The 115,343-nt window shown below is 60.1% G+C and carries 105 protein-coding genes and 1 tRNA gene (2 of these 106 cut by a window edge); 87 read left to right on the top strand and 19 right to left on the bottom strand.

The genetic code is table 11. From position 1 onward, the window contains the following. The 7 genes in view from flgG to fliP are tightly spaced (at most 16 nt apart) and all read left to right on the top strand, a layout consistent with a single transcriptional unit that may run on beyond the window. A protein-coding gene (gene flgG, locus OIU37_RS15710) for a flagellar basal-body rod protein FlgG (protein WP_264258016.1) crosses the window boundary here: on the top strand, positions 1-379 show its 3' portion. 410 nt of this gene lie to the left of the window's left edge; 379 of the gene's 789 nt are visible here — the last part of the coding sequence; the start codon falls outside the window, past its left edge; it ends in the stop codon at positions 377-379. 16 nt (positions 380-395) lie between these two features. Further along, positions 396-878: a flagellar basal body P-ring formation chaperone FlgA gene (gene flgA, locus OIU37_RS15705; protein WP_003545535.1), complete on the top strand. Its 483-nt coding sequence runs from the start codon at positions 396-398 to the stop codon at positions 876-878. Continuing rightward, positions 875-1,996 carry a flagellar basal body P-ring protein FlgI gene (locus OIU37_RS15700; protein WP_025393157.1) on the top strand — a complete coding sequence of 374 codons (1,122 nt, stop codon included), beginning with the start codon at positions 875-877 and terminating at the stop codon, positions 1,994-1,996. The genes flgA and OIU37_RS15700 overlap by 4 nt, the downstream gene beginning before the upstream one ends. After that, a complete protein-coding gene (locus tag OIU37_RS15695) occupies positions 1,993-2,535 on the top strand; it encodes a MotE family protein (RefSeq protein WP_180693789.1) in 543 nt (180 codons plus the stop codon). Before OIU37_RS15700 ends, OIU37_RS15695 begins: the two co-directional genes overlap by 4 nt. Beyond that, positions 2,532-3,248: a flagellar basal body L-ring protein FlgH gene (gene flgH, locus OIU37_RS15690; protein WP_011650477.1), complete on the top strand. Its 717-nt coding sequence runs from the start codon at positions 2,532-2,534 to the stop codon at positions 3,246-3,248. Before OIU37_RS15695 ends, flgH begins: the two co-directional genes overlap by 4 nt. A gap of 12 nt (positions 3,249-3,260) precedes the next feature. Continuing rightward, complete coding sequence (locus OIU37_RS15685) at positions 3,261-3,767, top strand: flagellar basal body-associated FliL family protein (RefSeq protein WP_180693787.1); 507 nt, start codon at positions 3,261-3,263, stop codon at positions 3,765-3,767. Beyond that, entirely contained in the window at positions 3,764-4,501 is a 738-nt protein-coding gene (gene fliP / locus OIU37_RS15680; protein WP_171601599.1) for a flagellar type III secretion system pore protein FliP, read from the top strand. Before OIU37_RS15685 ends, fliP begins: the two co-directional genes overlap by 4 nt. Positions 4,502-4,639: 138 nt before the next feature. Here the strand turns inward: fliP and OIU37_RS15675 are convergent, their stop codons facing one another. Next, the gene (locus tag OIU37_RS15675; protein ID WP_180693786.1) at positions 4,640-6,613 is read right to left on the bottom strand and encodes a glycosyl transferase; all 1,974 of its coding nucleotides are present in this window, start codon (positions 6,611-6,613) and stop codon (positions 4,640-4,642) included. A 430-nt stretch (positions 6,614-7,043) separates the two neighbouring features. Between OIU37_RS15675 and OIU37_RS15670 the strand changes: the two genes are divergently transcribed. The 26 genes from OIU37_RS15670 (at position 7,044) to folD (ending at position 32,576) form a co-directional block, all read left to right on the top strand. Continuing rightward, positions 7,044-7,949, top strand: coding sequence for a flagellin (locus OIU37_RS15670; RefSeq protein ID WP_180693785.1), 906 nt, complete (start codon positions 7,044-7,046; stop codon positions 7,947-7,949). A gap of 282 nt (positions 7,950-8,231) precedes the next feature. Then, positions 8,232-9,140, top strand: coding sequence for a flagellin (locus OIU37_RS15665; protein WP_011650481.1), 909 nt, complete (start codon positions 8,232-8,234; stop codon positions 9,138-9,140). Between the two features lie 244 nt (positions 9,141-9,384). After that, positions 9,385-10,296, top strand: a complete 912-nt coding sequence (locus OIU37_RS15660) for a flagellin (RefSeq protein WP_180693784.1) — start codon at positions 9,385-9,387, stop codon at positions 10,294-10,296. 300 nt (positions 10,297-10,596) lie between these two features. Continuing rightward, on the top strand, positions 10,597-11,559 hold the full coding sequence (locus tag OIU37_RS15655) for a flagellin (RefSeq protein ID WP_027685978.1): 963 nt from the start codon (positions 10,597-10,599) through the stop codon (positions 11,557-11,559). A 203-nt stretch (positions 11,560-11,762) separates the two neighbouring features. Then, positions 11,763-12,392 carry a hypothetical protein gene (locus OIU37_RS15650; protein ID WP_180693783.1) on the top strand — a complete coding sequence of 210 codons (630 nt, stop codon included), beginning with the start codon at positions 11,763-11,765 and terminating at the stop codon, positions 12,390-12,392. Next, positions 12,389-13,720: a MotB family protein gene (locus OIU37_RS15645; protein WP_180693782.1), complete on the top strand. Its 1,332-nt coding sequence runs from the start codon at positions 12,389-12,391 to the stop codon at positions 13,718-13,720. The genes OIU37_RS15650 and OIU37_RS15645 overlap by 4 nt, the downstream gene beginning before the upstream one ends. 4 nt (positions 13,721-13,724) lie before the next feature. Continuing rightward, positions 13,725-15,020, top strand: coding sequence for a chemotaxis protein MotC (motC, locus tag OIU37_RS15640; RefSeq protein ID WP_180693781.1), 1,296 nt, complete (start codon positions 13,725-13,727; stop codon positions 15,018-15,020). Continuing rightward, positions 15,017-16,453: a flagellar hook-length control protein FliK gene (locus OIU37_RS15635; protein WP_264258015.1), complete on the top strand. Its 1,437-nt coding sequence runs from the start codon at positions 15,017-15,019 to the stop codon at positions 16,451-16,453. Before motC ends, OIU37_RS15635 begins: the two co-directional genes overlap by 4 nt. Beyond that, a complete protein-coding gene (locus tag OIU37_RS15630) occupies positions 16,401-16,958 on the top strand; it encodes a transglycosylase SLT domain-containing protein (protein ID WP_180693779.1) in 558 nt (185 codons plus the stop codon). Before OIU37_RS15635 ends, OIU37_RS15630 begins: the two co-directional genes overlap by 53 nt. 280 nt (positions 16,959-17,238) lie before the next feature. Continuing rightward, positions 17,239-17,910 (top strand): transcriptional activator Rem, encoded by a 672-nt coding sequence (gene rem, locus OIU37_RS15625; RefSeq protein ID WP_171601591.1) that lies wholly within the window; start codon positions 17,239-17,241, stop codon positions 17,908-17,910. Between the two features lie 122 nt (positions 17,911-18,032). Further along, entirely contained in the window at positions 18,033-19,337 is a 1,305-nt protein-coding gene (locus OIU37_RS15620; protein ID WP_180693778.1) for a flagellar hook protein FlgE, read from the top strand. Between the two features lie 19 nt (positions 19,338-19,356). Beyond that, entirely contained in the window at positions 19,357-20,844 is a 1,488-nt protein-coding gene (gene flgK, locus OIU37_RS15615) for a flagellar hook-associated protein FlgK (RefSeq protein WP_180693777.1), read from the top strand. 3 nt (positions 20,845-20,847) lie between these two features. Next, complete coding sequence (locus OIU37_RS15610) at positions 20,848-21,900, top strand: flagellar hook-associated family protein (RefSeq protein ID WP_168314443.1); 1,053 nt, start codon at positions 20,848-20,850, stop codon at positions 21,898-21,900. 34 nt (positions 21,901-21,934) lie between these two features. Beyond that, positions 21,935-22,282, top strand: coding sequence for a flagellar biosynthesis regulator FlaF (gene flaF, locus OIU37_RS15605; RefSeq protein ID WP_027666404.1), 348 nt, complete (start codon positions 21,935-21,937; stop codon positions 22,280-22,282). Continuing rightward, on the top strand, positions 22,279-22,728 hold the full coding sequence (gene flbT / locus OIU37_RS15600) for a flagellar biosynthesis repressor FlbT (RefSeq protein WP_003556571.1): 450 nt from the start codon (positions 22,279-22,281) through the stop codon (positions 22,726-22,728). The genes flaF and flbT overlap by 4 nt, the downstream gene beginning before the upstream one ends. Then, on the top strand, positions 22,719-23,162 hold the full coding sequence (gene flgD / locus OIU37_RS15595) for a flagellar hook assembly protein FlgD (RefSeq protein WP_168310490.1): 444 nt from the start codon (positions 22,719-22,721) through the stop codon (positions 23,160-23,162). The genes flbT and flgD overlap by 10 nt, the downstream gene beginning before the upstream one ends. Before the next feature lie 99 nt (positions 23,163-23,261). Next, positions 23,262-23,528, top strand: coding sequence for a flagellar biosynthesis protein FliQ (fliQ, locus tag OIU37_RS15590; RefSeq protein ID WP_009992823.1), 267 nt, complete (start codon positions 23,262-23,264; stop codon positions 23,526-23,528). 90 nt (positions 23,529-23,618) lie between these two features. Next, a complete protein-coding gene (gene flhA, locus OIU37_RS15585) occupies positions 23,619-25,706 on the top strand; it encodes a flagellar biosynthesis protein FlhA (RefSeq protein WP_028743716.1) in 2,088 nt (695 codons plus the stop codon). Continuing rightward, positions 25,703-26,455: a flagellar biosynthetic protein FliR gene (locus OIU37_RS15580; protein ID WP_180693776.1), complete on the top strand. Its 753-nt coding sequence runs from the start codon at positions 25,703-25,705 to the stop codon at positions 26,453-26,455. Before flhA ends, OIU37_RS15580 begins: the two co-directional genes overlap by 4 nt. Positions 26,456-26,462: 7 nt before the next feature. After that, positions 26,463-26,876, top strand: coding sequence for a hypothetical protein (locus OIU37_RS15575; protein WP_180693775.1), 414 nt, complete (start codon positions 26,463-26,465; stop codon positions 26,874-26,876). A gap of 32 nt (positions 26,877-26,908) precedes the next feature. Further along, a complete protein-coding gene (locus tag OIU37_RS15570; protein WP_264258014.1) occupies positions 26,909-27,472 on the top strand; it encodes a rod-binding protein in 564 nt (187 codons plus the stop codon). Between the two features lie 120 nt (positions 27,473-27,592). Beyond that, positions 27,593-27,958, top strand: a complete 366-nt coding sequence (locus OIU37_RS15565; protein WP_003545575.1) for a hypothetical protein — start codon at positions 27,593-27,595, stop codon at positions 27,956-27,958. Further along, complete coding sequence (locus OIU37_RS15560; protein WP_168314439.1) at positions 27,958-28,497, top strand: hypothetical protein; 540 nt, start codon at positions 27,958-27,960, stop codon at positions 28,495-28,497. Before OIU37_RS15565 ends, OIU37_RS15560 begins: the two co-directional genes overlap by 1 nt. Positions 28,498-28,788: 291 nt before the next feature. Then, positions 28,789-29,628 (top strand): WecB/TagA/CpsF family glycosyltransferase, encoded by an 840-nt coding sequence (locus OIU37_RS15555; RefSeq protein WP_264258013.1) that lies wholly within the window; start codon positions 28,789-28,791, stop codon positions 29,626-29,628. A gap of 155 nt (positions 29,629-29,783) precedes the next feature. After that, positions 29,784-31,556, top strand: coding sequence for a succinoglycan biosynthesis protein exop (locus tag OIU37_RS15550; protein ID WP_264258012.1), 1,773 nt, complete (start codon positions 29,784-29,786; stop codon positions 31,554-31,556). 120 nt (positions 31,557-31,676) lie between these two features. Next, complete coding sequence (gene folD / locus OIU37_RS15545) at positions 31,677-32,576, top strand: bifunctional methylenetetrahydrofolate dehydrogenase/methenyltetrahydrofolate cyclohydrolase FolD (RefSeq protein ID WP_180693772.1); 900 nt, start codon at positions 31,677-31,679, stop codon at positions 32,574-32,576. Here folD and OIU37_RS15540 read toward each other — a convergent pair whose 3' ends face one another. Next, positions 32,577-33,602: a LacI family DNA-binding transcriptional regulator gene (locus OIU37_RS15540; protein WP_171601584.1), complete on the bottom strand. Its 1,026-nt coding sequence runs from the start codon at positions 33,600-33,602 to the stop codon at positions 32,577-32,579. 308 nt (positions 33,603-33,910) lie between these two features. Here OIU37_RS15540 and OIU37_RS15535 point away from each other — a divergent pair, with 308 nt between their 5' ends. The 6 genes from OIU37_RS15535 (at position 33,911) to OIU37_RS15510 (ending at position 40,994) form a co-directional block, all read left to right on the top strand. Then, on the top strand, positions 33,911-35,272 hold the full coding sequence (locus OIU37_RS15535) for an ABC transporter substrate-binding protein (RefSeq protein ID WP_168310482.1): 1,362 nt from the start codon (positions 33,911-33,913) through the stop codon (positions 35,270-35,272). 187 nt (positions 35,273-35,459) lie between these two features. After that, the gene (locus OIU37_RS15530; RefSeq protein WP_138334351.1) at positions 35,460-36,473 is read left to right on the top strand and encodes a carbohydrate ABC transporter permease; all 1,014 of its coding nucleotides are present in this window, start codon (positions 35,460-35,462) and stop codon (positions 36,471-36,473) included. 1 nt (position 36,474) lies between these two features. Then, positions 36,475-37,638: a carbohydrate ABC transporter permease gene (locus OIU37_RS15525; RefSeq protein ID WP_168314436.1), complete on the top strand. Its 1,164-nt coding sequence runs from the start codon at positions 36,475-36,477 to the stop codon at positions 37,636-37,638. Positions 37,639-37,672: 34 nt separating this feature from the next. After that, on the top strand, positions 37,673-39,325 hold the full coding sequence (locus tag OIU37_RS15520) for an alpha-glucosidase (RefSeq protein ID WP_264258011.1): 1,653 nt from the start codon (positions 37,673-37,675) through the stop codon (positions 39,323-39,325). 50 nt (positions 39,326-39,375) lie between these two features. Continuing rightward, positions 39,376-40,464 carry an ABC transporter ATP-binding protein gene (locus tag OIU37_RS15515; protein ID WP_264258010.1) on the top strand — a complete coding sequence of 363 codons (1,089 nt, stop codon included), beginning with the start codon at positions 39,376-39,378 and terminating at the stop codon, positions 40,462-40,464. A 176-nt stretch (positions 40,465-40,640) separates the two neighbouring features. Beyond that, positions 40,641-40,994: a hypothetical protein gene (locus OIU37_RS15510; RefSeq protein ID WP_018445791.1), complete on the top strand. Its 354-nt coding sequence runs from the start codon at positions 40,641-40,643 to the stop codon at positions 40,992-40,994. Between the two features lie 83 nt (positions 40,995-41,077). On the opposite strand, the gene edd is transcribed toward OIU37_RS15510, so the two are convergent. The 5 genes from edd to OIU37_RS15485 form a co-directional block, all read right to left on the bottom strand. Then, positions 41,078-42,901 carry a phosphogluconate dehydratase gene (edd, locus tag OIU37_RS15505; protein WP_168314433.1) on the bottom strand — a complete coding sequence of 608 codons (1,824 nt, stop codon included), beginning with the start codon at positions 42,899-42,901 and terminating at the stop codon, positions 41,078-41,080. A 79-nt stretch (positions 42,902-42,980) separates the two neighbouring features. Then, on the bottom strand, positions 42,981-43,679 hold the full coding sequence (gene pgl, locus OIU37_RS15500; RefSeq protein ID WP_168310477.1) for a 6-phosphogluconolactonase: 699 nt from the start codon (positions 43,677-43,679) through the stop codon (positions 42,981-42,983). A 10-nt stretch (positions 43,680-43,689) separates the two neighbouring features. Then, entirely contained in the window at positions 43,690-45,165 is a 1,476-nt protein-coding gene (gene zwf, locus OIU37_RS15495) for a glucose-6-phosphate dehydrogenase (protein WP_129417961.1), read from the bottom strand. Between the two features lie 135 nt (positions 45,166-45,300). Beyond that, entirely contained in the window at positions 45,301-46,599 is a 1,299-nt protein-coding gene (locus OIU37_RS15490; RefSeq protein ID WP_264258009.1) for an FAD-binding oxidoreductase, read from the bottom strand. A 10-nt stretch (positions 46,600-46,609) separates the two neighbouring features. After that, a complete protein-coding gene (locus OIU37_RS15485) occupies positions 46,610-48,046 on the bottom strand; it encodes a glutamine synthetase family protein (RefSeq protein WP_168310475.1) in 1,437 nt (478 codons plus the stop codon). Between the two features lie 88 nt (positions 48,047-48,134). Here OIU37_RS15485 and OIU37_RS15480 point away from each other — a divergent pair, with 88 nt between their 5' ends. The 4 genes from OIU37_RS15480 to OIU37_RS15465 all read left to right on the top strand — a co-directional run bounded on the left by OIU37_RS15480 (position 48,135) and on the right by OIU37_RS15465 (position 54,647). After that, positions 48,135-49,355, top strand: a complete 1,221-nt coding sequence (locus tag OIU37_RS15480) for an NAD(P)/FAD-dependent oxidoreductase (protein WP_264258008.1) — start codon at positions 48,135-48,137, stop codon at positions 49,353-49,355. Between the two features lie 214 nt (positions 49,356-49,569). Further along, positions 49,570-49,713 (top strand): hypothetical protein, encoded by a 144-nt coding sequence (locus OIU37_RS15475; protein WP_168310473.1) that lies wholly within the window; start codon positions 49,570-49,572, stop codon positions 49,711-49,713. Between the two features lie 312 nt (positions 49,714-50,025). Beyond that, complete coding sequence (locus tag OIU37_RS15470) at positions 50,026-52,557, top strand: HAMP domain-containing methyl-accepting chemotaxis protein (RefSeq protein ID WP_168314428.1); 2,532 nt, start codon at positions 50,026-50,028, stop codon at positions 52,555-52,557. A gap of 242 nt (positions 52,558-52,799) precedes the next feature. After that, entirely contained in the window at positions 52,800-54,647 is a 1,848-nt protein-coding gene (locus OIU37_RS15465; RefSeq protein ID WP_168314427.1) for a methyl-accepting chemotaxis protein, read from the top strand. On the opposite strand, the gene OIU37_RS15460 is transcribed toward OIU37_RS15465, so the two are convergent. Beyond that, a complete protein-coding gene (locus OIU37_RS15460; protein WP_264258007.1) occupies positions 54,620-54,856 on the bottom strand; it encodes a hypothetical protein in 237 nt (78 codons plus the stop codon). The genes OIU37_RS15465 and OIU37_RS15460 overlap by 28 nt on opposite strands. Before the next feature lie 90 nt (positions 54,857-54,946). Between OIU37_RS15460 and OIU37_RS15455 the strand changes: the two genes are divergently transcribed. After that, positions 54,947-55,816 (top strand): LysR family transcriptional regulator, encoded by an 870-nt coding sequence (locus tag OIU37_RS15455; RefSeq protein ID WP_168314425.1) that lies wholly within the window; start codon positions 54,947-54,949, stop codon positions 55,814-55,816. Positions 55,817-55,958: 142 nt separating this feature from the next. Here OIU37_RS15455 and OIU37_RS15450 read toward each other — a convergent pair whose 3' ends face one another. Together OIU37_RS15450 and aceA are read right to left on the bottom strand one after the other, a co-directional pair. Next, entirely contained in the window at positions 55,959-56,195 is a 237-nt protein-coding gene (locus OIU37_RS15450; protein ID WP_168310468.1) for a hypothetical protein, read from the bottom strand. Between the two features lie 21 nt (positions 56,196-56,216). Beyond that, positions 56,217-57,506, bottom strand: a complete 1,290-nt coding sequence (aceA, locus tag OIU37_RS15445; protein ID WP_264258006.1) for an isocitrate lyase — start codon at positions 57,504-57,506, stop codon at positions 56,217-56,219. A gap of 189 nt (positions 57,507-57,695) precedes the next feature. Here aceA and OIU37_RS15440 point away from each other — a divergent pair, with 189 nt between their 5' ends. The 5 genes from OIU37_RS15440 to OIU37_RS15420 all read left to right on the top strand — a co-directional run bounded on the left by OIU37_RS15440 (position 57,696) and on the right by OIU37_RS15420 (position 63,298). Continuing rightward, entirely contained in the window at positions 57,696-59,105 is a 1,410-nt protein-coding gene (locus tag OIU37_RS15440) for a short-chain fatty acyl-CoA regulator family protein (protein WP_168310466.1), read from the top strand. Positions 59,106-59,230: 125 nt separating this feature from the next. Continuing rightward, positions 59,231-60,328, top strand: a complete 1,098-nt coding sequence (locus OIU37_RS15435; RefSeq protein ID WP_168310465.1) for a polyamine ABC transporter substrate-binding protein — start codon at positions 59,231-59,233, stop codon at positions 60,326-60,328. Between the two features lie 89 nt (positions 60,329-60,417). Continuing rightward, on the top strand, positions 60,418-61,560 hold the full coding sequence (locus tag OIU37_RS15430; RefSeq protein WP_003545607.1) for an ABC transporter ATP-binding protein: 1,143 nt from the start codon (positions 60,418-60,420) through the stop codon (positions 61,558-61,560). Between the two features lie 4 nt (positions 61,561-61,564). Next, complete coding sequence (locus OIU37_RS15425) at positions 61,565-62,476, top strand: ABC transporter permease subunit (RefSeq protein ID WP_129417974.1); 912 nt, start codon at positions 61,565-61,567, stop codon at positions 62,474-62,476. Positions 62,477-62,479: 3 nt separating this feature from the next. Further along, complete coding sequence (locus OIU37_RS15420) at positions 62,480-63,298, top strand: ABC transporter permease (protein ID WP_138334326.1); 819 nt, start codon at positions 62,480-62,482, stop codon at positions 63,296-63,298. Between the two features lie 16 nt (positions 63,299-63,314). Here OIU37_RS15420 and OIU37_RS15415 read toward each other — a convergent pair whose 3' ends face one another. Then, entirely contained in the window at positions 63,315-65,207 is a 1,893-nt protein-coding gene (locus OIU37_RS15415; protein WP_264258005.1) for an AsmA-like C-terminal region-containing protein, read from the bottom strand. Between the two features lie 275 nt (positions 65,208-65,482). Between OIU37_RS15415 and OIU37_RS15410 the strand changes: the two genes are divergently transcribed. After that, a complete protein-coding gene (locus tag OIU37_RS15410) occupies positions 65,483-67,435 on the top strand; it encodes an acetoacetate--CoA ligase (protein ID WP_264258004.1) in 1,953 nt (650 codons plus the stop codon). A 211-nt stretch (positions 67,436-67,646) separates the two neighbouring features. Here OIU37_RS15410 and OIU37_RS15405 read toward each other — a convergent pair whose 3' ends face one another. After that, positions 67,647-71,522: an ATP-binding protein gene (locus tag OIU37_RS15405; protein ID WP_264258003.1), complete on the bottom strand. Its 3,876-nt coding sequence runs from the start codon at positions 71,520-71,522 to the stop codon at positions 67,647-67,649. A 213-nt stretch (positions 71,523-71,735) separates the two neighbouring features. On the opposite strand from OIU37_RS15405, the gene OIU37_RS15400 reads away from it, so the two are divergent. From OIU37_RS15400 to OIU37_RS15385, 4 genes are all read left to right on the top strand, one after another. Further along, positions 71,736-72,185, top strand: a complete 450-nt coding sequence (locus tag OIU37_RS15400) for a phasin (protein WP_003545621.1) — start codon at positions 71,736-71,738, stop codon at positions 72,183-72,185. A gap of 130 nt (positions 72,186-72,315) precedes the next feature. After that, positions 72,316-72,392 (top strand) — tRNA-His (locus tag OIU37_RS15395). An 88-nt stretch (positions 72,393-72,480) separates the two neighbouring features. After that, positions 72,481-72,918, top strand: a complete 438-nt coding sequence (locus tag OIU37_RS15390; RefSeq protein ID WP_264258002.1) for a DUF4174 domain-containing protein — start codon at positions 72,481-72,483, stop codon at positions 72,916-72,918. A 50-nt stretch (positions 72,919-72,968) separates the two neighbouring features. Beyond that, on the top strand, positions 72,969-73,130 hold the full coding sequence (locus OIU37_RS15385; RefSeq protein ID WP_171601560.1) for a hypothetical protein: 162 nt from the start codon (positions 72,969-72,971) through the stop codon (positions 73,128-73,130). Here OIU37_RS15385 and OIU37_RS15380 read toward each other — a convergent pair. After that, positions 73,127-74,008 (bottom strand): LysR family transcriptional regulator, encoded by an 882-nt coding sequence (locus tag OIU37_RS15380; RefSeq protein WP_171601559.1) that lies wholly within the window; start codon positions 74,006-74,008, stop codon positions 73,127-73,129. The genes OIU37_RS15385 and OIU37_RS15380 overlap by 4 nt on opposite strands. Beyond that, positions 74,005-74,319 (bottom strand): putative quinol monooxygenase, encoded by a 315-nt coding sequence (locus tag OIU37_RS15375; RefSeq protein ID WP_264258001.1) that lies wholly within the window; start codon positions 74,317-74,319, stop codon positions 74,005-74,007. The genes OIU37_RS15380 and OIU37_RS15375 overlap by 4 nt, the downstream gene beginning before the upstream one ends. Before the next feature lie 192 nt (positions 74,320-74,511). Here OIU37_RS15375 and OIU37_RS15370 point away from each other — a divergent pair, with 192 nt between their 5' ends. From OIU37_RS15370 to OIU37_RS15335, 8 genes are all read left to right on the top strand, one after another. Continuing rightward, complete coding sequence (locus OIU37_RS15370) at positions 74,512-76,008, top strand: CoA-acylating methylmalonate-semialdehyde dehydrogenase (protein WP_020048532.1); 1,497 nt, start codon at positions 74,512-74,514, stop codon at positions 76,006-76,008. 268 nt (positions 76,009-76,276) lie between these two features. Continuing rightward, positions 76,277-76,759: an iron-responsive transcriptional regulator RirA gene (rirA, locus tag OIU37_RS15365; protein ID WP_018244873.1), complete on the top strand. Its 483-nt coding sequence runs from the start codon at positions 76,277-76,279 to the stop codon at positions 76,757-76,759. A gap of 341 nt (positions 76,760-77,100) precedes the next feature. Then, the gene (locus OIU37_RS15360; protein WP_171601558.1) at positions 77,101-78,696 is read left to right on the top strand and encodes an ABC transporter substrate-binding protein; all 1,596 of its coding nucleotides are present in this window, start codon (positions 77,101-77,103) and stop codon (positions 78,694-78,696) included. 87 nt (positions 78,697-78,783) lie between these two features. Beyond that, positions 78,784-79,788, top strand: coding sequence for an ABC transporter permease subunit (locus OIU37_RS15355; RefSeq protein ID WP_171601557.1), 1,005 nt, complete (start codon positions 78,784-78,786; stop codon positions 79,786-79,788). A 9-nt stretch (positions 79,789-79,797) separates the two neighbouring features. After that, entirely contained in the window at positions 79,798-80,688 is an 891-nt protein-coding gene (locus OIU37_RS15350; protein ID WP_171601556.1) for an ABC transporter permease subunit, read from the top strand. After that, a complete protein-coding gene (locus OIU37_RS15345; RefSeq protein WP_264258000.1) occupies positions 80,688-81,704 on the top strand; it encodes an ABC transporter ATP-binding protein in 1,017 nt (338 codons plus the stop codon). Before OIU37_RS15350 ends, OIU37_RS15345 begins: the two co-directional genes overlap by 1 nt. Beyond that, positions 81,701-82,654 (top strand): peptide ABC transporter ATP-binding protein, encoded by a 954-nt coding sequence (locus OIU37_RS15340; RefSeq protein WP_171601554.1) that lies wholly within the window; start codon positions 81,701-81,703, stop codon positions 82,652-82,654. Before OIU37_RS15345 ends, OIU37_RS15340 begins: the two co-directional genes overlap by 4 nt. Positions 82,655-82,743: 89 nt before the next feature. Then, complete coding sequence (locus OIU37_RS15335) at positions 82,744-83,283, top strand: gluconokinase (RefSeq protein ID WP_171601553.1); 540 nt, start codon at positions 82,744-82,746, stop codon at positions 83,281-83,283. On the opposite strand, the gene OIU37_RS15330 is transcribed toward OIU37_RS15335, so the two are convergent. The 3 genes from OIU37_RS15330 to OIU37_RS15320 form a co-directional block, all read right to left on the bottom strand. Beyond that, positions 83,273-84,520 (bottom strand): FAD-binding oxidoreductase, encoded by a 1,248-nt coding sequence (locus tag OIU37_RS15330; protein ID WP_240601988.1) that lies wholly within the window; start codon positions 84,518-84,520, stop codon positions 83,273-83,275. The two genes, OIU37_RS15335 and OIU37_RS15330, sit on opposite strands and share 11 nt — an antisense overlap. A 76-nt stretch (positions 84,521-84,596) precedes the next feature. Next, positions 84,597-85,100, bottom strand: a complete 504-nt coding sequence (locus OIU37_RS15325; RefSeq protein ID WP_180693742.1) for an isoprenylcysteine carboxyl methyltransferase family protein — start codon at positions 85,098-85,100, stop codon at positions 84,597-84,599. Further along, positions 85,097-86,149, bottom strand: coding sequence for a type III polyketide synthase (locus tag OIU37_RS15320; RefSeq protein WP_264257999.1), 1,053 nt, complete (start codon positions 86,147-86,149; stop codon positions 85,097-85,099). Before OIU37_RS15320 ends, OIU37_RS15325 begins: the two co-directional genes overlap by 4 nt. Positions 86,150-86,316: 167 nt before the next feature. Here OIU37_RS15320 and OIU37_RS15315 point away from each other — a divergent pair, with 167 nt between their 5' ends. The 4 genes from OIU37_RS15315 to OIU37_RS15300 all read left to right on the top strand — a co-directional run bounded on the left by OIU37_RS15315 (position 86,317) and on the right by OIU37_RS15300 (position 95,175). Further along, positions 86,317-86,853 carry a tetratricopeptide repeat protein gene (locus tag OIU37_RS15315; RefSeq protein ID WP_264257998.1) on the top strand — a complete coding sequence of 179 codons (537 nt, stop codon included), beginning with the start codon at positions 86,317-86,319 and terminating at the stop codon, positions 86,851-86,853. A 48-nt stretch (positions 86,854-86,901) separates the two neighbouring features. After that, the gene (locus OIU37_RS15310; protein ID WP_171601548.1) at positions 86,902-87,507 is read left to right on the top strand and encodes an RNA polymerase sigma factor; all 606 of its coding nucleotides are present in this window, start codon (positions 86,902-86,904) and stop codon (positions 87,505-87,507) included. After that, complete coding sequence (locus OIU37_RS15305) at positions 87,504-88,307, top strand: anti-sigma factor (RefSeq protein WP_264257997.1); 804 nt, start codon at positions 87,504-87,506, stop codon at positions 88,305-88,307. The genes OIU37_RS15310 and OIU37_RS15305 overlap by 4 nt, the downstream gene beginning before the upstream one ends. A gap of 1,120 nt (positions 88,308-89,427) precedes the next feature. Continuing rightward, the gene (locus OIU37_RS15300) at positions 89,428-95,175 is read left to right on the top strand and encodes a M10 family metallopeptidase C-terminal domain-containing protein (protein WP_372353416.1); all 5,748 of its coding nucleotides are present in this window, start codon (positions 89,428-89,430) and stop codon (positions 95,173-95,175) included. 125 nt (positions 95,176-95,300) lie between these two features. On the opposite strand, the gene OIU37_RS15295 is transcribed toward OIU37_RS15300, so the two are convergent. Further along, positions 95,301-96,107, bottom strand: coding sequence for a glycosyltransferase family 2 protein (locus OIU37_RS15295; protein ID WP_264257995.1), 807 nt, complete (start codon positions 96,105-96,107; stop codon positions 95,301-95,303). 251 nt (positions 96,108-96,358) lie between these two features. On the opposite strand from OIU37_RS15295, the gene rfbA reads away from it, so the two are divergent. The 21 genes from rfbA (at position 96,359) to OIU37_RS15190 (ending at position 115,196) form a co-directional block, all read left to right on the top strand. Continuing rightward, positions 96,359-97,270: a glucose-1-phosphate thymidylyltransferase RfbA gene (rfbA, locus tag OIU37_RS15290; RefSeq protein WP_180693735.1), complete on the top strand. Its 912-nt coding sequence runs from the start codon at positions 96,359-96,361 to the stop codon at positions 97,268-97,270. Positions 97,271-97,293: 23 nt separating this feature from the next. Next, entirely contained in the window at positions 97,294-97,668 is a 375-nt protein-coding gene (locus OIU37_RS15285) for an FdtA/QdtA family cupin domain-containing protein (RefSeq protein ID WP_180693734.1), read from the top strand. A gap of 1 nt (position 97,669) precedes the next feature. Then, positions 97,670-98,776: a DegT/DnrJ/EryC1/StrS aminotransferase family protein gene (locus OIU37_RS15280; RefSeq protein WP_180693733.1), complete on the top strand. Its 1,107-nt coding sequence runs from the start codon at positions 97,670-97,672 to the stop codon at positions 98,774-98,776. After that, complete coding sequence (locus OIU37_RS15275) at positions 98,773-99,648, top strand: ABC transporter permease (protein WP_180693732.1); 876 nt, start codon at positions 98,773-98,775, stop codon at positions 99,646-99,648. The genes OIU37_RS15280 and OIU37_RS15275 overlap by 4 nt, the downstream gene beginning before the upstream one ends. Next, positions 99,648-100,967, top strand: a complete 1,320-nt coding sequence (locus tag OIU37_RS15270; RefSeq protein WP_180693731.1) for an ABC transporter ATP-binding protein — start codon at positions 99,648-99,650, stop codon at positions 100,965-100,967. Before OIU37_RS15275 ends, OIU37_RS15270 begins: the two co-directional genes overlap by 1 nt. After that, positions 100,964-101,944 carry an NAD-dependent 4,6-dehydratase LegB gene (locus OIU37_RS15265; protein ID WP_180693730.1) on the top strand — a complete coding sequence of 327 codons (981 nt, stop codon included), beginning with the start codon at positions 100,964-100,966 and terminating at the stop codon, positions 101,942-101,944. The genes OIU37_RS15270 and OIU37_RS15265 overlap by 4 nt, the downstream gene beginning before the upstream one ends. Next, complete coding sequence (locus tag OIU37_RS15260) at positions 101,937-102,650, top strand: nucleotidyltransferase family protein (protein WP_180693729.1); 714 nt, start codon at positions 101,937-101,939, stop codon at positions 102,648-102,650. The genes OIU37_RS15265 and OIU37_RS15260 overlap by 8 nt, the downstream gene beginning before the upstream one ends. Then, positions 102,643-103,488 carry an NAD(P)-dependent oxidoreductase gene (locus OIU37_RS15255; protein WP_182210408.1) on the top strand — a complete coding sequence of 282 codons (846 nt, stop codon included), beginning with the start codon at positions 102,643-102,645 and terminating at the stop codon, positions 103,486-103,488. The genes OIU37_RS15260 and OIU37_RS15255 overlap by 8 nt, the downstream gene beginning before the upstream one ends. A 1-nt stretch (position 103,489) precedes the next feature. Continuing rightward, complete coding sequence (locus tag OIU37_RS15250; protein ID WP_003545680.1) at positions 103,490-104,560, top strand: radical SAM/SPASM domain-containing protein; 1,071 nt, start codon at positions 103,490-103,492, stop codon at positions 104,558-104,560. A 98-nt stretch (positions 104,561-104,658) separates the two neighbouring features. Continuing rightward, entirely contained in the window at positions 104,659-105,675 is a 1,017-nt protein-coding gene (locus OIU37_RS15245) for an N-acetylneuraminate synthase family protein (RefSeq protein WP_180693727.1), read from the top strand. Then, positions 105,672-106,349, top strand: a complete 678-nt coding sequence (locus OIU37_RS15240) for a glycosyltransferase family protein (RefSeq protein ID WP_180693726.1) — start codon at positions 105,672-105,674, stop codon at positions 106,347-106,349. Before OIU37_RS15245 ends, OIU37_RS15240 begins: the two co-directional genes overlap by 4 nt. Beyond that, a complete protein-coding gene (locus OIU37_RS15235) occupies positions 106,331-107,296 on the top strand; it encodes a glycosyl transferase (protein WP_180693725.1) in 966 nt (321 codons plus the stop codon). The genes OIU37_RS15240 and OIU37_RS15235 overlap by 19 nt, the downstream gene beginning before the upstream one ends. Continuing rightward, complete coding sequence (locus OIU37_RS15230; protein ID WP_168317431.1) at positions 107,293-107,994, top strand: WbqC family protein; 702 nt, start codon at positions 107,293-107,295, stop codon at positions 107,992-107,994. The genes OIU37_RS15235 and OIU37_RS15230 overlap by 4 nt, the downstream gene beginning before the upstream one ends. Continuing rightward, complete coding sequence (locus OIU37_RS15225; protein ID WP_003545689.1) at positions 107,991-108,623, top strand: PIG-L deacetylase family protein; 633 nt, start codon at positions 107,991-107,993, stop codon at positions 108,621-108,623. Before OIU37_RS15230 ends, OIU37_RS15225 begins: the two co-directional genes overlap by 4 nt. Then, positions 108,608-109,474 (top strand): hypothetical protein, encoded by an 867-nt coding sequence (locus OIU37_RS15220; protein WP_168317432.1) that lies wholly within the window; start codon positions 108,608-108,610, stop codon positions 109,472-109,474. The genes OIU37_RS15225 and OIU37_RS15220 overlap by 16 nt, the downstream gene beginning before the upstream one ends. After that, a complete protein-coding gene (locus tag OIU37_RS15215; RefSeq protein WP_180693724.1) occupies positions 109,471-110,385 on the top strand; it encodes a TIGR04325 family methyltransferase in 915 nt (304 codons plus the stop codon). The genes OIU37_RS15220 and OIU37_RS15215 overlap by 4 nt, the downstream gene beginning before the upstream one ends. Before the next feature lie 3 nt (positions 110,386-110,388). Then, positions 110,389-111,267: a glycosyltransferase family 2 protein gene (locus OIU37_RS15210; RefSeq protein ID WP_180693723.1), complete on the top strand. Its 879-nt coding sequence runs from the start codon at positions 110,389-110,391 to the stop codon at positions 111,265-111,267. Next, on the top strand, positions 111,264-112,271 hold the full coding sequence (locus OIU37_RS15205; RefSeq protein WP_180693722.1) for a bifunctional 2-polyprenyl-6-hydroxyphenol methylase/3-demethylubiquinol 3-O-methyltransferase UbiG: 1,008 nt from the start codon (positions 111,264-111,266) through the stop codon (positions 112,269-112,271). The genes OIU37_RS15210 and OIU37_RS15205 overlap by 4 nt, the downstream gene beginning before the upstream one ends. A gap of 11 nt (positions 112,272-112,282) precedes the next feature. After that, complete coding sequence (locus OIU37_RS15200) at positions 112,283-113,416, top strand: glycosyltransferase (RefSeq protein ID WP_180693721.1); 1,134 nt, start codon at positions 112,283-112,285, stop codon at positions 113,414-113,416. After that, the gene (locus OIU37_RS15195; RefSeq protein ID WP_264257994.1) at positions 113,416-114,228 is read left to right on the top strand and encodes a class I SAM-dependent methyltransferase; all 813 of its coding nucleotides are present in this window, start codon (positions 113,416-113,418) and stop codon (positions 114,226-114,228) included. The genes OIU37_RS15200 and OIU37_RS15195 overlap by 1 nt, the downstream gene beginning before the upstream one ends. After that, on the top strand, positions 114,225-115,196 hold the full coding sequence (locus OIU37_RS15190) for a hypothetical protein (protein WP_180693719.1): 972 nt from the start codon (positions 114,225-114,227) through the stop codon (positions 115,194-115,196). Before OIU37_RS15195 ends, OIU37_RS15190 begins: the two co-directional genes overlap by 4 nt. A 37-nt stretch (positions 115,197-115,233) precedes the next feature. On the opposite strand, the gene rfbB is transcribed toward OIU37_RS15190, so the two are convergent. Then, positions 115,234-115,343: the end of a dTDP-glucose 4,6-dehydratase gene (gene rfbB / locus OIU37_RS15185; RefSeq protein ID WP_180693718.1), read on the bottom strand. The gene runs 946 nt beyond the window's last position; only the last 110 of its 1,056 coding nucleotides appear in the window; the start codon falls outside the window, past its right edge; its stop codon occupies positions 115,234-115,236.

Raw genomic sequence — 115,343 nt, 5'->3', positions numbered from 1 at the left:
TCCCGGCATCACCATTCCGACGGGTTCGACCGAACTGACGATCAGCCGCTCCGGCCAGGTCTCGGCCAAGCTGCCGGGAACGACGGAGGCGACCGAGCTCGGCCAGTTGACTCTTGCCGACTTCGTCAACGAGGCTGGTCTCCAGCCGCTCGGCGACAATCTCTTCCAGGAAACGCCGGCCTCCGGCGAAGCCGTCATCGGCAATCCTGACGAGGAAGGTTTCGCTTACATGAAGCAGGGTTACCTGGAATCTTCGAACGTCGACCCGGTGAAGGAAATCACCGAGCTGATCTCGGCCCAGCGCGCTTACGAAATGAATTCCAAGGTGATCACCACCGCTGATGAAATGGCCTCCATCGTCAGCAAGAACCTGAAGTAAAGGGAAGGGCCGAAACATGATGTTTTGCCGGGCAGGACACATCTCAGGATGGGTGGCGGCAGCCACGATCGCAGTCGCGGGCATTTTCTTGCCCGCGGACGTGGATGCAGGCATGGGTTATGCCGTCGTCCCGACGACGATCATCTACCCCGGCGACACATTGTCGTCGAGCCAGCTTCAGGAGGTCGAGGTCACCAACCCCAACCTCGCCGGCGATTATGCCAAATCCATTTCCCAGGTCGAAGGCATGGTCTCCAAGCGCACGCTGTTGCCGGGCCGCACGATTTCGGTTTCGGGCCTGCGCGAAGCCTATACGGTGACACGCGGCTCTTCGATCCGTCTGGTCTTATCGCTCGGCGCGATGACGATCTCCGCCGCCGGCACGCCGCTCGAAGACGGCACGATCGGGCAGGTCGTCCGTGCGCGCAATATGGACTCCGGCGTCATCGTCAGCGGCACGGTGCTTGCGGACGGCACGGTCCATGTGAGGGCAAAATGAAATTGTTCTTCCGTTTCCTCACTCTTGTCGCGGTTCTCGCCATGAGTTTGGCTGATGTCGCGCCCGCCTGGGCGCTGACCTCCCGCATCAAGGATATCGCCTCCCTTCAGGCCGGGCGTGATAACCAGTTGATCGGTTATGGCCTCATTGTCGGCCTGCAGGGAACCGGCGACGGCTTCCGTGCCTCGCCCTTCACCGAGCAGTCGATGCGGGCGATGCTGCAGAATCTCGGCATCTCGACGCAGGGCGGTCAGTCCAACGCCAAGAATACCGCGGCCGTGATGGTCACCGCCAACCTGCCGCCCTTCGCAAGTCCCGGCAGCCGTATCGACGTCACGGTGAGCTCGCTCGGCGACGCGACGTCGCTTCGCGGCGGCACGCTCGTCATGACCTCGCTTTCCGGCGCCGACGGCCAGATCTACGCCGTTGCGCAGGGCGCTGTCATCGTCTCCGGTTTTCAGGCGCAGGGCCAGGCGGCGACCGTGACCGAAGGCGTCACCACCGCAGGCCGCGTGCCCGGCGGCGCGATCATCGAACGCGAACTGCCGTCCCGTTTCAAGGATTCGGTCAATCTCGTCCTGCAGCTGCGCAACCCAGACTTCTCGACGGCGATCCGTATCGCCGACATCGTCAACGGTTATGCCTCGGCGCGCTTCGGCGGCCCGGTCGCCGAAGCCAAGGATTCGCAGGAAGTTGTGATCCAGAAGCCGCGCGCGGCCGATCTCACCCGGCTGATGGCCGACGTCGAAAATCTCATCGTCGAAACCGATACGCCGGCCAAGGTGGTCATCAATGAGCGCACCGGAACGATCGTGATCGGCTCCGACGTCCGCGTCTCGCCGGTTGCCGTCAGCTACGGCACCTTGACTGTCCAGGTCACCGAGACGCCGCAGATCATCCAGCCCGAACCCTTCTCGCGCGGCCGGACCGCCGTCCAGCCGCAGACCGATATCGCGGCCGAGCAGACCGGCGGGCGCGTCGCCATCATCGATGGTCCAGATCTCAGGACCCTTGTCGCCGGCCTCAACAATATCGGTGTGAAACCGGATGGCATCATCGCCATTCTCCAGGGCATCAAGTCGGCAGGCGCCCTGCAGGCGGAGCTTGTGCTGCAATGATTGATATCATCAACCCTGACATGACGGTTCTGCAATTGCTGCGCCGGCTGGCGTTGCCGGCCGCAGGCCTCGTCCTTTTGTCGATCCCCAGCGCCTTCGCGCAGGAACATGCGCCGGCACGCGACATCACCTCCCAGGATGAGATCAAGCAGTTCTGCACCAACATCGCCGAGCCCGCCCGCGACCAGCGTTACCTCCTGCAGAAGCAGGAACTGGAAAAGCTTCGCGCCGACATCGACGCCCGCATGGCGGAAATGGACAAGCGCAAGGCAGAATATCAGGACTGGCTGAAGCGCCGCGACGATTTCCTGAAGCAGGCGGAAGCCGGCCTCACCGAAATCTACAGGAAGATGAAGCCGGATGCGGCCGCACTTCAGTTGCAGGACATGAAGATCGAGGTGGCCTCCGCCGTGATCATGCGGCTCGGCCCGCGTCAGTCGAGCCTCATCCTCAACGAGATGGACCCTGAGAAGGCCGCGGTCATCGCCAGCGTCATCGCCAGTGCGTCCGATCCCAATACGTCGAAGGATCCTTCATGAATATGCGTTTCCCGGCCGCGATCGCCGCCCTCGCACTCCTTGCAGGTTGCCAGTCTCCGACGGCGGTCAGCGAGATCGGCCGTGCGCCTGCCATGAGCCCGATCGGCAGCGGCCTCGCCTACGGCCAGACGCCGCAGATGGCGCTTTATCCGAAGCAGCCGCGCGCCGTGGCGCAGGGCTATTCGCTGTGGAGCGATTCGCAGGCCGCCCTCTTCAAGGATGCGCGCGCGCTCAACGTCGGCGACATCCTGACCGTCGACATCCAGATCAACGACAAGGCCTCCTTCGACAACGAGACCAACCGCAGCCGCACGAATTCGAGCGGCATGAACTGGGATGTCAACGCTCAGATCTTCGGCTGGACGCCGGAGTCGAAGACCGACCTGACTTATGGCTCCGACACCAGCACCGACGGCAAGGGCAAGATCGAGCGCACCGACAAGCTCACCCTTCTGGTCGCCGCGGTCGTCACCGGCATTCTCGAAAACGGCAACCTCGTCATATCAGGCTCGCAGGAAGTTCGCCTGAACCAGGAGCTGCGAATCCTGAATGTCGCCGGTATCGTTCGTCCGCAGGACGTCAATGCCGACAACCAGATCTCCTACGACAAGATCGCCGAAGCCCGCATCTCCTACGGCGGCCGCGGCCGCCTGATGGAAGTGCAGCAGCCTCCGCGCGGCCAGCAGGCCGTCGATCTTTTCTCGCCGCTTTGAGGCTGAACGACGATGGCAGAGCCAGACGCAAGCGCAGGTCAATCGCAGAAGAAATCCGGCTCGCTGATGACGATCATCGGCATCGCCGTCCTGACGCTCGTCGGCGCCGGCGGCGGCTGGGCGGTCGGCACGACCGTCGCGCCCAACATCAAGGGCGCCAAGGAGGTCGAGCAGGCCAAGGATGCGGAGGCGAAGAAGAAGGCCGAGGAAGGCCTGGCGCGCATCTCGACCGAGGCCAACAACGTCGTCCAGCTCGAGCCGATCACCTCGAACCTCGCCTACCCCTCCGAAAACTGGGTGCGACTCGAAGTCGCGCTGCTGTTCAACGGGCCGCCGGATGTCAAGGTTTCCGAGGATATTCACCAGGATATCCTCGCCTATATCAGGACTGTTTCCCTGCAGCAGATCGAGGGGCCGCGGGGCTTTCAATATCTCAAGGATGACATACAGGAACGTGTTGACCTTCGCTCGCAAGGGCGGGTATCGAAGGTCATGTTCAGGACATTTGTCATCGAATGATTCGTCTCATAGTTTTCCTTGCCGCCATGATGGCGGTACCGGAACTGGCGGTGGCACAGCAGCTGCCGACTGACTTGTTGAATATACCGGTCGATGGCTCCGTCGCCGCCTGGATCATCCGGACATTCGGCCTGCTGACCATTCTTTCGGTCGCGCCGGGCATCCTGATCATGGTGACGAGCTTTCCGCGCTTCATCATCGCTTTTTCGATCCTCCGCTCAGGGATGGGCCTCTCCTCGACGCCCTCCAACATGATCCTCCTGTCGCTGTCGCTGTTCATGACCTTCTACGTCATGTCGCCGACCTTCGATCAGGCCTGGCAGAACGGCGTGCAGCCGCTGCTTGCCAATCAGATCAACGAGACCGAGGCGGTCCAGCGTATCGCCGAACCCTTCCGTACCTTCATGGCGGCCAATACCCGCGACAAGGATTTGGCGCTCTTCGTCGATCTGGCGCGCGAACGCGGACAGAATATCCAGACGACCGATCCGATCGACTACCGCGTGTTGATCCCGGCCTTCATGATTTCCGAGATTCGCCGCGGCTTCGAGATCGGCTTCCTCGTCGTGCTGCCGTTCCTCGTCATCGACCTCATCGTCGCGACCATCACCATGGCAATGGGCATGATGATGCTGCCGCCGACCTCGATCTCGCTGCCTTTCAAGATTCTCTTCTTCGTGCTGATCGACGGCTGGAACCTGCTCGTCGGCAGCCTGGTGCGCTCGTTCAGCTGACCGGCTGCCGCCGCTTGGATATTCGCCAATGAAAGAACCCGCCGGACTGCTCCGGCGGGTTCTTTCATTATGCAGCAATTCAAAGTGCTACGGCGTCCTTCACGCGCCTGAAAGGCGCGCTGTAGCGGTCGAAAAGCCTCAATCGGCCGCGAACGGCGCCGTGCGCGGCGGCAGCGCCGGAATGTCCATGTGATCGGGTGCCAGACCCTGCCTGGCGCGCTCGGCCATGATTTCATAGGCCTGCTCCAGATGGTCGCAGAACCGTTCGGCATCGAAGAGCGGCGCGATATAACGCTTCTCCTTGAGATGCGCCTTGTATTCGGCGATCCGCCCGGGATTCTCAGCCAGTTCGACGGCCATATCCTCATAGGCCTGTAGGTCGGGCGCGACGAGATCGGGTAGGTCGATGGCCCTGAGCAGGCTCTCGCTGACGCGTGACGCGAAGTTGGTACCCTTGACGGTCAGAACCGGCAGGCCGCCCCAGAGCTGCTCCGAGGTGGTCGTGTGGCCGTTGACGGGGAAGGTATCGATGCCGAGGTCGGCCGCCTGCTGGCGGTCGATGTGCTGTTCATAGGGCGCGCGCGGGCAGAAGATGATCCGCTTGGGCGAAATGCCTGCCCCCTGGAATTGCTTCAGAAGGTTTGCCTGGTTGCGCGGCGTATTCGCCATCAACCAGAGTACGCTGTTTGGGGCGCGCTTCAGGATACGGCACCAGCTGCCGATCGTCTCCGGCGTGATCTTGCGATTGCCGTTGAAGGACGCGAAAATGAAGGCGTCTTCCGGCAGGCCGAGTTGCTCGCGAGTGACAGGACGCGGCTTCGGACGATGCATCGGGTCGTTCGGCTGGTAGCTCTCCGGCAGCCGGCAGAACTTCTCATGGTAGAAGGGCTTGGCCACCTCGGGTAGGACGAAATGGTCGCCGATGACGTAGTCGAGGTCGACATTGACCGTACTGCCGGGGAAACCGAGCCAGCCGACATGCACCGGTGCGAGCGGCAGGTTGAAGGCCGTCGCGCGACTGCCCGAAGTGTGGCCCTTCAGGTCGACCATGATGTCGATATTGTGCTCGCGCACCACTTCCAGCACCGCCTGATCGGAGAAGCCGTGAACGGTGACGATCCGGCCCCAGCGGCTGCGGTCGATCGTGTTGTGCTTGAGGTATTCCGGGCCCGTATGGCAGAAGAGCGTCACCTCGAACCGGTCCTTGTCGTGCAGTTCGAGGATGCGCTGCAAGAGCTTCATCGTTGCGTGGCGATCCCAGAAGTCTGATGACATGTAGCCGATCCGGATCTTGTCCGACCAACTGTGCGGCTGGTTGCGGCGGAAGGCCACCCGTTCCTGGTTGAGGGGGTTGGTGCCGATCGTCGCATACCGGTTGAAGTCTTCGTTGCCGCACCAGTGCAGGTGATAGAACGGGTTGTCCTTGCGCAGGATCTCGATATCGCCCTTTGCAAGGGCCGCGTCGATCACCGCCTGATGCTTGCTCGCCTCTTCGAACTCATTGAATTCGCGTGCGAAAACAAGGTGAAGGAAGCGAAATGCGAGGTTGCCGGGAAAACGCTTGAAGATGTTGCGCGCGAGGTTCTGGTTGGTTGCGTCGTTCAGATCGTCGCTCAGCAGCAGGGCCGCCAGGCGCATATGATCGGGATTGGCACTCTGCGACAGCACCGTCTTGAACGGGCGGATGATATCCCGCTGCTGGCGCTTCAGATAGATCGCGGTGATGATGAAGGCGAGCTCCGGGTCTTCCTGCGCCTTGGTGAGGTTTCGCATGGCGATCAGCAGAGCATCGTCCTCGTTGCCGGTCTCGTAATGCAGCTTGGCAGCCTGTTTCTGGTATTCGTAGGAATTCGGTCCTTCGCAGTTGCCGGCCAGGCCATAGGCTTTCGCGGCATCGGCCTTGAAGCCGAGCTGCACGAGGTTCTTGGCCAGCAGCGCATAGGTCTTGGCATCCGGCTGGATGTCCATCAACTGGTTGAGCGTCGCCAAGGACTGTGTGTAGCGGCCCATCTGGTAATCCTTGGATGCCGCAGAGAACGAAACTTTGCTGTTCAAAACCCAACTCCGTGAAGGAAATGCTCTGGCATGACTGTCGATCGCCGAAGCGCGCATGGACCGTCCTCCCGAAAACGAGGTCAGTCCGATGATGCTATCCCGGCATCTGCCATACTGGCATTCGAAGCTTGCTTGAAACCGGTGGCGCGATGAGTGCCTGCTTTGTCCGGAAAGCCTCGACTGTCCCAGGAAAGCGCCCCTTCCGCCGGTAAAATTCGCTTTTACCGCTCGAATTCGGATGCCAAAAATTATCTTCAGCAGGCATTAACTAAGCCTTGTGAGAAGGCATTAACTATGCCCTGCGAGGAGCCGGCCGAGGGGCTGTATTTTTAAGGAGTTGGCAAGCATTGGCTGCGAGATTGCCCTGGACATGACGGGTTTGGGCCAAACAAAACAGGCGCCGAGTAGCATGAAGCTGGTCCGTCATCGCCGGTACTATAGTCCGGTATGTCCTCCTTTTTGTATCTAGTTTCCAGGGGACAGATTTATGACAAGCATTAACACGAATTCTTCCGCAATGGCCGCTCTGCAGACGCTGCGTAGCGTCAACCAGAACCTGAACAACACGCAGAACCACGTTTCCTCTGGTTATCGTGTTGAAAAGGCTTCGGACAACGCTGCTTACTGGTCGATCGCAACTACCATGCGTTCGGACAACAAGGCTCTCTCGGCCGTCTCCGACGCTCTCGGCGTAGGCGCCGCCAAGGTCGACACTGCTTACACCGCCATGGACAGCGCCATCGACGTCGTCGGCGACATCAAGGCGAAGCTCGTTGCCGCAACTGAAAACGGCGTCGACAAGGCCAAGGTCCAGGAAGAAATCGGTCAGCTGCAGCAGCAGCTCCTGAGCATCGCTCAGTCGGCTTCCTTCAACGGTGAAAACTGGGTTGCTGGCGCAACCGGCACCAAGAGCGTCGTTTCCTCCTTCGTCCGTGACGGCTCCAACGCCGTTTCGATCACCACGACCGACTATATTCTCGACAGCGGCTCTGCAGGCAACGTTCTGTTCGGCATGAGCGGCGGCTCGGTCGAAACCTCCACGGGTATCCTCGGTACTTCGACTGGTGCGACCGGTTCGATCTACGCGATGGACATCACCAGCTTTACGTCCGGCCAGATCCAGTCGGCTCTGACCAACGTTGAAGCGGCTCTGAAGGCCATGACCAGCGCCGGCGCTGCTCTCGGCTCGCTCTCCAGCCGCATCGACGCTCAGGACGACTTCGTCTCCGCTCTCAGCGACTCGATCGACTCCGGTGTCGGCCGTCTCGTCGACGCCAACATGGAAGAAGAGTCCTCCAAGCTCAGCGCCCTGCAGACCCAGCAGCAGCTGGCGATCCAGTCGCTGTCGATCGCGAATTCCTCTTCGCAGAACATCCTGTCGCTCTTCCGCTAAGACCGGTTGGCACAAGGTTTCCAAGTCTCGCGGCCGGGTCATCCCCGGCCGCGAAATATTTTAATATAAGGTTAATGAAAATCCCTCTAACCATCAGATATTTTTAAGTAATTTTCAATTCTAATTCAGCTTTCCTTAACCATCTTGGTGTTTTCTAGGCCCATCGAAACGGCGAGTTAACCTTAACAGAAATGGTTAACAGGCATGATGCTGATCGCTGTGGGCCGGCCGAAAATCCGGAATGTCCCTGTTTAAAATCTGCCAACAAGGGGCAAGCAAACTATGACGAGCATCAACACCAATAACGCTGCAATGGCAGCCCTCCAGACTCTCCGTGGCATCAACCAGGGTCTCCAGGAAACCCAGGCCCACGTTTCGTCCGGCTATCGCGTCGGCAAGGCTTCCGACAACGCTGCTTACTGGTCGATCGCAACGACCATGCGTTCGGACAACAAGGCTCTCTCGGCTGTCTCCGACGCTCTCGGCCTCGGCGCTGCAAAGGTCGACACCGCTTACTCCGCCATGGACAGCGCCATCGACGTCGTCGGCGACATCAAGGCGAAGCTGGTTGCCGCCACTGAAAGCGGCGTCGACAAGGCCAAGGTCCAGGAAGAAATCAGCCAGCTGCAGCAGCAGCTCCTGAGCGTCGCTCAGTCGGCTTCTTTCTCCGGTGAAAACTGGGTTGCTGGCGCTGACGGCACCAAGAACGTCGTTGCCTCCTTCGTCCGCGACGGCTCCAACGCCGTTTCGGTCGTGATGACCGACTATGTTCTCGACAGCTCCTCCATGGGCAACGTTCTGTTCGGCATGAGCGTCGGCTCGGTCGAAACCTCCACGGGTATCCTCGGTACTTCGAATGGTGCGACCGGTTCTGTTTACGCAATGGACATCACCAATTTCACCCTCGGCGAAATCCAGTCGGCTCTGACCAACGTTGAATCGGCACTGAAGGCGATGACCAGCGCCGGCGCTCAGCTCGGCTCGATCTCCAAGCGTATCGAACTGCAGGAAAACTTCGTCTCCGCTCTCAGCGACTCGATCGACTCCGGTGTCGGCCGTCTCGTCGACGCCAACATGGAAGAAGAATCCTCCAAGCTTAGCGCCCTGCAGACCCAGCAGCAGCTGGCCGTCCAGTCGCTGTCGATCGCGAACTCCTCTTCGCAGACCATCCTCACGCTGTTCCGCGGCTAATAACCCTCGGAAACATCAGCCCGCCGGTCTCCGGCGGGCATTGGTATCGAGCCGCGCTCCGATGGAGCGCGGCTTTTTGATTTCTATTAACCAATGATTAACCATAATGCTGTCTTCTGCGGTCAACGAGACGGCGGGTTAACCAAGTTTAAGAACCGGTTAACAGGCATGAGGCTGGTCCCCGTTCCCGGTAGCTTTCCGGAATGTCCCTTTTTTCCATCTGCCAACAAGGGGCAATCATTTTATGACCAGCATTTTGACGAACGTCGCGGCAATGGCCGCCCTTCAGACACTCCGCGGAATCAACGACAGCCTTGAGACGACGCAGAACCACGTATCGTCGGGTTATCGCGTCGAAAAAGCAGCCGATAACGCCGCCTATTGGTCGATCGCAACGACCATGCGTTCGGACAACAAGGCTCTCTCGGCTGTTTCCGACGCTCTCGGCCTCGGCGCCGCAAAGGTCGACACCGCTTACTCCGCCATGGACAGCGCCATCGACGTCATCAGCGAAATCAAGGCGAAGATCGTTGCCGCAACCGAAAAGGGCGTCGACAAGACCAAGATTCAGGAAGAAATCAGCCAGCTGCAGCAGCAGCTCCTGAGCATCGCGCAATCGGCTTCCTTCTCCGGTGAAAACTGGGTTGCCGGCGCTGACGGCACCAAGAGCGTCGTTTCCACCTTCGTGCGCGATGGTAACGGCAATGTCTCGGTCAAGACGACGGACTACGTCCTGAGCTCAGGCTCCATGGGCAACGTCCTCTTCGGCATGACCTCGGTCGGCGCGATCGAGACGACCTCCGGCATTATCGGCACATCAAGCGGTACGATCGGCTCGATCTACTCGATGGACATCAGCACTTTCGGCTCGGTTGAGATCTCCATGGCCCTGACCTCAATCGAGGCCGGCCTCGACGCGATGACCAAGGCCGCGTCGCAGCTCGGCTCAATTTCCACGCGCATCGAGTTGCAGGAAAACTTCGTCAGCGCGCTCAGCGACTCGATCGACTCGGGCGTCGGCCGCCTCGTCGATGCCGACATGGAAGAGGAATCGAGCAAGCTGACGGCGCTGCAAACGCAGCAGCAGCTGGCCATCCAGTCGCTGTCGATCGCCAACTCCAGCGCTCAGAACATCCTCACGCTGTTCCGCAGCTAAATCAGGCGCTGAAACTGGACCGAATCTTGCGCCATCGTCTGGCAGCAAACGCAAAGCCTCCCGGACCGCGCCAGAAATGGCGCGGTTCTTTCTTTTATATCAATGCTTTGGTCGGAATTGCGATCGCGGCGCCAGCCTCAGTGCTGCGCTCTTGCCCAACAGGTTGGTATCGAGTTAACTTCGCCTCGAGTTGATTTGCTTTTGCGACACGCCGGTAGAAACGCTGCCGGAGGCATGACGCCACTTCAGTCGCCGCCGGCAATCCGGCCTGCCCTTTCACCCCGATTCCGAGACCTGTCGATGACCGTTAAGATTACCAGCGCGGCCGCGGTGAATGCGCTTGCGGTGCTGCGCAGCATCAACAAAGAAGCCAACCAGACCCAACAGCAAGTGTCCTCGGGATATCGTATCGAGACGGCTGCCGACGATGCGTCCTACTGGTCGGTCGCGACCGTCATGCGTTCGGACAGCACCAATCTCGGAACGATCGGAGATGCGCTCGGTCTCGGCGCTGCCAAGGTGGATGCGACCTACACCGCGATGGACTCGGCGATCGATCTCATCGGCCAGATTCGCGCCAAGCTGGTTTCAGCAAGAGAGCCAGGCGCCGACAAGGACAAGATCAACGCCGAGATCAGCGAATACAAGGAGCAGTTGCAGACGGTCGTCGAATCGACGTCGTTTGCGGGTGAAAACTGGCTGTTGAACGGCGATGCCGCCGCGCCGCCGACATGGCAGGTGATCTCTGGTTTCGTGCGCGCTCCGACCGGCGAATATCAGGCTCAGACCATCGATTTCCCATCCTCGCAGACCATCCTCATCGACAAGAACAATGCGAGCGGCGGCCTGCTGACCAAGTCGGTCGATGCCAATGCGATCAATAACAGCGGCGCGACGTCGCGGAACTATTATCTGCTGAACGCCAACTCCACCACGCCGGCGACAGGTACGGAAATTGCGATTGGCAAGAACACGACCGATGCACAACTCACCGACATGCTTGACGTCACCGACGCGCTGCTCTCCTCGCTGACGACGACGGCCGCGTCCATCGGCGTGATGAAGACGCGCATCGACGATCAGATCGACTATACCGCCGATCTGTCCGATTCGATCGACAAGAGCGTCGGTGCGCTCGTCGATACCGACATGGACGAGGCTTCGATCCGGCAGAAGGCGATCGAAACCCAGAAACAAATGGCCGTCGAAGCGATCTCGATCCTCAACACGGCCGCAAGCAAGATCCTGATCCTGCTGGAATAGGGGCGGGCGCGATCACGGGTGGCGGAGGCGCCATTCATCCTCGCGCAAGTTTGACTTCCTAGTTTCCGGCATGAAGGCATCGTCCGAATCCGTGCCGGCGCAAGTTCAGGCCCTTGCCCGTTTCGAAGGGGATGCCGGCGCACAACGTCACTTTGAGCGGGGGCGGGCATGCCGCATGCCTCCCGAATGCTGGATGGTTTTTTATGAGCATTACGCTTTCCCGGTATTTGAAGGATTTCGGTGAACCGGAATCGTCAGCGCCGATCCTCGACATGAGTGACTTCGGCGGCGACGATTTCCCCGAAATGCCGAGCGAACCGGCGATCGACATCGAGGCGGAGCGCCGCGAAGCCTATGCGGAAGGTCATGCCGCAGCGACTGTGGAATTGACCGAGAGATACGAACGCGAGGCGCGGACGCTGGCGGAGGTCCATGCGCGGGAACTCGAGGAACTGAAGCTTCGCTACGAGGTCGAGGCGGCGGCGGTCATTGCGTCCCGCATCCGCGATATCGCCGAAGAGGTCGCTCAGCTGGTCAGCGCCGGCGCCGCTGAGGCGATCGCGCCTGTGATGACGGGCGCGCTCGCGGCCAAGGCTGCCGAAAGCCTCGCCGCCCTGCTGCGTGATGCGATCCTCGAAGGCGCGGCCGGAGCGATCGTCGTCAGGGGCCCGACCCGGCTTTTCGACATATTGAAGGCCGAGCTCGGCGAACATGTAGCCGCGGTTCGCCACTTTGAGACCGACGATATCGATCTTGCAGTCGAAATCGGTGATTCCGTCATCGTCACCCGTATGTCCGCCTGGGCGGCCAGCTTGAAGAAAGTTCTGGAATGAGCGAAGGCGAAAACCACCACCACGGCAAGAACGAGATCATCATCGTCAAGAGACATGGCGGCGGTGATCACGATGGCGCCCATGGCGGTGCGTGGAAAATTGCCTATGCCGACTTCATGACGGCGATGATGGCGTTCTTCCTGGTGATGTGGCTGGTCAATGCCGCCAACGAGGAGACCAAAGCCTCGGTCGCGACCTATTTCAATCCGATCAAACTCTCCGACGAAAAGCCGACCCAGAAGGGCCTGAAGAAGCCCGTCGACAACGCCGAGGGCGAGGAGAAGCAGGAGAAGTCGAAACAGAAGGAAGAAGATCCGAACGACGGCAAGGCCGCGGCGGATGGTGACGATCAGACATCGACCTCCGGCGACCAAACCAATTATTCCGAGGCCGATTTCTTCGAAAACCCATATTCGGTTCTTGCCGAAATCGCGCAGGAGGTCGGCCAGCAGGCCAATGTCAGCGCCAAGGGCGATGGCGGTGCCGCCGATTCCGGGCCGGCCACCGGCGCCGATGGCGGCGAGGCCTATCGTGATCCCTTCGATCCGGATTTCTGGACGAAGCAGGTCGAGGTCACGACGGCCGGCAAGCCGTTACCGCCTGGCAAGAGCGACGAGCAGGCGGTCGAGAGCGAGACGACCGAGATCGCCAAGCTTGAGGACGCCAAGCCGATACCGCTGACCACCGATCAGAAGGCCGCCCAGGAGACCAAAGAAACCAAGGAGACCAAGGGCGCGGTCGAGGCCAAGGACGGCAAGACGTCAGGTGGCAAGTCGCCGGAAGACAAGAAGGCCGAAGCTCAGAAGGACGCCGATCATCAGAAGGATGCCGACAAAAGTGCCGCCGAGGCCGAGCAGAAGCAGCAGAAGGAAGCCGAGCAGCTGCAGGCGCAGATCGCCCAGCAGATCGGCGGCGTGGCCGGCAAGCTCGCCGAAGGCCTGACCGTGACGGCGTCCGAAGGCGGATTGCTGGTCAGCATCTCCGACCAGACCGACGATTCGATGTTCAATATCGGTTCTGCGGTTCCGCGCCAGGAGATGGTGCTCGCCATGGAAAAGATCGGCGCGATCCTGAAGGAGAGGGGTGGTGCGGTTGCCATCCGCGGCCACACGGACGGTCGCCAGTATAAGGGCACGCAGAACGAGAACTGGCGGCTTTCGATGGACCGCGCTCAGAGCGCCTACTACATGCTTGTGCGCGGCGGGCTTGATGAGAAACGCATCTCCCAGGTCTCCGGCTTTGCCGACCGTCGGCTGAAGCTGCCGTCTGACCCGTTCAACGCGACCAACCGCCGGATCGAGATTCTGGTGCAGGCGGATCAAGGATAGTCGAATGGCGCGTCGGCAGCATCGTTACGTCGGATTTGTGGCCCTCGGCCTGGCGATGCTTTCGCCGGCCGCAGCCAATGCGCAGGATCCGGACGATCTCGCGCCCTACAAGATGCTGCGGTCGCTGCAATTCGTGCAGGATTCCGTCGTCACCGGCGATCATTCGGCCGGTGAGATGCAGCGCTTCATGCTGGGCACGATCGACGAGCGGCTGCGCACCGTCGACCCGTCGATCTTCGACGACGACCGCAATGTCGATGCAGCGCTGATCTACACGATGAGCGGCGGCAATCCCCAGACGCTCGAATATCTGATCGCCCACGACGTCAACGGCTATTTCGACAACCGCGTCACCGATGTGCTGCGCAAATATCTGAGCGGCAAGGGGCTGCTCGTCGCCAAGACGCTGGAGGAGACGGCCAAGGAATATCGCGACAAGAAGATCGGCCCCTACCTTGCGTTGATCGGCGGCAACGTGCTGATCGCGACGAAACCGACAGAGGCGCTGGATCTCTACGACCAGGCGCGTCTTGCCGCCCCGGGTACGATCGTCGAGGAGGCGGCGTTGCGCCGCTCAGTCGCCATTTGCGTCGACAAGGGGATGCTCGACAGGGGGATGGCCTATTCGCAGCGCTATGTCAGACGCTTCCTGCATTCGCCCTATGCTAGCCAGTTCGCCGATCTTTTCGTCACGCTCGTCGTCGGCCACGATCACGACGTGAAACCGCAGGATGTCATCGACATCCTGTCCTTCATGGACGCTCCACGCCAGCGCGAGGTCTATCTGCGCATCGCCCGCGCCGCCGCTATTTCAGGCAAGCCGGAACTGGCGCGCATGGCGGTCGGACGTGTGCAGTCGCTTGGCGGCGGCACCGACAATGCTTTCGGTCCACTCGCGGATTTCTATGGGGGCATGGCCGGCCTGCCCACAGAGGATATCGACCAGGCAGCAAAGAATGTCAGCGGCATCGACGGCAACGCGCTGTCGCTGCGGGATCAGGCGCTGCAGGAGGCGGCGCGATCCGTTGCCGAGCAGATCCTGCGCGCTCCCGACCCGGCAAGCTTGACGCAAGCCTCCAATCCTAACACTGATGATCAAGAAATCACTTCTGAAAAGGCTGCGGCGATAGCCACGCAACCGGGAGCGCCAGGCGCGCTTCCCGAGCCTGTTCCGGGAGGTGTGGCATCGACTGGCCAAAGCCAGGATACCGACCCCTCATTCAACGCATTTGTGACGACCAATCGATCCAAGCTCGACGAGATCGACGGTCTTCTGGCGCAAGAAGGCAACGAACAATGATGGATATAAGCGTCTCGGGAGGAGCCTCCGGTACGGAGACGGCTGCGGTTGCGAAATCCGCGCGACTGGCCGGAAAAGGTGATGCTGACGGCCAAAAAAACGGCTTCTTCGACGCGCTTGCCAAGGCAGGCAGCGATGCCGTCAATGACGAGCCCGACGATGCGCAACCGGATCAGGGCGTGGCTGCCGATGGCGGCGCCGAGAAAGTGGCGCGGACGATCCGCGGCCGCAGCAGCGCAAAGCCGTTGATCGACCTTAGCGATGCCGCGTTGAAGGCACAGGCGGAGGTACAGCCGGAAACGATTGCCAGTGTTGAAAAGGCGGCGGCAAAGCCCGTAAAGGCTGAGGTCAAAATGCCGGCCGATCTCGCCTTCGGCAAGCTCGATCCGAAGGACAGTCCCGCAGACGAGGTCGCTCCGGCAGCCAAGGCCGGCAAACACACCAAGGCCGACGCGCTGGAAACCGATACGGACAAGGCCAGCGACGATGATGACGGCGGCATTTCCGATGTTCTCGGTCTGCTGAAGCAGGATCCTGCCGACGGGACCGTGAGTTTGCCGGCGGCGGCCACCGCGCATCACGTCTCCGCCAAGGTCGACGAGGCTGGAGCGGGCGACAAGAAACTCGATGGTATCGACGCCAAGGCGGGCGGCCATGCGTCCGACGCTCTTGCCGCCGTCAGCGGCAACGTCGAGAGCGGCAAGGCGGATGATATCAAGGTTCCCGGATCGGAGACTGCCGAAGCCGCCGATGGCAAGACATTCAGGATCAGCCGTGCCGATGGCCGCGGCGTGTCGATGGATGTCCATATCGGCACGGATCAGGCCGGGCCGAAAGATGGTTCGAAGAAGGCCGATGTCGAAAACGTTTCGGTGCTCGAATCGCGCCGCTATATCGGCCTGATGCAGAATTCGAATTCCGCCGCTGTCACCGCCGCCCTCTCCGGCGATTCCGAATGGGCGCGCGCTATGGAGCCGAGCTCGGCGCTCTCCAACGCGGCGGAATGGACGAGCACCGGCAAGGTGGTCAATACGTTGAAGATCCAGATGAACCCGCTCGATCTCGGCCTGGTGACGGCGACCATGCGCCTGTCCGGCGACGCCCTGAACGTCGACCTCAAGGTCGAAACCGGGGCGGCCTATCGTCAAATGAAGGAAGATCACGGCAAGATTCTCGAAGCTCTGCGCAGCCAGGGTTACGCGGTCGAAAACGTCACCATCAGCATGGCGCCGGTCGAGCGTCCAGACGCCGGCAACCAGGGCCAGGCCTCCCAGCAGCAGTCGCTCCCCCAGCAGGGGCAGGGCGGCGAGGCGCGCGAGCGCCACAATCAGACGGCACAGCGGACGGATGGAGGCTTCAATGGCGCAGGCGATACCAGTGTTGAAGACGCTCGTTCTGGCGGTAACAGCGGCACTGGCGGCGTTTACCTCTGAGGCGATCGCCTCCACCGGCGCCTGCGAACGCGAGATCCAATCGGCAGCGGCCAAATACGGCATCCCGGAAGGAATCCTCTATTCGGTTGGGCTGACGGAGACCGGCCGCAAGGGCTCGCTCTATCCTTACGCCATGAACGTCGAAGGCAAGGCGATCTTTCCGCCCTCGGAGCAGGACGCGATGCGGCAGTTCGATGTCGCCCGCAGCAGCGGCGCCAAGCTCATCGACATCGGCTGCATGCAGATCAACCATTACTTTCACGGCGAGAATTTCCGCTCCGCCGAGGAGATGTTCGACCCGCATCGCAACGTTGAGTATGCGGCGAAATTCCTCCGCAACCTGCATGACCGTCACGAGACATGGACGATGGCGGTAGCCAGATACCACGCCGGACCCAACAACAACCCTGCGCAGAAGCAATATGTCTGCCGCGTCATCTCCAATCTCGTCGCCACGGGCTATGGCAAGTGGACTCTCAATGCGAGTAACTTTTGCCGAAATTGATTCAACCAAAGATGGAAGAGGCGTATTGTGACGAAACTGTGTCACAATGTGGCGGGAATCCGGCACAAAACCCGTGCGCAAGTCATATTTAACCGACCGTTAACTTTTCCACGAAATTTTGGTGTGCATAATCAGGCATACCCACTAGATATAGATCAAATCGCTACCCAGATCTTAATCAATTATTAGTTTCTGCCATTAACTTTAACGAGTTGTCGCCGATTCGTGCGATTCGTACCCATAGATCATCGAAGTGCCACACTGATTCGGAGGCGGACGAATGATCGTAGTGGTTGATGAGCGTGAGCTCGTGAAAGATGGATATACATCTCTGTTCGGTCGTGAGGGCATTCCCTCCACCGGCTTTGATCCAACAGAATTTGGCGAGTGGGTACAGACCGCCGCCGATTCCGATATAGCTGCAGTCGAGGCCTTTCTGATCGGTCAGGGCCAGCGCAACTTCGAACTGCCCCGGGCGATCCGGGACCGGTCGATGGCGCCGGTGATTGCGGTCAGCGACCAGCACTCGCTCGAAAACACTCTTGCGCTTTTCGATTGCGGCGTCGACGACGTGGTGCGCAAACCGGTGCATCCCCGCGAGATCCTTGCAAGGGCGGCTGCGATCCGGCGCCGGCTGAAGGCGATCACCAATTACACCGAGATCGGGGGTATCCGCGTCTTCTCGGATGGTCGTGACCCCGAGATCAACGGCGAAGTCTTCGCACTTCCCCGGCGCGAGCGCCGCATCCTCGAATATTTGATCGCCAATCGCGGTCGCCGCGTCACCAAGACCCAGATCTTCAACGCCATCTACGGCATCTTCGATGAAGAGGTCGAGGAGAACGTCGTCGAAAGCCACATCTCGAAGCTGCGCAAGAAGCTGCGCAAAAAGCTCGGCGTCGATCCGGTCGATTCCAAGCGCTTCCTTGGTTACTGCATCGATTGGGCCTGATTTCTCGGCTGGGCGGCGCCCGGCTGAACTTCGATATCTGGCCTCGCAGCTCGCATGACAGACAGCTTCACGCAAGGCCCGACAAATACTCTCGTGCATAACAGGTAAAACGAGGTTTTCAGATGAGCATTTTCGGCAGCATGAAGACGGCAGTATCGGGGATGAACGCTCAGGCCAACCGCCTCAGCACCGTCGCCGACAACATCGCCAACGTTAACACCACCGGTTACAAGGCTGTGTCGACGAGCTTCTCGTCGTTGGTTCTGCCTTCCTCGGGCGGCAACTACAATTCCGGCGGCGTTCAGACCTCCGTCCGCCAGGCCGTCTCCGACCAGGGCGATATTTCCTACACCACCTCGACCACCGATCTTGCGATCTCGGGCGACGGCTTCTTCATCGTCCAGGGTCCTGACGGCACCCCGGTCCTGACCCGCGCCGGCGACTTCACCAAGGACGACGAAGGCAACCTCGTCAACGCCGCCGGCTTCATGCTGATGGGCTATTCCTACGACGCCGGCTCTCCCGCCGTCGTCGTCAACGGCTTCGACGGCCTCGTTCCCGTCAACGTCAACCAGGAAGGGCTGACCGCCATCGCCTCAACATCTGGGGTCTTCAAGGGCAATCTGGATTCCGGCGCCAATGTCGTTGCGGCCGCCGCAACGCGGCCGAGCGCCAACCCCGCAACCCCGACAGCCGATACCAAGAAGTTCTCGATGGTCGCCTACGACCGTCTGGGCAACAAGGTGATGTACGACTTCTACTTCACCAAGACATCGGTCGCGGCAGCGCCGCCGCCGGCGCCTCCCGCAGTTAACAGCAGCTGGGAGGTTTCAATCTATCGCAACGCCGATGCTGCGGTCGGCGGCACGACTTCCTTCCCCTACACCACCGCCGGCGGCGATGTTGGCCTCGGAACGCTCAACTTTGACGCCAATGGCAAGATGGTCACGCCCACCCCCATCGTGATCACTGACCCGGTGACAGGCATGAATATTAGTATGGATCTCTCCGGTTTCACCCAGCTCGGCGCTGATTTTGCCGGCACCGGTACGCCGAACGGCCAAGCTGCAAGCCCTGTCAAGGACGTCACGGTCGACGGCGACGGCATCGTCTACGCCAAGTACGAGGATGGCACCAACAAGCCGCTCTACCGTATTCCGCTGGCAAACGTCGCCAGCCCCGACAAGCTGACGCTGATGAGCGGCAACGTCTACAGCGCCAACGGCCAGTCGGGCGTCACCGTCACCGGCTTCCCGCAGACCAACGGCCTCGGCACGATCAAAGCAGGCGCTCTCGAAGGTTCAAACGTCGACCTCGCTGGCGAGCTGACCGAAATGATCGAATCGCAGCGCAGCTATACCGCCAATTCCAAGGTGTTCCAGACGGGTTCCGACATTATGGACGTTCTCGTCAACCTCAAGAGATAAGCAAGGTACCGGGTAAGCCATGTCGCTCACATCCGCACTTAATACAGCGCAGAACATATTCAACAATACTGGCACTCAGAGCAGTGTCGTGTCGAACAATATTTCGAATGCGGGCAACAAAGATTACGTGCGCCGGCAGGCGATGCTTACCACGTCCTTGAATGGCGCGCAGGTCGTCAAGATAGACCGGGCGCAGGAAGAAGCGCTGCTGCGCCAATACCTGAAGACATCCTCTCAAGACAGCGCCCAGCAGACCCTGCTGAGCGGTCTCGAGGACCTGAAGTCGATCGTGGGTGGCAACGACTACGAAACGTCGCCATCCACCTATCTCGGCGTTTTCCAGCAGAAGCTTCAGGCCTTCCGCACAACGCCGGGCAGCACCGTCGCCGCCCAGGGCGCCATCACCGCCGCCCAGGACGTCGCCAACTCGCTGAACAATGCCTCGCAATCCGTTCAGGACGTTCGCGCCACCGCCGACAAGCAGATCGCCACCGCGGTCGATAAGTTGAACACGCTCCTCAGCGACTTCGAGAAGGCCAACAATGCGGTCAAGACCGCCACGGCCTCGGGTGCGGATGCATCCGGCGCTCTCGACGAGCGTGAGAAGGCTCTCAAGCAGATTTCGCAGATTGTCGGCGTCAACACGACGACGCGCGACAATAACGACATGGTGCTGAGCACGTCTGACGGGACGATCCTCTTCGAGACGATCCCGCGCAAGGTGACGTTTAAGTCTCAGGATGTTTATACCGCGACCATCACCGGCAATTCGGTCTATGTTGACGGTGTGGCACTTCCGCGCGGCGGCGGATCGACGACGACGGGGCAGGGAAGCCTTCAGTCTCTCCTCCAGGTCCGCGACGAAATCGCCCCGAACTTCCAGAAGCAGCTCGACGAAGTCGCCCGCGGCCTGGTCTCGCTCTTCAAGGAGCAGAACACGGCAGCCGGTCCGGCCTATGTGCCCGGCCTCTTCACCTGGAGCGGCGGCACGGTCGATACCGGCGCCACCGCGGTTGCCGGCATGGCGGCAACCATCACGGTCAGCAGCCGCGTCATCACCTCGCAAGGCGGCGATCCGATGCGTCTGCGCGATGGTGGCGTCAACGCCACCGGCCTCGTCTTGAACACGTCAGGCGTCAGCGGTTATACGGCTGAACTCGATCGTCTCTATACCGCATTGGGCTCCGACATCGACTTCGATCCCGCGGCGGGGACGCCTGTCGGGTTCGACGCCACGACCGGCATCGATTCAAACGTCAGCATCATGGAATTCGCCACGAATTCGCTCGGCTGGCTCGAGCAGTACCGCAGCAACGCCACGACGGCGGCGGAAAACACCTCGGCGGCGCTGTCACGCTCCGACGAAGCCTATTCCAATGAGACGGGCGTCAACCTCGACGAGGAACTGACGCTGCTCCTCGACATAGAGCAGTCCTACAAGGCGGCGACCAAGATCCTGAACGCCGTTGACGAAATGTTGAAGTCATTGCTGGATATTGCGAGTTAAGCCATGAAGAGCTCATTTATTTCAAGTTCGGCCATTCAGAATGCGATGCGGTTGACGATCCGTCAGGCGCAGAACCAGATGACGAAGGCGACGATGGAAGCGACGACGGGAGTCTATGCGGATATCGGTGTGTCTCTCGGCGGCAACGCCGCCAGAAGCGTGGACTTCAGCCGCGAGGTCGACAGGATAGCCTCGATCAAATCAAGCAACTCGCTTGTCACCGCGCGCATGGAATCCTCGCAGCTCGGCCTTTCCAAGATGAAGGACGTCGGCGACGGCCTCGTTTCGAAGCTGACGGCGCTCCAGGGCAGCCATGATCCCGGCAGCATCACCGTCGCCATCCAGTCGGCGACCAGCGCCCTGTCCACGATGATGGACACGGCCAATACGATGGTAAACGGCGAATATCTGTTCTCGGGCATCAACACCGATGTGCAGCCGCTGACAGACAAGACGGCCGCGACGAGTGCCGCCATCGTCACGCAGTTGAATGCCTACGCCGCCGCTCTTGTCCCGCCGAAGGCGGTCAAGGATCTGACCGGCGCCGAAATGAGCACCTTTATCACCACGACGGTAGAGCCGATGTTCAGCCAGGCCAACTGGACCAATCCGGCGACCGGTTGGTCGCAGGCATCGAACCAGAACATGACGAGCCGCATCAGCAACTCCGAAGTGATCGAATCCTCGACCAATGCCAATTCCGAGGGCATGCGTTACTTCGCGCTCGCCTCAGTGATGACCTCGGCACTGTTGGGTCAGACCCTGAGCACCGATGCGATGAGCACGGTGTCCAAGCAGGCGATCAGCTATACGGCGAAGGCGACCAGCGGCCTGGTTACCCAGGCAAGCCAGCTCGGCCTTTCGCAGGAGCGCGTCAAGAAGTCCAACGACGCTCTCGACGCTCAATCGAACATCATCAAGAACAAGCTCGTCGATCTCCAGGGCGTCGATCCTTACGAAGCCTCGACCCTCGTCAAGACTTTGGAAACGCAGCTTGAAACGGCTTACACGATCGTCTCGAAGATCCAGCAGTTGAGTCTTGTAAACTACCTTTGATGAGCAAAGGCGCGCAATAAAGAAGGATGCATGAATGTATCAGTTCTCATATGCCGAAGTCATGCAGGACTCGGTGGCCGACGCGAAAGAGCGGGAATGGCAGGTTCTTGACCGGTCCATAGACCTGCTGTCGTTGGCGCGCGAAAAGGAAAAATACGGCCGGGAAGCCATTGAAGCCCTGTTTTATACGCGCCGGGTGTGGATCAGCTTCATCGAGGATCTCAAACATCCCGACAACCAGCTGGAGATCGGGCTCAGGGCCAACCTCATCTCGATCGCGATCTGGATATTGAAGGAATGCGACAGGATCAGAAAACGTCAGTCTAATAACTACCAGGGCATCATCGACGTTACCACCATCATCAGGGATGGACTTAAATGAAAAGTACACTTCGCATTTCTCTGAAAGCCGGAGAAAGAATCTTCATCAACGGCGCCGTCCTGCGCGTCGACCGCAAGGTCGCGCTGGAATTCCTGAATGATGTGACGTTCCTTCTCGAAAACCATGTCCTCCAGCCGGAGGGCGCCACGACACCGCTGCGTCAGCTCTATTTCATCGCGCAGATGATCCTCATCAACCCTGAGGGCAAGGACCACTCGACGGCGTTGTTCCGCAAATCGATCACCATGCTGCTCTCCTGCTTCAAGAACGAGGAGATCCTCGCCGAACTGAAGCGCATCGATGCGCTCGTCTCGACGGGCCGCGCCTTCGACGCCCTCAAGGCGATCCGCGGCCTCTATGCGATCGAAGACAATATCCTCAACAACCACGAAATGCCGCCGACGATGGTCGAGCAGATTCGCAGGGAGATTGCACCATGGCGGTAGATGCAACGTCGAACGTGAACAGCACGACCTCGACGAACTCCACGAGTTCGGCCCAGAAGAAGGCGACGCTGAATTACGACAACTTCCTTCAACTGCTCATCGCGCAGATGAAAAACCAGGATCCGACCGATCCGATGGATGCCAGCGAGCAGATGTCGCAGCTGGCGAGCTTCTCGCAGGTCGAGCAGACGATCCAGACCAACACCAAGCTGGACACACTTCTGGCAAGCTCGAGCCTTACTCAGGCCAGCAGCTACGTCGGCAAATACATGGAAAGCGCCGACGGCAAGGTCAAGGGCACCATCGAATCCGTCAAGGTTTATTCCGACGGAATCATTGCGACAACCACGGCTGGCGGGAATATACTCGTGCAGGCGGGAATCACTATTGCCGACAAGGCGCCGACCACGTCGACCGACACCAGCGATACCTGATACCCACGGTGCCGGTGCGCCGCATAACTCAGGTGATACCAATCAATGGCGGTCCGGCCACGGCGGGGCCGCTTCAAGGCGATATGAGGTTGCCTTCGGATGAATGAAGCTGATGCATTGGATCTGTTTCAGGCGGCGATCTGGACCGTCCTGATTGCCGCCGGTCCCGCCGTCATCGCGGCGATGGTGGTGGGTCTCGTCATTGCCTTGATCCAGGCGCTGACCCAGGTGCAGGAAGCGACGCTGACCTTCGTGCCGAAGATCGTCGCGGTGCTGATCACCGTCGGGGTTACAGCACCCTTCGTCGGCTCGCAGATCTCGATTTTCACCAATCTGGTCTTCTCGCGCATCCAGTCCGGTTTCTGAGCCACCTTCGCGCAAGCTTCGCCATTTAACTCTCGATCCGAATTGGGCGGGCTGCATGTCCGCCTCCTCTCATGAAGAGACGGAATCGTCATGGCGCAACCACCTGCACTCCCCATTCCAAAAGTCGCCCCGAGCCTGCGCGATGTCGGTTTTGCCCTCGGCATCATCGGCATCATCTGCATTCTCTTTCTGCCGATCCCGCCATTCCTGATCGATATGGGGCTGGCCTTCTCGATCGCCTTCTCGGTGCTGATCCTGATGGTCGCGCTGTGGATCCAGAAACCGCTCGATTTCTCGTCTTTTCCGACCATTCTGCTGATCGCGACGATGACCCGGCTGGCGCTGAACATCGCCACGACACGCGTGATCCTTTCGCATGGCCATGAGGGCCACGATGCCGCAGGCGGCGTCATCGCCGGTTTTGCAAGCCTGGTGATGTCCGGCGACTTCGTCATCGGTCTGATCGTCTTCCTGATTCTCATCACCATCAACTTCATCGTCATCACCAAGGGCGCCACGCGTATCGCCGAAGTCGGCGCACGTTTCACCCTGGATGCCATCCCCGGCAAGCAGATGTCGATCGACGCCGATCTCTCGGCCGGCATCATCGACGAGAGGGAAGCCCAGCGCCGGCGCAGGGAACTCGAGGAGGAAAGCTCCTTCTTCGGTGCGATGGACGGTGCGTCGAAATTCGTACGCGGCGATGCCGTCGCCGGCTTGATCATCACCTGCATCAACATCTTCGGCGGCATCATTATCGGCTATTTCCGCCACGGCATGCCGATCGGCGAAGCCGCCGACGTCTTCGTCAAGCTCTCGGTCGGCGACGGCCTCGTCGCACAGATGCCGGCTCTTATCGTCTCGCTGGCCGCCGGCCTTCTCGTCTCTCGCGGCGGCACCACCGGCTCCACCGACCAGGCGGTCGTCAACCAGTTGAGTGGTTATCCCCGTGCGCTTTCCGTCTCGGCGGTGCTGATGTTCATCCTGGCCTTGATGCCGGGTCTGCCGTTTGTACCCTTCGTGGTCCTCGGCGGTCTTCTCGCCTTCGGCGCCTGGTTCATCCCGCGTCAGGTCGAGGCAGAGAACATGCTTCGCCGCGAGCAGGAAGAAAAGAAGGTCGTCCAGAACAAGGAACTGGAAAAGGATTCGGTCAAGGCGGTGCTGCGCACCTCTGAAATCGAGCTCGCGCTCGGCAAGATGGTCTCGACGCGCCTGCTCGGCGCCCACCAGGAGCTCGCCTTCCGCGTCGGCAAGATGCGCAAGAAGTTCGCCACGCAATACGGCTTTGTCGTGCCCGAGATCAAGGTGACCGACGATATCGCCATTGCCGAGAAGTCCTACCAGATCCGCATCCACGGCACGACGGTCGCCTCCAACCTGCTGCGCGTCGGCGAAGTCCTCGTCGTGACCGGCGCCGGCCGCAGGCCGAGCATTCCCGGCGACGAAATCCGCGAGCCCGCCTTCGGCATGCCTGCCGTCTCGATCCTCGAAAACTTCGCCGACGATTTGAAACGCGAGGGCTTCCAGCCGATCGACAATGTCTCCGTCGTGCTGACCCATATGAGCGAGGTCATCCGCAACAACTTGCCGCAGCTTCTGTCCTACAAGGACGTCAAGGTGCTGATCGATCGGCTCGATCCCGAATACAAGAAGCTCGCCGACGAAATCTGCTCGTCGCATATGTCCTATTCCGGCCTGCAGGCGGTGCTCAAGCTGCTGCTTGCCGAACGTGTCTCGATCCGCAACCTGCACCTTATCCTCGAGGCGGTGGCCGAACTCGCCCCGCATGTCAGGAAGACCGAGCAGATCGTCGAGCATGTCCGCATCCGCATGGCTCAGCAGCTTTGCGGCGACCTCGCCGATAACGGCGTGCTGCGCGTGCTGCGGCTGGGCAGCAAATGGGATCTCGCTTTCCACCAGGCGCTGAAGCGCGACGCCAAGGGCGAGGTGATCGAATTCGACATCGATCCGCGCAGCCTGGAGGAGTTCAGCGAGCAGGCCACCAAAGTTATCCGTGAGTTCATGGATCGCGGCCTGCCATTCGCACTTGTCACGTCGCCGGAAACACGCTCCTATGTGCGCATGATCATCGAGAGGCTGTTCGCCACGCTCCCGGTCCTGTCGCATGTCGAACTGGCCAAGGGCATCGAGATAAAGATTTTGGGCTCTATTTCATGATAACAGACCCGCAAGGGACCGTTCTCGCGCTGTTTCTGGTTTTCTGCCGGATCGGTGGCTGTGTGCTGGCTCTTCCGGGTTTTTCCTCGGCGCGCGTGCCCCAACAGCTGCGCGTCTTCATCGCCGGCGCGCTCTCGATCGCCGTCATGCCGTTGCTCTGGGATACCGTCTATCCGGCCGTTCACACCGGTGCCGGAACCTATATCGGCCTGATCTTCACCGAATCGCTGATCGGCGTGATGTATGGCATGTTGGCGAGGATCTACACGCTCGGCATGCAGTTCGCCGCCTCGATCACCGCCATGATGGTCGGCTACACCCAGCCGGGCTCCGCCGACGTCATCGAAGATACGCCGGAGACCAGCCTGTCCGCCTTTATCACCTTTGCCGGCATGATGATCCTCTTCATCATGGATTTCCATCACATCGTCTTCCGCGCACTGATCGACTCCTACACGACCATGCCCTTCGGCGGCCTGATGCAGATGCGCGCGACGCTGATCTCCTTTACCGATACGCTGGAGCAGACCACCTACATCATGCTGCGGCTGTCGAGCCCGTTTTTGATCTACGGCCTGATCTTCAACGTCTCAATCGGTTTCATCAACAAGCTGGCGCCGCAGATCCCTGTCTACTTCATTTCCACGCCCTATCTGCTGATGGGCGGGCTCTTCCTGATCTATTTCTCGATTGCGGCGATGGTCAGCCAGTTCGGCCAGTCCTTCGGCTCGATCTATATCGGGCGATGAGGCTGTCATGGTCGAAAAGAGCCGCTCCCAAAAGCTCAAGCGACTGCTCTCGGTGCAGCGGCATATCGAAAGAATGGCCGAGAACGACCTGGCCGAAACCAGCCGCCAGCGTGTCGAGGTTAATGTGGCGATGGACGACGTCATCCTCGCGCTCGGCTCGATGGACCCCGTCCACCATGCCTTCTCGCAGAATTACGCCGACCGATTCGGCAGGCTCAGCATCAAGGACCAGCAGCTGACCGGCATGCAGCAGATCCACGAGATGCGGCTGGCGCGCGAGCGCGCCAAGGGTGACCGCTTTGAAGAGGGCATGAAGGAAGCACTCGAGGCCGAGCGCCGCGAGGCCGATGACAACGCCGTCTACGATGTCATCGACCAGCAATTCGCAACGCCAGCCTCCAGCAAGCTTCAAAAACTATAGTCGTTACGATCTTAAATTCAGAGGATTGTAACGTGGCTATATCGCCTCCCAGTGATCTGGTCCTGGATGTTGTCAAAGCTGCCGACCCCATGGAGGTCCAGGCGGCCCAGGAAAAGTTGAAGGCAAATCGTGCGGCCTTTGCCGCAACAAGTCTCGCCGAAAATGGCAAGGGCTTCTCCAATACGGTCGACGTTCTCGATCATGTCGGCCAGAAGAGCGGCCTCGCCAACGTCCAGAACCGCACCAAGACCGAGGAAGTTCCGGAAAGCTACCGGAAGTTCGAGGCCATGGTCCTGCAGAATTTCGTCAAGTCCATGCTGCCGAGCGAAAGCGAAGAGGTCTACGGCAAGGGCGCGACCGGCGATATCTGGAAAGGCATGATGGCCGAACAGCTTGGCAACACCATGGCCAAGGGAGACGGCATCGGCATCGCCAAGCAGATGTACAGCGAGCAGTTGCGCCGGCAGGAAGGCAAGATCGTCAATGCCTCCACCGACGACGATGACCGCAACACCGCGCTCAGCATGATCGACGACTTCCAGCGCAAGACCTTTGGCACGCCGACCGCCGAAGCCAAGCCCGATAGAACAGGGTGATCTTAGGCCCGTCGGCCAAAAATCGAATCCCGTTCCAATTAACAGTTAGAGCATGCTGTCGTCCGAAACCGCGCACGTTTTTTGGCATCATGCTCTAAGCGAAGCATAACCGAGGGTACCATGGAAATAATTTCGAACGAATACAGGATCAAATCCGTTCTCGGACGCCTCGAAATGATCATCGATAATGAGAACACCCGGATCGGCAACGATCCGCAGTTCGATCTCAAGGTCTCCAATGCCCATAAGAGCCGCTGCCTCTACGAGCTGTCGATGCTTTTCCGCGATACCGATCCGGCCGAGCTTGCCGCTGCCCATCTCGATCAGTTGCACGGCCTGAAGAAAAAACTGGTTCTCAATGCCCGTCGCGTCGAGGCGCATCTCGAAGCGGTTCGCGCTGTCGCCGACCTGCTGAAGAACGCAGTTCAGGACGCCGATGCCGACGGCACCTATTCCCAGGAACAATTCGCCGCGCGTGGAAACTGATGATCAAGCTCGTCCTCACCGGTGTCTGGGTTTGCGCCATCACCTTGGCATCGGTCTATATCTCGGTGTACCTGGCGACCGCGCCGGCGCCCGCAGCAACGGATTCCAAGCAAAGCGCGCTTGAACTGGTGAAGGGCGAAACGATCACGGTGCCGATTATCGGCAACGGTGCGATCACCGGCTATTTCCTCGGCCGCGTTTCTTTCATGATGAACAAGGACATGCTGAAAGGCGTGACGCTGCCGCTGAGCGAGATGACGACGGACGAGCTTTTCAGCCTGCTCGTCGGCAACAAGATGGTTGATATCGCCCACATCAAATCTTTCGATCCGAAGGCTTTCCGTGAGGAGATCAAGAAGGGCATGAACGAGCGCCTCGGCGGCGAATACGTCGCCGACGTGATGCTGGAACAGCTCGACTATCTCTCCAAGGAAGAGGTCAAGGAAAGCTCCGCCGGTCAGCCGAAGAAGGTGGGCGCGCCCGTCAAGATCGTCGAGACCGCACCGGCCGCCGAAGCACCGGCGCCAGCGGCCCATTAAGGACTATCATTTCATCGACGACAAACGGCGCCCGAGGGCGCCGTTTGTCGTTGGCGCGCTTGGTTAACAAACCACTTATGCGAGCATGGAAATTCAAGGAATTTTCCTAAGGGTTGTTTGAAACCGTCCTGTTATATCAGCTGTCACAGCTTGGCATGCGCCGCTTATCCGGGATCGGAGCGACGCCCACCAGCGGGACGCGACCGGGTCCTTTCGAGACCTCCGGTGCGGAAATATGGGCTTGTTTTCCGGGATGTCGGGCGCATGCAGCACCCTCGGCAGGAGGTAGGAATGAATCTGATTGCAAACTTCGCGGTGCTCGCATCGCGGCGGACGATCTTCGATCTGCCGGTCTGCGATCTCGGCTGGGACGACGCCCTCGTTTTCATCAACGAGCTGGCCTCCATTCCCGTCGGCCAGACCGTGGTTTGCTTCGTCAACGCCCACAACATGCTGACGACGCTGCGCGACGACGAATATTACCGGATCATGTCGCACAATCTGGTGCTGCCGGATGGCATCGGCCTCAACATCGCATCACAGATCGCCCATGGCGCGCCATTTCCCGCCAATCTGAACGGCACCGATTTCGTGCCGGCTTTCCTGACCTTCATGGAGGCTCCGCGCCGCATCGGTCTCATCGGCGGTAAGCGCTCGGTCGTCGAGGCGGCGGCGGAAAATTTCCGCAAGCACACGCCCTGGCACGAATTCGTCGTTGTTTCCGACGGTTACTTCGACAAGGTCGATTCCACTGAAGTCATCGAGGAGCTCGAGCACCAGAAGCTCGATATCCTGATCGTCGGCATGGGAACGCCGCTGCAGGAGAAATGGGTTCACAACAATATCCGCGCCGATCATGCGCGCCTGGTGCTGACCGTCGGCGCTCTCTTCGACTTCGTCTCCGGCGCCGTCCCGCGTGCGCCGAAGACGGTGCGGATGATGCGCCTGGAATGGGCCTATCGCCTGCTACAGGAGCCGACGCGCCTCTGGCGCCGTTACATCATCGGCATCCCGGTCTTCCTCTTCCATGTCCTGCGCTACCGCTTCCGCCGGCGCGAAAGGATCCTCAGCCATCCGGAAGAGCACGGCAGCGCGCTTCAGCCGCGGGCGGAGCGTAAGAAGGCGAGCTGACCTATAGCGCCGCGTGTCTAACAGGACGCGCGGCTTAGCAATTCTTGCCCGCTGCGGTTAACCATTTCTTTGCCATGAATATTTAGAGTCGCTTAATCATCTGCATTCGTGCGGGTGAGCGAACTCGGCCATCATGTGCATGAGATGTGGTGCAAATGTACGATATCAGGGCCAGAAACAGCTTCCAGGATCGCGCAGCCGCAAGGCCCCGCGCCCATGACGATTCCTATGGGCCGCCCCGGTCGAGCAGGCCTGATATCGCGCCGCCCGAGGCCGAATTACTGCGCGCCATCGGTCGCGCGCTGGAAGAACAGCGCACAAGAGCGGCGCGCACCGAACCGCTGGTCGACCGCATCGAAACCATCCTCGGCAACCGCCTTCGGGCCGCCAACGATGTCGGCCATCCGATTCTTCAAGAGCCGGCGGACGATGAAGAGCTGAGCGTTCCGGCCGACGAGCCGATGAGCTCACCCGAACCGCTGGCCGCGGTTCGTGAAGAACCCGCCGAGCCCCGGCCGGCAGCGCAGCGGCGTCGAGCGAGCGGGATCGGCCTTGCGATGATGGTGGCCGCCGCGACGATGATCGGCGCGGGCTTGCCGGCGCTGATGCCAGCTTCGCCGGCCCTCTACCGTGCCGAGACGACGCTTGCGGTGAAGAGCGATGCCGCAAGCCGCGCTGCCTTCACCCAGGCAGCAGTGAAAGGGCTGCTGTCGGCGAGGGTGGTTGCTTCGACGGTCGCCGCCCTGAAACTCGATCATGATCCCGAATTTGCCGGCGCCAGTGCCAATGCGCTCGGCGTTGCGCTCGATCTCCTCTCGGCGACCGGCGCTGCTGCCGATCCGGCTTCGCGGGCCGAGGCGACGCTGAAACATGCGGTCGAGATACTGCCCGATGCCGCCGCCGGCACCATCCTCGTCAGGGTGACGACCGGCGACAGCGGCAAATCCATGCGCATCGCCGCAAGGCTTGCCGAAGCGGTGTCCGCCGCAGACGGAGCCGGCGGCAACGTCGAGACCGATACCGCCTTGCGTAAAACCTATAACGAGGTCAAGGCGGAGCTTGCCGCCTTCACCGCGAAGAGCGGCGAGGGCAACGTCAAGGTGGCGATCGATCTTCGCCGCCAGATCGATCGGCTCGATGCCGATCTGAAAGCGGCCGACCAGAACATCCTTGCCGCCAAGGCGCAGGCCGACCGGCTCAAGGCTGCAAAACTTGCCGAAGTGCTCGACGGTTCGCTCCCCTCCGACATGCTTTCGCCGGCGCTGCAGGACTGGCGCGACAAATATGCCGTCGCCAAAACGACGCTTGCGCAGCTTTCGGCCGAACTCGGTCCGCGTCATCCGCGCCTCTTGCAGCAGCAGGCCGAAACTGACGGTCTCAAGGAGAATATGGGCAAGGAGCTTAGCCGTCTTGCCCAGGCTGCCAACCTCTCCGCCAAGGTCGCCGTCGATGCGCGCAAGGGTCTGAACGATCGCCGCAACACGCTGATCGCCCAGAGCCGGGACACCGGCGTCGATTTGTCACGCCTGACCGAACTCAGCGAAAAGGCGAATGCCGCCCGCTCGCGCCTCGAAGAGGCGTCGTCCGCAACGGCGGAAACGGCCGCCGACGGTCGTGTCGTTCTCCTGAAGCCGGCATTGGCAACCGCAGTATTGGGAAGCGATGGCCTGGCCGGCCGCGCGCTGGCCGGTGCCGCGACGGGCCTTGCGACAGGCCTTGCCGCGACCTTCCTGCTCCGGCGGCGTAGGCCTGTCGCCGAGTCCACAAGCGAGAAAATGCCCGTATCCCGGCCGCAGGCCCCACTGCCCTCGATGCCCGCGCAGGCCCTCGCACCAGCCGACGAAATGGAGCTGCTGCGCTCCGAAATCTCCGGCCTGCGCGACCGGCTTCGTGTGCATGCGCTCGAAGCGCGGCAGCCGCTGCGCTGAACGAACATTTCCTTGCAAGCTTGCTATTGCATTGCCGCTTTCCGACAGGATAGGGCGTTAGCGGGCAATTGACGCTCGCCGAGTATCCATAGATTGACGCGAAACAGGGCGGAGAGACGCGTGACGACAGTAATCGACGGAAAGAACGTAGCTGCATCGGTCATTCAGACGGTCAAGAGTGCGACGGCGGCGCTGGAAAAGAGCAGCGGCGTCACCACCGGCCTTGCGGTCGTCATCGTCGGCGATGACCCGGCAAGCCACGCCTATGTCGGCTCCAAGGGCCGCATGGCCAAGGAGTGCGGCTTCAAATCCGTTCAGCACACGCTGCCGGCTGAGACGAAGCAGGAGGATCTGGCAGCTCTCGTCGCCACCCTCAACGCCGATCCGTCGATCCACGGCATTTTGGTGCAACTGCCCTTGCCGAAGCCGCTCGACAGCGAGGCGATCATCCAGTCGATCCTGCCGGTAAAGGATGTCGACGGCCTGAGCGTCGTCAATGCCGGCAAGCTCGCCACCGGCGACCTGAAGACCGGACTGGTCTCCTGCACCCCGGCCGGCGCCATGGTCTTCGTCCGCCGCACCCATGGCGAGGATCTCTCCGGCCTCAACGCCGTCGTCATTGGCCGCTCCAACCTGTTCGGCAAGCCGATGGCGCAATTGCTGCTCAACGCCAATGCGACGGTGACGATTGCCCATTCCAGGACCAAGAATCTTGCCGAGGTCTGCCGCAACGCCGATATCCTGGTGGCCGCCGTCGGCCGACCGGAGATGGTCAGGGCCGATTGGGTCAAGCCCGGTGCGACGGTCATCGACGTCGGCATCAACCGTGTCGCGGCCCCCGAAAGAGGCGAGGGCAAGACCCGGCTCGTCGGCGACGTCGCCTTCGAGGAGGTCTCGGCGGTCGCCGGTACCATTACTCCGGTTCCCGGCGGCGTCGGACCGATGACCATCGCCATGCTGATGGCCAACACCGTCATCGCCGCTCATCGCGCTGCGGGGCAGACGCCGCCCCAGTTTTGACTACGGCCGCGGGGCAGGACCGGTCGAGGCCCTGACGATCAGCTCGGTCTTCCAGAGCTCCTGGTCGGGGAAGGGGCCGGCCTGCTTCACCGTGCCGATCAGCCGTTGCGCAATGCGAACGCCCGCCGCCCGCAATGAAGAGCGTGTCGTCGTCAGCGGCACCGAAAAGCTTTCCGGTTTCAGCAGCGGCAGCACGTCGTCATGGGCGATCAGCGAGATATCCTCACCGAGCCGCAATCCGGCCTGGTTGACCGCGCGGATCGCGCCGAGCGCCAGCACCGTGCTGGAGCAGAGGATCGCCGTCGGCCGCTCCGGCAATTGCAGGAAGTGTTCCATCGCCAGCAGGCCTTGTTCGTCCGTCATCAGCGCGTGGCTCATGCAACCCTCCTCGAGCGTGAGCCCGCGCTCGGCAAGGGCCGATACGACGCCGTTCTTCCTGCGGATGGCGAAATCGAGATGCATCGGTCCGTTCATCAGCGCAAAGCGCGTATGGCCGAGCTGCAGCAAGAGCCGCGTCGCATCGTAGAAGGCGCCTTCATTGTCGATGTCGAGATAGGGATAGTCCGGCTCCGAACCGAAGGACCGGCCGTGCACGACATAGGGCATGGAGAGCGATTTCAGCATGGCGAGCCGCGGGTCGTGGCCGCGCATATAGGCGACGAACAGGGCATCGACATTGCCGCTGATCGCAAGGCGGCGCAGCGCCGCCACCTCGTCATCCGGGTCGGCAGGCATGATCACGAAGTGGAAATCGTGGCGCACGGCCTCTTCGCCGAGCCCGGCCAGGAATTCACCGAAATGCACGTCGGACTGGTGACCGGGCGCCGTCGGCATGACGAGGCCGATCGAGCCTGCCTTGCCGGTCGCAAGCCGCTGCGCCGCCTTGTTCGGCCTGTATCCGGTTTCCTTGACAGCCTGAAGCACGCGCTCCCGGGTCGCCTCATTGACCTCGGGATAGCCGTTCAGCGCCCGGCTCACCGTCGTCTGAGACAGCCCCAGCAATTCCGATAGCTGTTTGAGATTCACCTGCTATGCTTCCTCCCAGCCCGCCCATCAGCCGTCTTGAAAAGGCCTGCCGCCTCCCAGTGGCATCCAAAGCGCTTTCAATTATGTATCATCTGGCGCGCTTGACTCAAGAAAAATCGCTCCATATTTCCCGATAGGCGCTGCTGCGCCGCGATATGCCGCGATATCCGGCATGTTCACAGCGGGTTTTCGCGAATTGACTTGACTCCATTCCACCGAAAGTGGAATGAGTTGGGTGTCAAAGCGCTTTGAAATTTCTTTATTGAGGGAATTCAGCGCGGTTGGGACTGTGATGGGAGGATGATCACATGAAAAAGTCATTTTTGATGGGCGTTGCCGTGGCAGCGCTTTTTGCCGGTGCTGCGTCTGCGGCCGATCTGAAATTTGCGCCGGGACAGGATGCCAAGTTCAACTGGAAGAGCTATGACGAATTCAAGGCTGCGCATGCCGATCTGAAGGGTCAGCCGCTGACGATCTTCGGACCGTGGCGCGGCGAGGACGAGGCGTTCTTCATGAGCGTGCTTGCCTACTTCACCGAAGCCACCGGCATCGATGCCAAATACTCCTCTTCCGAAAACTACGAACAGCAGATCGTCATCGACACGCAGGCGGGCTCGCCGCCAAACATTGCCATTCTGCCGCAACCGGGCCTGCTCGCCGATCTCGCCAGCAAGGGCTTCCTGACGCCGCTCGGCGACGACAATTCCAAGTGGATCAAGGACAATTACGGCGCCGGCGACAGCTGGGTCGGTTACGGCACCTACAAGGGCAAGGACGGCAAGGAAGCCTTCTACGCCTTCCCTTATAAGGCCGACGTCAAGTCGCTCGTCTGGTATGTTCCGGAGAACTTCGAGGAAGCCGGCTACAAGATCCCGACGACCATGGAAGAGCTGCATGCCCTGACCGACCAGATCGTCAAGGATGGCGGCGTCCCCTGGTGCATCGGTCTTGGTTCCGGCGGCGCCACCGGCTGGCCGGCGACCGATTGGGTCGAGGATATCATGCTGCGCATGCAGCCGCCGGAAGCCTACGACAAGTGGACGACCAACGAGCTGAAGTTCACCGATCCGGCCGTCGTCGCCGCGATCGACGAATTCGGCAAGTTCGCCAAGAACGAGAAATACGTCGACGGCGGCGTCGCGGCCGTGGCCTCGACCGATTTCCGCGACAGCCCGAAGGGCCTCTTCGCGGTTCCGCCGAAGTGCTACATGCACCATCAGGCCTCGTTCATCCCGTCCTTCTTCCCTGAGGGCACGAAGCTCGGCCAGGATGCCGACTTCTTCTACATGCCGACCTTTGCTTCGCATCCCGAACTCGGCAAGCCGGTTCTCGGCGCCGGCACGCTCGTCTCGATCGCCAAGGACTCGAAGACGGCCCGCGCCTTCATCGACTTCCTGAAGACCCCGATCGCGCATGAGGTCTGGATGGCGCAGTCGAGCTTCCTGACGCCATATAAGAGCGTCAGCACCGAGGCCTATGCCAACCCACAGATGAAGAAGGAAGGCGATATCCTGACCTCCGCCACCACCTTCCGCTTCGACGGTTCCGACCTGATGCCGGGCAAGATCGGCGCCGGCGCCTTCTGGACGGGCATGGTCGATTTCGTCGGTGGCAAGTCCGCTGAAGAGGCCGCTGGCGAAATCCAGAGCGCCTGGGACGGCATCAAGTAATCCTTCAAGACGATGCTGCCGGCTTGCCGGCGGCACGGCTTGCATGACTGGCCGGGCTCGCAAAGAGCCCGGCCATCGCAGGATATATTGTGATCAGGCAATCAAAGAGATTGACGGTGACTGAGGTCGACCCGTCAGAATTAAAAACCGATCGGAATAAGATCAGGGGAAGCAGGGGAGGGACGAAATGCTGTTGCAGATAGTGTCCGCTTTGGGCGTCGTGTTCGCCGCCGTGATCGCGTGTTCGGCCTATTTCTATTTTTCAAATAAGATTCTGGACATGGCTCTGCCGGTGAAGGATGGCGACATCCGAGCGGCATCGCGCAATCTGAACCGCCGCGCGCTCGTCCGGCCATGGCTGTTCATCGGCCCGGCGCTCTTCCTGCTCGTCGTCTACCTCGTCTATCCCGTGGTTGCGACCTTCATCCTCTCCTTCTACGACCGCGCCGGTCTGCAGTTCGTCGGCCTCGCCAATTACAAATGGGCGCTCGGTGACCGCGAATTCCGCCAGTCGATCTTCAACAACATCCTCTGGCTCGCCGTGGTGCCGGCTGCCTGCACCTTCTTCGGCCTCGTCATCGCCGTGATGACCGATCGCATCTGGTGGGGCAATATCGCCAAGAGCATCGTCTTCATGCCGATGGCGATCTCCTTCGTCGGCGCCTCGGTCATCTGGAAATTCATCTATGAATATCGCGGCGGCAACGATGTCCAGATCGGCCTGCTGAACGCCATCGTTCAGACCTTCGGCGGCACGCCGGAGGTGTGGATCTCCATTCCCTTCTGGAACAACTTCTTCCTGATGATCATCCTGATCTGGATCCAGACCGGTTTCGCGATGGTCATCCTGTCGGCGGCTCTTCGCGGCATTCCGGAAGAGACGATCGAAGCCGCCGTCATTGACGGCGCCAATGGCTGGCAGATCTTCTGGCGCATCATGGTGCCGCAGATCTGGGGCTCCATCGCCGTCGTCTGGACGACGATCACTATCCTCGTCCTCAAGGTCTTCGACATCGTGCTGACCATGACCAACGGCCAGTGGCAGACGATGGTGCTGGCGAACCTGATGTTCGACTGGATGTTCCGCGGTGGCGGTGATTCCGGCCGAAGTGCGGTCATCGCCATCATCATCATGCTCGCCGTCACGCCGATCATGGTTTGGAACGTGCGCCGCGCCAATCGCGAATTGAAGGGCCACTGAGATGACCGCTATCGGAAGTTACTTCAAGATGGGCCCCGCCCGTCTCTTTGTTCACGCAGCCGTTCTGCTGATCGTCATCATCTGGCTCATCCCGACACTCGGCATCTTCGTCAGCGCGCTGCGCGACAAGGACCAGATCGTCGTCTCCGGCTGGTGGACGGCCTTCGTCGGCTCGACGCAAACCGCCGCGGTCCGCCTCGGTACACCCGACCAGCAAAAGCAAGAGGGCGCCAGCTACGTCATCTCGGGCAATGTGCTGGAAGGTCAGGCCGGCCGGGCGGTGAAGGCCTTCGGCAACCGCATACAGCAGCCGGCCGCCTTTAAGGCCGGGGAGACCGCCGATCTCGGCGACGGTGAAACCCTGCAGATCAACAGCGATGGCAGCTACCGCTATGTGAAGAACACCGCCTTTTCGCCCGACCAACGCCCGAAGCGCATCTATGCATCCGTCTCGGCGCCGCCGGAATTCACGCTGCAGAACTACAATACGGTTCTAAGAGGCGAGGGTATCGGCCAGTCCTTCATCAACTCGCTGACCGTGACGATCCCGGCGACGATCATCCCGATCCTGATTGCCGCTTTCGCCGCCTATGCGCTCAGCTGGATGGAATTTCCCGGCCGCGGGCTGCTGATTGCGCTCGTCGTTGGCCTCATCGTCGTGCCGCTGCAGATGTCGCTGATCCCGCTGCTGCGCCTCTACAACGAGATCGGCAACATGCTCGGCCAGCCGTCGAAGACCTATCCCGGCATCTGGCTTGCCCATACCGCTTTCGGCATGCCGCTCGCCATCTATCTCTTGCGGGCCTATATCGCCGGCCTGCCGAAGGAGATCATCGAATCCGCCCGCGTCGACGGCGCGAGTGATTTCGAGATCTTCGTCCGCATCGTTTTGCCACTGTCCTTCCCGGCACTCGCCTCCTTCGCCATCTTCCAGTTCCTGTGGGTGTGGAACGACTTGCTCGTCGCCATGGTCTTCCTCGGCACCGACAAGGACCACATCGTGCTGACCGGCAGCCTGAACGCGCTGCTCGGCTCGCGCGGTGGCAATTGGGAGATTTTGACGGCGTCAGCCTTCGTCACCATCATCGTGCCGCTGCTCGTCTTCTTCGGGCTTCAGCGTTACCTGGTGCGCGGTCTGCTGGCGGGTTCGGTCAAGGGAGGCTGACCATTCCCGAACGTGACTTCAAACAGGATATTCCATGAACGTGGCTTCCCAATCGATCTCGACCCCTGACAAGGACTGGTGGCGCGGCGCGGTGATCTATCAGATCTATCCGCGCTCTTACCAAGATTCGAACGGTGACGGCATCGGCGACCTCAAGGGCATCACCGCCCGCCTGCCGCATGTGGCAAGCCTTGGCGTCGATGCGATCTGGATCTCGCCTTTCTTCACCTCGCCGATGCGCGATTTCGGTTATGACGTTTCCGACTACGAGAACGTCGATTCGATCTTCGGCACGCTGGTGGATTTCGACACGATGATCGCCGAGGCCCATCGCCTCGGCATACGCGTGATGATCGACCTCGTCATCTCCCACAGCTCGGATCAGCATCCCTGGTTCGTGCAAAGCCGGTCCAGCAAGACCAACGCCAAGGCCGACTGGTATGTCTGGGCCGATGCCAAGCCGGATGGCACGCCGCCGAACAACTGGCTGTCGATTTTCGGCGGCTCGGCATGGGCGTGGGATCCGACGCGCATGCAATATTACATGCACAACTTCCTGACCTCGCAGCCGGATATGAACCTGCATAACCCGGAAGTGCAGGACCGTCTGCTCGATGTCGTGCGCTTCTGGCTCAATCGCGGCGTCGACGGCTTCCGCCTCGACACCATCAATTTCTATTTCCATGACACGCAACTGCGCGACAACCCGGCGCTTGCGCCCGAGCGCCGCAACGCCTCGACGGCGCCGGCGGTCAATCCCTATAATTTTCAGGAGCATCTCTACGACAAGAACCGGCCCGAAAACCTTGCCTTCCTGAAGCGCTTCCGCGCCGTTCTCGAGGAATTCCCGGCGATCGCCGCCGTCGGCGAAGTCGGCGACAGCCAGCGCGGCCTCGAAATCGTCGGCGAATACACCTCCGGCAACGACAAGATGCATATGTGCTATGCCTTCGAGTTCCTGGCGCCCGATCCGCTGACGCCGGAGCGCGTCGAAGAAGTGATGCAGGATTTCGAAGCGGCGGCACCGGATGGCTGGGCCTGCTGGGCCTTCTCCAATCACGACGTCATGCGCCATGTCAGCCGTTGGGGCGGGCTGGTCGCCGACCACGACGCCTTTGCCAAGCTTTATGCTTCGTTGCTGATGACCATGCGCGGCTCAGTCTGCCTCTATCAGGGCGAGGAGCTGGCATTGACCGAGGCCGATCTCGCCTATCAGGATCTGCAGGACCCCTATGGCATCCAGTTCTGGCCGGAATTCAAGGGCCGCGACGGCTGCCGCACGCCGATGGTCTGGGACAGCCAGGTCGCCCAGGGCGGCTTCTCGACGGTCAAGCCCTGGTTGCCGGTGCCGGTCGAACATATCCTGCGTGCCGTCAGCGTCCAACTGGGCGACGAGACTTCCGTGCTGGAGCACTATCGCCGCTTCATCGCCTTTCGCAAGCTGCACCCAGCTTTTGCCAAGGGCGAGATCGAATTCGAGGAAACACAGGGCGATACCCTGGTCTTCACCCGTGAATACGGCAATGAGAAGCTTCTCTGCATCTTCAACATGAGCCCGGCCGAGGCCGGCGTCATCTTACCGGCGGGAGAATGGCAGGCATTGACGGGCCATGGCTTTACCAGCAACAACTATGGCGACAAGATCGATATTCCGGCCTGGGGGGCGTATTTCGCCCGTCTTGCCTAAGGAACATAGGCCTAAGGAAACACAGGCCCAGGGAACACAGGGAGAGAGAAATGACTGGACTGACGCTGAAGGATATCCGCAAATCCTACGGTTCCGTGGATGTTCTCCATGGTATCGATCTCGATATCAAGCAGGGCGAATTCATCGTCTTCGTCGGTCCGTCCGGCTGTGGCAAGTCCACGCTTCTGCGCATGATCGCCGGTCTCGAGGCGATCACCGGCGGTGAGATGTATATCGATGGCCATCTCGTCAATGACGTGCCGCCCTCCAAGCGCGGCATCGCCATGGTCTTCCAGTCTTATGCGCTCTACCCGCATATGACTGTCTTCGACAACATGGCGTTCGGCATGAAGATCGCCGGCGAAAGCCGCCAGGAGATCGACCGCCGCGTCCGGGCGGCGGCCGAGAGCCTGCAACTGACCCAATATCTCGATCGCCTCCCGAAGGCGCTTTCCGGCGGCCAGCGCCAGCGCGTGGCGATCGGCCGCGCCATCTGCCGCGATCCCAAGGTCTTCCTGTTCGACGAGCCGCTCTCCAACCTCGATGCCGCGCTGCGCGTCGCGACCCGCATCGAGATCGCCCGTCTGAACGAACAGATGGCCGATACGACGATGATCTACGTCACCCATGACCAGGTCGAGGCGATGACGCTTGCTGATCGCATCGTCGTTCTCTCCGCCGGCAATATCGAGCAGGTCGGCGCGCCGCTGGACCTCTACGAGCGCCCGGCAAACCTCTTCGTCGCGAAATTCATCGGCTCGCCGGCGATGAACATCATTCCGGCGACGGTCGCCGGAACCGGAAGCCAGACGACGGTGACGCTGACCGGCGGCATGTCGGTGACCCTCGATGTGGCGACCGATGCGTCGGAAATGGGCAAGCAGGCAAGCTTCGGCGTGCGTCCGGAGGATCTCGGGGTTGCCGATGGCGCCGACTACCTGTTTGAAGGTGAAGTGTCGATCGTCGAAGCGCTCGGCGAAGTGACGCTGCTTTATATCGAGGGCCTGGTTCCCGGCGAGCCGATCGTCGTCAAGCTGCCCGGCATCTGCGATGTGAAGAAGGGCCAGAGGATGCGGTTTGCCGCTGACAGGCAGAAGTTGCATCTCTTTGATGCAACCGGTCATACCTACCGAAAGTAAGGCGGCCATTTTTGGGGTAATCACCCCAGGAATTGTGCGGGACGGACCGAATTCTCACTTTCTGTTAAAGATCGGCTGCTACCTTTTCCTCGTCAATTTATGAGGGGGATAAGCAGGTGGCCGCTTCCAATCCGTCACAGCCAAAATCTCATTTCCTGAGCAAGGAAGAATCCTTCATGTACGACCGCGAGGCGCGGTTCAAGATGGAGGACACGATGAATGCCGCGCGCATCGAATATACGGAAAAGGGCGTCATGCACGCGGCTTCGCGCCGCTGCGACATTGTCCGGATCTCGATGAGCAGCGCGACACTCGCGATCCTCACCCAGTTCAGCCTGCCGAAGCAGTTCTATCTGGATATTCCTGATGCCCGCATCACCAAGGTCGGTTGCCTGCTGATGAAGGTCAACGCCAACAATACGATCGACGTCCGCTTCCTGCGCCTGCTGACGCAGAAGGAGCTGAACAAGATCTTCGTCTACAGCACCCATCCGGCGCACCGCGACTACGTTCTCGATATCCGCGCCTAGAGCGTATCACTGCACCGATATCGAAAACCCGCGGGGTGCTGCGCGCCCCCCCGCGGGTTTTTGTTTGCCAGAAGCCATCACGCTCAGTGGTGGAAGAGCACGCTCGCACCCTGATCCGAAGGTCCCACGGCGCGGCGGAACGGCGCGAAGAGCTCGCGGCCCATGCCGAATTCATTGTCGGAGAGATCGACGGTCACCGGCTCGCGCTCGGCCAAATCGGCTGCGTCGACGAGCAGCTCGAGGGTGCCCTTGATTGCGTCGAGGCGAATGATGTCGCCCTCGCGGATGCGGGCGATCGGACCGCCGTCGACCGCTTCCGGCGTGACGTGGATTGCGGCCGGCACCTTGCCGGATGCGCCGGACATACGCCCGTCGGTGAGCAGCGCCACGCGGAAGCCGCGGTCCTGCAGCACGCCGAGCGGCGGCGTCAGCTTGTGCAGCTCCGGCATGCCGTTCGCCTTCGGGCCCTGGAAGCGCACGACGGCGATGAAATCGCGGTTGAGCTTGCCTTCCTTGAAAGCATCCTGCAGTTCCTGCTGGCTGTGGAAGATGATTGCCGGAGCCTCGATGATGTGGCGCTCCGGCTTGACGGCGGATATCTTGATGACCGCCTTGCCGAGATTGCCGCGCAGCATCTTCAATCCGCCATTCGCCTGGAACGGCGTCTCGATGCTGGAGAGAACCTTGGGATCGACGCTTTTTTCCGGCGACGGCTCGCGCAGGACGCCGCCGTTTTCGCCGAGACGGGCGTCGACCGTATAGGCTTGGAGGCCCTGGCCGAAGACGGTGCGCACGTCGTCGTGCACCAGACCGTGCTTCAACAGTTCCTTGATGAGGAAACCCATGCCGCCGGCCGCCTGGAAATGGTTCACGTCGGCAAGCCCGTTCGGATAGACGCGGGCAAGCAGCGGGACGACTTCCGAAAGCTCGGCAATGTCCTGCCAAGTGAGCTGGATGCCGGCTGCCCGCGCCATGGCGACGAGGTGCAGCGTATGATTGGTCGAGCCGCCGGTCGCATGCAGGCCGACGACGCCGTTGACGACCGAGCGCTCATCGATCATTTCGCCAGCCGGCGTGAATTCGTTGCCGAGGGCGGTGATCGCCAGCGCCCGCTTGGCGGCTTCGCGCGTCAGCGCTTCGCGTAGCGGCGTGCCGGGATTGATGAAGGACGAGCCGGGCATGTGGAAGCCCATGATCTCCATCAGCATCTGGTTGGAATTGGCGGTGCCGTAGAAGGTGCAGGTGCCGGGGCCGTGATAGGATTTCGATTCCGCCTCCAGCAGTTCGGCGCGTCCGACCTTGCCTTCGGCAAAGAGCTGGCGCACGCGCGACTTCTCGTCGTTCGGCAGGCCTGTGGTCATCGGACCAGCCGGAACGAAGATCGACGGCAGGTGCCCGAAGGAGAGCGCCGCGATCACCAGACCGGGCACGATCTTGTCGCAGACGCCGAGGAAGAGGGCGGCATCGAACATGTTATGCGACAGGCCGACGCCCGCCGACATGGCGATCAGGTCGCGCGAGAAGAGCGAGAGCTCCATGCCGGGCTGTCCCTGGGTGACCCCATCGCACATCGCCGGCACGCCGCCGGCCACCTGCGCCACGCCGCCTGCTTCGGCCGCTGCCTCGCGGATGATCGCCGGATAGGTCTCGAACGGCTGGTGGGCCGAGAGCATGTCGTTATAGGCGGTGATGATGCCGAGATTGGGGATGCGGTCGCCGGCGAGCGCATCCTTGTCGGCGGGGGAACAGACGGCGAAGCCGTGGGCAAGGTTGGCGCAGCCAAGCACCGAGCGCGCGACACCCTGCGAGGCGGCCGCGCGCAGGCGTTCGAGATAGCGTTCGCGGGTGGGCTTCGAGCGTTCGACGATGCGATCGGTGATCGCAGAGATGCGTGCATGAGCGGACATGGAAAATCCCTGCCTTGTTCGTTGTCTCTATCTGTTTCGGCGGCTCCGGCCTAAATCTGAATTTCAGATCTGCGGCGGATCAGGGAGCCCAGTAGATCTCGACCGGGGAAGTAGCCCGGCGCAGAACGGCGCGGATCGGCATTTCTGCCTCGTCACCGCTGCCTTCCGCCTTGGCGAGAACGTCTTTTTTGCCTTCGCCCTCAATATGGAGAACCAGGAGTGCGGCATCCTCAAGACTGGAGAAGGTGAAGGTCAGGCGCGGCTCGCCGGCTCCTTCCGCTTCCATGGTGATGATGCCGCGCGGCGTCGATGCATCGATCGCCTTGGCAAGATTGCTGCCGTCGGGAAAGAACGAGGCCGTGTGGCCATCGCCGCCCATGCCGAGGATGACGATGTCGAAGGGTGAACTGATCGCCTTGGTCTTCTCTGTTGCGAGCCTTGCTGCCTCCTCCACGGAGGCCACATCCTGATAGAGCGGCAGGAAGCGTGCCGCCTTCGCCTTGTTCTGCAGCAGATTGGCGTCGACCAGCAGATGGTTCGAGCGTGGATTGTCGGCCGGCACGAAGCGTTCGTCGACAAGCGTGATCGTCACTTTTTCCCAGGCGATGTCGCGTGTCGAAAGCGCCTGGAAGAAGGTCTTCGGTGTGGAGCCGCCGGAAACGGCGATGGAGGCCGTTCCGCGGGCGGCGATCGCTGCCGAAAGCGTATCCGCGACCTTATCGGCGAGACTGCCGGCGAGGTCTGCGGCGCTGGCGAAGGAATGCAGGGTCGATGCCATCGATTTCGTCCTAGATTTCGTCATGCCAGGTGCGGCCGTCACGCTCGATCAGCGCGATGGCCTGGCTCGGCCCCCAGGTGCCGGCCGTATAGCCCTGCACTTGCTGGCCGGTCGTTTCCCAACCCTTGAGGATCGGATCCACCCATTTCCATGCGGCTTCCACTTCGTCGCGGCGCATGAACAATGTCTGGTTGGAGCGGATCACGTCCATCAGCAGACGCTCGTAGGCGTCGGGATTACGGACATTGAAGGCCTGGGCGAAGCTCATGTCGAGCGAGACATTGCGCAGGCGCATGCCGCCTGGACCCGGATCCTTGATCATCAGCGACTGCTTGACGCCCTCGTCCGGCTGCAGGCGGATGATCAGCTGGTTGGCGACGATGCGCCCGGCCGCCTGGTCGAAGATCGCGTGCGGGATCGGCTTGAAGGTGATGACGATCTCGGACATGCGCCCGGTCAGGCGCTTGCCGGTGCGGATGTAGAAGGGAACGCCGGCCCAGCGCCAGTTGTTGATCTCGGCCTTGATGGCGACGAAGGTCTCGGTGTTCGAGACGCCGCCTTCGAGCTCTTCAAGGTAGCCCTTGACCGGGCCGGTGCCCGATGCGCCGGCGCGATACTGGCCGCGGACCGTCGCCTGCTCGACGTTGGAGGCATTGAGCGGCTTCAGCGCGCGCAGCACCTTCAGCTTCTCGTCGCGAACGGCCTCCGAATCCATCGACGAGGGCACTTCCATCGCCGTCAGGCAGAGCAGTTGCAGGATGTGGTTCTGCACCATGTCGCGCAGTGCACCCGCAGTGTCGTAATAGCCGGCGCGGCCTTCGAGGCCGACCGATTCAGCCACGGTGATCTGCACGTGGTCGATGTAGTTGGCGTTCCACAGCGGCTCGTAGAGCGCGTTGGCAAAGCGCAGCGCCATCAGGTTCTGCACCGTCTCCTTGCCGAGATAGTGGTCGATGCGGAAGATCTGCTCTTCCTTGAAGGCGCGGCCGATCGTGTCGTTGAGCTGCAGCGCCGAGGCGAGATCGCGGCCGATCGGCTTCTCGACGACGATGCGGGTCGACTTGGTGATCAGCTTGTGGTCGTGGATCTTCTGCGAAATGTCGCCGAAGATGCCGGGCGCAACCGCCAGATAGAAGGCGCGCACGCGCTCCTTGCCCTCATCCAGCAATTTCTTCAGCTGATCCCAGCCGCTGTCGGTGCGGGCATCGACCGAGACGTAGTAGAGGCGGGCACAGAACTTCTCCACCTCAGCCTCGTCATATTCGCCCTTCTTCAGGTGTTCCTTCAGCGCATCGCGGGCAAAATTGCGGTATTCCTCGTGGGTCAACGGGCTGCGCGAGGCGCCGATCACGCGGGTCGGTTCGCTGAACTGGCCTTCGATCTGGCGATGATAAAGGGCGGGCAGCAACTTGCGCTCGGCAAGGTCGCCGCTGCCGCCGAAAACGACGTAATCAAAAGGCTCAACGGGAATAATCTGGCTGCTCATGAGCTTGTCTCTCAATCAGGCTTGGTTGACGGCTCTTTTAATCTAATCGATTTAAAAAAGCCAGTGTGCAGTGCAATGAATCTCTCAGGCACAGGTTTTAGAGCGAATTTCCGGAAGAGGAAATCCGCAATCGGACTAAAACTTGTCGCGAAGCGCAAACCACGACAAGGCGAGGAAAAGCAACGGCGCCCGCATGCGCGCACCCCCGGGAAAGGCTGGAATATCAAGCGATGTGAAGAGGTCGAGATCGCGAGATTTTCCAAGCACCGTTTCCGCGTAGAGCTTGCCACAGTAGTTTGACAGCATGACGCCATGGCCGGAATAACCGCCGATCGAGATGACGCCGGGCATGACCTCGCGCACGAATGGCTGGCGCGGCAAGGTGATGCCGACGCTGCCGCCCCAGGCATGGGTGATCTCGATGTCCTTCAGGTCCGGATAGATCTCGGCGATCTGCCGGCGGATGTGCCGCGAAATGTCCCGCGGATTGTCCGTGGTATAGGCCTCGCGCCCGCCGAACAGCAGGCGGCCGTCGCCGAATTTGCGGAAGTAGCGCACGACGAAGCGCGAATCGGCCACGGCCTCGCCCCCGGGCAGCACATCGGGATGCCCGTCGAGCGGCGCCGTGGCGCCGATGAAGGAGCGGATCGGCATGACATGGCTCGCCGTCACCGGCTCGAGGTCGCCGATATGGCCGTTGCAGGCGATCAGAGCCCGCTCAGCGGTGATCGTCCCCCTTTCGGTTTCGATCGTCACCTTGCCGCCGCTTTGGCGGATCGCCGTTGCCTTGGTCATCTCGAAGATTTCAGCACCGGCATTGGCGGCGATCCGCGCCAGCCCCACCAGCAGCTTCAGCGGATGGATGTGGCCGGTGCCGACATCGCGCACGCCGCAATGGAAACGCTTCGAACCGAGCCTCTCCTGCGTTTCCTCCTCGTCCATGAAGCTGAGATGCGGATAGCCGTAGCGCTGTGCGGCGATTTCAGCATTTTCATAGTAGTCGCGTTTGTAGCTCGCCTTGTGTGCGACATTGAGCTGGCCGGGCACATAGTCGATCTCGATCTGGTGCTCGCGGGCGAAATCGATGAGATGGTGCTTGGCCGTCTCGGCAAGATCGAACAGCGCCTTCGAGCGTTCGTAGCCGACCTTCTCCTCGAGTTCTTCCGGCCACCATCGCTGACCGGTGCCGAGTTGGCCGCCATTGCGCCCGGACGCCCCGTCGCCGAAGCGGCAGGCGTCGATCAGGACCACTGAAACGCCTGACTTGGCAAGATTATAGGCGGCTTGCAGGCCGGTATAACCGCCGCCGACAATCGCGACGTCGCATGTTCTCGATCCGTCGAGAGCGGGGTAGGCGGGCCGCTCCCCGATGGTTGCCTGATACCAGGACAGCCCGGGCGCGATCGGGCTCTGCCACGTCTCCTGCGATGCCATGATGCTTCCCTCACACGTTGAGCAGAAGGAATTCCCGCTCCCAGGGGCTGATCACCTGCATGAAGGTCTCGAACTCGCCGCGCTTGACGCCGGCATAAAGGCCGATGAACTGCTTACCGAATATCTCCTCGAAGGCGGGTTCGTCCTCGAGCAGCGCCACGGCTTCCAGCAGCCCGCGCGGCAGGTCGATCGAACCCTCATTGGCCGAATCCTCGGTCGGCGCCGTCGGCTCGATCTCCTTCATGATGCCGAGCAGGCCGGAGGCGAGCGACGCGGCGAGCGCGAGATAGGGATTGGCGTCCGAGCTCGGCAGCCGGTTTTCCACGCGCCGCGCCTGCGGATCGGAGACCGGGACACGGAAGGCGGTCGTTCGGTTGTCGTAACCCCAGGCATTGTTGACCGGGCAGGACATATCAGGCTGCAGGCGGCGGTAGGAATTCACATAGGGCGCCAGCATCGCCATCGCGCTCGGCACGAATTTCTGCATGCCGCCGATGAAGTGGAAGAATTCCTTCGAAGCCGAGCCATCGGGGTTGGAAAAGATGTTCTTGCCGGTCTCGATATTGACCACCGATTGGTGGATATGCATCGCCGAGCCCGGCTGGCCCTGCATCGGCTTGGCCATGAAGGTCGCGTAGATGTCGTGTTTCAGCGCCGCCTCGCGGATCGTCCGCTTGAACAGGAACACCTGGTCGGCAAGCTCGATCGGATTGCCGTGGCGCAGGTTGATCTCGAGCTGCGCCGGTCCCTCTTCATGGATCAGCGTATCGATCTCCAGCCCCTGCTTCTCCGAAAAATGATAGACGTCGTCGATCAGCTCGTCGAACTCGTTGATGCCGGCGATCGAATAGCCCTGGCCGCCGAGGATCGAGCGGCCGGACCGGCCTTTGGGCGGGTGCAGCGGATAGTCGGGATCGTCGTTCTTGGCGACGAGATAGAATTCGATCTCGGGCGCCACGATCGGTTTCCAGCCGCGCTCATGATAGAGGCTCATGATCCGCTTCAGCACGTTGCGCGGCGTATAGGGCACTTCCCCACCGTCCGAATCGACGATATCGCAGATCACCTGCGCCGTCGGGTCGGTTTCCCAGGGCACTACGGAAAGCGTCGAAAGGTCGGGCATCAGCTTGAGGTCGCTGTCGCGCGGCTCATAGCGGAAGCTCTCCGTCTCGTCGGGATATTCGCCCGAAATCGTGTGCCGGTAGATCGCCGACGGCAGCGCCAGCGAAGTGTTCGAGGTGAACTTCGAGCTCGGCATCATCTTGCCGCGCGGAACGCCGGCAAGGTCCGGCGTGATGCATTCGATGTCTTCGATACCCCTGTCCCTCAGCCACCGCGCTGCTTCCTTCCAGTTCGCAACGCCGCGCAGGGATCCGGGCTCCGGGGGAGTTTTTTTCGAGGCGGGTACGTTTCTGGCAGGCTTCAGCGTCGTCTTTTTTGGGGACATGACACACCGGTTTGCGTTGATCGTGGCGCCATCATAACCAGACTTTGCCAATTGGCGAGGGGTGGCAAACGTTGACTTTCGCCCTTTGATGGAAAAAGAAGACGCGGGTTTGATCGGGGAAACGGGTTTGCAGCGCAAAAGCGACGTTATCATCATCGGCGCCGGAGCGGCGGGCATGATGGCGGCCATCCGTGCCGGAAAACGCGGCCGCTCGGTCGTCATCCTCGACCATGCCAGGGCGCCTGGCGAGAAGATCCGCATATCAGGCGGCGGCCGCTGCAATTTCACCAATATCCATGCCGGACCGAAGAATTTCCTCTCCGCCAACCCGCATTTCTGCAAGTCGGTGCTTGCCCGTTTCACGCCCGCCGATTTCATCGCCATGGTCGACGGCCACGGCATCGCCTGGCACGAAAAGACGCTGGGCCAGCTTTTCTGCGACGATAGCGCCAAAGACATCATCCGCATGCTGCTGGCGGAGATGCGCATGGCCGGTGCAGTGCTGCATCTTGGCACTGAAATATCCGGCGTCGAAAAGACCGAAGCCGGCTTCCGGGTATCGACGAGCGAAGGTCACTGTGAAGCATCGTCGCTGATCGTCGCCACCGGCGGCAAGTCGATCCCGAAGATGGGCGCCACCGGCTTTGCCTATCGTCTCGCCGAGCAGTTCGGCTTGGCCGTGCTCGAAACCCGCCCCGGCCTCGTGCCGCTGACGCTCGATCCCGGCCTGCTGGAAAGCATCGCGCCGCTCGCCGGCATTGCCGCCCCGGCCGAAATCCGCCACGGCAGGACCGCCTTCCGTGAAGCGCTGCTCTTCACCCATCGCGGGCTGAGCGGCCCCGCCATCCTGCAGATCTCTTCCTATTGGCGCGAGGGCGACGAGGTCGTGGTCTCGATCGAACCGGATATCGACATCGCGGCCCATCTGAAGACGGCAAAACAGATCAATGGCCGTCAGTCGCCGCAGACGGCACTCGGCGATATCCTGCCGAAACGGCTGGCCCAATTTCTCGTCGAGCGCGAAAAGATCTCCGGCAACATGGCCGACCTGCCCGACAAGGCGCTGCTGCGTCTTGCCGCCGGCGTCCAGAACTGGGTGGTTAAACCGTCCGGCTCGGAAGGTTACCGCACCGCCGAAGTGACGCTCGGCGGCATCGACACGTCAGCGCTCGATTCCCGCAGCATGGAAGCAAAAGCCGTGCCCGGCCTTTATTTCATCGGCGAATGCGTCGACGTCACAGGCTGGCTCGGCGGCTATAATTTCCAGTGGGCCTGGGCTTCCGGTTTTGCCGCCGGCGAATGCGTCTAAAGCTCTTTGTTTTGATGCATGTCGTGGGCCCAAAACCGCTGCACATTTTTTGACATGCCTAGGAAGTATCCGGAGATACCGATTCAAGACTTCTTAATAGAGGTGCGCCATCCTGTCTCAATTGGCGGTTTGTAAGGTCGTCCCTAAATTAAGCTTTACCGGCAAGCCGATTTGTTGGATTGTTGTTGTGTCAGAGAGAAGTGAGGTTTCGACCATGGACAGAAACGCACGACGCGCCCGCGCCATCGCAATTGCCGAGGCAAAGCCGAACGCCCGGATGGTCGCCCTGCGCTATCTGATGCTTGCAGCCGGCGCCACTGCCGCCAGCCTCGCGCTGCTGCTCTCGCACTTCATCTGATCCTGTCCGCAGACCTGGAACCAACGTTGCGACATGCTCATTGTCGCACCGCGGCGTCGCGGCCCATAACTTGCAACTATTTCACGGCCTTGGCTTATCCCACCATAACCGCTTATCCGAAAATTAATATCTAATCTGACACAATTGCTCGCGAATATTTGGGCATATCCAAGTTGTTTGGACGTGAACTGGCAATGACTGCCGCCTGGCCTCCGGGTTCCCCAATGTAAAATAAGAACAGCTCGATGTGCACCCGGCTGGCGCCATGTGGCCGCCTGCGGGAGGAGTGGTGTATGAAAGGCCCGGAACGCCATGTTGATTGACAAGATTCTTTCCCGCTTCAGGATCAAGACCAAGGTTCTGATCTTCGTTCTGCCTTTCGTCGTCACCATTTCGGCGGTGGGCCTGACGGGCCTCTATGCTTCCGGACTTCTGCAGGGCCGCATGGAAATATCCAACAGCGTGCTGCAGTCGTTGAGCGGGTTCAAGGATCTCTACGGTTCGATGGACGATTTCCTGCGCGTCACCAGCCAGCAGGCGCGCGACAAGCTGATCGCGGATCTGAAGACCCAGCAAGGTGTGCTCGACCAGACGCTGAGCCAGGTCGGCGCCGAGGCCGCCGGCCGCGACAGCCTTGCGGAGGCATCGCGACGCACCAAGGAGATTTCGGGCGTCGTCGACAAGCTCTGGGCGCTGCACGAGCAGGAACAGGCATTGCATGAGCAGATCGACGCAGCGCAGAAGAGCGTGATCAGCACCCGCTTCACTGTGTCCTACCAGGCCGAGGAATTGCAAAATACCGTCCAAAGCGATGAGAGTGCCGCCACCGCTACCCTTCGCACCGCTGATCGCCTGCTGAAGGGCGGCGATTTTCTCGGCACCGTGGCCAGCGGCTTCAGCAAGCCGCAGACACCGCAGGACAAGATCGCCTTCATCAACGAACAGATGCCGGAGATCGTCAAATCTCAGCGTCTGATTGCCATCTCGGTTCCGAGCAACCAGAAGAATGTCGTCGACGCGCTGGCTGCGACCATCGACGGCATCAAGACGATCGCCCAGACGCCCAATCCGACCGACGAGACCGCCACCGAACTCGGCCGTCTCGTTTCGCGCTTCCGCCAGACCGCGACCTATACGCAGTTGACCGCGACGCAGAAAATGCGTGACGCGACGCAGGAATTCGCCGCGCTCGACGGCCGGATTGCCCAGGCCAACTCGGTCCTGCAGGATACGAGACGTCTCGAAAATTCCGTCTATTCGCTGCAGATCGTTCTTTCCGATTTCCTCGCCGATTCCAGCAAGGAAAATCTCGTGCGCCTGCAGCAGCAGGCCGGCACGCTCGGCAAGGACATGCAGGTGCTGGTCACCAGCGCCAAGGGCATGGGCTTTGCCGAAGGCATATCCGGCGCGATCCAGCCGGCGCTGGACGTCATCTCCGGCGGCGGCTCGAAGATCGTCGACACGATCGGCGAGCGCGTCGCGGCCTATGCCGCGGCCCGCCAGGAGCTTGACCAGATCTGGAAAAAGCTGACCGATTTTGCCGAACTGCAGAAGCAGACGGCCGGCACCGAGCGCACCCAGGCAAACAGCATCTCCGTCATGACCACCGGCCTCGGCATCCTTCTGTCGATCCTCGGCGGCATTGCCCTTGTGCTGACGCTGCAGCGCCCGATCAGCCAGATCACCGCCGCCATGCGCCGCATTGCCGAAGGGGCGCTGGAAACCAGCATCTCCGGCGAGCAGCGCCACGATGAAATCGGCGACATGGCTCGCGCGCTCGGCATCTTCAAGGAAAACGCCATCTCGAAGATCCGCATCGAGGAGCAGAGCGACGAGGAACGCGCCGCCGCCGAACACGAGCGCCAGCGCAACGACGCCGAAAAGCGCGAGATGGATCGTCAGATCGAATTCGCGGTCAACGCGCTTGCCGCAGGCCTCGAACGCATGTCGCAGGGCGATATCTCGACGACGATCGGAACGCCCTTCATCGGCCGTCTCGAACAGCTTCGCCAGGATTTCAACGGTTCGATGATGCGCCTGCAGGCGACGATGAGCCAGATCCGCGACAATGTCGAGCTGATCCAGGGCAACGGCAACCAGATGGCCCAGTCGGCCGAGGACCTCTCCAAGCGCACCGAACAGCAGGCAGCCTCGCTCGAAGAGACCGCGGCTGCGGTCGACCAGATTACCGTCACGGTTCGCTCGTCGGCTGAACGCGCCAAGGATGCCGACCAGATCGTCCGTCAGGCCAAGCGCAGCGCCGACGATTCCGCCGTCGTGGTCAGCAATGCTATCGACGCGATGAGCCGCATCGAAGGTGCCTCGCGCCAGATCGAGCAGATCATCGGCGTCATCGACGAGATCGCCTTCCAGACCAACCTCCTGGCACTCAACGCCGGCATCGAGGCAGCGCGCGCCGGTGAAGCCGGCAAAGGCTTCGCGGTGGTCGCGATGGAGGTCCGCGAACTGGCCCAGCGCTCTGCCGCCGCGGCGCAGGAGATCAAGGGGCTAATCAACAAGTCGACCAACGAGGTCAATTCCGGCTCGCAATTCGTGCAGGAGACCGGCACGGTGCTCGCCAAGATCAGCGCCCAGATCGTCACGATCAGCCAGCATGTCGAGATGATCGCTCGCGCCAGCCACGACCAATCCAACGCGCTGCAGAGCGTCAACGCGACGGTCAACCAGATGGACCAGATGACCCAGCAGAACGCCGCCATGGTGGAGGAGACGACTGCCGCCAGCCGCGAACTGGCCGACGAGGCCGATTCGCTACGCAGGCTCATCCAGCAGTTCAAGATCGACGGCGAAGCCACCGGCGCGCCGGTCTACCGTGCCGCCTGATTGTTGACCGGCCCCTCTTATTCGAACGGCCCCGGATTTTCCGGGGCCGTTCCTATTTCTGAAAAATTGCGCCGCGACTGAGAAGATTTGAGAGGTCGAATGCCGGGCAGTCTATCAGGCCGGGATAATCGTAAAACGCCCGGGAATGAGGCGATGAATATCTCCGGCGGTCATGATTTACGGAGAATCTTCCTTAACGCTTTTAGTCTAATTTGACCTTGGTCTATCTACCGGGGGTCTCGATGCTGCGCCTTTTCTCTACGTCGATCGTACGCCAGATCGTTGCGATCACGCTGTTTCTGCTGGCGATCAGCACGGCCGCCATTGTCGGCGTGACCTATTACAATCTGAGCCACCATGTCATGGATGGGGCTGTCGCCGATGCGAGGGAAGCCACCCGCGCCATGGCCGTCCTCTACGGCGCGGCCGATCAGGCGGCAAAGATCGAGCTGAAGGACAACCAGCTCTCCGCTGTTACCGAAGACGCCATTCCGGCCCTTGCCGATCATTCGCTGGTCGACCGCACGGCGCAGTCGATCGCCGGTGTTGCGACCATCTTCCAAAAGCAGGGCAGCGACTACGTCCGCATATCCACAAACGTCAAGAAGGAAAACGGCGACCGCGCCGTCGGTACCAAGCTCGTCGCCGAACACCCCGCCCAGCCGGTTCTCGCCAAGGGCGAGGCCTATTACGGCCCGGCGGTGCTTTTCGGCCGCCAGTTCATCACTGGTTACTTCCCCATCAAAAACGCGTCGAGCGCCAATGTCGGCATTCTCTTCATCGGCATTCCGATGGAGGTCTATTACCAGCGCCTGTATGAGCTGCAGATGCTTGTCCTCGGCGTTGGCGCCATCGTCATGCTGATCGTCGGTGTTGTCGCCTTCTATGCGATCCGCCTGTCGGTGAAGCCCTTGCAGGCGCTGACCGCGAGCGTTCACGCGATTTCCGGGGGCGATCTCGAAGGGGCGATCCCGTGTGTCGACAAGAAGAACGAATTCGGCGATATCGGCCGGGCGCTGGCGCTTTTCCGCGACAGTGCCCGCGCAAGGCGCGACCTGGAAACCCAGGCCGCCGAACAGCGCGCCTTGAGCGATGCCGAACGGGCCAGGAACGATGCCGACAAGCGCTCGCTCGACGGCCAGATCGACTTTGCCGTCAACCAGCTTGCCGCCGGCCTCGGGCGCTTGTCGCAGGGCGATGTCTCGCAGACGATCGGCACACCCTTCGTCGGCCGGCTGGAGCAGCTGCGCGTCGATTTCAACGCTTCTCTTTTGCGGCTCCAGGATACGCTATCCGGTATCCGTGATAGCGCCGCGACGATCCAGCGCAACAGCGGCGCCGTCTCCACCTCTGCCGGCGAGCTTTCGAAACGCACCGAGGCGCAGGCGGCCAACCTCGAGGAGACTGCGGCCGCGGTGGAAGAGATTACCGTGACGGTTCGTTCTTCCGCCGAGCGTGCCCGTGAAGCCAACAATGTCGTGGCTGCGACCAAGAAGACGGCCGACAATTCCGGCGCCGTCGTCGGCGATGCCGTCGCCGCCATGGATCGCATCGAGCAGGCTTCGCAGCGTATCGAACAGATCATCGAGGTGATCGACGACATCGCCTTCCAGACCAATCTACTGGCGCTGAATGCCGGCATCGAGGCGGCGCGCGCCGGCGAGGCGGGCAAGGGTTTTGCCGTCGTCGCCCAGGAAGTCCGCGAACTCGCCCAGCGCTCGGCCGATGCGGCGCGCGAGATCAAGTCGCTGATCGAGACATCAAGCCGCGAAGTGACGGCAGGGTCCGAACTGGTCCAAAAGACCGGCAGCGTCCTTGCCTCGATCAGCCAGGAGATCATCGCGATCAGCGGCCATGTCGAGACCATCGCCACCGCCAGCCGAGATCAGTCGGCCGCGCTGCAGGAAGTCAACGGTTCGGTCAACGCCATGGACCAGATGACCCAGAAGAACGCGGCGATGGTTGCCGAGACGACGCAGGCAAGCCGCCTGCTTGCCGGCGAGGCCGATACGCTGATGGCGCTGATCGAGCGGTTCCGCATCGTTGCAGAATCGGCTCCGGCTCATCTCGGAGCAAGAAGAGTCGCCTGAACCGCGCAGCCGCAGCCGCTGCGGGATTGCGCCGCGGCCTTGCGGCGCTTTCTGAGGTTGAGGTCGAGCGACGTCAGCCAGGCGGTAAAGCCAATGAGGCTATTGTTCCCGAACTCGGCATAGAATCTGTCCTCTTCCGCCTTGCAACCGCTTCGCTGGGGATAATGCCGATAGCCGATAGTGCCTGCGATGGTGATCATGTCGATCATGACAATGTCCTTTCCTGTGTAAGACATCACCTGATCTAGGCGTCGAATTTCTCTTTATAAACGGGAAAAATCCCGCTATGTTTTTCATTGATGAAAAACGCAAGTTGGGATTCCTATCAGCTTTTCCTGCAGGTCGCCCGGCTCGGCGGGCTGACGGGGGCGAGCACCGCAAGCGGGCTCAGTCCTGCGACCGTCGGCCGGCGCATGCTCGATCTCGAGCAAGAGATTGGCCGCGCATTGTTTTCGCGCAGCCAGACCGGATACCGTCTGACCCAAGATGGCCAGGCGCTGCTCGATCACCTGCAGGAAATGGAGGCCGCCGCCCGCAAGGTGGCGGCGTGGCGGCAATCCGGCGAGGGCGCCACGACCGTCAGGGTCGCCGCCGGCACCTGGCTTGCCTGGCTGCTGACCGAGAATTTCGCAGCAATCCGCATGCCGGGCGATGCCTTCGCCATTTCGCTCACCATCGGCGAGGCGCGGGCGAGCCTTGCCTATCGCGAGAGTGACATCGGTATTCGCGCCTTCGAGCCTGAGGAGGCCAATCTTGCCGCACGTCTGCTCGGGGAGGTGGCCTATGCCGTCTATATCAGGCGCAACGCCGCCGAGACCGACGAGCGCTGGATTGCCGTCGCTGAGGAAGAGGCGATATCGGCCTATCTGCGCTGGCCGCACGCCCATGCCGGGACGGCGATCGTTGCCACCGTCAATCGGCCGCGTTCGCTGCCGGATCTGGTGCGCGCCGGTGCCGGCAAGACGGTGCTTCCCTGTTTCGTCGGCGATCTCCATCCCGAATTACAGCGGCAGGGCGGCGAGTTGCCGGAATTGCGCCACCGGCAATGGATCGTCATGAATGCCGAGGACCGCCACCGCCCGGAGATCCGCACGGTCGCCGACCGCATGACCAAGCTGATCAAAAGTTATGCCGATCTCTTCGCCGGAAAACGACCGAGCCGCGGCTGAAGCAAGTCGCCTAAACCTGTGCAGCGGTTTTGGGACCACGGCTGCATCAACTGGAGACAGTAAAGCGCCGCGCGTCCGATAGGTCGCGCGGCGATTGACGAAGCGGGCCAGCGTCATAGGCCCCAGCGCCGGTCGGCTTTGGTCAATGCCGGTTGGTGACGACGATCGGGATCAGCAGGTCGCCCCAATTGCCGTCGCCGCCGTGATGACGGGCCGAGCGCACCAGTTCGACCGAGACGCCGGCCTCGACGGCTTTCATGACCGATTGGTTCAACCGATGCAGGTCGTTGGCGAGCATGCGGATCGTCGTCTGCTGATCCTCGCTCATGCTGGTCGTCTGCTCTTCGGCCCGTTCCCGGACGCGTGTAATGGATGCCATGATCTTCTCCTCCTTTTCGGGTTATTCCGCAGCCGGCTTGAACTGCGCATGTTCAGTTGAATCGTGCATCGCCGTGGTCGAAGACCGGCCGCCGGTGATGGCGAGCGACACGGCGTCGAAATAGCCGGTGCCGACCTCGCGCTGATGTTTGGTGGCGGTATAGCCATTGACCTCGGCGGCGAATTCCGCCTGCTGCAGCTCGGAATAGGCCGACATCTGCCGCTGCTTGTAGCCGCGCGCCAGTTCGTACATGCCGTAATTCAGCTGGTGGAAGCCGGCGAGCGTGATGAACTGGAACTTGTAGCCCATCGCGCCGAGCTCGCGCTGGAACTTCGCGATCGTCGCCTCGTCGAGGTTCTTCTTCCAATTGAAGGAAGGCGAGCAATTATAGGCGAGCAGCTTGCCGGGATGGACCTTGTGCACGCCTTCGGCAAAGCGCCGCGCCTGCTCGAGGTCCGGCTTGGAGGTCTCGCACCAGATGAGATCGCAATGCGGCGCATAAGCGATGGCGCGCGCGATGCACGGCTCGATGCCGTTTCGCACCTGATAGAAACCTTCGACCGTGCGGCCGGCATCGTAGTCGACGAAGGGCTGGTCGCGCTCGTCGATGTCGGATGTCAGGAGCTTTGCCGCTTCCGCATCGGTGCGGGCGATGACCAGCGTCGCAACGCCCATGACGTCGGCGGCAAGCCGGGCGGCGTCGAGATTGCGGATATGGGCCGCAGTTGGGATCAGCACCTTGCCGCCGAGATGGCCGCATTTCTTCTCCGAGGCGAGCTGGTCCTCGAAGTGAACGCCAGCGGCACCCGCCTCGATATAGGCCTTCATGATCTCGAAGGCGTTGAGCGGCCCGCCGAAACCGGCTTCCGCATCGGCAACGATCGGCGCGAACCAAGTGTCGACGGAAAGTCCCTGGGCTTCCGAGGTCTCGATCTGATCCGCGCGTTGCAGCGTGCGGTTGATGCGTTTGGCCAGTTCCGGACCGGCATTGGCCGGATAGAGGGACTGGTCGGGATACATCGCCGATGCCGTATTGGCATCGGCCGCCACCTGCCAGCCGGAGAGATAGATCGCCTTCAGCCCGGCGCGCACCATCTGCATCGCCTGGTTGCCGGAAAGTGCGCCGAGCGCATTGACGAAATCCTCCTGATGCAGAAGCCGCCACAACCGGTCCGCCCCCATTTCAGCCAGCGTGTGGCGCAGCGCCACCGAGCCCCGCAGCCGCTGCACGTCATCGGCCGAGTAGGGTCTCTCGATGCCGTCGAAACGACCAGCCGATGTGTTGGGGACAAGTTTGTAAAAATCGGTCATGCTGCTCTCCTCACTAAAAGCCCGACAAAGGTGCTGCGTGACAAGATTGACAATATGACGCGCTTTGACCAGAAAAACCTTTGATTTCCTGCCTGGAAAGAGGTTAAGATGAGGAGTATTGACAGAGCGGCGCTGTGAATTTGTAAAATTTTGTAAATATGAGCGCTCCTTCCTGTCAAATGGTGTGACATGGCGGAACGAAAGATATTCGCAGGCCCGAAAGTCAGGCGCATCCGCAATGCGCTGGCACTGACGCAGACCGCCATGGCCGAAGCGCTTGAAATATCGCCGTCCTACCTGAACCTGATAGAGCGAAACCAGCGGCCGTTGACGGTGCAGCTCCTTCTCAAGCTTGCAAGCGTCTACAGGGTCGATCTGGAAGAGTTGCGGGGACAGAGCGGCGGCAGTCTCGGCCAACTCAAGGAGGTTTTTGCCGATCCGCTGCTTTCGGGCGAGCTGCCGGGTGATCAGGAGTTGGTAGAGGTGGCCGAGGCCGCACCCAACGCCGCGAGCGGCATGATCAAGCTCTACCGCGCCTATCGCGAGCAGGCGGCAAGGCTGTCCGATCTGACGGCGCTGATGGCCGCCGAAGGGCATGCGCCGGTCGCCGCCGGCCGCTTGCCGCTGGACGAAGTGCGCGAGACGCTGGAGCGCAGGTCCGGTTATTTCGGACAGATCGAGACGGCGGCGGAAGCCTTTGCTGCAACGCTCCCCGGCGGCCTCGATCTTGCCGCCGGGCTGAAGGACTGGTTGCGTTCCGAGCGCGGCATCGCGGTACGTGTCCTGCCCGTCCACGTCATGCCGGATCTGCGCCGCCGTTTCGATCGCCATTCGATGCGGCTTTTCATCTCGGAGCGCCTGTCACAGGCCGACCGTGCGCATGAGATATCAATCGAGGCCGCGACTCTGGCTTTGCTGCCGGCAATCGATGCCGAACTCGCCGATCTCTCGCTCTCCTCCGCCGAGGCACGCCGCATCGCTCGCTTCGAGCTTGCCCGTATCGCTGCGCTCGCGCTCGCAATGCCTTACGAGGCCTTTCTTTCGGCGGCGAAGGCGACGCGCTACGATATTGATATTCTGCGTGCGCGCTTCGGCGTCTCCTTCGGCCAAGCGGCCGCGAGGCTTGCCATGCTGCAGCGTCCCGGGGCGGCCGCCATTCCCTTCTTCCTGATGGAGATCGATGCCGCCGGCCACCGGCTGCGCAGGGCAGGCGCCCAAGGTTTTCCGCAGGCCCGTTTCGGCGGTGGCTGTCCGAAGCTCAATATCCATGCCGCCTTCCTGCAGCCGGGCCAGATCCTCGCCGAAACGGTCGTCATGCCTGACGGCGCATCCTTTCTGACGGTTGCCCGCACCCTGGAGGGACCGAGCGTCGAATTCGGCGAAAGGGTCAGGCGCACCGCGATCCTGATCGGCTGCGATGCCGCCCTTGGCGACGGCGTGGTCTATGGGCAGGCGATGGCGCTCGAGCCGGTCGCGGTCGGTCCGGCCTGTCGCCTCTGCGAGCGGCGCGGCTGCCTTTCCCGCGCCGAGCCGCCGGTGACGAGACCGCTCGGGCTCGACGAGATGGTGGCAGGCCTCAGCGCCTTCGATTTCCAGTGATTGTGAAATCATTGAGGGCGCAGGATTTTACGCTTGTGGGCTGTGAAATTCCTTCTTAGTCTGCGTCGAAAACCAGAGGGAAAAGATGCCCCGGGTGCGGAATCTTTGAACAAACAGGAGAAGTCATGAGGTCAACCATCCTATGCGTGACGGCCGCCGCCGTTACCGCAGTCCTTGCTGCCGCGCCGGCCTATGCGCAGGAGCGCGTGGTCAACGTTTACAATTGGTCGGATTATATCGACGACTCCATCCTGACCGACTTCACCAAGGAAACCGGCATCAAGGTTGTCTACGACACCTTCGATTCCAACGAGACCGTGGAAACCAAGCTGCTTGCCGGCGGCACGGGTTATGACGTCGTCGTTCCCACCGCCGACTTCCTGCAGCGCCAGATCCAGGCCGGCGTCTTCCAGAAGCTCGACAAGTCGAAACTGCCGAACCTTTCCAACATGTGGGATGTGATCCAGCAGCGCACCGCCGAATATGACGCGGGTAATGAACACGCGGTCGATTACATGTGGGGTACGGACGGCATCGGCTACAACGTCAAGAAGGTCGCTGAAATCCTCGGTCCAGATGTCAAGCCCGGCCTCGAAGTGATCTTCGATCCGAAGGTCGCCGAAAAGTTCAAGGATTGCGGCATCTACGTTCTCGACACGCCGAAGGACGTCATCTCCACCGCGTTCCGTTATCTAGGCCTCGACCCGAACTCCACAAAGGCTGAGGATTTCAAGAAGGCCGAAGATCTGCTGACGGCCGTCCGCCCCAATATCCGTAAGTTCCACTCGTCCGAATACATCAATGCGCTTGCCAACGGCGACATCTGCATCGCCTTCGGCTATTCGGGCGACATGCTGCAGGCTCGCGATCGTGCGGCCGAAGCCAAGAACGGCGTCGAGGTCAATTATTCGATTCCCTCGCAGGGCGCCCAGATGTGGTTCGACATGATGGCTATCCCCGCCGATGCGCCCCATGTCGCGGAAGCGCACGAGTTCCTGAACTACATGATGAAGCCTGAGGTCATCGCCAAGGCGAGCGACCACACCTTCTATGCCAACGGCAACAAGGCTTCGCAGCAGTTCGTCAGCAAGGAGATTCTGGAAGACCCGGCGATCTATCCGACCGAAGAGGTGATGAAGAACCTCTTCACGGTTAAGCCGTGGGATCCGAAAACGCAGCGTCTGGGGACGCGCCTCTGGACGAAGGTCGTCACCGGCCAGTAATTCAGCCTAAGGCCCGGACGGAAACGTCCGGGCCTTTCAATTACCGGCCGGGGTGGAGGCCGGCAGAACCTTGTATTTCGGGGAATAATATGAAGTCTCTCGGCAATATCCGCCGCGCTTTTGCGCCTTGGACCGATCCGTCTGCAAAACCCTTCATTGCTTTCAAGAATGTCACCAAGCGCTTTGGCGATTTTACCGCCGTCGACGATCTGTCGCTGAACATCTATCACCGCGAGTTCTTCGCGCTGCTCGGCGCTTCGGGTTGCGGCAAGTCGACGCTGCTGCGCATGCTCGCCGGTTTCGAACAGCCGACCTCGGGCGAAATCGTGCTCGACGGCACCGACATGGCCGGCACGCCGCCCTACAGGCGGCCGGTCAACATGATGTTCCAGTCCTATGCGCTTTTCCCGCACATGACGGTCGAGAAGAATATCGCTTTCGGCCTGAGGCAGGACGGCATGTCGAAGGACGAGATGGCCGAGCGCGTCTCGCAGATGCTGAAGCTAGTCAAGCTGGAGCAGTTCGCCTCCCGCAAGCCGAACCAGCTTTCCGGCGGCCAGCGCCAGCGCGTGGCGCTGGCCCGCTCGCTTGCCAAGCGCCCGAAGGTGCTGCTGCTCGACGAACCGCTCGGCGCGCTCGACAAGAAGCTGCGCGAGGAAACCCAGTTCGAGCTGATGGACCTGCAGCAGAACCTCGGCCTCACCTTCGTCGTCGTCACCCATGACCAGGAAGAGGCGATGACCATGGCCGACCGGATCGCCGTCATGAGCCACGGCAAGGTCGTGCAGGTAGCGACGCCGGCGGAGATCTACGAGGCGCCGAATTCCCGCTTCGTCGCGGATTTCATCGGCGACGTGAACATCTTCGACGGCAAGGTCGCCTCATCGGGCAACGGCACCATCGAGATATCAATCGACAGCGGCTTCAGCGTGCGCGTCGCCGCTGCCGAGACGCCCTCGGCCGGCAGCGCCGTCGGCTTCGCCATCCGGCCGGAAAAGATGCGGGTCGGGCGTACGCCTCCCGCCAACGCTTCGGTCAACGCCGCGAGAGGCGAACTCTGGGATATCGCCTATCTCGGCGACATGACCGTCTTCCATGTGAAATTGCAGAGCGGCACTATCGTCAAGGCCTCGTCCCTCAATGCGCAGCGCTCCGTCGACGACCCCTTCACCTACGATCAGGAAGTCTGGGTCTCTTTCGATGAGAACGCCGGCATTCTGCTGAAGGATTGACATCATGGGCAAGCTCACCTCCGGCCTCTACAATCGCCTCGTCATCGCCATCCCCTATACTTGGCTGCTGCTCTTCTTCCTGGCGCCCTTCTTCATCGTCTTCCGCATCTCGCTGTCGACGACGGCGATCGCCATGCCGCCTTACGAGCCGGTCTTCTCGCTTGCCGACGGTTGGGCAGGGCTCTGGAGCAAGATCGGAGAGCTCTCCTTCGACAACTACAGCTACCTCACCGAAGACTCGCTCTATTTCAATGCCTATGTCTCGAGCGTGGTGATTGCCGGAATCTCCACCTTCCTCACACTGCTGATCGCCTATCCGATTGCCTATGGCATGGCACAGGCGCCGCGCACCATCCGCCCGACGCTGGTGATGCTGGTCATCCTGCCGTTCTGGACAAGCTTCCTGATCCGCGTTTATTCCTGGATCGCGATCCTGAAGCCGGAAGGGCTTTTTAACCAGCTTCTTCTGTCGCTGCACATCATCGACAGCCCGCTGATCATCCTCAACACCAATACCGCCGTCTATATCGGCATCGTCTATTCCTATCTGCCCTTCATGGTGTTGCCGCTCTATTCGGCTCTGGAAAAGATGGACGGTACGCTCATCGAAGCGGCGCAGGATCTTGGTTGCACGCCGATCAAGGCCTTCTGGCGCGTCACCTTTCCGCTGTCGATCCCCGGCGTGGTGGCTGGCTGCATGCTGGTCTTCATCCCCGCCGTCGGTGAATTCGTCATTCCCGACCTGCTCGGCGGTTCGCAGACGCTGATGATCGGCAAGACGCTCTGGAACGAATTCAATGCCAACCGCGATTGGCCGGTCTCCTCGGCGGTAGCAACGATCCTGCTGATGATCCTGGTGATCCCGATCGTTTTCTTCCAGAACGCCCAGGCCAAGGCTGAAGAGCGGGGGAAATAAGTCATGCTGAGATGGACCCGTTTCAACATCATCTCCGTCACGCTCGGCTTTGCCTTTCTCTACCTGCCGATCGTGCTGCTGGTGATCTTCTCCTTCAACGAATCGAAGCTCGTCACCGTCTGGGGCGGCTTCTCCACCAAGTGGTATGTCTCGCTGCTCTCGAACCAGGGCCTGCTCGACGCCGCCTGGGTGACGATCCGTGTCGGCCTGCTGTCGGCAACGGCCGCAACCATCCTCGGCACGATGGCGGCGCTGACGCTGGTGCGCTACACGCGCTTTCGTGGTCGCATGCTGTTTTCGGGCATGATCTACGCGCCGCTCGTCATGCCTGACGTCATCACCGGCCTGTCGCTGCTGCTGCTCTTCGTCGCGATCGGTTTCGACCGCGGCTTCTGGACGATCACGCTCGCGCATACGACGCTGACCATGTGCTTCGTCGCCGTCGTCGTGCAGTCGCGCCTGTTGAGCTTCGATCAATCGATCGAGGAAGCGGCGCAGGATCTCGGCGCGCCGCCGGTGCGGACTTTCTTCGAGATCACCCTGCCGATCATCGCGCCGGCTGTGCTTTCCGGCTGGATCCTTGCCTTCACCCTGTCGCTCGACGATCTGGTGATCGCCAGTTTCACGTCAGGGCCAGGCGCCACCACGCTGCCGATGAGGATCTACAGTCAGGTGCGCCTCGGTGTGACGCCGGAAATCAATGCGGTGTGCACGATCCTGATCGCGATCGTGACCGTTGGTGTCATCTGCGCCTCGATCGTCACCAAGCGCCGTGAAATCCAGCGCCAGCGGGACGAGCGTGCGGCAGCCGCCGGCGCCTGATGCCGTGCGACGCGCTTTATTGCGCCTGAGGCGTATTGCCGAAAAGCGGAACTGGCGAGATCACCGGGTTCGGCCATGAGCCGCCGATGAAGAACGGCAGAAGCGGCAGCTCCGCTGCCTTGGCCGGATCGGTCGCCGCCAGCGATCCGGAAAGCGCCAGCCCGTTCGACTGATAGGTGATGACGCCGGAAAGCGTCAGCGTCTGTGTGACGCCGGCAATGCGGGCGTCGTGCATTTCGGCAGAGCCGTTGGCGAAATCGGCCTGAAGGTTGAGCTGGTTGAAGGCGAAGGCGCCGCCTGCTGCCGCGCTCAGCGGAAAGAACGGTTTTTCGGCCGCCTGCGTCCGGACTGCTGCAGCATCGATGCCGGGAATCGTGCCTTCCCTGGTCCAGAAGTGCAGCCTGCCGGTGACGTCGGCAAGGCCGGTCGTCCAGATCGCCTTCGGCGACTGCAGGTCGAGATCGAGCGATCCGGTCGCAAGCGGCAGCGGACCCTTCAGCTGCAGGCGCTCGGCAAGGGCTGCGAAATCGGCATTGCGGATCGACAGCTGCAGCTTGCCGCCGCCGTCGAAGTCGCGCTGCGTCGCTTCCAGATGCGCGGTCATTTCACCGCCTTCGAACTGGCTGTCGCCAATATCGAATTTCGCCTCGCCGCCGGCAACGATCATGCTGGCGCCGACATCGGAAAGCTCGAAGAGACCCATCTGCGCGCGCCGTGCCGAAAGCCTGACGTCGACATCCAGCACCCGCAGCGGTCCGCTGATGCCGGCGGAGATTTCCTCCGCCTCGCCGGCTGCGAGCCTGAGCGCGAAGGCGTCGAGGAAAGGCTTGAGGTTCATCTGGTCGAAGGCGAGCGTGCCGCCGATTTTCGGTCGTTTGCCGGGTTGGGTGAAAAGGTCCATCACCCCGGTGGCGCTTGCTTCGTTCAGCGAGAGGCTGAGATTGTTGAAGCGCAGCCCGTTGCCCGACGACATGATATCGGATTCCAGCGAGGCGCTCTTCAGCGTTGCGATGCCGGGGATCGATTTGCCCGACCATGTCAGAAGTCCGGGCACATCGGGAATGCTGGCGCTGATATTGCCGGAAAAGGCCGAAAGGCTGGCGATGCTGGCAATGCCCTGGAAGTGCGCGGTCAAAAGGTTTGATGTGAGTGACGTCCGTGTCTCGGCATTCCTGCCGGCAAAGGCGAGCAGCGGCTGGCGCGAGGCGAAATCGACCTTCAGGTCCTCGCCGTTGATGCGGGCGATGACCACTGCCGAGATCGCGCCGGATAGTCTCGGCCAGGCGATATCGGCGGTGACGCTGTCGAAATGATAGGTCGTGGCGGACTTGATGTCGGTGACTACAAGCGTGCCGTCCTCGACGGTCACCGCGCCGATCTCGGCATCGAGATCGGGATCGAGCACCTCAGCTCCGTTTTCGTAGCGTACGCCGCTGATCGCGCGCGCGAGCAGGCCGGCATAACTCCAGTCGATCAGCCCTTTTTCGTCGCGCGTCAGCGCCAGCTTGGGGCGCACCAGGTGGAACTCGTGGAAACTCGTCCGGCCTCTCAACGCGTCGATGAGGCTGAAATCGGCCGACAGGCTTTCAATGCTGCCGAGCAGCTTGTCGCCGCTTTCGCGCGGTTGGCGGATGGTGATCTGGTTCAGCGTGATGCGTGGCGTCGGCCAGAATTCGAGAACCGGACTACCCTTGATCTCGGCATGGTAGCCCGTCCATTTCGACAGCGTGTCCTCGATGCCGGAGCGCACGAAACCGGTCGAGATGAGATAGGGGGCGGCAACCCTGAGCGCCACGAAAAGCGCCAGCGCGATCAGCAGGAATACCGTCGACAGGCGGGCGAAGGCCGGAAGCCAGCGCGAAACGGGTCCGATCTTCCTGCGCCACCTGCGATGTCTTGACGTGCTCATGATCTCCGCCGGCAAATTCAGCCGGTCATCCCGTTATGCGCTGATTTCGCCGGATATAGGAAATATCAGGCATATGCAAATCCCTACAGCGCCGCGCGTCTTTTCAGACGCGCAAAGGACGCTGTAGCACTTTCAATTAAATAGTTGGAGCATGATGTCGTCCGAAAATCGCTCGCACTTTTCGACATCATTTACCAGGCGTCGGATCGCGTCGGTTCCACGCTTTATAATGCAATGCAGCATGGTATAAGGACGGCATTGGGGAGGAGGATTGAATGCAGGATAACAGACCACTTTGGGTGCCCTCGGCGGATGCCGTTGCAAAAAGCCCGATCCATGCCTTCATGGAGCGCTGCAATGCCGATTTCGGGCTTTCTCTTTCAGGCTTTGAGGATCTGCATGCATGGTCGGTGGCCGAGCGAGAGAATTTCTGGTCGACCGTCTGGGATTTCTGCGGCGTCAAGGGAGAGCGTGGCGCAGAGGTGTTAGCCAATGGCGACCGCATGCTGGACGCCCGCTTCTTTCCCGATGCGACGCTGAACTTCGCCGAAAACCTGCTGTCGGGCCGCGGTGAGGGTGATGCCATCATCTTCCGCGGCGAGGACAAGGCCGAGGACCGCTGGTCGTGGGACCGGCTGCGTGTGCTGGTCTCGAAGCTGCAGCAGGCCTTCGCAGCACGCGGCATCGGCAAGGGTGACCGCATCGCCGCGATGATGCCGAACATGCCGGAAACCGTCGCCGCCATGCTCGCCGCCGCCTCGATCGGCGCCATCTGGTCGTCTTGTTCTCCTGATTTCGGCGAGCAGGGTGTACTCGACCGCTTCGGCCAGATTGAGCCGAGGCTGTTCATCGCCTGCGATGCCTATTGGTATTCCGGCAAGCTGCAGGATGTCGGCGCCAAGGTCGCCACGGTCGCAAAAAGCCTGGGTGTCCCGACGGTCATCGTCCATTACGCCGGCGATGCGGAGGCCGTGGCGCGCCAGACGCCGGGGGCTTTAACGCTCGAGGCCTTTGTCGCGCCCTATGAGGCAAGGGAGGTCGAGTTCACCCGGCTTGGCTTTTCCCACCCGCTCTACATCCTCTTTTCGTCGGGCACGACAGGCGTGCCGAAATGCATCGTGCATTCGGCCGGCGGCACGCTGCTGCAGCACCTCAAGGAGCAGCGGCTGCATTGCGGCCTGCAGGCGGGCGAGAAGCTGTTCTATTTCACCACCTGCGGCTGGATGATGTGGAACTGGCTGGTCAGCGGGCTGGCCAGCGGCGCGACGCTCTGCCTGTTCGACGGCTCGCCCTTCGCCCCCGATGGCAACGTGCTGTTCGACTATGCCGAGGCCGAAAAATTCGCCATCTTCGGCACCTCGGCGAAATATATCGACGCGGTGCGCAAGGGTGGGCTGACGCCGCGCGTCAGCCACGATCTCTCCAGCCTGCGGCTGATGACCTCCACCGGCTCGCCGCTGTCGCCGGAGGGATTCACCTTCGTCTATGAGGGCATCAAGGAAGACGTACAGCTCGCCTCGATCTCAGGCGGCACCGATATCGTCTCCTGCTTCGTGCTCGGCAATCCGCTGCAGCCGGTCTGGCGCGGCGAGATCCAGGGACCTGGCCTCGGCCTTGTGGTCGACGTCTGGAACGATGACGGCAAGCCGGTGCGCGGGGAGAAGGGTGAACTGGTCTGCACCAAGGCCTTTCCCTCGATGCCGGTGATGTTCTGGAACGACCCCGATGGCGCCAAATATCGCGCCGCCTATTTCGACCGGTTCGACAATGTCTGGTGCCACGGCGATTTCGCCGAATGGACGGAGCATGGCGGTTTGATCATCCACGGCCGCTCGGATGCGACGCTCAATCCTGGCGGCGTGCGCATCGGCACGGCCGAGATCTACAATCAGGTGGAGCAGATGGAGGAGGTGGCCGAGGCGCTATGTATCGGCCAGGACTGGGACGACGACGTGCGCGTCATCCTCTTCGTCCGCCTTGCCCCAGATGTGAGGTTGACCGAGGATCTCGTCAAGGCGATCAAGACGCGCATCCGCACCGGCGCCTCGCCGCGGCACGTGCCGGCGAAGATCATCGCGGTTGCCGATATTCCCCGCACCAAATCCGGCAAGATCGTCGAGCTTGCCGTGCGCGAGGTCGTTCACGGCCGGCCGGTGAAGAACCAGGAAGCGCTTGCCAATCCAGAGGCGCTGCGGCTCTTCGCCGGGCTAAGCGAACTGAAGGATTGATAGTACTCTTAAGCTAGAAGCTTTCACCATCTATCAATTTTCTGTCATGGAAACCTTTCGTTAAGAAAGGTTTGTCAAATGTAAAGCTAACTTGGGGCCGCACATGAACGAGGCGGCTGGAGCCTTCGGGCTTACAACATGACGTTGATCGACTGAGCTCTTGTTGAACAGCACCAAATTCCAAGGCGGCCTCGTGGCTGCCTTTTCTTTATCAACCGGCCAGCACCCGCTGCGACGGGAAGGTGATCTCGACGAGCGTGCCCTCGTTCGGCGCCGAATTGATCGAGAAGGTCGCGCGGTTGGCATCGACCATCGCCTTGGTCAGCGGCAGGCCGAGGCCGGTGCCGTCGCCGCGGTGGCGCGATTGGGTCGAGGAGACCTGCCGGAACGGCTTCATCGCCTGGTCGAGCTCGCTGCGCGTCATGCCGATGCCGGTATCGCGGACCCTGAGGACAACGCTGCCATTCGCCTCATAGGACGTCGAAACGACGATCTGCCCGCCTGACGGGGTGAAGCGGATGGCGTTCGACAGGATGTTGAGCGCGATCTGCTTGATCGAGCGCAGATCCGCCACGACCTCAGGCACTGCATGCGACAGCGCCGTGCGGATGATGACGCGCTGGCTGTTCGCCTGCGGCTGTACCAGAGCCACGGCCTCGGAGACCGCCTCATTGAGGCCGACGGCAGCAAAATCGAGATCCATCTCGCCCGCCTCGATCTTCGAAATGTCGAGCAGGTCGTTGACGATGTCGAGGACATGCCTGCCGGAGCGGCCGATGTCGTTGGCATATTCGATATAACGCGGATGGCCGATCGGCCCGAAACGCTCGCCGGCCATCATGTCGGAAAAGCCGATGATGGCGTTGAGCGGCGTGCGGATCTCGTGGCTGACGCGGGCGAGGAAATCGGTCTTGTGGGCGTTGGCGGTTTCGGCCGCACCCTTGGCGTTGCGCAACTCGTCTTCGGTGCGCTTCCATTGGGTGATGTCGCGGATGACGGCGCAATAGCCGTTGGAGGAGGTGAGCTGGCCCATCGTCATGAACAGCGGCACGAAGCCGCCGGCGGCCTCGCGGCCGATCACTTCACGCCCGTCGTTCAACACGCTTGCCACGCCATGGCCGGAGAGGCCGTTCAGATAGTCGATGACCGCCTTCTGGCTCTCATGGGCAAACAGCATGACGAAGGGTTTGCCGCGCGTCTCCTGTTCGTCATAATTGAAAAGCGCGCTGGCCGACCGGTTCATCGAGCGGATATCGCCCTCCGTGCCGATGACGACGACGCCGTCGGTCGCCGTTTCCAGGATCGAGCGCAATTCTTCCACTTCGACCTGGAGTTTAGCGACCTTCTCGACCATCCGCTCGGGGCGGCCTTCGGAGCGGCCCTCGGACCGGTTTACATCGCTGCGGCCATCTTCCTTACCCTCCACCGGCATCAGCGCCAGCATCAGGGCGTTGGCGTCTTCCCAGCGCACCGATTGCAGCCGCGCAGTCACCGGCGCCAGCGTATCGTCGGCCTTGACGAGCATCATGGTACCGGAGCCTGCGGCCTTCTCCTCGAGTTCGCGGCGCTGCAGCAGGGCTTCGATGCCGCCCACTTCGCGCAATGCGTCGAGTGAACCGTAGCCCGTCAGCCGCATGAATTCCGGATTGGCATGGATCAGCGCATCGCCGATATGGATGAGCACGGCGACAGGCAGTTGATCGACCGTGCCCACCGAAAGCCCGTCCGTCATCTTGATGCGCGGCGGGATGAAGCTGGTGAGAACCTCGATCTGGCTGGCCGTCTCCTCCAGCCCTTCCGTCGCCTCGTCCTCGGCGATGACAATCGGTTCTTCAGCGGCACCGTCGTCTTCGTGCTCTGCCTCGACGGCATTCTCGAAGATCGCCTGCTGCGGCGCGATTTCCTCGGGCGACGGTATATCAGCCTTGTCGGCGGGAGTTTCGGCCTCGAACTCTTCGGGTCCGGAGGCCTCTTCGAAGCCGGCCGTTTCCGTGACGGCGGGTTCAGCCGGCGCCGCGGCGCTGGGTTCCATCGGCGCCGGGGCGACAGGCTCTTCCTTACGCGTGCCGAAGGCTTCGAGCCGCTTGGCGATCTCGCGGAAATTGGCCTGTTCGGCAGCCGTCAGTCCGGCGCCGCTGTTGTGGAGCTGAACGATCTTGTCGGAGAAACGGCGATTGGGCGTTTCCGAAATCCGAAGCGCCGGCGGCTCGTCCGAAACATCCGCTGCCGGCTCGGCGGCAGGTGCTTCGTCGGCGCCGACCGCCTGTTCTTCTACGGCACTCTCCGGCGCTGATGTCTCCACGATCGCCTCTTCGGCAGTGATCTCTTCCGATCCTGTCTCTTCGGTCTCCGGCTCGGCTGCCGTAAACGCTTGGTCGTCGATCTCTTCCGCTGCAATGGTTTCGGCCGAGACCTCTTGGGGGGCGGCTTCCGCTTCATCTGCCACTTCGGCGACGGGCTCTGCCACCGGGCCGAGGCTCGCTGCATCATGGCCGATACCATCAGGGCCGAGTGTCAGGCCGAGCGCCAGCGGATCTTCCTGCGCATCCGAAAGCCTAACGACGCCAAAACCGCGGAAACCATCGAAGTCGCGGTTGCGGGTATAGGTCGGCAACGCCGCCAGATCGACCGGAACGACGAGACTGGTGCCTTCGACCGGCCAGAGGATCGTCTTGCCCGACCATGTGTCGCGGCGGGCGAGCGCCTCGGAAAGCTTGCCGTCGGGATCGAGATTGAAGAGGGCGGCGACATCGCCGAAGGCAGAGCCGATGATGTCGGACGCATGCGGACCGACGGCCTCGGCAAATTCGTGGCTGACCTCGTTGAACCGGCCTTCGGCGTCGATCTTCCAGACGAAGCGCGTGGCGCGGCTGTTCGGCCTGAAGACGAAGCCGGGCTCCGCCGCAAGCTGAGGGGCAGGGGTGGCATCGGAGACAGCAGGCGTTACGATGGCGGTGTCTTCGTGGCCCGCTTCCGGTGCGTCGTCGATGGGCGTTTCGCTGGCTTCAACAGGCGGCTCCGCCGCAGCCGTTTCCACCGTCTCCGCAATGGAGGTCACATCGTCCTCGATGACCGCGGCGGGCTCGGTGGCCTCATCCGCGCTGCTATCGATCATGTCGCCGTCGCTCTCCGGCTCCGCATCCGCGGCAGGATGCGTCTCTTCAATCGCCTCGTCTGCGGATGCCGCGGCTGTTTCGGCGGGCTGTTCGTTTTCGCCGGCGATCTCCTCGAGCGTCTCCTCGACCTCTTCGATCCCCGAGACCGCGTCGATGATCTCGGTGAAGCCTGCGACGGCGACAGGTTCGTCTTGACGCAGTTCGGCCGGCGGCGCGCTTTCTTCCTGTGCGGGCGCATCGATTGAATCGAGCGCGGGCGCATCGATCGCGTCGAGCGCGGGCGCTTCGACCGCGTCGAGATGACCGATCGCAGTCTCCACGGCAAAGAGCAGATTGAGCGCCGGATCGTCGCTGAGTTTGCCGACCGCGGCCGGAAGATTGCCTCTGCCGGTGGCGACAGGTCGTTTCACCAGCCGGTCGGGATGCGCGCCGGCAAGGTTGATCAAGGTCTTTGCCGTCAGCTCGGAGATCCCGAGCGAGGCAAAGCCCGGAGAAGCGGCGATAACCTCGCCATTGGCGCCGATCACCGCCATATGCGTGTCGGGATCATCAAGTCCCTGTAGCATCTGAGCGGCCGATGCGCCGGCCGCGAGTGGCTTTGCCGAGACCGGCACCGAAAACAGGATGGCCTTTTCGCCTTGGGAAAGCCGGATCAGTTCGGCAGCCGCCTGCACCTGCGCACGCTGAAAGCCCTTGGCGACGCGGATCATCAGGCTTCTGTTGTCACCGATATCGGTCAGCTGGCGCGCGGCGGTTTCCAGCTGGCGGAAGGTGATGTCGGTGCGGTCGACCCCCTGATCGAGCAGGTCATAGACTGCCGAATGGCCGAAAAGCTCCGCACCCGCACCGTTCGCCCAGAGCAGGCGCGCAAGATCGGCCGAAAACAGCACCATGGCCTCGCCGCGTGAAAAGCGTTCCCGCACCCGTGCGTGCACGGCGATATCGATGAACGGATATTGGACTGCGGGCATGTTCGAACCTTGTCGCTGTCGGCCTTCTTAAATTAACGGCTTATTAATAACTGCGGGGCGCATGCCGGTCCAGAAGAGGAGGGGGTTTTCGGCCGGAAAGGTTAACGTCTTGTGCACTGCACAATAATTGTTGCAATGCACAATAAAATGTCTTATATAAGCATCATCCCAACTATGCAGGCAGCGGCTGCCTCAACCCAAAGGATGCGACCCATGGCTACCATAAAGACCGACGACGTTTTTTCAATCGCTTCTTTCGACCCGTCCAAGTTCACGGAATCCTTCCGTGAATTCGCCGAAAAGGGCGCTCAGCAGTCGAAGGATGCATATGCCAAGCTGAAGACCGCTGGCGAGGAAGCCGGCAAGACGCTCGAAGCCACCGTCCAGACGGCACAGGCCGGCAGCGTCGAGATCGGCCTGAAGGCGATCGACATCCTGCGCATCAATTCCGAGAACTCGCTGTCGCACTTCGAAGCGCTGCTCGGCGTCAAGTCGCCGGCCGAATTCTTCGAGCTGCAGACCTCGTTCATCCGCAAGCAGGCCGAACTCACCGTCGAGCAGGCGAAGTCGATCCAGGAAACCACCAAGCAGGTGGCCGAAAAGCTCGCAAAGCCCTCCAAGGACGCCGCCGAAAAGGCCATGGCTTCCTTCAAGGTTGCCTGATCGGTCCTTACCGATCGGAGATAAAAGGCTGGACCTCGCGTCCAGCCTTTTTGTATATTGACGAGGAATGGGACTTGAATTCCTCGCCAAGTCCTCGTATGTGACCCCCGTCGCGCCAAGCGCGATTTATGCGGTTGTAGCTCAGTTGGTTAGAGCGCAGGTTTGTGGCACCTGAGGTCGGAGGTTCGAGACCCCCCAACCGTACCATTTTCCCACGGTCAGAATGAAAACCCGGTTCCTATCCTTTCGATGGAACCCATGTCGCACCGGGTCGTTCTCCAAGGGGAGAATATGCATGTCGAAAACCCTGCTCTACGGTGCGACCAAGATCGACGAGACGAACAGCGCTTATGCGCCGATCGAAAGCCTCGCTCAGTTCCAGTGGAAGAACCGCGTCTTCATCCTTTTCGCCGACAGGGATAATTCCCGCGCCGCCCGGCAGGAGAACCAGCTGCTGGCCGACTGCTCGGCCCTCGATGAGCGCGACCTAGTGGTGCTGAAGGTTTCCGGCGCCGGCGTTCGACCGCTCTTCGGTGCGGCTGACGGCCTCAACGGCGAAGCGATCCGCCGCGATCTCGAGGCGACGGAGGTCGGCGAATTCGCCGCTTTCCTTCTCGGCAAGGACGGCACCGTGAAGCTCAAGGTCAGCGAGCCGATTACCGATGGCGAGCTCTTCGCCATCATCGACAGCATGCCGATGCGTGCTGCCGAATCGCTGAAGCCGGACAAGTAGCCCCGGTCGAACGTCGCGTTTATTCCAACATCATGAAAAGGGAGGCGGTCATGTCCGTGCCCAACGAACCCATTCCTGATCAGCCGCCGATGCCCGGGCCCGGCTGGAAGCCGGTGCCGCCGATCAAGGAACCGGAGCCGGACAGGCTTCCTGATGAAGCGCCGGTTCCGAACCCGGATGAGAACGACGAGCCGGCCAAGCACGTCTCCTAAAGAAAAATTTGCCGTTCGGCGCTGACGAGTTCCTGCAGGAAATCGATGACGCTCCGGACGCGTAGCAGGTCGCGCGCCGTTTCGTGATAGGTCGTCCAGTAGGCGCGCCGGATCGAAACCTCCGGCAGAATGCGCTGGAGTTCCGGATACTGCCTGGCGATATAGTCGTGCAGGATGCCGATGCCGGCGCCTGTTCGTACCGCCTCCGTCTGTCCGATCGCCGTCGAAATCTCGAAGCCTGCATCCCAGCTTCGCATGACTGCACCGGAAAAATTCAGCGACGCAGTGAAGATCAGGTCTTCGACATAGCCGATGCGGCGATGCTCCTTGAGCGCGTCGATATCGGCAGGTGCTCCCTGTGACGCCAGATAATCCCGTGAGGCATAAAGGCCGAGTGTGTAATCCGTCAGCTTCGAGGAAACGAGCCGGCCTTGGTCCGGTCGCTCCAGCGTGATGGCGATATCGGCCTCGCGCTGCGAGAGTGAGAAAGAGCGCGGCACCGGCACGAGTTGGATCTTCAGTGCCGGATGGCGCTCGATCAACCTGCCCATGCGCGGCGCAAGAAAGGAAACACCGAAGCCGTCGGGCGCGCCGACACGCACGGTTCCGGCAATTGCCGTATCGGTGTGGCCGAGGCTGGCCTGTACTGCGAGCATTTCCGTTTCCATCCGCTCTGCGGATGCCAGAAACACTTCACCTTCGGCCGTCAGCTCGCAGCCATTCGTGCGGCGGATGAAAAGCCGCGTCTTCAGCGCCTCTTCCAGCGACGTCAGTCGACGCGAGAGTGTCGCGTGATTGAGCCCCAGCCGCTTCGAGGCGGCAAGGATCTGCCCGGTACGGGCAACGGCGAGGAAAATCCGAACATCGTCCCAGTTCATGGCTTGGCACGCATTGCGATCGGATCAACCTCGGTAAGTGTCAGCGATGTGACCATATGCACCGTCTGGTTTTTGTACTTCAGGAAATGCGGTGTCCGCAGATGGGCCTCGTATGCTTTCTGGTCGGCGTAGACTTCAAGGATACGGATCCGGTTTGGGGTGTCCCTGATGGAGACAGCGCTCAGGGAAAGGACGCCGTCTTCCAGCGCGACGGACGCTTCGATTTCTTCCTTGAGCAATGCGCGATATGATTCAAGCGTTTCCGGATCGATCTCCAGCTCCGCCATTCTGACGACGGGTTTCCGGTTCATCGGTGTGACCTCCCTACGGTTTAACTTGTCGTCGTTTGACTTGTGGGCGTGCCGTACCAAATTTGAAAGCAGCGGCAGCGCCTGATGCAACGATAGAGCTATAATTTACGCACAACGGTTGCTTACATCAGCGCATTGATTTGTGCAAATTGAAGTGCGATTGTCGGCCATCCAAAAACAGGAGGAACACCCATGCGTGAGATCGGTCATTTCATCGGCGGCAAACAGGTTGCCGGCACCAGCGGCCGCGTAAGCAACGTCTACAATCCGGCAACCGGCGAAGTGCAGGCGACGGTCGCACTCGCAAGCGTCGAGGAATTGCGCGCCGCTGTCGAAAACGCCAAGGCTGCGCAGCCGAAATGGGCCGCCACCAATCCTCAGCGCCGCGCCCGCGTCTTCTTCAAATTCGTCGAACTCCTGAACAAGCACATGGACGAGCTTGCCGAAATCCTCTCCAAGGAACACGGCAAGACGATCGAGGATGCCAAGGGCGACGTTATCCGCGGCCTCGAAGTCTGCGAATTCGTCTGCGGCATTCCTCATCTCGCCAAGGGCGAATTCACCGAGGGCGCCGGGCCTGCGATCGACATGTATTCGATCCGCCAGCCGGTCGGCATCGGCGCCGGCATTACGCCCTTCAATTTCCCGGGCATGATCCCGATGTGGATGTTTGCGCCGGCGATCGCCTGCGGCAACGCCTTTATCCTGAAGCCCTCCGAGCGCGATCCCTCCCTGCCGATCCGTCTCGCCGAACTGATGATCGAGGCCGGCCTGCCGGCCGGCATCCTCAACGTCGTCAATGGCGACAAGGGTGCCGTCGACGCGATCCTCACCGATCCCGATATCGGCGCCGTCTCCTTCGTCGGCTCGACGCCGATCGCCCGCTACGTCTATGGCACCGCGGCGATGAACGGCAAACGCGCCCAGTGCTTCGGCGGCGCCAAGAACCACATGATCATCATGCCGGATGCTGATCTGGATCAGGCCGTCAACGCGCTGATGGGCGCAGGCTATGGTTCGGCCGGCGAGCGCTGCATGGCGATCTCGGTTGCCGTTCCGGTCGGCGAGGAGACCGCCAACCGCCTCGTCGAGAAGCTGACGCCGAAGATCGAATCCCTGCGCATCGGCCCCTACACCGACGACAAGGCCGACATGGGCCCGCTCGTCACCAAGGAAGCCTATACCCGTGTTCGCGGCTTGATCGACCGCGGCATCGAAGAAGGCGCCAAGCTCGTCGTCGACGGCCGCGATTTCAAGCTCCAGGGCTATGAAGACGGCTATTTCGTCGGCGGCTGCCTGTTCGACCACGTCACGCCCGAGATGGACATCTACAAGACCGAGATCTTCGGACCCGTCCTCTCCGTCGTTCGTGCCCAGAACTATGAGGAAGCGCTGTCGCTGCCGATGAAGCACGAATATGGCAACGGCGTCGCCATCTACACCCGCGACGGCGATGCCGCCCGCGATTTCGCCTCGCGCATCAATATCGGCATGATCGGCATCAACGTTCCGATCCCGGTTCCGCTCGCCTATCACTCCTTCGGCGGCTGGAAGGCCTCGAGCTTCGGCGACCTCAACCAGCACGGCACGGATTCGATCAAGTTCTGGACGAAGACCAAGACCGTCACCGCCCGCTGGCCTTCCGGCATCAAGAGCGGCGCGGAATTCGTCATGCCGACGATGAAGTGATCGTTACGACATTCCAATCTGCAATTCGGGGGCCTTTCGGCCCCCCGTTCTATTTGGAAACCAAGCGCGCGCCGCACCGGCATGCTTTCACTGTCCCGGCCCGCCCGAGCGCCGGCAGGTCATCATGGATTGCAACCAGAAGATCCTGAGGCGGGATTGACGTCGCGGCAAATGGCCTCATAAGCTGAATGCGAATTTCATATTTTGGAATTGTTCAAAACTAGCAAACCGCCTATATAGGTCTGAACAGACGAGTCAGGAGAATGGCATGCGGTTGACGAAGCAGACCAACTATGCGGTTCGCATGTTGATGTATTGTGCTGCCAACGACGGGCACTTGAGCCGGATTCCGGAAATCGCCAAGGCCTATGGCGTTTCCGAGCTCTTTCTTTTCAAGATCCTCCAGCCGCTGAACAAGGCGGGTCTGGTCGAAACCGTGCGCGGTCGCAACGGCGGCGTGCGCTTGGGCAAGCCGGCCGCCGACATTAGTCTTTTCGACGTCGTTCGGGTGACGGAAGACAGTTTCGCCATGGCCGAATGCTTCGAGGATGACGGTGAGGTCGAATGCCCGCTGGTCGACAGCTGCGGCTTGAATTCGGCGCTGCGCAAGGCGCTCAACGCTTTCTTTGCGGTGCTTTCGGAATACTCCATCGACGACCTCGTCAAGGCGCGTCCGCAGATCAATTTCCTTCTCGGAATCACTGGCGAGCCGGCCTATCGCAAACCCGCGATCGTTGCCCCTGCCGCCTGATCGAAAGACCAGGATGAACTTCTGAACCGCGGTTGCCCCCAAGCAACCGCGGTTTTTGTTTTTGCGGGGCATCTCCCGTGGCCTCCAGAACGGGGAAATGCCGGCTGCGTGTCGCGATGGGCGCGTTTTTATACCAAATGCGACAAAATTTCGGTCTTTTTTGTGCGAATATTTCCGAATGAGGCTGATTTTTGACGGAAAATTTCTAAAATTGTCCAGCTGGAAAAATTTTCTGCGTAGCCCGTTGCTTTCAGTAAATAAATATCGTTCCATCGACCGTCGACCGGGATGGCAATCTACGGTCTCCAAACATCAAAAAAGAACAACCGGGAAACAATATTATGAAAAAGATCTCTGTCCTGCTGGCAGCGACGGCCTTGATTTCCGTCATGGCGACGTCGGCCTGGTCCAAGACCCTTGTTTATTGCTCCGAGGGCTCGCCGGAAGGCTTCGACCCCAGCCTCTATACGGCAGGCACGACCTTCGACGCGTCGTCGCGCACGGTCTATAGCCGCCTCGTCGAATTCAAGCATGGCGGAACCGAGATCGAGCCCGGCCTGGCCGACAGCTGGAGCGTTTCGGCCGACGGCAAGGAGTATACCTTCAAGCTGCATCCGGGCGTCAAGTACCAGACCACCGACTTCTTCACGCCGACACGTGACTTCAACGCGGACGACGTCATCTTCTCGTTCGAGCGTCAGCTCAAGGCTGACAATCCGTGGAACAAATATGTCGAGGGCGGTTCCTACGAATACGCGGCCGGCATGGGCTTCCCGGAGTTGATCAAGTCGATCGAGAAGGTCGATGACCTCACCGTCAAGTTCACGCTCAACCATCCCGAAGCGCCGTTCCTTGCCGACCTCGCCATGGACTTCGCCTCGATCGTCTCCAAGGAATATGCCGACAAGCTCGCCGCCGACGGCAAGATGGCGCAGCTCAATCAGCAGCCGCTCGGCACCGGCCCGTTCACCTTCGTCGCCTACCAGCCGGATGCCGTCATCCGCTACAAGGCGAACGAAACCTATTTCAAGGGCAAGGAAAAGATCGACGATCTGGTTTTCGCCATCACCTCTGATGCCGCCGTCCGCGCGCAGAAGCTGAAGGCCGGCGAATGCCACCTCATTCCTTATCCGAATGCGGCTGACGTCGCCGAACTCAAGAAGGACGAGAACCTGACCGTGCTCGAGCAGGCCGGCCTGAACGTTTCGTATCTCGCTTACAACACCTTGATTGCTCCCTTCGACAAGGCCGAAGTCCGCAAGGCGCTGAACATGGCGATCAACAAGCAGGCGATCGTCGACGCCGTCTTCCAGGGTGCTGCGGCCGTTGCCAAGAACCCGATCCCGCCGACCATGTGGTCCTATAACGATGCCGTCGTAGACGACAAGTATGACCCCGATGCGTCGAAGAAGATGCTGGCAGATGCCGGCGTCAAGGATCTGAAGATGAAGATCTGGGCGATGCCGGTTTCGCGTCCGTACATGTTGAACGCACGTCGCGCCGCAGAATTGATGCAGGCCGACTTGGCCAAGGTCGGCGTCGATGTGGAAATCGTCACCCATGAATGGGCCGAATATCTGAAGCTCTCGTCCGACAAGAATCGCGACGGTGCCGTCATCCTCGGCTGGACCGGCGACAATGGCGACCCTGACAACTTCATGGATACGTTGCTTGGCTGCGACGCTGTCGGCGGTAACAACCGCGCTCAGTGGTGCAACAAGGAATTCGACGATCTGATGACGAAGGCCAAGCAGACGGCCGACGTCGCCGAGCGCACGAAGGCCTATGAACAGGCTCAGCTGATCTTCAAGAAGGAAGCTCCCTGGAATACGCTCGACCACTCATTGGTCTTCGTTCCGATGAGCAAGAAGGTCTCGGGATTCTTCATGGACCCGCTCGGAATTCACCGCTTCGACGGCGTGGACATTTCCGAATAATAAAAAATCTGTAAACTGCCCGGTCAACGCCGGGTGCGGCCGGCGGTCAGGTTCCCCTGACCGCCGGAAACTATTGGAAAACCTGCTATGTTGCGTTTTTTCATCGGCCGCCTCGCGGTGCTGATCCCGACATTCCTTGGCGTTTCGCTGATAGCCTTCTCGTTCATCCGCATGATCCCCGGCGACCCCGTCATGCTTTTGTCGGGTGAACGTGTGATGGCGCCGGAACGTCACGCCCAGATCATGCACGATCTCGGTTTCGACCGGCCCCTATATGTGCAGTATTTCGATTATCTCGGAAAAGTGCTGCAAGGCGATCTCGGCACCTCGATCGTCACCAAGCGGCCCGTTCTCGGCGAGTTCTTCACATTGTTCCCGGCAACGCTGGAGCTTTCGCTCTGTGCCATCATCATTGCCGTCTGTCTTGGCGTGCCCGCCGGCGTCTTTGCGGCCGTCAAGCGAGGCACGTGGTTCGATCAGAGCGTGATGGGAGTTGCCCTCATCGGTTATTCCATGCCGATTTTCTGGTGGGGTCTGCTGCTCATCATCTTCTTCTCCGGCTATCTCGGCTGGACGCCGGTTTCCGGCCGCATCTCGCTGATGTATTTCTTCAAGCCGGTCACCGGATTCATGCTTGTCGACAGTCTGCTGTCGGGCCAGAAGGGAGCCTTCGCCTCGGCCGTCAGCTACCTCATTCTGCCGACCATCGTGCTGGCAACCATCCCTCTCGCCGTTATCGCCCGCCAGACGCGTTCGGCGATGCTCGAGGTGCTGGGTGAGGACTATGTCCGCACGGCACGCTCGAAGGGACTGAAGCCGCTGCGTGTCGTCGGCGTGCATGCGCTGCGCAATGCGATGATCCCTGTTATCACCACGATCGGTCTGCAGATCGGCGTTCTTCTTGCCGGCGCCATCCTCACCGAGACGATCTTCTCCTGGCCGGGTATCGGCAAATGGATGGTCGATTCGGTCTTCAAGCGCGACTACGCCGTGGTCCAGGGCGGCCTTCTGCTGATCGCCGGCGTCATCATGCTGGTCAATCTGATTGTTGATGTTCTTTACGGCTTCATCAATCCGCGCATTCGTCATTAGGAGCGGTCCATGAGCACGGTCACCGTCAAAACCGGCCAGCCATCCGCTCTTGCGGAATTCTGGCATTATTTCTCCCGCAACAAGGGCGCCGTCATCGGCCTGGTGGTTTTCGTCATCATCCTGGTCGTCGCAATCCTCGCGCCGCTCTTTGCGCCGCATGCGCCAAACGAGCAGAACCGCCAAGTGCTGCTGGCCGTACCCTTCTGGATGGAGGCGGGCAGCGCCTCCTACCTGCTCGGAACGGATGCCGTTGGCCGCGATATCCTCTCGCGCCTGATCTACGGCGCGCGGTTCTCGCTCTTCATCGGCGTCGTCGTCGTCACGCTTTCGGTCATTTCAGGCGTCCTGATCGGCCTCGTCGCCGGATATTTCCGCGGCAAGGTCGATACGGCAATCATGCGCCTGATGGATATCATCCTGGCCTTTCCGTCGCTGCTGCTCGCTCTCGTTCTGGTGGCCGTGCTAGGCCCCGGTCTGACCAATGCGATGATCGCGATTTCGCTGGTCAACCAGCCGCATTTCGTCCGGCTGACGCGCGCCTCGGTCATTTCAGAGCGTGAGAAGGAATATGTGATCGCTTCGCGTGTCGCCGGTGCCGGCACCTTCCGGTTGATGTTCAAGACGATTTTGCCGAACTGTCTAGGGCCACTGATCGTTCAGGCGACGCTCGCCTTTTCGGCCGCGATCCTCGATGCCGCTGCCCTCGGCTTCCTCGGCATGGGCGCCCAGCCGCCGACACCCGAATGGGGGACGATGCTGGCCGAATCCCGTGAGTTCATCTCGCGCGCCTGGTGGGTCGTAACATTCCCGGGTCTTGCCATCCTCATCACCGTTCTCGCCATCAACCTGATGGGTGACGGCCTGCGCGATGCGCTTGACCCCAAGCTGAAGAGGTCGTGATGCCACTTCTCGAAATCGAAAATCTGACTGTCGAATTCCAGACGTCATCGGGTCTTTTCCGCGCCGTCGATGGCGTATCGCTCACCTGCGACAAGGGCGAGATCCTCTCGATCGTCGGTGAATCCGGCTCGGGCAAATCCGTTGCCATGCTGGCACTGATGGGGCTTTTGCCCTGGACGGCGAAGATCACCGCCGATCGCATGCAGTTCGATGGCCAGGATCTGCGCGGCATCTCCGCCCGCCAGCGCCGCAGGATCATCGGCAAGGACATGGCGATGATCTTCCAGGAGCCGATGTCGAGCCTCAATCCGTGCTTCACGGTCGGCTTCCAGCTTGGCGAGACACTGCGGTTCAATTTGGGCCTCAACCGGAAGGAACGTCGCGAACGTTCGATCGAGCTTCTGAACCTCGTCGGCATTCCGGCGCCGGAAGACCGCCTGTCGAACTTCCCGCATCAGATGTCCGGCGGCATGAGCCAGCGCGTCATGATCGCCATGGCGCTCGCCTGCAATCCGAAGCTTCTGATCGCCGACGAGCCGACGACCGCGCTCGACGTGACCATCCAGGCACAGATCCTCGATCTGCTCGTGCGCCTGCAGAAGGAGCACGGCATGGCGCTGGTGCTGATCACCCACGACATGGGTGTCGTTGCTGAAACCGCCGAGCGTGTGCAGGTGCAATATGCCGGCCAAAAGGTCGAGGAGCAGCCGGTGAGGGCGCTGTTCCGCGATCCGCACCATCCCTATACGGCAGCCCTGCTCGCCGCTTTGCCGGAGCGCGCCAAAGTCGGCCAGCGCCTTCCCTCGATCGCCGGTGTCGTGCCCGGCCAACATGGCCGCCCGACAGGCTGTCTTTTCGCGCCGCGCTGCGGCTACGCCACGGTCGAATGCGATCGCGGCGTCGTCCGCCAGGGGCCGGAGCTCGGGCTGGCGCTCTGCAACTATCCTTTGAAGGACGGCAAGCCGCTCGGGCATCCCGGCATCATGGCCGTTGAAACTGCAGGAGACCTGGTATGACCGGCGCTGTTCTCGAGGGCAGGGATCTCGCCCGCTTCTACACCGTCAACCGCGGTCTCTTCAAAGCCGATGCCACCGTCAAGGCGCTGAACGGCGTCAGCTTCAGTCTCCATTCCGGCAAGACGCTTGCCGTCGTCGGCGAATCCGGCTGTGGCAAGTCGACGCTCGCCCGCCTGGTCACGATGATCGAGGATCCGACGGCCGGCGAATTGCTGATCGACGGCAGGCCCGCCCGCGTCGGCGACCGTAGCCTGCGCAGCCAGGTGCAGATCGTCTTCCAGAATCCTTACGGCTCGCTCAACCCGCGCCAGAAGGTCGGCGCGATCCTCGAAGAGCCGCTGAAGATCAATACCGATCTCGATGCCGCCGCCCGCCGTCGCAAGGTGGAGGAGATGATGGCCCGCGTCGGCCTGCGTCCGGAGCATCACGGCCGCTATCCCCATATGTTCTCCGGCGGCCAGCGCCAGCGCATCGCCATTGCCCGCGCTTTGATGCTGCGGCCGAAGGTGCTGGTGCTCGACGAACCGGTTTCGGCTCTCGATCTGTCGATCCAGGCGCAGGTGCTGAACTTGCTGATGGACCTGCAGAAGGAGATGGGCCTTGCCTATCTCTTCATCTCGCACGGTCTCTCGGTCGTCCATCACATCGCCGACGAGGTGATGGTCATGTATCTCGGCCGCCCGATCGAAACCGGTCCTGCCGCTGAAGTCTTCGCCCGGCCGCGCCATCCCTATACGGCCGCCTTGTTGTCGGCGACCCCGATCGCCGATCCCGAGCGCGAGAAGACCCGCATCCGCCTGCAGGGCGAACTGCCGTCGCCCTTGAGGCCGCCGTCCGGCTGTCACTTCAATCCGCGCTGCTGGAAGGCGCAGGACTATTGTCGCCAGGTTTCTCCCGAATTGAGGGGAGAAGGCGCACAACAATATGCCTGTCATTTCCCGCTCGATTAAGTGGGAGCCGGAGCAATTCCAGGAAAAGTGTGTAGCGGTTTTCCGTCCGGAATTGCGCAGACAAAAGGTTAGATGCTGGGGAAGGAAACATGCCGGATGAGCAGATGAACAGGCCTCATGCGATCATCGTCATGGGGGTCAGCGGCTGCGGTAAATCCTCCGTTGGCGAGAAGCTTGCCGAAGCCCTGCGCCTGGCCTTCGTCGAAGGCGATGCGCTTCATCCCGCCGCCAATGTCGAGAAGATGTCGAAGGGCATCCCGCTGACCGATGAGGATCGGATGCCCTGGCTCGACCGCATCGGCGAAGACATCAAGGCCTCGCTGGAGAAAGGCGAGGGCATCATCGTTTCCTGCTCGGCGCTGAGACGCCTCTATCGCGACAGGCTGAGGGCTGCCGCCGGCGGCAATCTGTTCTTCGTCTATCTCGAAGGTTCCAGGGCGCTGCTGATGAAGCGTATGGGCGAGCGCAAGGGACATTTCATGCCGGTCTCGCTGCTCGACAGCCAGCTGGCGACGCTTGAGGTGCCTACAGGCGAGCCGGGTGTCGTCACCGTCGATATCGACGACACGATCGAAGGCATCGCGGCAACGGCGCTCAAGGGCCTTTCAGCGCTCGGCGTTACGGGTTGAAACGCTGCGGCGAATAGGCCGCGATATCAATGAACGGCGTCTCGCCGGTGATGAGTTCGGCAAGCACGCGGCCGGTCACCGGCCCGAGGGTCAGTCCGTGATGGGCATGGCCGAAGGCAAACCACAGGCCCTGATGGCGCGGCGCCTTGCCGATAACAGGCATCATGTCTGGCGTGCAGGGGCGCGCGCCCATCCAGGGTTCGGGATCGAGCCTGCCTCCGAGCGGGAAGATCGTGCGCGCCACGGCTTCGGCGCGGTCGAGCTGGACCGGCGTCTTCGGGGCGTCGAGCGTTGCAAACTCCGCCCCTGTCGTCAGGCGGATGCCGCGGCGCATCGGCGCCAGGAGATAGCCGCGTTCGGCATCGAGCGTCCAGTTGTTGAGCACGGCATTGCCCTCGGCGGCATAGTGCATGTGATAGCCGCGCTTGACGCCGAGCGGAAAGGAATAGCCGAGCCGGCGCGTTGCAACGGCCGCCCAGGGGCCGAGCGCCATCACCGTATCCTCGGCTTCGAGCGGACCTTCCGCGGTCATGATCTTCCAGCCGGAGCCGAACGGGCCGAGCGAGGCGGCGTCACCCGTGACGAAGCGGCCGCCGATACTTTCGAAATAGCGGCGATAGGCCGATGTCAGCGCATGCGGATCGAGCACCGACCAGGGATCGCGCCAGCGGATGCCGCCGGCGAAATCGCCGGTCATATGAGGTTCGATGTGGGCAATGTCGGCCGGAGTCAGGCTGTCATACTCCACGCCGAATTCATTCTGCCAAAGTGCGGCCTCCGCAAGAGCCCCGTCGCGCTTGGCTTCAGTGCGGAAAATCTTGATCCAGCCGTCCTTGCGGATCAGCCCTTCGGCCTGCGACGCCTCGATCAGGTCTTTGTGTTCGGCAATCGAATTTTCGATCAACGGCGCATAGGCCCGGGTGATGATCGCGTGGCGCCGCGCATTGGAGTTCCACCAGTAGCGGGCGAGAAAGGCGATCTGGCTCGGCAGCGTGCGCAGGTGATAATGCGCGTCGATGCGGTTATTCAGCGCATAGCGCAGCAAAAGGCCGAGCTGCTGGGGAAAGCCGTAAGGCGCCACACCTTCGCGCTGGATCAGGCCGGCATTGCCGAACGAGGTTTCGTTGCCCGGATCCTTGCGGTCGATCAGCGTCACCTGCCGGCCGCGCCGCTGAAGATGGATGGCCGTGGAAACCCCGACGATGCCGGCGCCGAGCACGATTGCGTTCTTCGTCATTTCCGCTTGCATTCCGCTTTGTCTATCGGGGTAAAAATGCCCGTGCCGATACCGCGACGCAAACGGAAAATCGCATTCATTTCAAAATCATTGCGCTTTTCAGTGCGGCATTTTCGGCCTTTACGCGCACATAGAGGACAAGCCCGTTGAGAAGGGAAAAGACGATCGCGTAAAGCGGCAGGCCGAAGGCGAGGGGAAGTGCGGCGATCTCGCCGACGACGATCGCATAGTTCGGATGGCGGAGGAAGCGATAAGGCCCCGATCCGACGAGCGGCGCGCCGGGCAGGATGATGATACGCGTCGTCCAGCGGCCTTTCAGCGTCGCCAGCACCCAGAGCCGCAGCGCCTGCAGCCCCATGAACACCAGAAACCAGAAGAGCGCGATCGGCCTGCCGGGGGCAAGCAGCCAAAGGCCGATGATCCAGCCGGCATGAAGCGCCACCATGACGGGATAGTGCTCGGGTGCCACCTCTTTGGCGCCACTGGCAAGCAGCGCCGCCGTGTTGCGCCGGGCAAGCACCAGCTCCCCCAGTCGCTGCAGCGTTACGAATGCAAGAAGCGCGATTGACGGCCACATCATGCCGCTCTCCTAAGCGTCACGCAGCTGGCCGAAAAGCCCGGCCCCATGGCGATCATCGCGGAGCGCTCCGGCAATCCGGCGCGGATTGCCCGCTCCAGCACGAACAGAATGGTCGGCGACGACATGTTGCCGTATTCGGCAAGCACGGCGCGCTCGTGATCGAGCGTGCCCGGCACCAACGACAGCGCGCTCTCCATTGCGGCCAGCACCTTCATGCCGCCGGGATGGCAGATGAAACGGCCGATATCCTCCACCCTCAGCCCGTTGCGCGCCAGAATGGCCGTCACGGCCGGGCCGAGCTCGCGCTCGGCAAAGGGCGGCAGCGATTGCGCCAGCACGATGCCGAAGCCGCCGTCATCGATCTTCCAGCCCATGATATCGAGCGTGTCGGGAAAGAGATGCTCGCCGGTCGATTCCACTTCCGCCAGCCCGTCTTCGCCTGATCGCAGCACGCAGGCGGCAGCGCCGTCGCCGAAAAGCGCCGTCGCGATGATGTTCGGCCGCGTCAGCTCGTCCAGCCGGAAGGCCAGCGTGCAAAGCTCGATCGAGACGAAAAGCACAACAGTCCCCGGCCGGTTTCTCGCCAGCCGCGAGGCGATCGCAAAGCCCGACACGCCGGCGGCACAGCCAAGCCCGAACACCGGAACACGTTCGATGTCGGGTCTGAAACCCATCCTGCGGCTAAGCTGCGCATCAAGGCTCGGTGTCGTAAAACCGGTGGAGGAGACGGTCACGACACAGTCGACATTGCAGGCCTCAAGCCCTGCCTGGCGAAGGGCCGCGCTGGCGGCCTCGACGAAAAGCCCGCCCGCCACCTCGGCATAGGCCTGCATTCGATCCTGCCAACCATGTGGCTCGTCGAACCAGGCAAGCGGCCGCGCCGCATGGCGCTTGTCGATGCCGGCGCTGTCGAAGACGCGGGCAAGATGGCGAAAATCCTCGAAACGGTCGGCAAACAGCCGGGCCGAGGCTTCGAGCGCCTGTTTTTGGAAAATGACATGTTCGGGTGTGGCAACGGCGAGGCTGACGAGTTTGACGGTGTCGGTCACAGAATTCTCCTTGTCCCTCCGGCGGAACGAAGGAAAACACGCGGACGCCCAAATTATTCGGTTCTGAAACTTCACGAAAGGGTGAAGAAAGAAATGCAAGCGGCAGCCGAATAAAGCTGGATGCAGCGGTGTTCTCTCGTCGCAACGTCACTTTCGAGGAGTTCCCCATGACGATCATGACAGCCCGCATCGCTTCCATCATTCTCGGCGGCTGCCTTGCCGCTTCTGTTGTCTCCGGCCCGGTTTTTGCGGTCGGCGATGATAGTAGCACGACGCCGGTCTGCAAGAAGGGCGAGATCTACGACCAGAAGACCAAGAAATGCGTCAAGCAGCAGAGCGCCAATGTCTCCGACGAGAACCGCGCCGACTATGCCTATTCGCTGGCCAAGGCCGGCCGCTATGAGGAGGCGCTTGCCGTGCTCGACACGGTCAAGGATCAGAACACCGCCGAAGTGCTGAATTATCGCGGTTATGCCACCCGCAAGCTTGGCCGCACCGACGAAGGCATTTCCTATTATCTGCAGTCGGTGAAGATGGACCCGCAATACGCCAAGGTCCGCGAATATCTCGGCGAAGCCTATGTCATCAAGGGCCAGCTCGATCTCGCCAAGGACCAGCTGCAGTCAATCAAGGCGATCTGCGGCACCGGCTGCGAGGAATATCAGGATCTGAACGCTGCAATCCTCGATCCCTCTAAGATCTGATCAGCAGGCCACGGGGCGGGAAAATGGAAGCACGAAAGGGATGTAAGAATGTCGGTCGCGCGCACCCATTTTCCTGCCTATAGTCGCGCGAGAATGGAATCGCCGGTTCATCCGGCGGTTTCGAAGAATGCAGGACCGGCGGAGGCGGCCATCGCGAGCGAAGCGGATATCAGGAGCGGCCTGACGGAAAATCTGGCAAGGCTCTGGCGTTATGGTCTCGTTCTCTCGCATCAGCGCGATGTCGCCGACGACCTGGTCCAGGCGACCTGCCTCCGTGCGCTGGAGCGCGCCGATCAGTTCATCCCCGGCACCCGGCTCGACCGCTGGCTGTTTTCGATCCTGCACTCGATCTGGCTGAACGAGATCCGCTCCCGCCGGGTGCGCCAGGGCCAGGGTTTCGTCGATGCCGGGGAGACGCTGACCTTCGACGGCGCCCACGACACCGAAACCCATGTGATGGCGGGTCAGGTGCTGAAGCAGGTGAATGCGCTGCCCGAGGCGCAGAGGACAGTGGTTTTCCTCGCCTATGTGGAAGGACTTTCCTATCGCGAGGTTGCAGGCATATTGGATATCCCGATCGGAACCGTGATGAGCCGGCTGGCGGCGGCCCGCGCCAAGCTCTCCGACGCCGGACCGGAAGGGGGACGGCAATGACGACGAAACACACCATTCCCTCCGACGAGGACCTCACCGCCCTCATCGACGGCGAACTGACGCCCGAAGAGGCTGCGCGCATTGAAGCCATTGTGAACGAAGACGAGAGCACCGCCGAACGGCTGGAATTTCTGGCGCGCGCCAACCTGCCCTTCGAACAAGCCTTCGCTCCGCTCCTATCGGAGGCGCCGCGCGAGAAGCTGCAGGCGATGCTCGCCGCCCTACCTGTGCAGCAAAGCGCAAAATCTCGCCCCGCGCCCGCATTCGCCAACCGCCGCCGTTTCCTCGGCGCGCTCGCCGTCTCGCTGGTCGCCGGCATCGCCATCGACCGCGCCGTCATCGGCATGGGAGCACGCTTTTCGGCCAAGGACGAAAACAGCGAATGGCGCGCCGTGGTCGCCGACTATATCTCGCTCTATACCGCCGAAACGCTCGCCGGCCCCGTGCCCGGCAGGGAGGATCAGGCCGCCCAGCTCGCCGGTCTTGACGAGAAGCTCGGCCTGTCACTCTCCCCCGAAGCCGTCTCGCTGCCGGGGATTGATTTCAAACGCGCCCTGTTGCTGCAATATGATGGTAAGGCGCTCGCCCAGATCGCCTATCTCGACCCCGAAACCGGCCCGATGGCGCTGTGCATCGTCAAGTCTGACAAGGGGCCGAAGGCGCCGGACCTCGAAAGCCGCAAGGGCATGAACGTAGTCTATTGGTCGAACGCGACGCACGCCTTCATGCTGATCGGCCGCATCCCCGTAGACCGGGTGCAGGAATTGGCGGAGAACGCCCGGAGCAGGCTTTCAAGCTGACCGGCTCAGCGGGCTTCAGCTTCGCCGGTTTTTCTTGGGGAGCGCGTTTGAGTTCCAAATTGACGCTTTGAACAAGGACATCGGCTTTACCACGGTCGGACAGGACGCCGTCGTCAAGCTCCAAGTTTTCCCTTCACTCGCTATGGAACGATCACAGCCGACGTCACCGAATTGCGGCAGATGCGATCCTCGAACCCGACGCGGCACGCCGGAGGCGACCCCGCGGCACGACAGCCGGAGACGACGTTCGGCGGCGCCGAAACAATGCGGACCTCTCGCTTTCCCGATATCACCAAGGCTGAGACTTATTAAATTTCAGCAGATGACCGTAACGTCAATTTAAGTGCCGCCGTGGCAGCAATTGCGAAGGTTCGAACGGGCGAGCACAGGATCCTGGAATATGTCTTCTGGCCTTCGGTAGAGGTTGCGGCGGAAGCGCTTCATGAGCGTTAGTTACTAAGGTCAAAAACTTTCCCGAAGCGAAATAAAGCTTTTAGTTGAATTTTCCTCTGATTTCGGGCAGAGGGAAACTGGCATTAGGCGCGGCCGAATGGCGTGCGCAAACGGGGACTTTATGACGGACCTTAATAATTGGACCACGTACGTCTTCTCGACTGGGGATCAGAAGGTAGACGGGCTCTTGAGCGACTTTGCCTGGAGCGGAACGATAACCTATGCGTTTCCCACGAGCTCGTCATCGTATACCTATGGTGACGAAAAATACCATTCTTTCTCTTCAATTTCGTCCCAGCAGCAGTCTCTCGCCTTGTACTTTATGGAGCAATCCTACGGGAGTGCGGCAAATGACGGCTTCTCCGTCGAGGGGTTCACGAACGCCAACTTTGAGGCGGGAAGCGCGGGTACCGCAACGGTGCGGTTCGCTCAATCGTCTTTGCCTGACACGGCATGGGCTTATTTACCAGCTAGCGGCGGGCCCGGTGGTGATGTCTGGTTCGGGACGGGATATGCTGGCACCGAAGATGATCTTCGCTTTCCGAGGTTCGGCAACTATGCAGGCCACACCTTGGCGCACGAGCTGGGTCACGCTCTCGGACTGAAACATGCTCACGAAGGGGGGATAGTCGTTCCGAGCGCCTACGACTCGCTCGAATATACGATCATGACCTACCACACATATGTCGGAGACAGTTTGAGTGGGTACAAGTATGAGCATGATGGCGCGCCACAAACCTTCATGATGCTCGACATCGCCGCCCTGCAGGAAATGTATGGTGCGGACTACACGACGAACAGTGACAATACCGTCTACAAGTGGAATCCGAACCAGGGCATCACCTATGTCAACGGCGTTGCGGCCATCACGCCCGCTGCCAACAGGATCCTCGCAACAATCTGGGACGGCGGCGGTATCGATACATACGACCTGAGTGCCTATACGACGGGCCTCAAAATCGATTTGCGAGCAGGGGGGCACTCTGTTTTTTCCCAGGGCCAGCTGGCCGATCTGGGAGGAGGTCCGAATAATGGCTATGCCCGCGGCAACATTTTCAACGCCCTTCTTCATCAAGGCAACGTCGCGTCGTTGATTGAGAACGTTCAGGCTGGCTCCGGCAACGATTCGATTGTAGGCAATGAGGCGGACAATACGCTCTGGGGCAATGCCGGAAATGATTCGCTTTCCGGCGGTTCCGGCAATGACACATTGATCGGCGGAACGGGCAACGACACCTATATTGTCGATGATCTGGTCGACGTGGTCACCGAAGGGCTGAATGAAGGGACCGATCTGATCAGGACGGTGCTTTCTTCCTATGCCTTGACCATCAATGCCAATGTTGAAAACCTGACCTTCACCGGCACTGGCGCTTTTACCGGAACTGGAAGTAGCCTCGCCAACACGATCACCGGCGGCGCCGGCAACGACACGCTGGATGGCGGCGCCGGCAACGACACGCTGATCGGCGGTGCCGGCAACGACATCTATGTGGTCGACGCTGGCGTCGATTTTGTGGTCGAGAGTGCGAACAAGGGGACGGACACCGTCCGGACGGCGCTTTCAAGCTATATTCTCAGCAACAATGTCGAGAACCTGATTTACACGGGATCCTCCAGCTTGACCGGCACCGGCAATGCGCTGGCCAACACGATCACCGGCGGCGCCGGCAATGATGTGTTGGATGGTGGGGCCGGTGCCGATACCTTGATCGGCGGAACGGGCGACGACACCTATGTCGTCGACAATGCCGGCGACAGCGTTGCCGAGAACGCCGCCGCGGGAACCGACACGGTTCGCACGATAGCCGCCTACACACTGGGAGCCAATGTCGAGAACCTCACCTACATCGGAACGGCAGCCTTTGTCGGGACAGGCAATAGCCTTGCCAACACGATCACTGGTGGTGTCGGTAATGACATCCTGAATGGCGGGGCAGGTGCTGACACGCTGATCGGCGGAGCGGGCAACGACATCTATGTGGTCGACAGTGCGAGCGACGTCGTCACCGAGTTGGCCAGCGCCGGCACAGACGAAATCCGCACGTCGCTTGCGACCTATTCGATCGCTACACTGATCAATGTCGAGAACCTGAGCTACACGGGATCGGCCAGCTTCACCGGCACCGGCAATGCGCTCGCCAACAGGATCACCGGCGGCGCTGGCAACGATCTGCTGGACGGCGGCGCCGGCAACGACACGCTGAACGGCGGAGCGGGTAACGACATCTATGTGGTCGACAGTGCGAGCGACGTCGTCACCGAGTTGGCCAGTGCCGGCACCGACGAAATCCGCACGTCGCTTGCGACCTATTCGATCGCTACACTGTTCAATGTCGAGAACCTGAGCTACACGGGATCGGCCAGCTTCACCGGTACCGGCAATGCGCTCGCCAACAGGATCACCGGCGGCGCCGGCAATGACACGCTGAATGGCGGAGCAGGTGCGGACAGCTTGATCGGCGGAGCGGGCGACGACACTTACAGCGTCGACAATGCCGGCGACAGTGTCACCGAAGCCGCCGATGAAGGAGCCGACACGGTTCGCACGACATTGGCGAGCTATACGCTTGCCGCCAATGTCGAGAACCTCACCTATATCGGAACGGCAGCTTTTACAGGGACAGGCAATGGCCTCGCCAACACGATCAGGGGCGCGGCAGGTGCCGATACCTTGGACGGAAACGCCGGAGCAGACATACTGATCGGCGGAGTGGGCAACGACACCTATATTGTCGATAACGTTGGCGATGTGGTCACCGAAGGGTTGAATGAAGGAACCGATCTGATCAAGACGGCGCTTTCAATCTATACGCTCGGCAACAATGTCGAGAACCTGCTCTATACGGGATCCGGCAGCTTCACCGGCATCGGCAATGCGCTGGCCAACACGATCACCGGCGGCGCCGGCAACGACACGCTTGACGGCGGTACCGGCAATGACACGCTGATCGGCGGCGCCGGCAACGACACATTGATCGGCGGGGCCGGTTCCGACACGATGTCGGGCGGGACGGGCGACGACATCTATGTGGTCGACAGTGCGACCGACGTAATCAACGAGGCAGTCAGCGCCGGCACCGACGAAATCCGCACGGCGCTCGCAGCCTACTCGATCGCCGCATTGGTCAATGTCGAGAACCTGACCTACACGGGATCCGCCAGCTTCACCGGCACCGGCAATGCGCTCGATAACACGATCACCGGCGGTATCGGCAATGATGTGCTGAACGGCGCGGCAGGTGCGGATAGCTTGATCGGTGGCACGGGCGACGACACCTACGTCGTCGACAATGCCGGCGACGTCGTCACCGAAGCCGCCGATGAGGGAACCGACACGGTTCGCACGACGCTGACGAGCTATACGCTTGGCAGCGATCTCGAGAACCTCACCTATATCGGCACGCTAGCCTTTACCGGGACAGGCAATGATCTCGACAACGTGATCACGGGTGGCGCTGCGATCGATACGCTTTCCGGCGGTGTCGGCAACGATACGCTGAACGGCGGGGCAGGGGCCGATCGTTTGATCGGCGGTGAGGGCAATGACACCTACATCGTCGACAATGCCGGCGACGTCGTCACTGAGGCTGCCAATGAGGGGATCGACACCGTTCGCACAACCCTGGCCGCCCACACATTGGCGGCCAATGTCGAGAACCTCACCTACATCGGAACGGCAGCCTTTACCGGGGCGGGCAATCTGCTCGACAACATTATCATAGGTGGTGTTGCTGCCGACAAGCTCATGGGGGCTGCGGGCAACGACACTTTGATCGGCGGGGCTGGTGCCGACACGATGTTGGGTGGGACGGGTGACGACATCTACGTCGTCGACATTGCGACTGACATCGTGATTGAGAACGCGAACGAAGGGACGGACACGGTCCGGACGGCGCTTGTCAGCTATACGCTCGGCAACAATGTCGAGAACCTGACCTATACGGGATCGGCCAGCTTCACCGGCGCCGGCAATGCGCTCGCCAACACGATCACCGGCGGCGCCGGCAATGATGTGCTGAATGGCGCGGCAGGTGCGGATACCTTGATCGGCGGTGCGGGCAACGACACCTATATCGTCGACAACGCCGGCGACATCGTCACCGAAGCCGCCGACGCAGGAACCGACACGGTTCGCACGACATCGGCGAACTATACGCTTGCCGCCAATGTCGAGAACCTGAGCTTTGCCGGCACAGGAGCTTTCGCTGGTACCGGCAACAATCTCGACAATACGATCACGGGTGGCGCTGCCGCCGATACGCTTTCCGGCGGCGCCGGCAATGACACGCTTGATGGCGGGGCAGGTGCGGATACTTTGATCGGTGGTGAGGGCAACGACACCTATTTGGTCGACAATGCCGGCGACCTCGTCACTGAAGCCGCCGATGAGGGAACCGACACGGTTCGCACGACGCTGACGAGCTATACGCTTGGCAGCGATCTCGAGAACCTCACCTATATCGGCACGGTAGCCTTTACCGGGACGGGCAATGACCTTGCCAACACGATCAGGGGCGCGGCAGGTGCCGATACCCTGGACGGGGGGGCTGGTGCGGACAGCTTGATCGGTGGTGCGGGCAACGACACCTATATTGTCGACAATGCCGGCGACCTCGTCACCGAAGCGGCCGAGGTGGGTATCGACACGGTTCGCACGACGCTGGCGGCCTACACACTCGGCAACAATGTCGAGAACCTGCTCTATACGGGATCCGGCAGCTTCACCGGCATCGGCAATGCGCTGGCCAACACGATCACCGGCGGCGCCGGCAACGACACGCTTGACGGCGGTACCGGCAATGACACGCTGATCGGCGGCGCCGGCAACGACACATTGATCGGCGGGGCCGGTTCCGACACGATGTCGGGCGGGACGGGCGACGACATCTATGTGGTCGACAGTGCGACCGACGTAATCAACGAGGCAGTCAGCGCCGGCACCGACGAAATCCGCACGGCGCTCGCAGCCTACTCGATCGCCGCATTGGTCAATGTCGAGAACCTGACCTACACGGGATCCGCCAGCTTCACCGGCACCGGCAATGCGCTCGATAACACGATCACCGGCGGTATCGGCAATGATGTGCTGAACGGCGCGGCAGGTGCGGATAGCTTGATCGGTGGCACGGGCGACGACACCTACGTCGTCGACAATGCCGGCGACGTCGTCACCGAAGCCGCCGATGAGGGAACCGACACGGTTCGCACGACGCTGACGAGCTATACGCTTGGCAGCGATCTCGAGAACCTCACCTATATCGGCACGCTAGCCTTTACCGGGACAGGCAATGATCTCGACAACGTGATCACGGGTGGCGCTGCGATCGATACGCTTTCCGGCGGTGTCGGCAACGATACGCTGAACGGCGGGGCAGGGGCCGATCGTTTGATCGGCGGTGAGGGCAATGACACCTACATCGTCGACAATGCCGGCGACGTCGTCACTGAGGCTGCCAATGAGGGGATCGACACCGTTCGCACAACCCTGGCCGCCCACACATTGGCGGCCAATGTCGAGAACCTCACCTACATCGGAACGGCAGCCTTTACCGGGGCGGGCAATCTGCTCGACAACATTATCATAGGTGGTGTTGCTGCCGACAAGCTCATGGGGGCTGCGGGCAACGACACTTTGATCGGCGGGGCTGGTGCCGACACGATGTTGGGTGGGACGGGTGACGACATCTACGTCGTCGACATTGCGACTGACATCGTGATTGAGAACGCGAACGAAGGGACGGACACGGTCCGGACGGCGCTTGTCAGCTATACGCTCGGCAACAATGTCGAGAACCTGACCTATACGGGATCGGCCAGCTTCACCGGCGCCGGCAATGCGCTCGCCAACACGATCACCGGCGGCGCCGGCAATGATGTGCTGAATGGCGCGGCAGGTGCGGATACCTTGATCGGCGGTGCGGGCAACGACACCTATATCGTCGACAACGCCGGCGACATCGTCACCGAAGCCGCCGACGCAGGAACCGACACGGTTCGCACGAACCTGGCCGCCTACACATTGGGGGCCAATGTCGACAACCTCACCTATATCGGAACTGGGCCGTTTGCCGGAGAAGGGAATGCGCTTAACAACGTGATCGTCGGCGGCAGTGGTTTTAATGCGCTGACGGGTGGCGCCGGCAACGATACCCTCACTGGTGGAGCGGCAGCCGACGTCTTCATTTATTCGCTGAACTGGGGCCACGATACGATCACAAACTTCGTGGCAACCGGCTCCGCACACGACACGATCAGGATCGACCACAGCATTTTCGCCGACTGGGAATCGCTTTTTGCGGCATCCAGTCAGTATGGCAACGATACAATCGTTACAGCCGATATCGACAACACCATAGTGTTGAGGAACGTAGCCTTGACGAGCCTAGACTCGGGGGATTTCTTTTTTGCGTGAACCCAAACGGACCTCCTGGTAAACCACCGGGGGGATCGAGCATGCTGCGGCGGAGAGGATGACGGCGATTGCGGACGGGTTCGGGGGAGGGTGGCGGTGTGACCGGCTATTGGCGGCGGCGTGGATTACGCTGATAAGTCCCGGGATCGATTGCGCATCAGGAACTGGCCCAACCGGTTCACGATCTTAAAGGCCCAGAACATCGATGTTGAGACCTTCAGGCCGTTGTCGGCAAGGGCGGACAGCACCTCCTTGTTCTGACGCGATATATTTTGAACGTTCTTGTTCGTGGCGCCCCCTAAGCGCATCCTGACCAGGACTCGCGGGATATAGATTGTTCTGATCCGCGCGACTTCCAAAAAGCGCATCATAAGCTCGACGTCGGCTGCGAGCCGATAACGCAGGTCAAACCGCCCGAACTGATCATAAATGCTACGGCGAACATAGAATGTCGGATGTGGTGGACACCAGCCACGGGCGAAAGAACCGGATCTGAACGCACGCGATTTCCAGTAGCGGATCTTGCGATCGGTATGCCGGTTGGAAACATAGACGAGATCGCCGTAGCAGCCGTCATATGCTTCATCTTCCAACGCAGCCGCCACAGTTCCGAGCGAGTCGCTGCTCTCGAAAATATCGTCCGCATTCAGGAACCCGATAATATCGCCTGCTGCTAGACCAATCCCTTTGTTCATCGCCTCATAGATACCTCCATCCGGTCCCGAAAGCACACGGCGGTTGTCCGCCGGCGCCGAAGCGATGATGGCGAGCGTAGAATCTTTTGAGCCGCCGTCGATGATGATGTGCTCGAAATTGCGGTAGGTTTGCGTGTCGATGGACCGTAAGGTGTCAGCGATAGTCTGCTCGACATTCCAGCAAACGGTGATGAGGCTTATCCGGGGGGAGCTTGGATTGGCAGTATCTGCAGCCATCTAACGGTATCTTGCTCATATTTCAAAAGGCGATAGCAAGCCAACCCGTATCAGACGGAAAGGCAGCACCGCAATCTAGTACTGCAAGTTTTCCTCGATCAATGCCGGACTGATTCGCGGTTGAGCTGTTCCTCCTCTCTCTAAGTGCATTGCATGCGGATCGATCTATCTGTAGTGAGCACTGTCAAATAGCGATCGTCATCACGACAACCGCGCGAATGCGCGCGGATTGACCAGTTGCAGGAGGTCTCTTGTCTTCGAAGAAAAAGCTGCGCAAGGGCATATTGCTCGCCGGTGGCTCGGGCACTCGGCTGCATCCCGCGACCCTCGCCATTTCGAAGCAACTTCTTCCGGTTTTTGACAAACCGATGATCTATTATCCCCTATCAACGCTCATGCTTGCGGGAATCCGGGATATCTTGATTATCTCGACGCCGCAGGACACGCCGCGTTTTGAACAACTGCTTGGTGACGGCGCGCAGTGGGGGTTGAATTTCCAATATGCCGTGCAGGCCGCGCCGGAGGGCATTCCCCAAGCATTCTCGATCGGAAGAGAATTCATAGGGCGAGAGGCAACCGCGCTGGTGCTCGGAGACAATATCTTTTACGGCAATCTCTTAACGCATGATTTGTCCGCGGCGTCGGAAAGATCAGACGAAGCAACGATCTTCGCGTATAAGGTTCATGACCCCGAGCGGTATGGGGTGGTGGAATTTGACAGTCAAGGCAAGGTGCTCAGCCTGGAGGAAAAGCCGTCCTCGCCCCGTTCCACTTACGCGGTGACCGGCCTGTATTTCTACGATAACGATGTGGTTGATATTGCGGCCGGGTTGAAACCCTCCCCTCGCGGGGAGACCGAAATTACCGATATCAATCGGCATTATTTATCGGCGGGCAAGTTGAACGTGGCTGTCCTTGGCAGAGGGCATGCCTGGCTCGACACAGGCACGCACGATTCACTCCTTGAAGCCAGTCAGTTCATTGCCACCATTGAGCGGCGCCAGGGGCTGAAGATTGCCTGCCCCGAAGAAATTGCCTTTCATTTGGAATACATAGATACCGAGCAGTTGCTAAGGCTGGCAGCTCCACTTGAAAAGAGCTCTTACGGTCGATACCTCATCAGCTTGGTGAGGGAACCAGCTCCGCATTTCCCAACCGGCTGAACCGGCAAAACTGGAAACCAATCTTGTCTGCTTTTACCCTGCTTACCTTGAAGACGATGTCCGACGCACGAGGCGCGTTGACCGTCATGGACGGAATTCTGCCGTTCCCCATCGTCCGAAGCTTTTGGATCTACGGGGCAGATGGTCAAAAACGAGGCGGGCATCGTCATCACGAAACTCGGCAGGCGTTAGTGGCGCTTTCGGGAACTGTGGTGGTGTCGATGGACAATGGTGAAGCTCGAGAAGAAATCACCCTGTCATCGCCAGGCCAGTGCCTGTTGGTAGAGCCAAAGGACTGGCATGAAATGGCCTTTGGTCCGGGTTCAATCCTGCTTGTTTTTGCCTCTCACGGATACGACAAGGACGACTACATCCACACCCCCTATGAGCGGCTCTGAAATGATCGAGTATGAAAGTCTTGCGCAGGCCAATCGGGCGCTCATGGAAGAATTGGAGGCGGTCGCTTCCCGCGTGATTCGTTCCGGGTGGTACATACTTGGGAATGAGGTTTCCTCATTCGAAGCCGAATTTGCCACCTTTGCCGAAAGCAAACATTGCATCAGCGTAGCCAACGGTTTGGATGCGTTGATCCTGTCGATCGAAGCGCTCGACCTGCCCAAAGGCAGCGAGGTCATGGTTGCTTCCAATACTTACATAGCAACGATCCTGGCAATCCTGCGTGCTGGCCATAAACCTGTTCTGGTGGAGCCCGAGCGGGAAACTTTCAATATGGATCCGGAACGTCTTCTCGCAGCGCTGACACCGGACACGCGGGCTATATGTGTGACGCACCTGTTCGGAAAAGCCTGCCGGATGAGTGAGATCACTGCGTTTGCAAGCGAGCATGGGCTGAAGGTGATAGAGGATTGCGCGCAGTCTCACGGTGCGCGCTATGATGGTAGGCTGACCGGCACCTTTGGAATCGCCGGCTGCTTCAGCTTTTATCCGACCAAGAATCTGGGTGCTCTGGGAGATGCCGGTGCGATTGTCACGGACGATGATGAGTTTGCGGATCGCCTCAGACATATGCGCAATTACGGCTCGAAGAAAAAATATGAAAACGTTTATATCGGTGTGAATTCCAGGCTTGATGAGATACAGGCGGCATTCCTCCGGGTTAAACTGCGTCACATCGATCAGATGACTGAGCATAAGCGCGCGCTCGCCAATATCTATTTCGCCAACCTGCCCAAATGGCTCGCGCAACCCCTTCGGCGCTCTGCCGAGTATGATGTGTTTCATATCTTCGGAATACGTCATCCGGCTCGTGACGAATTGCGTCAGTGGCTGCTCGATCACGGGGTGAAGACCGAGATACATTACCCAATCGCGCCGCATCGACAGAAGGCGATGCAAGGAATTCTGTCCGGCAATTATCCGGTCGCCGATGAGCTGCACGCCACTGAACTGAGCCTGCCTATTTCGGCGGGGCATAACAGTGATGAGATCGAACGTGTGTGCGGCCTGTTTGCTGCGCTCCCTGACAATTTGAAGTTAACGGCATGACAGAGCACCTGAAGGGACCGGCCACGACGGGCGAGGAAAATTGGGATATCGTTATCAAGCCTTCAAAGGGCAATGCGCCGGATCTTGGCCTCGTCTGGCGATATCGCAATCTCATCTGGATGTTCTTCAAGCGAGATTTCACGACATTCTACAAACAAACCATTTTGGGGCCTGCCTGGTACATCATCCAACCGTCGCTGACGGCGATGACCTATTATATCGTGTTCGGAAAAATAGCCAATCTTTCCACGGATGGACTTCCGCCCTTCCTATTCTACATGTCGGGTACGATCATCTGGAGCTATTTTGCTGCGTGTCTGACCAATAACTCCGAAGTCTTTTCGAAGAACGCCAATCTATTCGGAAAAGTCTATTTCCCCAGGCTTGTGGTGCCATTGTCCGTTGCCATGAGTGGTCTTGTCGCATTTGCCATCCAATTCCTGCTTTTGCTGACGGTTGCCTTCGGGATCAAGATTGCAAACCCTGATCTGGCATTGAGCTATCGTTTCCTGTTTTTGACGCCACTGGTCCTGCTCTACATCGCCGTGCTGGGTATTGGTGCTGGACTGGTCGTTTCCGCTCTGACGGTCCGTTTTCGCGATCTCGTCTATGCCGTCGGATTTATGACGCAACTCTGGATGTACGCTACGCCGATCGTGTATCCATTCAGTCAGATCCCGGAACGGTACCACTGGTTCTACTACATCAATCCAATGACGACACCGGTTCAGATTTTCCGTTGGGCGCTATTTGACGCTTCAGCTTTGCCCGTCACTCTTTGTCTTGCCAATCTAGCGGTGACCGTTGCGATCACGGTATGCGGGCTGGCACTGTTTTCACGGGCTGAAGCTAACGCGATGGATACCGTCTGATGAACGATATCGTTATTCGAGCGGAAAACGTCAGCAAGCTGTATCGTCTCGGCGTGATCAATCACGGCACGCTTTATCGTGACCTTCAGAGTTGGTGGGCGAAATGGCGCAATCTTCCGGATCCGAACGTGTCGGTGTCCGACTTTACGTCCGATCGGGGCAGGCAGTCGCGGCTCAAGGGAGACATCTTCTATGCGCTGGACAATGTCTCCTTCGAGGTCGGGCACGGCGAGATCGTGGGGATCATCGGGAGGAACGGGGCCGGAAAATCCACGCTTCTGAAGGTGATGTCCCGTATCACCATGCCCAATTCCGGGTTCATAGGAATAAGAGGTAGAATTGCCAGCCTGCTTGAGGTCGGCACCGGCTTTCATCCGGAGCTCACCGGTCGAGAGAATGTCTATCTCAATGGCGCCATTCTCGGCATGAGTCGTGCCGAGGTCAGATCGAAATTCGATGAAATCGTCGAGTTTGCCGAGATCGGCGAATTTATCGACACACCAGTGAAACGCTATTCTTCCGGCATGTACGTGCGTCTGGCCTTCTCCGTCGCAGCGCATCTTGAGCCGGAGATTCTTCTGGTTGACGAGGTGCTGGCCGTCGGAGACGTCAACTTCCAGAACAAATGCATGGGGCGCATGCAGGAAGTCACGAAGGCCGGTCGAACGATTCTCTTCGTCAGCCACAATATGACAGCGATCAGCAGCATCTGCCCGAAATCGATTCTGATGGCCGATGGAAAGGTCGCCGCGATGGGCGATACCGGAGATGTGATAAAGGCCTATCTCGATCGCCCGGAATTCGGTGGTACAGCAAGCTACTCGGTCAATCCCGAGGACGTCGACGGAAAGGCGATCATCTGCCGTGTAGCGGTACTGAACGACAAGGATGAAGTTTCTGGAACACTGGAACTTTCGAAGGGATTCTCGGTCGAGGTCGAATACGAATTGAGGGAGCCTCTTTCCGGCCTATCGGTCGGGATGCAGATTAAGATGGAAGACGGCTACACCACGCTCGTCAGCCTATCCGATCCCGAACTCGATGTTGGTCGCTTGGATACGCGGCCAGCCGGTTACTATAGAGCTCGCGTCAAATTTCCGGGGTATCTCCTCAACACGGGCACCTTCTATCTGCGGCTTGGCATATCGAGCCGGTTCTCGATCTATTCGGTCGCCGAGGGCATCCGGTTTGACGTGGAGGATAATGTCGGAATTATCCAGATGCTGGGTCAGCAACGGAAGCCATCGATTTCGGCGATCCAATTGCCTTGGGAAGTAGAGAAGCTCTTCCTGCGTGATGCTGAGGGTATTTTGAAATGAAGAAAGCGCTTGTCACCGGGGCGGATGGGTTTATCGGCTCTCATCTTGTAGAGACGCTGGTCAGGTCGGGTATCGAAGTCCGCGCCCTCTGCCAGTACAATTCGTTTTCCAGCTGGGGCTGGCTTGACCAGTCTGAATACCGCGGCAAATTTGAGGTAGTCCTCGGCGACGTCCGCGATCCAGCTCAGATGCGCACCGTTGCCAAAGACGTGGATACGATATTTCACCTGGCTGCGCTTATCGCCATTCCCTACTCCTATCAGGCGCCTTCGAGTTACGTTGACACCAATATGCATGGCACATTGAATGTGCTTCAGGGCGCTCTCGATGCCGGCGTCGGCCGTGTCATCCAAACCTCGACGAGCGAAGTCTACGGCACGGCTCGTTTTGTGCCGATCAGTGAAAGCCATCCGCTGCAGGCGCAGTCGCCCTATTCGGCTTCCAAAATCGGTGCCGATGCGATCGCCTACAGCTATCATTCGAGTTTTGACCTACCGGTGACGATCGCACGGCCGTTCAACACCTTCGGCCCGAGACAATCCGCAAGGGCGGTTATTCCGACAGTGATTTCGCAGCTTCTGAGCGGACGGACGACGCTGAAACTTGGTGCGCTGTCACCCACGCGGGATTTCAATTTCGTCCAGGATACATGCGACGGCTTTCTGACGCTCGCAGCCTGCGACGAAGCCATCGGCCAGACGGTCAATATCGGCTCCGGCAGCGAGATATCGATCGGCGATACCGTTCGGCTGATCGCCGACATCATCGGCGTCAGCGTGGAGATCGAATGCGATGAACAGCGTTTGCGTCCGGCAAATAGCGAAGTGGAACGTCTGTGCTGCGACAACAGCCTGATCAAGTCTCTGACAGGATTTTCGCCGCGTTATAGCTTGGAAGATGGTCTGAAAGCGACTATCGACTGGCTGCGTCAGCCGCAGAATCTGGCGAGATACAAGGCGGATATCTTCAATGTCTAGGCGTGCAGTCATTCTGGCGGGCGGAATGGGAACTCGGTTGCGGCCCTATACTGTCGTGCTTCCAAAGCCTCTGATGCCGATCGGCGATTATCCTATTCTTGAGGTGATCATTCGTCAGCTGATATCGGGCGGATTTCAGCATATAACGCTTGCCGTCAACCATCAGGCCGAACTGATCAAGGCTTTTTTCCAGGATGGCGACAAGTGGGGTGTACGTATCGATTACTCGCTCGAGGACGAGCCTCTTGGCACCATGGGGCCGCTGCGGCTGATAAAGGATCTGCCGGAGAATTTCCTGGTGATGAACGGCGACATTCTGACGGATCTCAACTATGCCGATTTTCATGATGCTCACGTCCGCGACGGGAGTATATTCACGATCTCGTCCAAGACGCGTCAGCATCGCATAGACTATGGCGTTCTAGACACCGGCGAGAGCGGGCTGCTCACCGGTTTTCGAGAGAAACCGACGGCCGAATACAAAGTCAGCATGGGCGTCTATATGGTGTCTTCGAGAGCCGTCGAGCACATACCACAAGGCGGTGCTTACGGCTTTGACCAGTTGATGCTTGATCTTCTTGCGGCCGGAAAGCCGGCCACCGTTCGAGATTTTGCAGGTTATTGGCTCGATATCGGACGGCCCGACGATTATGCCTTGGCGATCGAGCAGTTTGAATCCATGCAGTCCAGGTTCTTGAATGGTTGATGCCATCGTCACCGGTGCTGGCGGTTTTCTCGGGAGGCGTCTGGTCAGACGGCTCGAGCAGGCTGGTTTTGACGTGCTTGCGCTTGACCGATCACATGGAGATATAAGCGAAGAGCAGGTTTGGCGGGAGCTTCCCGCGGCGCGCACGCTGTTTCACCTTGCCGGCAGGACATTCGTTCCGGATAGCTGGAGCCAAGTCCCGAGTTTCATGGCCGCCAACGTCCTCGGAACGCAACACGCTTTGAGCTGGTGCAAGCGACACAAGGCCAAACTCGTGTTCGCAAGCGCCTATATTTATGGGGTGCCTAACCGGCTGCCGATCCACGAAAGCGATCCGGTCAGGCCGAACAACCCTTACGCTCTTTCCAAACATCTTGCCGAACAGCTCTGCGAGTTCGCCGCCACGTACGAGCAGATACCGGTGGTGGTATTGCGTCTGTTCAATATATACGGCTCAGGGCAGCGCCCCGAATTCCTGATACCGACACTTCTGAACCAGATACGGACGAAGCAGGAAATACAGGTCCTGGATCTCAGTCCCCGGCGTGACTATATCTTCGTTGAAGATGTCCTGAGCGCCTTTGCCAAGGCCATGGACGTCGTGGAAGGCTACCATTGCATCAATATCGGCTCCGGAATGTCGTATTCGGTGCAGGAAATAATCGACATCTTGCAAGAAGCTGCCGGCACTGCTCTACCTGTAGTGTCATCTTGCACAGTTCGGCGGAATGAAATACCTGACGTGCGGGCCGATATCACGCGGGCTCGCGCCGTTCTCGGATGGCGGCCGGAATGGGATCTGCCGGCCGGAATCCGCGCGATGATGAAGGAGTCGTAAATTGAACGAACGTTACGTTCCGATCAACAAGGGCAACTACTCGATGGACACGGTCGAGCGCGAAGCCGCGTTCGACAAGTTCCGGGGCGAAGGGTGGGAAGCCGAATACGCGGACTACCGTCGCAAGTGGTCAGAATATGCCCTGAACCAGCAGGTTTCGGATTATCCGTTGCTGGTCGATCTCGAGCTGGCATCGATCTGCAATCTGCGCTGCCCGATGTGCTACACGATCAGCGACGAGTTCAAGAAAAGTGTGAACACGACACGGATGGACTGGGATCTCTACTGCCGCATCATCGATGAGATCGGCGGCAAGGTTCCTGCGATCCGTCTGTCGCTGCGGGGCGAGGCCACGCTGCACAAGCGCTTCGCCGACTGTGTGCGCTATGCCAAGGATCACGGGATCAAGGAAGTCTCGACCCTCACGCACGGCTTCAAGCTCAACAGAGACTATTTCGCTCAGCTTGTCGATGCTGGCATCGACTGGATCACCGTTTCGATCGACGGCACTGGTGAGACCTACGAAAAGATCCGCAAGCCGATCAAGTTCGAGGCGCTACTCGACAAGATCAAGGACATCAAGAAGTACAAAGACGAGCGCGGGCTCCACCGTCCGGTCATCAAAGTGCAGGGCATCTGGCCGGCGATCAGGGAAAATCCGGATCTCTATTATGAAACCTTTGCGCCTCACGTGGATCTTGTCGCCTTCAACCCGCTGATCGACTATCTCGGAAACGATTCTGACGTTCAATATCTGGATAACTTCACCTGCCCACAGCAATACCAGCGCCTCGTTATCGGCGCCGACGGGCTTGTGATGAAGTGCTCGAACGACGAGGAAAATCGCGAAGTCATTGGTGACGCGACGACGGAGACGGTACACCAGATTTGGCACGGCGAAAAAATGAATGCAGTCCGCGCCTTGCACAAGGAACCGCAGGGCTTCTTGAAAAGCGAAGTATGCCGCCGATGCTATCTGCCTCGCCTGACGGATGATGAGCCGACCGAAATCTGCGGCCGGAAAGTGATCGTCCGAAATTACGTGGATCGGGCTCAGGAAATCGGAAAATAGGAAAGCAGCCGGAGTTGCATACCGGTCGTGTGCGGGATGACATCGCTGTGCTACCGCTGTTGGAACGCCGGCTGTATAGTGAATTGCAGGAGTAGCAGATGTTCCGGAACTACCGACCCGACCGGTGTTATATTATCGCCGAAATCGGCGGGAATTTTACGACTTTTGATCAGGCAAGACGGTTGATCGACGAGGCGAAGGCGTCGGGCGTGGACGCTGTCAAGCTCCAGACTTATCGGGCAGAGACCCTGTCGAGCCGCAATGCCATGTTCGATATGGAAAACACCGGTGTTACCTCGCAATTCGAGCTTTTCCGTAAATATGAAATCGGTCACGAGCTTCACGAAGCGGTTTTCCGCTATGCCGAGGAGCATGGGCTGGACTGGTTTTCGTCGCCCTCACACGAAACGGACGTGGATCTGTTGGAGCAGTGTGGGGTTGGCGCCCACAAGGTGGGCTCGGACGATGCGGTCAACATTCCCTTCCTCCGCTATCTGGCAAAAACGGGCAAGCCGATAATCCTGTCGACGGGGATGTCGACGCTCGACGAAGTTCGGGAATCCGTTGCCGCAATCAAGGAGGCAGGCAATCAGAAGCTCATTCTGCTGCACGCCATCACGAGCTATCCGACGCATCCGGAAAATGTGAACCTGCGTGCCATGCAAACGATGATGGAGGCGTTTCCGGATCTCGACGTTGGCTATTCCGACCATACGTTGACGCCGGTCGCCAGCCTTTGTGCTGCCGCGATGGGTGCACGGGTTATAGAGCGGCATTTCACCTACGATAAAGCCGCCGACGGTCCCGACCACATGCTCTCGGCCGATCCAGCAGAAATGAAATGGCTTGTGGATGCGATACGTGCGTTCGAAGTCATGAAAGGCAGTGGTCGCAAGGAACCGGCAGCCAGTGAAGCGACGACCAGATTGAACAACCGCAAGAGCATTGTCGTCAATCGACCGCTCAATGCCGGCCATGTCATCTCTGCCGGCGACATCTCGGTCAAGCGACCTGGGACAGGGATTGAACCGAAGCATCTCGACACTCTTGCGGGGCGACGGCTCGTAAAGGATCTTGATGCTGACGCCGTTCTCCAGTGGAGCGATCTGGCGTGACGCTTGGAATCATTATCCAGGCGCGGATGGGATCGACTCGATTACCGGGAAAGGTGCTGCGCGATATTTCCGGCAAACCGCTTCTCGGACATGTCCTGGGTAGACTTCGGATGTTGAGGCTGCCTGCCAGGATTGTCGTTGCGACCTCATCGGCCAAGGAGAACGATATTATCGAAGCCTGGTGCCTTGAGCATGGCGTAAGCTGCTTTCGTGGCGATGAAACCGATGTTCTCGATCGTTATTTTCAATGCGCAAAATCGCTCGGAATGTCCGACATTGTTCGATTGACCGCGGATAATCCTTTCACTGACATCGAGGAGCTCGAGAGGCTGATCGATCTGCACCAAAAGCAGGGATTCGACTACACGCATGCATTCGGCCAGTTGCCGATCGGCGTTGGTGCCGAGATATTTACGTTCGAAGCCTTGGCGCGCAGTCATCGCGAGGGAAAGCTGCCGCACCATCGCGAGCACGTGAATGAATACTTCACCGATCGGCCGGAGCTCTTCAAGATCGGTCAGCTCGATGTTCCCCCAATCAAAATCTCTCCGAACCTGCGCCTGACGGTGGATACCGAGGAAGACTGGAGACGTGCCTGCGCTCTCGCCGCGCGGGCGGGCGGGAATTGGCTTGGGACAGAGGAAGCGATCAGACTATGTTCGTCTTCTGCATAGAAAGTTCACATGCGCGCGGCATGGGACATCTGTTTCGGTCGTTGACGCTTGCTTTCGAACTGCGTTCACGCGGTCATCCGGTCCTATTTCTAGCGAACGATCATCCGAATTCGTTGAGGATCATCCGGGAGCGCGGCTTTGACGTGGCGCTTTATGATCTCGCCTCCGTGACCGGATGGGAGAATGGCTTTATCGAACCCGATGCATCGTCCTCGGTCTGGATCAATGACCGCCTGAATACGCAGCGATCCCACAGTGAAGCGATCAAGCGTTTGGGCGCCAAGCTTGTTACCTTTGATGATCGTGGTGATGGCGCGGAACTTGCCGATATCAATATCTGCGCTCTCCTGTTCGAAAAGACTGAGGGTCTCAAGGGCAAGGATGTTCGGCTGGGGGTGGAGTACATGATACTCAATCCTGAAATCGCGGCGTTTCGCAGGCTTCGGGAAAGCCTCGCGTCGATCCTTGTCACGCTCGGCGGCGCCGATACCTACGGCGTGACTGTCCGCGTCGCCAAGTGGCTGAGCAACAAGCCTTTTCCTGTCACCATCGTCACAGGCCCGAGCTTTCAACACATGGCGGAGCTTGAAGAGGTCGTAGCGACCGCGGCACCCGATCGGTTCAAACTGCTCAACCAGGTGCCGTCGCTGGCGGCAGAGATGCATGGCCACGATCTGGCGATTACCGGCGGCGGTGTTACCCCATTCGAAGCCTGTGCGGCTGGCTTGCCGTGTGTGGTGATCGCCAACGAACCTTTCGAAATCCCCGTCGGGCGTGCACTCGAGGGGTTAGGAGCGGCCTTCTTTGCCGGGCATCACTCGGCGTTCGATCTCGGCATCCTGGAAAAGCCGATCCCCATCAGGACCATGAGCGAGACTGCCATGACCAAGGTGGATCTTGGCGGGGTCGGCCGCGTTGCCGATTTGCTGGAAAGACTGGCTCCATGACCATCACAGCGGTTATTCACCAGCCGGATTTCGCTTCATATCTCGGCTTTTTTCAGCGTTTTTTGAATGCCAATCTCTATATCGTCCTGGATCACGTTCAGTTTGTCCATGGGACGAGCAAGAGCTGGACGCATCGTGATAAAATAAAGACGGCACAGGGCGATCGGTGGCTCACCGTCGGAATTAGAAAACCAAGGCTCGGCACACCGATCAACGAGGTTGAACTGGCGCCCGGCACCGGCTGGATAGACCAAAACCTTTCCCTGCTTCGCGAAAACTATCGCAAGTCCGCCGGTTGGGACGAAGTCTTTCCCCGCATCGAAGCCCTCTACGGCAAGCGGTTCGACCTGCTTGCCGATTTTAATATGCATTTCTTGGAGGGCATCCTGGATATGCTTGAAATCACGATGCCGACGGTGCGATCGAGTACTTTAAGTCCGGAAGGGCATAGGAATGAGCTGCTTGTCGAACTGCTGCGCAAAGTGGGAGCAACACGTTATCTCTCGGGCCTGGGCGCGCGCGACTATATGCGGCCGGAAGTATTCCAGGCAGCCGGAATCGAAATCGAATGGCAGCATTTCGTCCATCCGGTTTATCCACAGCCATTTGGCGCATTTATGCCCTATCTCAGCATTCTCGACACACTGCTGAATTGTGGTATTGCAGGCACGCGTGACCTGCTCTGGAGTTGCAAATGAATATTCTCGCGATCGGTGCCCATTTTGACGACGTGGAACTGGGCTGTGGCGGTGCACTGGCACGCCATGCTGCAAACGGCGACACGGTGTATGTCTATGTCGCGACCGTATCGGGCTTTTCAAACCAGTATGATCAGTCCGTGCGCAGCAGCCAGGTCGCCAGAGCGGAAGCGGATGCTGCGATGGAAATTCTCGGCGTCCAGAAAATGTTCTGCGGCGAGTTCAAAACGCTCCAGATCGAATTCGTCGATCCGCTGAATATCGAGATCCTCAAGCTCGTGCAGGATCTGAAGATCGATATGGTTTACACCCACTGGGTGGGAGACATTCACCATGACCACCTGGCCTTGTCGCGTGCATCGCTGCACAGCTGCCGCCATGTGCCTCGTCTGCTGATGTACCGCAGCAACTGGTACCATTCGACGGTGGATTTCAGGGGGAATTTCTACGTCGACATCACCTCCCATTGGGACCAGAAGGAAAAGGCGATCCTTGCCCATGAATCCGAGATGGAGCGCACAGGGCGGAAATGGGTGAGCTTCTTCCGCAATGAAGCGGAGAATGCCGGCCAGCGGATCGGTGTAAAATACGCGGAGGTTTTTGAGGTCGTAAAGTGGCTGCAGCTTTGAGAAAAATTTTGACCTTTGGCTCCATGCTGCTCCCCTATGGTGTGCATGAGTTGAGGCGCAGGCTAAGTACTCGCCACAAATTCTCTGCTGATGTCGCGAGATCACTGGCAGAAAATAGACAGCTTGCTGGTCAGCACGAGGGCGGCCGCTGTTTTATTTTAGGAAACGGCCCGAGCGTCAAGGGCTTGGATCTGTCGCGACTTCAAGGCGAAACCGTTATAACCGTTTCCAACGGCTATTTGCACTCCGAATTTGGCAAGTTCCAGTCACGTTATCATTGTGTCCCGCAGATTACCTACCTAACGATGACATCGGAGGACGTGATCCGCTGGTTTGACGAGATGCATTCGCACCTGGGCGCCGCAGAACTGTTTCTCAGTTCTACTGAAGCGGAACTGGTTCGAAAACACAATTTGTTTTCAGGGCGAACGGTTCGGTATCTTGTGCTCGGTGAAAGCTTCGACGAAAGAACATCAGAGGAAGTCGTCGATATCTCTCGACCGGTCCCTCGTGTAGAGTCGGTGCCTGTGATGGCCTTGATGATAGCGATGTATCTCGGCTTCAAAGAGATCATCCTGCTTGGCGTCGACCACGATCGGTTCCTGTCATCAACCTACCAATATGCGTTCGACCTCAAGGTGCAAAAGGGAAAAGATTTCACCGTAAATGCGGACGGCACCTTGACAAGGGGCCGTCACGACGAGTTTCAGCAGCTGGCGCGGCTGTGGCGACAATATCGAGCCATTGCGAATATCGCGAGAGCGAATGATATCCGCATCTTCAATTCCACACCCGGTGGGGCGCTGGACGAATTTGAGCGACGGCCGTTCGAAGCCTGGTTCGAGAAATGAGGCACATTGTTTTTTCGCTCCCGGGCCTTCACTGTTTGCTGGAGGTGTCGCGGGATTCGCCGCTGGCCCGTGAACAGCACATCTGGAGCGAGTTTCGGCGTCATAACGTCTTTTTCGACGGGCCTTACGATGATTGGCGCTCGGCCATGGCTGCTTCAGACGGATATAATGCGCCGGCTATTCTTGCCAGGGCTCTTGACGCGACACGCGCAGTTGTTCAGGGACGTGCCTCCTACGAGAGAGACACCGTCGTTTTCAAGGAAAGAAGCTACTCGCATCCTCTGCTCGCCTGGCTTCTCTATGTCGCGTCCCGTTCCGATCTTCGTTTGAGGGTGGTCGATTTCGGGGGCGCGTTGGGAAGTTCTTATTTCCAACACCGTTCGGCCTTGGCGCATCTTGCGGAACTGAATTGGTGCGTTGTCGAGCAACCTCATTTTGTGAGCGCGGGCAGAGCCGAATTCGAAGACGGAGGATTGAGCTTTTCCGACAGCGTGGATGAGGCGATCGATCGTGTGAGGCCTAACATCGTTCTGCTCTCCGGCGTTCTTCAGTATCTTGAACATTCTCATGAATATCTCGAGGATCTCCTGTCGAGAGGCGTCAAGTTCATACTTATCGACAGGACAGCAGCGCAATTCGATGTCGCGGCCGCACCCTTTGTGCAGCATGTGCCGGCGTGGATCTACAGCGCGAGGTACCCGGTATGGTTCTTGAACGCGCATGAAATGCGGGCCAGTTTTGCCAAGCATGATTATGAGGTTGTCGATCGGTTCCAGCCTGCTGGAACATTCGGCTTCGTGACGCCGCCGCCCTTGCAAGAATTGAAGCGTTGGGGCATTGGCGTTACACCAGCGCCTCAGCAGCACGAATGGCCGTATGTTGGCTGGTTTCTCGAGAAGCTGGAAATCTAGCGAATGCGCGTGAACGTCATTATCCCCGTCTTCAATCGTCTGGAGCACACCCGAAAGGTGTTGGAAGCCCTAAGAAGACAGACACTCTTCTCTGCGTTGACAATCGTTGTTGTCAACGACGGTTCGACCGATGGAACCGCAGAATACCTGCAGTCGCAGAGTGATGTGGTTGAAATCCGAAGCGACGGCAATCTTTGGTGGGGGGGTGCCATCGAGGAAGGACTGAAACACGTACTTCCGTCCTGCCGAGCGGACGACTATGTCCTGTTTCTCAATAACGATACCTGGTTCGACGAGCATTATGTTGAGACCTTGGTGCAGACATCCAAGGAAAATGGCGAGGCCGCGGTCGGAAGCGTCATACACGAAGAGGGCCGGGATCCGCCCCTTGTCAGTATTGGGGCGAAGGTCAACGTTAACCGACTTGCCGTGTGGGATCTGCTTTCGGAATTGAGCGAAACGGAAAAACGATCGCCCAAAAGCCAGTACCGTGTCGATGCGCTGAGTGGTCGGGGAACGCTCTATCCTGCGCCCCTGTTCAAGAAACATGGGGGCATGCGGCCGTCCCTTCTACCGCACTATATGGCTGACTACGAAGTCGCCATGCGCTTCGCGCGCGCGGGTGTGCCTCTGGTTGTCAGCAGCAACGCAATCGTTTATTCGCCTCCGATATATGGAAATGACACATCCAGACTTTCCTGGCGGAAGCAGTTATTTGGCAGGCGTTCGCCTCACAACGTGTTTCAGCGCCTTATTTTCTATTCGCTTGTCGGCTCACCGGTGCAACGCGTTACAGCACCGATCCGAATGGCGTATTTCTCGTGCAGCCGCGCGTTTTCGACGTGGAGGTCATTGGCGAAACGAAGGGAAGGAACAATATGAGTGGCGGCCAGCATCAGCAGTGCATCGCATGCGGATCGAAGATGGGGACTTTCATCGAGCGCATCAGCGACGATCGATATGGTTGCCCAGGCGTCTACTCGATAGACCGATGCGTTTCCTGTGGCCACATGTCGACGACGCCACGGCTGACGGAAGAGGATCTGCCGGCGCTCTATAGCAATTATTATCCCCGTCGGGAGATCGATTTTGATGCGCTGGAAAGAGAGGCTGCTCTCGTCGAGAAACCTCTCGCCGGGTTCCGCCGATGGATTGCCGGTACCGACAACCAAGGACACTATCTGGCCAAGCCGGGACAGAAGGTACTGGATATCGGCTGCGGTTCGTGCCTCTCGCTTCTGGAGATGCGCAGGCTCGGCGTGGAATGTTGGGGTATCGAGGCGGATCCGAACGTTCGTACGATCGCGGAGAAATATACTCTACGCGTTCATATCGGTAACATCTATGACGTGCCGTTCGCCGATCAGAAATTCGACCTCATCGTGCTGAACCAGGTCATCGAACATGTGCCCGATCCGCTTGCAATGCTGGCGGCCCTCAAGGATCGTCTCAATAGAGGCGGACGCGTCGTACTGGCTTTCCCGAATACCGGTTCCTTTCATCGCAAGCTCTGGAAAGAACGTTGGATAAACTGGCACATTCCATACCACCAGAACCATTTCAATCGAACGTCCTTTGCTCTGCTTGCTCGAAAATCCGGCTATGATGTCGAGCGTATCAGGACGATTACGCCCAATCTTTGGTCGGTGCTTCAGCTTAGAATGTCTCGGGAGCAGCGACAGGAGGGCAAGGCGTCCAATACCTGGTCGGAAAGCGGCGACCCTCAGAAGCCGCCGAGCTTTATTCAAAAGGTCCGCAACGTCGCAGTCTCGCGGGGCGCACGCCTCGCCGGTGTGATGATGGGCTTTGGAAACCGAGTTTTGGACGCCATGGGGCAGGGCGATAGTCTCCTGGTAGAACTGCGACTCTCCGCGACAAAGAACTAGGATTTAGAGTCATGCGGATTGCCGTATTCGATACCTACTATTCCCGATTTCTGACGATGCATTATCGTCGCAATCATGATCTGAGGTCGGCCTCTTCCCAAAGGCAGACGGACGCACTGCTTGAGGCAGCGTTCGGCACGTCCGATTTTTATTCGCGCCACCTGAAGGAACTGGGGTGCGACGTCATCGATATCGTCGGCAATTGTGTGCCGCTTCAATCGGCTTGGGCGCGAGAGAACAGCGAACCATTCAGCCCTTGGGCGATGAAGTTGCCGCATCGGTTTTTCAGGCTGCCTTATATCGGCGCGCGCCTTGCTGCCCTCCCTGGCTTGCTCGAGGTCGCGATGGCGCGGGTCCGCGCATTCAAGCCGGATGTACTCTATTGCCAGGATCTCAGCTTCTTTCCGCCTCATGCCCTGGCAGAGCTGAAAAAGACTGTACCATTGATCGTGGGGCAGATCGCTTGTCCATTGCCGCCCGACGGCTTTCTGCGGCCCTATGACCTCATTCTGACATCCTTCCCTCATTTCGTGCCGCGTTTTCGCGAGATGGGGATAAAATCCGAATATTTCAGGATTGGCTTCGATACGCGGGTGCTCGATATCCTTGGCGATATCGCGCGTGATGTGCCGGTGAGCTTCGTCGGGGGCATAAGCCGCCATCATGGCAAGGCGATCCCCTTGCTCGAACATCTTGCCAACACGACGCCGATACAATTTTTCGGCTACGGTGCCAGGACGCTTCCGCGCTCCTCTCCGATTCGAAAACGCCATAATGGCGAAGTCTGGGGTCCGGATATGTATCGTGCTCTGGCGCGCAGCCGGATCACCGTCAACCGGCATATCAACGTTGCCGAGAACAATGCCAACAACATGCGGCTCTACGAGGCGACCGGTGTCGGATCGCTGCTCATAACCGACAGGAAGGATAATCTCGGTGAGATATTCGAGGTCGGCAAGGAGGTGGTTGCCTATTCCAGCCCTGAGGAGGCGGCTGAACTTATCCGCCACTATATAGACCATCCCGACGAGGCCGATGCGATCGCAAAGGCTGGTCAGGCGAGGACGCTGAAGGACCACACCTACAAGTCGAGAATGGAAGAACTGATGCCGATCCTTGAGCGATATCTGGGGGGACAGGGCTGATGTCGTTTCTGCGCGCGAGTCTCAATCGCTTTCCGGGAGTGAAGAGCCAGTTGAAGCGATTGCGTGAACATCTGTTGCCTGCGACATCCGTATCATCACACTATGTCGAGATAGACGCGGCTCGTAGAGACAGTGAAAGTTCGCGGCTTGCTGCATCTTGGAAAGCGAGTGATCTACCAGCACGTCAGAGGACCCTTGTCGAGCGCCAGCTGAAGGAATATCGCAGCGGTGCTTCCATCGATGTATTCGATGTTTTTACCGCCGCGTTGCGCAGAATCGAAAACCTGCCGGCGAATGGCTCGCTGCTCGAAATCGGCTGTTCCAGCGGATATTATTCCGAAGTGCTTGAGGTGGATGGCTTGCCTTTGCGCTATCGGGGCTGTGATTATTCCGACGCTTTCATCGATATGGCGCGCAGCATCTACCCGAGACTGTCATTCGACGTGGAGGATGCGACTCGGCTCAGCTACCAGGATGAAGCTTTCGATGTCGTGGTCTCGGGATGCTGTCTGCTGCATATTCCCGACTATGAAGCGGCAATCGCAGAGAGCGCCCGCGTTGCCAAGAAATACGTGATTTTTCACCGTACGCCTGTTGTCTATGGAGAACCGACCAAGTATTTCCGCAAGCAAGCCTATGGGGTCGAGACCATAGAGATCCATTTTTCCGAGCCGCAGCTATTGGATATGTTTCGCGTTCATCGCCTGGAAGTCCAGGCGACCTTCACGCTCAACGAGAGCGCCGATCCACGTGACAGTAGCAAGGGCAATGCAAGCCGCACTTATTTGTGCAGGAAACAATCCCAGTCATGACGAACTACTTTTGTACCCTTTTCGACAGCGGTTATCTCATCAAGGGGATGGCCATGATGGAGAGCCTCGTCCAGTGGTGCCCCGACGCGCATGTCTTTGTGCTTTGCATGGACCAGCAGACGCAGGATATTTTGATCGCCTCCAAGAGGTCCTACATCACTTGCATTGCACTTGCCGATCTCGAGACGCCGGAACTCCTCGAAGCTAAGAAATCGCGCGGCGTCGCTGAATATTGCTGGACCTTGTCGCCGTGTCTGCCGAGTTTCGTGCTGGAGCAGCACCCGGAAATCGATTTCATCACCTATCTCGACTCCGATCTGCTGTTCTATTCACCGCTCCGTCCAATTTTTGATGAGATCGGTGCTAGTTCCATCGCCATTATCGAACACCGCTTTGCCCCGCGGCTGCAGAACAGGGAAGTAAACGGCCGCTTCTGTGTGGAATGGGTGAGTTTCCGACGCGATGAAGAGGGAATGCGCTGCCTTGCGCGCTGGCGCGAGCAGTGCATCGAATGGTGCTACTATCGCCTGGAAGACGGAAAAATGGGTGACCAGAAATATCTGGACGAATGGCCGGATCTCTATCCGAATTGCCATATCATCGAGCATCCGGGAGCTGGGGTTGCTCCCTGGAATTACGAAAAGCTGCATTTTACGCAGAATGCATCAGGCAAGATCGAGGTCGATGGTTCGCCTCTGATTTTTTATCACTTTCACCAGTTTCAGTTGCTGACCAATGGCATGTTCGATCGATTGTCGACTTTCTACACCGCCGTTTGCGAAGAGCCGGCGGCTGTTTACGAGACTTACGAGCGCGCGCTGATGCGAGCCCTGAAGGTGATCAGGACGATTTCTCCAGGCTTTTCCGGCGGCCTTCGCCCCTTTTTCAAGGTCATGGCGCGCAGATGGGTGCAACGTCATGTTCCCCTGCCGGTTAAACGCTTCCTGCACAATTTCATCAGGTATTGACGTCATGCTCGCGAGGAGGGGCCTTGCCTCCGACCCGTTATTGATACTGGCGGTCGATCCATTGGCGGTAGCCGCCGCTTGTGACGTTTTCCACCCATGCTTGGTTGGCGAGATACCATTCGACGGTCTTACGAATGCCGGTCTCGA

It is taken from the genome of Rhizobium sp. BT-226 (genome assembly GCF_025847085.2).
GTDB lineage: Bacteria > Pseudomonadota > Alphaproteobacteria > Rhizobiales > Rhizobiaceae > Rhizobium > Rhizobium sophorae.
The sequence above is the reverse complement of the archived record's forward strand: the minus strand, read 5'-3'. Positions and strand labels throughout refer to the sequence as shown.

Excerpts from the sequence above, each read along its gene's own strand:
- flgA (WP_003545535.1), top strand. The coding sequence starts at position 396 with ATGATGTTTTGCCGGGCAGGACACATCTCAGGATGGGTGGCGGCAGCC.
- OIU37_RS15700 (WP_025393157.1), top strand. The coding sequence starts at position 875 with ATGAAATTGTTCTTCCGTTTCCTCACTCTTGTCGCGGTTCTCGCCATG.
- OIU37_RS15695 (WP_180693789.1), top strand. The coding sequence starts at position 1,993 with ATGATTGATATCATCAACCCTGACATGACGGTTCTGCAATTGCTGCGC.
- flgH (WP_011650477.1), top strand. The coding sequence starts at position 2,532 with ATGAATATGCGTTTCCCGGCCGCGATCGCCGCCCTCGCACTCCTTGCA.
- OIU37_RS15685 (WP_180693787.1), top strand. The coding sequence starts at position 3,261 with ATGGCAGAGCCAGACGCAAGCGCAGGTCAATCGCAGAAGAAATCCGGC.
- fliP (WP_171601599.1), top strand. The coding sequence starts at position 3,764 with ATGATTCGTCTCATAGTTTTCCTTGCCGCCATGATGGCGGTACCGGAA.
- OIU37_RS15675 (WP_180693786.1), bottom strand. The coding sequence starts at position 6,613 with ATGCGCGCTTCGGCGATCGACAGTCATGCCAGAGCATTTCCTTCACGG.
- OIU37_RS15670 (WP_180693785.1), top strand. The coding sequence starts at position 7,044 with ATGACAAGCATTAACACGAATTCTTCCGCAATGGCCGCTCTGCAGACG.
- OIU37_RS15665 (WP_011650481.1), top strand. The coding sequence starts at position 8,232 with ATGACGAGCATCAACACCAATAACGCTGCAATGGCAGCCCTCCAGACT.
- OIU37_RS15660 (WP_180693784.1), top strand. The coding sequence starts at position 9,385 with ATGACCAGCATTTTGACGAACGTCGCGGCAATGGCCGCCCTTCAGACA.
- OIU37_RS15655 (WP_027685978.1), top strand. The coding sequence starts at position 10,597 with ATGACCGTTAAGATTACCAGCGCGGCCGCGGTGAATGCGCTTGCGGTG.
- OIU37_RS15650 (WP_180693783.1), top strand. The coding sequence starts at position 11,763 with ATGAGCATTACGCTTTCCCGGTATTTGAAGGATTTCGGTGAACCGGAA.
- OIU37_RS15645 (WP_180693782.1), top strand. The coding sequence starts at position 12,389 with ATGAGCGAAGGCGAAAACCACCACCACGGCAAGAACGAGATCATCATC.
- motC (WP_180693781.1), top strand. The coding sequence starts at position 13,725 with ATGGCGCGTCGGCAGCATCGTTACGTCGGATTTGTGGCCCTCGGCCTG.
- OIU37_RS15635 (WP_264258015.1), top strand. The coding sequence starts at position 15,017 with ATGATGGATATAAGCGTCTCGGGAGGAGCCTCCGGTACGGAGACGGCT.
- rem (WP_171601591.1), top strand. The coding sequence starts at position 17,239 with ATGATCGTAGTGGTTGATGAGCGTGAGCTCGTGAAAGATGGATATACA.
- OIU37_RS15620 (WP_180693778.1), top strand. The coding sequence starts at position 18,033 with ATGAGCATTTTCGGCAGCATGAAGACGGCAGTATCGGGGATGAACGCT.
- flgK (WP_180693777.1), top strand. The coding sequence starts at position 19,357 with ATGTCGCTCACATCCGCACTTAATACAGCGCAGAACATATTCAACAAT.
- OIU37_RS15610 (WP_168314443.1), top strand. The coding sequence starts at position 20,848 with ATGAAGAGCTCATTTATTTCAAGTTCGGCCATTCAGAATGCGATGCGG.
- flaF (WP_027666404.1), top strand. The coding sequence starts at position 21,935 with ATGTATCAGTTCTCATATGCCGAAGTCATGCAGGACTCGGTGGCCGAC.
- flbT (WP_003556571.1), top strand. The coding sequence starts at position 22,279 with ATGAAAAGTACACTTCGCATTTCTCTGAAAGCCGGAGAAAGAATCTTC.
- flgD (WP_168310490.1), top strand. The coding sequence starts at position 22,719 with ATGGCGGTAGATGCAACGTCGAACGTGAACAGCACGACCTCGACGAAC.
- fliQ (WP_009992823.1), top strand. The coding sequence starts at position 23,262 with ATGAATGAAGCTGATGCATTGGATCTGTTTCAGGCGGCGATCTGGACC.
- flhA (WP_028743716.1), top strand. The coding sequence starts at position 23,619 with ATGGCGCAACCACCTGCACTCCCCATTCCAAAAGTCGCCCCGAGCCTG.
- OIU37_RS15580 (WP_180693776.1), top strand. The coding sequence starts at position 25,703 with ATGATAACAGACCCGCAAGGGACCGTTCTCGCGCTGTTTCTGGTTTTC.
- OIU37_RS15575 (WP_180693775.1), top strand. The coding sequence starts at position 26,463 with ATGGTCGAAAAGAGCCGCTCCCAAAAGCTCAAGCGACTGCTCTCGGTG.
- OIU37_RS15565 (WP_003545575.1), top strand. The coding sequence starts at position 27,593 with ATGGAAATAATTTCGAACGAATACAGGATCAAATCCGTTCTCGGACGC.
- OIU37_RS15560 (WP_168314439.1), top strand. The coding sequence starts at position 27,958 with ATGATCAAGCTCGTCCTCACCGGTGTCTGGGTTTGCGCCATCACCTTG.
- OIU37_RS15555 (WP_264258013.1), top strand. The coding sequence starts at position 28,789 with ATGAATCTGATTGCAAACTTCGCGGTGCTCGCATCGCGGCGGACGATC.
- OIU37_RS15550 (WP_264258012.1), top strand. The coding sequence starts at position 29,784 with ATGTACGATATCAGGGCCAGAAACAGCTTCCAGGATCGCGCAGCCGCA.
- OIU37_RS15535 (WP_168310482.1), top strand. The coding sequence starts at position 33,911 with ATGAAAAAGTCATTTTTGATGGGCGTTGCCGTGGCAGCGCTTTTTGCC.
- OIU37_RS15530 (WP_138334351.1), top strand. The coding sequence starts at position 35,460 with ATGCTGTTGCAGATAGTGTCCGCTTTGGGCGTCGTGTTCGCCGCCGTG.
- OIU37_RS15525 (WP_168314436.1), top strand. The coding sequence starts at position 36,475 with ATGACCGCTATCGGAAGTTACTTCAAGATGGGCCCCGCCCGTCTCTTT.
- OIU37_RS15520 (WP_264258011.1), top strand. The coding sequence starts at position 37,673 with ATGAACGTGGCTTCCCAATCGATCTCGACCCCTGACAAGGACTGGTGG.
- OIU37_RS15515 (WP_264258010.1), top strand. The coding sequence starts at position 39,376 with ATGACTGGACTGACGCTGAAGGATATCCGCAAATCCTACGGTTCCGTG.
- OIU37_RS15510 (WP_018445791.1), top strand. The coding sequence starts at position 40,641 with ATGTACGACCGCGAGGCGCGGTTCAAGATGGAGGACACGATGAATGCC.
- edd (WP_168314433.1), bottom strand. The coding sequence starts at position 42,901 with ATGTCCGCTCATGCACGCATCTCTGCGATCACCGATCGCATCGTCGAA.
- pgl (WP_168310477.1), bottom strand. The coding sequence starts at position 43,679 with ATGGCATCGACCCTGCATTCCTTCGCCAGCGCCGCAGACCTCGCCGGC.
- zwf (WP_129417961.1), bottom strand. The coding sequence starts at position 45,165 with ATGAGCAGCCAGATTATTCCCGTTGAGCCTTTTGATTACGTCGTTTTC.
- OIU37_RS15490 (WP_264258009.1), bottom strand. The coding sequence starts at position 46,599 with ATGGCATCGCAGGAGACGTGGCAGAGCCCGATCGCGCCCGGGCTGTCC.
- OIU37_RS15485 (WP_168310475.1), bottom strand. The coding sequence starts at position 48,046 with ATGTCCCCAAAAAAGACGACGCTGAAGCCTGCCAGAAACGTACCCGCC.
- OIU37_RS15480 (WP_264258008.1), top strand. The coding sequence starts at position 48,135 with ATGGAAAAAGAAGACGCGGGTTTGATCGGGGAAACGGGTTTGCAGCGC.
- OIU37_RS15475 (WP_168310473.1), top strand. The coding sequence starts at position 49,570 with ATGGACAGAAACGCACGACGCGCCCGCGCCATCGCAATTGCCGAGGCA.
- OIU37_RS15470 (WP_168314428.1), top strand. The coding sequence starts at position 50,026 with ATGTTGATTGACAAGATTCTTTCCCGCTTCAGGATCAAGACCAAGGTT.
- OIU37_RS15465 (WP_168314427.1), top strand. The coding sequence starts at position 52,800 with ATGCTGCGCCTTTTCTCTACGTCGATCGTACGCCAGATCGTTGCGATC.
- OIU37_RS15460 (WP_264258007.1), bottom strand. The coding sequence starts at position 54,856 with ATGATCGACATGATCACCATCGCAGGCACTATCGGCTATCGGCATTAT.
- OIU37_RS15455 (WP_168314425.1), top strand. The coding sequence starts at position 54,947 with ATGAAAAACGCAAGTTGGGATTCCTATCAGCTTTTCCTGCAGGTCGCC.
- OIU37_RS15450 (WP_168310468.1), bottom strand. The coding sequence starts at position 56,195 with ATGGCATCCATTACACGCGTCCGGGAACGGGCCGAAGAGCAGACGACC.
- aceA (WP_264258006.1), bottom strand. The coding sequence starts at position 57,506 with ATGACCGATTTTTACAAACTTGTCCCCAACACATCGGCTGGTCGTTTC.
- OIU37_RS15440 (WP_168310466.1), top strand. The coding sequence starts at position 57,696 with ATGGCGGAACGAAAGATATTCGCAGGCCCGAAAGTCAGGCGCATCCGC.
- OIU37_RS15435 (WP_168310465.1), top strand. The coding sequence starts at position 59,231 with ATGAGGTCAACCATCCTATGCGTGACGGCCGCCGCCGTTACCGCAGTC.
- OIU37_RS15430 (WP_003545607.1), top strand. The coding sequence starts at position 60,418 with ATGAAGTCTCTCGGCAATATCCGCCGCGCTTTTGCGCCTTGGACCGAT.
- OIU37_RS15425 (WP_129417974.1), top strand. The coding sequence starts at position 61,565 with ATGGGCAAGCTCACCTCCGGCCTCTACAATCGCCTCGTCATCGCCATC.
- OIU37_RS15420 (WP_138334326.1), top strand. The coding sequence starts at position 62,480 with ATGCTGAGATGGACCCGTTTCAACATCATCTCCGTCACGCTCGGCTTT.
- OIU37_RS15415 (WP_264258005.1), bottom strand. The coding sequence starts at position 65,207 with ATGAGCACGTCAAGACATCGCAGGTGGCGCAGGAAGATCGGACCCGTT.
- OIU37_RS15410 (WP_264258004.1), top strand. The coding sequence starts at position 65,483 with ATGCAGGATAACAGACCACTTTGGGTGCCCTCGGCGGATGCCGTTGCA.
- OIU37_RS15405 (WP_264258003.1), bottom strand. The coding sequence starts at position 71,522 with ATGCCCGCAGTCCAATATCCGTTCATCGATATCGCCGTGCACGCACGG.
- OIU37_RS15400 (WP_003545621.1), top strand. The coding sequence starts at position 71,736 with ATGGCTACCATAAAGACCGACGACGTTTTTTCAATCGCTTCTTTCGAC.
- OIU37_RS15390 (WP_264258002.1), top strand. The coding sequence starts at position 72,481 with ATGTCGAAAACCCTGCTCTACGGTGCGACCAAGATCGACGAGACGAAC.
- OIU37_RS15385 (WP_171601560.1), top strand. The coding sequence starts at position 72,969 with ATGTCCGTGCCCAACGAACCCATTCCTGATCAGCCGCCGATGCCCGGG.
- OIU37_RS15380 (WP_171601559.1), bottom strand. The coding sequence starts at position 74,008 with ATGAACTGGGACGATGTTCGGATTTTCCTCGCCGTTGCCCGTACCGGG.
- OIU37_RS15375 (WP_264258001.1), bottom strand. The coding sequence starts at position 74,319 with ATGAACCGGAAACCCGTCGTCAGAATGGCGGAGCTGGAGATCGATCCG.
- OIU37_RS15370 (WP_020048532.1), top strand. The coding sequence starts at position 74,512 with ATGCGTGAGATCGGTCATTTCATCGGCGGCAAACAGGTTGCCGGCACC.
- rirA (WP_018244873.1), top strand. The coding sequence starts at position 76,277 with ATGCGGTTGACGAAGCAGACCAACTATGCGGTTCGCATGTTGATGTAT.
- OIU37_RS15360 (WP_171601558.1), top strand. The coding sequence starts at position 77,101 with ATGAAAAAGATCTCTGTCCTGCTGGCAGCGACGGCCTTGATTTCCGTC.
- OIU37_RS15355 (WP_171601557.1), top strand. The coding sequence starts at position 78,784 with ATGTTGCGTTTTTTCATCGGCCGCCTCGCGGTGCTGATCCCGACATTC.
- OIU37_RS15350 (WP_171601556.1), top strand. The coding sequence starts at position 79,798 with ATGAGCACGGTCACCGTCAAAACCGGCCAGCCATCCGCTCTTGCGGAA.
- OIU37_RS15345 (WP_264258000.1), top strand. The coding sequence starts at position 80,688 with ATGCCACTTCTCGAAATCGAAAATCTGACTGTCGAATTCCAGACGTCA.
- OIU37_RS15340 (WP_171601554.1), top strand. The coding sequence starts at position 81,701 with ATGACCGGCGCTGTTCTCGAGGGCAGGGATCTCGCCCGCTTCTACACC.
- OIU37_RS15335 (WP_171601553.1), top strand. The coding sequence starts at position 82,744 with ATGCCGGATGAGCAGATGAACAGGCCTCATGCGATCATCGTCATGGGG.
- OIU37_RS15330 (WP_240601988.1), bottom strand. The coding sequence starts at position 84,520 with ATGACGAAGAACGCAATCGTGCTCGGCGCCGGCATCGTCGGGGTTTCC.
- OIU37_RS15325 (WP_180693742.1), bottom strand. The coding sequence starts at position 85,100 with ATGATGTGGCCGTCAATCGCGCTTCTTGCATTCGTAACGCTGCAGCGA.
- OIU37_RS15315 (WP_264257998.1), top strand. The coding sequence starts at position 86,317 with ATGACGATCATGACAGCCCGCATCGCTTCCATCATTCTCGGCGGCTGC.
- OIU37_RS15310 (WP_171601548.1), top strand. The coding sequence starts at position 86,902 with ATGTCGGTCGCGCGCACCCATTTTCCTGCCTATAGTCGCGCGAGAATG.
- OIU37_RS15305 (WP_264257997.1), top strand. The coding sequence starts at position 87,504 with ATGACGACGAAACACACCATTCCCTCCGACGAGGACCTCACCGCCCTC.
- OIU37_RS15300 (WP_372353416.1), top strand. The coding sequence starts at position 89,428 with ATGACCTACCACACATATGTCGGAGACAGTTTGAGTGGGTACAAGTAT.
- OIU37_RS15295 (WP_264257995.1), bottom strand. The coding sequence starts at position 96,107 with ATGGCTGCAGATACTGCCAATCCAAGCTCCCCCCGGATAAGCCTCATC.
- OIU37_RS15280 (WP_180693733.1), top strand. The coding sequence starts at position 97,670 with ATGATCGAGTATGAAAGTCTTGCGCAGGCCAATCGGGCGCTCATGGAA.
- OIU37_RS15275 (WP_180693732.1), top strand. The coding sequence starts at position 98,773 with ATGACAGAGCACCTGAAGGGACCGGCCACGACGGGCGAGGAAAATTGG.
- OIU37_RS15270 (WP_180693731.1), top strand. The coding sequence starts at position 99,648 with ATGAACGATATCGTTATTCGAGCGGAAAACGTCAGCAAGCTGTATCGT.
- OIU37_RS15265 (WP_180693730.1), top strand. The coding sequence starts at position 100,964 with ATGAAGAAAGCGCTTGTCACCGGGGCGGATGGGTTTATCGGCTCTCAT.
- OIU37_RS15260 (WP_180693729.1), top strand. The coding sequence starts at position 101,937 with ATGTCTAGGCGTGCAGTCATTCTGGCGGGCGGAATGGGAACTCGGTTG.
- OIU37_RS15255 (WP_182210408.1), top strand. The coding sequence starts at position 102,643 with ATGGTTGATGCCATCGTCACCGGTGCTGGCGGTTTTCTCGGGAGGCGT.
- OIU37_RS15245 (WP_180693727.1), top strand. The coding sequence starts at position 104,659 with ATGTTCCGGAACTACCGACCCGACCGGTGTTATATTATCGCCGAAATC.
- OIU37_RS15235 (WP_180693725.1), top strand. The coding sequence starts at position 106,331 with ATGTTCGTCTTCTGCATAGAAAGTTCACATGCGCGCGGCATGGGACAT.
- OIU37_RS15230 (WP_168317431.1), top strand. The coding sequence starts at position 107,293 with ATGACCATCACAGCGGTTATTCACCAGCCGGATTTCGCTTCATATCTC.
- OIU37_RS15225 (WP_003545689.1), top strand. The coding sequence starts at position 107,991 with ATGAATATTCTCGCGATCGGTGCCCATTTTGACGACGTGGAACTGGGC.
- OIU37_RS15215 (WP_180693724.1), top strand. The coding sequence starts at position 109,471 with ATGAGGCACATTGTTTTTTCGCTCCCGGGCCTTCACTGTTTGCTGGAG.
- OIU37_RS15210 (WP_180693723.1), top strand. The coding sequence starts at position 110,389 with ATGCGCGTGAACGTCATTATCCCCGTCTTCAATCGTCTGGAGCACACC.
- OIU37_RS15205 (WP_180693722.1), top strand. The coding sequence starts at position 111,264 with ATGAGTGGCGGCCAGCATCAGCAGTGCATCGCATGCGGATCGAAGATG.
- OIU37_RS15200 (WP_180693721.1), top strand. The coding sequence starts at position 112,283 with ATGCGGATTGCCGTATTCGATACCTACTATTCCCGATTTCTGACGATG.
- OIU37_RS15195 (WP_264257994.1), top strand. The coding sequence starts at position 113,416 with ATGTCGTTTCTGCGCGCGAGTCTCAATCGCTTTCCGGGAGTGAAGAGC.
- OIU37_RS15190 (WP_180693719.1), top strand. The coding sequence starts at position 114,225 with ATGACGAACTACTTTTGTACCCTTTTCGACAGCGGTTATCTCATCAAG.